Raw genomic sequence first — 115,343 nt, 5'->3', positions numbered from 1 at the left:
GATTTGTCCAACAAGATACGACGAGATTTCACTCTCTTGTGGCGCAACCTGTACGTTATCAGACACAAGGTAGGCGTTGATCCAAGGTAATGGATTTGATTTAGTTTCAAACGGCGCTTCGTAACCGATAGCAATCAGGCGCTGGTTGGCGATGTATTCAACGTATTGTTTTAGGATTTCGGCATTCATGCCGATCATTGAACCATCTTTAAACAGGTAATCAGCCCACGCTTTTTCTTGTTCAACAACGTCCATGAAAATCTTTAGACCTTCATCGTGCAATTGTTCACTGATTTCCTTCATTTCTGGATCGTCTTTACCTTCAGCCCATAGATTGAGCATGTGCTGAGTACCAGTAAGGTGAACAGATTCATCGCGAGCAATCAGTTTGATGATTTTTGAGTTACCTTCCAGTAATTCGCGCTCTGCAAAAGCAAATGAACAAGCAAAACTCACATAGAAACGCACTGCTTCTAATGCATTTACCGAACACATACATAGGTATAAGCGCTCTTTAAGTTTACGCTCCGATACTTCGAGTTGGCGACCTTCGACATCGTATGTCCCTTCGCCTTGAGCTTGAAGCAGCTGAGTTGTCACAATCACATCATCGAAATATTTAGCGATGTCAGTGGCGCGTTTTAAGATGTTTTCATTAATGAGAATATCGTCAAACACTTCACTAGGATCAGTAAATAAGTTACGCAGAATATGAGTGTATGAGCGTGAATGAATAGTCTCGAAAAAGCCCCAAGTTTCAATCCAGGTTTCAATTTCTGGCAAGGATACTAATGGTAGCAGCGTAACGTTAACACTGCGCGCGGCAATAGAATCGAGTAGTGTTTGATACTTAAGGTTACTGATAAAGATGTGCTGCTCACTCTTAGTAAGCTTTTGCCAATCAATGCGATCTTTTGAAATATCAACTTCTTCTGGACGCCAGAAAAACGAGATTTGCTTTTCGATGAGCTTTTCAAAAATTGGTAGTTTTTGTTGGTCAAAACGCGATACGTTAACCGCATTACCTAAAAACATTGGCTCGATTAGCGGGTTGTTCTTCTTTTGATTAAAGGTTGAATAAGTCATGATTTCTCAAATTGTCCTTGCTATTGCCAGAGGCACATTCTTTATAGTAATTCTTATTTATTGGGTATAACTGTATAGCTATATACGTTTAGGTGAGCCAATCGGCTCACCAAATCTTTTATCGCCCTTAGGTGTTAGATTTTACAAGCGCCGCCTGCACAGCCGTCGTCTTCCTGCTCAACGACGATATCGCTTTGCGCATCATCCGCACCATCGCGGGTGTTGTGATAATAAAGCGTCTTAACACCGAATTTGTATGCGGTAAGCAAGTCTTTAATGATTTGCTTCACTGGTACCTTGTTGTTGTCGAACTTCGATGGATCGTAATTGGTGTTCGCTGAAATTGCTTGGTCGACGAATTTTTGCATCAAGCCAACAAGGTGTAAGTAACCATCGTTTGATGGAATATTCCACAACAATTCATAGTCGTTTTTAAGGCTCAAATAATCAGGAACCACTTGTTTTAAGATACCGTCTTTACTTGCCTTAACGCTGATCAGGCCACGTGGCGGTTCGATGCCGTTAGTCGCATTTGATATTTGCGACGATGTTTCCGACGGCATCAGTGCTGATAACGTAGAGTTTCGAAGACCATGAGTTTTAATATCTTGGCGCAGCGCTTCCCAGTCGAGGTTTAGTTCGTTAGAACACAACGCATCTAAGTCTTTCTTGTAGGTATCTATTGGTAAGATGCCTTTGGCGTAGGTGGTTTCATTGAACCAATCACAGGCGCCAACTTCTTTCGCTAACTTATTTGAGGCTTTAAGCAAGTAATATTGAATCGCTTCAAAGGTCTCGTGTGTTAAACGGTTTGCACTGCCATCTGAATAGCGCACGCCATTTTTAGCGAGGTAGTAAGCATAGTTAATAACACCTATACCTAATGTACGGCGAGCAAGGCTTGATTGTTGCGCAGCGACAATTGGGTAGTCTTGATAGCTCAGTAGATTATCTAGGGCACGTACCGCAAGCTCTGCAAGCTCTTCTAATTCATCAAGAGATTTAATCACACCTAGGTTGAATGCAGATAGCGTACAAAGGGCGATTTCACCGTTAGGATCGTCGAAGCTTTGCAGTGGTTTTGTTGGCAAAGCGATTTCTAAACACAGGTTAGATTGCTTGATTGGCGCAACTTCTGGGATAAACGGGCTGTGCGTATTACAGTGATCAACGTTTTGCAGATAGATTCGGCCAGTACTTGCACGCTCTTGTGCAAATAGTGAAAACAGCTCAGAGGCTTTAATAGACTCTTTGCGGATTGATTCATCTTGCTCGTATTGCAGATAAAGCGCTTCAAACTTGTCTTGGTCGGCAAAGAAGGCATCGTATAAGCCTGGTACATCACTTGGTGAGAACAGGGTGATGTTTTCACCTTTGATCAGGCGTTGATACATCATCTTGTTAAATTGCACGCCGTAATCCATGTGACGAACACGGTTCTCTTCAACGCCGCGGTTGTTTTTAAGTACTAGTAATGATTGAACTTCTAAATGCCACAATGGGTAGAACAGGGTAGCTGCGCCGCCACGTACACCGCCTTGTGAACAGCTTTTAACCGCTGTTTGGAAGTGCTTATAGAATGGAATACAACCGGTGTGGTTGGCTTCACCGCCGCGAATTGGGCTACCTAGGGCGCGAATACGACCAGCGTTAATACCAATACCTGCACGTTGACTTACATACTTAACGATAGAGCTAGAAGTCGCATTGATTGAATCTAGGTTATCGTCACACTCGATCAGTACACAGGAGCTAAATTGACGGGTAGGCGTACGGACACCTGCCATAATTGGTGTTGGCAGTGAAATCTTAAACTGTGATACCGCATCATAGAAACGCACGATGTAATCCATACGCGTTTCTGTTGGGTATTTTGAAAATAGCGCCGCAGCAATTAGCATGTATAGGAATTGTGCGCTTTCAAAGATTTCGCCAGTGCTGCGATTTTGCAGCAGGTATTTACCTTCTAACTGTTTAACAGCAGCGTAACTAAAGTTCATATCACGTGAATGATCAAGTGCATCATTCATGAGATCGAATTCTTCACGACTATAATCGGCTAACAAGTGATTGTCGTAGCGCTTAGCTTCACACATTTTTACCGTGTGATCGTATAGATGTGGTGGCTCAAATTGGCCGAATGCTTTCTTACGAAGGTGGAAAATAGCAAGGCGGGCCGCCATGTACTGGTAATCCGGGGTTGTTTCCGAGATTTGATCTGCCGCTGCTTTAATAATGGTTTCGTGAATATCTTTGGTCTCAATACCCATGTAAAACTGGATGTGTGCCTTGATCTCTACCTGAGAAACTGACACGTTGTCTAATCCTTTAGCGGCCCAATCGAGTACTTTGTGGATCTTATCTAGATCGATAGGTTCTTGTTTTCCACTTCGCTTGGTGACCAGGAGATTTGTGTTCATTATTATTGTCCGTCGCTGTTAAAACAAACCCATGTCACGAGATGCAATCCACCGCGCTGGTAAGTAGTCCTTTTTGTTGGCAATTCCCATTTAGATAGTCTTTAAAGCGTAATATTAAGCTTAAATTTCTCTAGTGTTTGCTTTGGCCTAAATACACAAGATATAGGTTTTTAAAAAATGTGGGATACAAGATAAGGTGGATTGGCGGACAATGCAAGTGCTAAAAATTGGAATAAGCTGTGGATAAATTACATTTGGTTACACAGGTTAGTGGGAACTATCACTTTGATGATTATCTCCCTTAATTTTGCCAATTTTCAATTTCAAATTGGCAATTTTTAATTATTTTTTTTAACGTTCGATCGCTTGATTTAGCACCGTATTTTTGCCTGTCATTATTAGACAAAGTGTCAAGATTCTTTGGATTAGATCCCGAGAACTGCTAAAAGATCCTCAGGACGATCGATTATATGATCGCCTTGCCAAGTGTCGGCTGGATCATCGCTAGGGATGTAACCGTAATTTGCAGCTACCGCTAGCATGCTTGCGCTATGTGCCGCTTCAATATCGGTGCGAGCATCACCCACATACACAATGTTCTCTGGCGCAATATTTATATTGTTTGCCGCTAATAATAATGGCGCTGGATTAGGTTTGGCGACATCGAGGGTGTCACCACAAACAACGACGGCGCAACTAGCCAAGCGTGGATAGTGCTCAAGGAGCTGCTGGGTATAAAGCGTTGGCTTGTTGGTCACTATGCCCCACACAATATTGTGGCGATCTAAGGCATCTAATAAGGTGTCTATACCGTCAAAGTAAGTGGTTTCATCATTGACATGCGCGGTGTAGTTTTCTAAGAACTCACTGCGTAGTTGTTGATATTGCGCTTCTTCAAGATCTAAACCATACCCGGCCTTTACTAGAGCTAATGAACCCTGTGAGGCGGTTTGATTGATAACCTTGCGACTAAGCAGCGGTAAATTGTCACGCTCAAGCAAACGATTAGCCGCGCCGCCTAAATCCGGCGCGGTGTCGAGTAAGGTGCCATCGAGATCAAAGAGTACGGCGCGAAACGGAGATTGAAGGCTCATGGGCTTTCCCTACTTAAATTTGCTTTAGTAAATTAGTACTTATTTAACGTTAGGCTGACAGTGGATCAGATAGTTTACCGATAAGTCGTTATTGGTCTTAAATTGCTCGGTAAGCGGGTTGTAATGGACACCAATAGCGTCAAGACAGCGGGCATCGCTGTTATCAACAAAGCGAATTAGTTCGCTTGGACGAATAAACTTACTGTGTTCGTGCGTGCCTTTAGGTACGAGTTGCAGAATGTGCTCGGCACCTAAAATTGCTAATAAATAAGCACGCTTCGTGCGGTTAAGGGTCGAGAAGAACACTTGGCCGCCGGGTTTTACTAGCTTAAAACACGCGCGCACAATAGATTGTGGATCTGGCACATGCTCTAGCATTTCCATACAGGTCACAACATCAAATGAATGAGGCTGCTGCTCGGCAAGCTCTTCCACTGGAATTTGCTGATAAGCGATATTATCTACTTTAGTTTCTAGGGCATGCAATCTTGCAACGTTTAATGATTGCTCAGCCATATCGATACCTAATACATCACCGCCAAGACGCGCCATAGATTCGGCCAAGATACCGCCACCACAGCCAACATCGACGATACGTTTGCCAAATAAACCGTCAGATTTTTCCGCCACGTAATTAAGGCGGGTTGGGTTCATTAAATGCAGTGGTTTAAACTCGCCACTGAGATCCCACCATTGCTGAGCAAGGGCTGAGAATTTTTCGATTTCTTGAGGATCAACGTTTACGGCGTTATCGAATGATTGGTGTGATTGAGTGCTAGACATAAAAAAGCAAATATCGCTATAGAAAGAAAGGCTTCATTATAAGTGCCTTATCAATGTCAGCACAAGAGAAACACTTTTTAGCCTACTCAATTCCTGTAAGCCATTTTAAGCGATTTTCATTGCTGGTTAATAATTGACCTTGAAAACGCGTTTTTCGGCAGTTTTGGCCGTAAATGGCCCTAGAATCCAAAATAAAGCGATTTTAGCCCTAGTAACCTTGTATCACTGTGCTAGAATCAGGCTCTATTTTTTGCCTTTTATGTAATTGTAAAAACAATAATTAATACATAAAAGTGCGTCTTTCTAACAGACACAGGGATCTTAGGGATTTATGACTGAGTTGGCCAATAGTGTATCGCCGATTAATATCGAAGACGAATTAAAGAATTCGTACCTCGATTACGCCATGAGTGTAATCGTAGGTCGTGCCTTGCCAGATGTTCGAGATGGTTTAAAACCCGTACATCGCCGCGTACTTTTCGCAATGGACATTCTAGGTAACGACTGGAACAAAGCTTATAAAAAATCTGCCCGTGTGGTAGGTGATGTAATCGGTAAGTATCACCCACACGGTGATAGCGCGGTTTATGACACCATCGTACGTATGGCACAGCCATTTTCATTACGCTACCCATTGGTAGACGGTCAAGGTAACTTCGGTTCGGTTGACGGCGATAGCGCGGCGGCAATGCGTTATACCGAAATTCGTATGCAGAAGATGGCCCATTCATTATTAGTGGATCTTGAAAAAGAAACCGTTGATTTTGGCCCGAACTACGACGGCACCGAACAAATTCCAAACGTACTGCCAACCCGTATTCCTAATTTATTAGTGAATGGTTCATCGGGTATCGCGGTAGGTATGGCGACAAACATTCCGCCACATAACTTAAATGAAGTTATTTCTGGCTGTTTAGCGCTGATTGAAAACGAAGACATTACCATTGAAGAGCTCATCGAGCACATTCCTGGTCCTGATTTCCCAACGGCGGGTATTATCAGTGGTCGTCAAGGTATTATCGATGCTTATAAGACTGGTCGCGGTAAGGTGCGTATTCGCGCTAAAGCGGAAGTTGAAGTAAGTGACAGTGGTAAAGAAACTATTATCGTTCACGAACTGCCTTATCAAGTAAACAAAGCACGCCTTATCGAAAAGATGGCTGAGCTAGTTCGCGATAAGAAAGTTGAAGGTATTAGTGCGCTGCGCGATGAGTCTGACAAAGACGGTATGCGTATTGTTATTGAAATAAAACGCGGTGAAGTGGGGGAGGTTGTATTAAATAACCTGTATTCACAAACGCAAATGCAAGTGTCGTTCGGCATTAACATGGTTGCGCTTGAGGACAATCGTCCTAAGCTGTTTAACCTAAAAGAAATGCTACAAAGCTTTGTTCGTCACCGCCGTGAAGTAGTAACGCGTCGTACGGTATTTGAACTTCGCAAAGCACGCGATCGCGCGCATATCTTAGAAGCACTGGCTGTTGCCCTTGCTAACATCGATCCTGTGATTGAGGTTATCCGTAACTCGCCAACACCTGCGGAAGCAAAAGTTGCGTTAGTGGCACAAGGTTGGGATTTAGGTAACGTTGCTGCGATGCTTGAAAAAGCAGGCGATGACGCTGCACGTCCAGAATGGTTAGAGCCAGAATACGGTATTCGTGATGGCAAATACTACTTAACTGAAACACAAGCCCAAGCAATTCTTGATCTTAAACTACACCGTTTAACAGGTCTTGAGCACGAGAAAATCTTAAATGAATATCAAGACATTTTAGATTTAATCGCTGAATTACTTCACATCTTAGGTAGCCCAGCGCGCTTAATGGAAGTGATTGTAGAAGAGCTGCAAGCAGTGCTTGAAGAGTTTGGCGATGAGCGCCGCACTGAAATTACTAACGCGTCACACGATTTATCGTTAGAAGATTTAATCAACGAAGAAGACGTGGTAGTAACCCTTTCTCACGAAGGTTACGTCAAATACCAGCCATTATCTGAGTACGAAGCGCAGCGTCGTGGTGGTAAAGGTAAAGCGGCTACTAAGATGAAAGATGAAGATTTCATCGAGCGCCTATTAGTTGCTAACACCCATGACACCATGTTGTGTTTCTCTAACCGCGGTAAGATGTACTGGCTCAAGACGTACCAGCTACCATTAGCATCGCGTCAAGCGCGTGGTAAGCCAATCGTTAACTTATTACCATTAGAGAAAGACGAGCGTATTACGGCTATCTTACCTATCCGTGAATACACTGAAGACAAATGTATCTTAATGGCAACAGCTGCGGGTACGGTGAAGAAGACTGCATTAACGGCATACTCTCGTCCACGTGCTAACGGTATTATCGCGGTTAACTTACGTGATGATGATGAGTTAATCGGCGTAGCGCTAACCGAAGATGACAGCGAAATCATGCTGTTCTCTGACGAAGGTAAGGTTGTGCGCTTTAGCCAAGATCAGTGTCGTGCTATTGGCCGTACTGGTACTGGTGTACGCGGTATGAAGCTTAAAGAAGGTCAGAAAGTGGTATCGCTTATCGTTCCTCATGGCGATGGTTGTATCCTGACTGTGACTGAAAACGGCTTCGGTAAACGTACTGTACTTGAAGATTACCCAGCGAAGAGTCGTGCAACACAAGGTGTTGTTTCTATCAAAGTGAGCGAGCGTAATGGCCTAGTGGTTGGTGCGGTTCAAGTTGATGAAAACGATGAAATCATGCTGATCTCAAACAAAGGTACATTAGTACGTACCCCTGTTGACGGTGTATCTACGGTAGGTCGTAATACGCAAGGTGTAACTCTAATTCGTACCCAAGAGGGCGAGCAGGTCGTAGCCTTACAGCGTATCGAAGAAGTGGAAACGCCAGAGCATGAAGCAGTAGAAGGTGAAGAAGTTACTGGTGAAGCACCAGCGGCTGAAGCCCCTGCAGCTGATGTTCCAGAAGGTGGCGATGAATAATCGCTAGTTGAGAAAGGGCGCCTGAGGGCGCTCTTTTTGTTTGTGTAGAATTTATAGAGCATTTTGTAATTAGTAAATAAGGAAGAGTAATGAGCGCGGTTTATAACTTTTGTGCGGGGCCAGCGATGTTGCCTCATGATGTGATGGTCAAGGCGCAAAAAGAATTTGTTAATTGGCAAGAGCACGGCATTTCCATTATGGAATTTAGCCATCGCGATAAACGCTTTATGCAGGTAGCACAAGAAGCTGAAAGTAATTTACGCCAGCTAATGAATATTCCGACTAATTACAAAGTACTTTTCTGTCACGGTGGTGGTCGTGGTCAGTTCTCTGCTGTGCCTATGAACTTAATTGGTTTGACGGGCAAGGCTGACTATTTAGTAACTGGCTCATGGTCTAAATCGGCAGTGAGTGAAGCGCAGAAATACGGTGAGGTAAATGTTGTTGCGACACCGCAAACTACCGATGGTCAACATGGTGTGACAGCGCAAAGCGAATGGCAGCTTAGTGATGATGCGGCGTACTTTCACTATTGCCCCAATGAAACTGTCGATGGCATTGAAATGAGCGAAGAGCCACAGGTTAATGCACCGCTCGTTGCCGATTTATCATCAACCATTCTATCCCGCGAAATCGATGTCACTAAATACGGCGTAATTTACGCTGGCGCGCAAAAGAACATTGGTCCATCTGGCTTATCTATCGTAATTATTCGCGAAGATTTACTTGGTCACAGTTTGCCGCAAACGCCATCGATTTTAGATTACAAGCTAATAAGTGATAATGATTCGATGTATAACACGCCGCCGACTTTTGCTTGGTATCTCGCTGGCGAAGTCTTTAAATGGCTGTTAGCGCAGGGCGGCGTAAAAGCGATGGAAGCACGCAACATTGAAAAAGCGCAGCTATTATATAACGCTATCGATAGCTCTGACTTCTATGTCAATAATGTGGCACCAGAATATCGCTCGCGTATGAATGTGGTGTTTCAATTAAACGATGAATCCTTAAACGAGGCGTTTTTGGCGCAAGCAGAGCAGCGTGGACTCATGGCGTTAAAAGGTCACCGCAGCGTTGGCGGTATGCGCGCTAGTATTTATAACGCGATGCCACTGACTGGCGTTCAAGCGCTAGTGGATTTTATGCAAGATTTCGCACAAGAAAATAGCTAACAGTAATTTATAATAGATTCAGTAGCTTAGTCGACATAATGTTTAGACATATTATGTCGACTTTTTTATGTGGTTTGTATAAGATATGTCGTTCGTTTTTATGGAGTTATTAAATGAGTGCATTAGAAGAGTTTATTAAAAAAGAATCCTCGGCGGGGATTGTTTTAATTTTTGTCACTATTATCGCCTTGCTGTTAAAAAACACTGGGTTGTCTGAGTTGTATGATGCGTTTTTATCAACGCCAGTCGAAGTTCGATTTGGCGCATTACATATCGATAAACCACTGTTATTGTGGATTAATGACGGCCTGATGGCCATCTTCTTCTTATTAATTGGTCTTGAAGTTAAACGAGAGATTATTGAAGGACATTTATCAAGCCCATCTCAAGTTGTACTGCCTGGTTTTGCCGCCGTCGGTGGTATGGTCGTCCCAGCTGCTGTGTATCTCTATTTTGTTGGCACAGACACCGTCGGTACACAAGGTTGGGCGATTCCAACCGCTACAGATATTGCATTCGCTCTCGGCGTGTTATCACTGCTTGGTAAACGCGTACCCGTCTCACTTAAGATCTTTTTAATGGCACTCGCTATTATTGATGATTTAGGGGCTATCGTGATAATCGCACTGTTTTACACGGCAGAATTATCAACTTTATCAATTGCGGTAGCCATGGCTGCGCTTACTGGTTTAGTTATCATGAATCGAATGGGCGTCGACCGCAAAGCGGCTTACGTATTGCTTGGTGTGATCTTGTGGGTCAGCGTACTTAAGTCTGGCGTTCACGCGACATTAGCTGGCGTTGCATTAGCCTTCACTATCCCAATTAAACAGCGCAAGGTGCCTCAAGGGCATCGTGAGCGCTCAATGCTCAAATCGATGGAGCACGACCTTCATTACTGGGTTGCCTTTATGATTTTACCTCTGTTTGCTTTTGTAAATGCGGGAGTTGATTTCACGAGCATGTCGAGTGAGCAAATATTAACACCTGTGCCTATTGGTATTGCTGCTGGTTTATTTATTGGTAAACAACTTGGTGTATTTGGCTTTAGCTGGCTTGCTATCAAACTGGGACTCGCCAAAATGCCAGAGCAAAGTAATTACACGATGCTTTATGGTGTTTCCATTCTTACGGGCATCGGTTTTACTATGAGTCTATTCGTTAATTCACTAGCATTTGAAGATCCTGCGCAGTTTATGTTTGCAGACAAACTGGCAATTTTGGTTGGTTCATTTAGTGCTGGCCTGTTAGGTTACTTAGTGTTACGTTTTGCTAAATCACCGACAAACGCGACTAACTAATACCTCAATAGCTTAATTTATATCAATCAAGCGCACCTTTATGGTGCGCTTTTTGTTTAAAAACTAATCTTTCTTCTAATGCATTGCTTGACTCTAATACAAAATTATGGATATGCTAGGTTTATACCCAACAGGTGAAATAAATTGATTTAGATCAATAAATAAAATCATCTAGTGTAAACACGAATAGTTAAGGACATTGCATGGAAGCGATCACATTCAATCTGCCTCAATCATTAGATATCTCTGTGGTTAACGACACCCAGAAGATGATGTTAGAGCAACTTCATTCCATTCAAGAAATTAGTCAAGTCAATATCGATGCTGGCGAGCTGTCTCGTATCGATACCGCTGGCTTACAGTTATTAACGGCGCTGATTATTGATATCAATCGCCAAAGCATCGATTTTTCATGGCAAAACGTCAACGACGAGCTGCGGGAATGCGCATCGCGTTTGGGCTTAAACCACCTTCTAAAATTAAATTAACCCCTGAATTTATAGGACAAAAACATGGCAAAGATCTTAGTAGTTGATGACTCTGCTTCAATCAGAAATATGGTTTCTTTCACATTGAAACAACAGCAATACGATACTGTTGAAGCCTGTGACGGGAAAGAAGGTCTGGAAAAAGCGAAGACTGAGCGGTTCGATTTAGTCATTACGGATGTCAATATGCCAGTAATGGATGGAATTTCACTATGTGGGGAGTTGCGACAATTACCAGCATTTAAATTTACTCCGGTATTGATGTTAACAACCGAAAGTTCGGCCGAGATGAAGCAGCGCGGTAAAGCCGCTGGAGCTACAGGCTGGCTTGTTAAGCCATTTAACCCTGAAAAACTGTTATCTACGATTAAACGTGTCATAAGGTAGCGATATACGATGAGTATCGATCTCTCACAATTCATCCCCACGTTCCTTGAAGAAAGCTTCGAAGGGTTGGAGTTGATGGAATCAAGCCTGCTCAATCTAGAGCAGGGTGATGCGGATACTATAAATGCCATTTTCCGGGCTGCGCACTCAATTAAGGGGGGCGCCGGAACCTTTGGCTTTAACCGCGTGACAGACTTTACTCACGACGTTGAAACACTGCTCGATGAGATGCGTGATGGTCGTCGTAATATCGAACAAGCAGATGTAGATTTATTACTGCGAAGCGTTGATTGTATTAGGCTACTTGTTGAAGCTGCACGTGATGGCGTCGAGTGCACAGATCAAAGTATCGAAGAAGTCCATAAGGGACTAGCGCAAACACTTAATAAAGCTATCAGCAGTGAAGAAGCTCCTGAAATTGCCGAAGATTCGCCTGATACTGGCGCACAAACGCCGATTTGGAAGATCAGCTTTATTCCTCATCACGAAATGCTACAAACCGGCAATGATGTGCTGCACATCATTAATGCGCTTGCGGAATTAGGCCCTGTCACTCAGGTCGTGGAATGTCAAAATATTCCGCCGTTAGAGTCCCTTCATCCTGAAGAATGTTATCTGTCCTGGCAAATTACTCTCGAATCTAACTGCGACAAAGAGGAAATCGACGAGGTCTTCGAGTGGGTTGAAGACGAGTGTGATTTGATCATAGAGCAAAGTGTTAATCAGCTCGACGAGATAGTTTCCGATATCGAAAATATGGTAGATGATGAGCCTCAAGCGCAAAGTACGCAAGAGGAGCAATCAACCGTACAAGAAAAAGCTCAACCTGCACCGACAAAACAAACTGCAAGCGCGGCATCGGTTGCTGCGGTGAAAAACAAAGCGAGCAGCCCTGATGGCGGTTCTATTCGTGTCGGCATTGATAAAGTCGATGCGCTTATTAATCGCGTAGGTGAATTGGTAATTACCCAAGCGATGCTCAAACAGGTTGGAAACGATCTCAGTCAAAATAGCAACGAACTGGTAGAAAAGCTGCTAGAAGGCTTAGTACAGCTTGAAGGTAATACCAGAGATTTGCAAGAAGATGTCATGCGCATTCGCATGTTGCCAATCAGTTTTGTTTTTAATCGATTCCCACGCATGGTGTATGACATCAGCAGCAAACTGGGCAAGAAAATTGAATTAAAACTCTCCGGTGAGCAGACCGAGCTTGATAAAACCGTGATGGAAAAAATTGGCGACCCATTAGTTCATTTGGTAAGAAACTCCCTTGATCACGGTTTGGAGCTGCCAGAAGAGCGCCTTGCCGCTGACAAAGACGAAACGGGTACCGTGCATTTACACGCTTATCATCAAGGTGGTTATATCGTTATCGATATTATGGATGATGGGCGTGGACTAAATACTGCGCGTATTAAAGACAAAGCGCTTGAAAAAGGACTAATCACGCCGGATCAGAATTTATCAGATCAAGAAATAAACGAACTTATTTTTGCTCCAGGTTTTTCAACGGCAGAGCAAGTCAGCGATCTCTCTGGTCGAGGTGTTGGTATGGATGTGGTTCGACGTAACATTGAATCATTAGGTGGTCACGTTGCACTAACTTCAACGCCGGGGGAAGGTTCTACATTCTCGGTAAGTCTGCCATTAACACTCGCTATCTTAGACGGTCAGCTGATCCGCGTTGCCAGTGAAACCTATATTGTACCCTTAGTTTCTATTATTGAGTCGGCACAAATTAATCACAACAATGTTAAAGCTGTTGCCGGAAATCCGAGCCTTTATCTATTTCGCGATGAGTACATTCCAATTTATTCGATTAGGCAGTTGTTTGGCTTACCCCGTAGTGAAACACCACTTGACGAGTCGATGGTGATAATCGTTGAGAGCAACGGACATAAATACGCCTTGTTGGTGGACGATTTGCTTGACCAGCAGCAGGTTGTACTTAAAAGTTTGGATTCTAATTATATGGCGGTTGAAGGTATTTCAGGCGCAACTATTCTTGGCGATGGTGGCGTTGCCCTAATTGTCGATATTAAAGGATTAAACGTGCTTAAACAGCAAATGTCTTGTGATATGTCACATCCCCTTGAGCGAAATATTGAGAGTGTGGCATGACGGAAAATCAACAAATCGATGTGACGAGTAACAACCGCCAATTTTTGTCATTTATTTTGGCGGGTGAAGAATATGCAACCGACATTTTAAAGGTGCAGGAGATCCGCGACTGGACTCAAGCAACCTTGGTTCCTAACAGCCCTGACTATGTAGAAGGAGTAACGAATTTACGTGGCCAAATTATTCCAATTATCAATTTGCGCACCCGTTTTTCACTGCCAAAAGACGACAGTTTAAAGAACCGGATTGTTATTGTTTTAAAGATAGATGACGGTGAACGCTCAAGATTAATGGGACTGTTAGTGGATGCATTCGCCGAAACTTACGACATTGCTGAACACGAAATAAAAGCTGCGCCAAGTAAAATTAGCGTCATTGACGATGAATTTATTATTGGCTTGGCAACTTCTGATGAAAAAATGCTGATTTTGTTAGACGTTGATGAACTATTAACATCTCAAGAATTAACCCCGACGATAAACGACAACGTTGCTTAATGGACACCTTGTTCGAGGAGAACAACAATGAGGAATAATACTCCTGTAACAGACCGCCGCGTTCCGCTGGTACCTGGTCAAGATTTAGTTACTAAGACGGACCTACAAGGTCGTATTACCTACGTTAACCCCGCTTTCATTGAAATCAGTGGATTCACCGAGCAAGAACTCGTTGGAGAACATCATAATATTGTCCGTCATCCCGACATGCCGCAGGCCGCTTTTAAAAATATGTGGTCGACGTTAGAAATGGGCCGACCTTGGGTTGGGATGGTAAAAAATCGCTGTAAAAATGGTGATTACTATTGGGTTAAAGCAAATGTAACGCCGCTTTCTAAAGCTGGCAGGGTTGAGGAGTATATGTCGGTACGTTCAACACCGACCGAACAAGAGATCTCTGAAGCAGAGCGTTTGTACGCACAATTAAATCGCAATGAAGCGCAATTACCTGAGCCAGCGAGCATTCGTGCAAACGTGTTCAAGGCAACGTTTAACAAATGGCTATATAGTAGTTTAGTGGTGTCGGCGTTAATAAGTGTGCCGCTGTTCTTTACATCGGTGGCAGCGCTTGATTTTATCGGGCCTTTAGTCGGTATGGGAATCTTGGCGTTTGGCGCCAACAAAGTATTTCGAGAGTCGGTGCTACCGGGGATTAATAATTCTATTGAGGAGCTACGAAAAATCACCGAAGGGGATTACTCTCGCGATATTCCGGTAACCCAAGAAGGCGAAGCCGGCGAGTTGATGCGTATGGTTAAATCGATTCAAATCAAATTGGGTTTTGAAGTAAATGATGCGAAACAGAAGGCACAACGTGCAGAGCGCGTTAAGGTGGCGTTAGATAATGTTACCTCAAGTGTGATGATGGCAGATAATAACGGCAATATTATTTATGTTAATGATGCCGTTGAAGAAATGTTTAGCGACGCGCAAGATGATATTTGTGCCCGTTTACCAGCATTTGACGCCAATGCTTTATTAGGGCAAAACATCGCAATGTTTGACATTGAAGAAGGTCATAGCAAGTCATTGTTAGAAGCGCTACAACAGCCATTTAAGTCTCAACTAGCTATTGGCAATCGCCGTTTTGAGTTGATTGCTGCACCTGTGGTTGAAGACGATGGCACCCGTCTTGGCTCAGTAGTTGAATGGAGCGATGTAACGCAACAATTAGCGGCTCAAGCAGATGTAGAAAAAATTATCCAAGATGCTTCAATTGGTATTTTAGACTCTCGTTTAAACACTGAACGTTATAGCGGTTTTATTGGCAATGTCGCTCGTGGCATGAATGAAATGTTAGACGCAATTGTCGAGCCGATTGGTGAAGTAAAACGCGTAGTCTCTGACTTATCAAAAGGTAATCTCAATTCACGTATGGAAGGTGATTTTAAGGGGGAGTTCAGTGAACTAGATAACTCTTTGCAAGTTGCCATGGTAAAACTGGAAGAGATTGTTGGTGAAATTCGCTCCAATTCAGGTTCAATAGCTGCAGGTGCTGAAGAGATCTCGAAAGGAAATACAACGTTAAGTACACGTACTGAAGCGCAAGCGGCAAGCCTCGAAGAAACCGCAGCAAGTATGGAGCAGATGACTGCGACGGTGAAGCAAAACGCTGATAATGCTTCGCAAGCCAATACGCTAGCAGAAAATGCTAAAATACTTGCCGAAAAAGGCGGTGAAATTTCTGAGAAAGTTGTCCACTCGATGAGTGAGATCAGTAGTTCTAGTACCCAAATCTCTGAAATCATTGGCGTAATTGATGAAATTGCTTTCCAAACTAATCTACTGGCTCTAAACGCCGCTGTTGAAGCAGCAAGAGCAGGCGAACAAGGTCGCGGTTTCGCGGTTGTTGCCGCAGAAGTGCGTAATCTTGCACAGCGCAGTGCTAGTGCCGCTAAAGAAATTAAAGGCTTGATTAGCGACAGCGTTTCTAAAGTCGAAGAGGGCGGACGTTTTGTCGATGAATCAGGCAAAGCGTTAACTGAAATCGTTACCGCAATTCATGAGGTATCAAGTATTGTCAACGAAATTGCGATGGCCAGTAAAGAGCAGGCAACAGGTATTGATCAAGTTAATGTTGCGATTAACGATATGGATGAGGGCACGCAACAAAATGCTGCGCTAGTTGAAGAAGTTGCAGCAGCGTCAGAAGGGATGGAAGAGCAAGCGGTTCAGCTGCGTCAATTGGTGCGCTTCTTCTCAGTTGGCGATAAATCGAGTCAGTCAGCACCATCCGCCGCACCGCAACTTATTGAACGGGCTGAGCCTAAAGTGCAGAGTCAAAGTACGCCAGCTAATACTATGCCATCAGCGAGCGAAGCTGATATGGAATGGGAAGAGTTTTAAGGATAATTTATGGATCCAGTTGAACTTGGGCAAGGAAAAGGAATTTCCACTTACAGCGATACAGATCGCGAGCGGGAATTTCCCTACCAGCAAGCGGACTTTGAACATGTCCGCCAAAAAATCTATAACCATGCGGGAATTTCCTTAGCAGATCACAAAAAAGATCTGGTATATAACCGCTTGGTACGGCGCTTACGCGCTTTGAAACTCGATTCATTCAAGAGTTATATCGATTATCTCGATAGTTCTCCCGCCGAAATGTCGCAATTTGTAAACGCGATGACTACCAATCTCACATCATTTTATCGCGAATCTCATCATTTCGAATATCTCAGTGACACCTATATTCCTCAATTGGCAAAAGATGGACAGCGCAGCTTGCGTATATGGTCGTCAGCCTGCTCTATTGGGGAAGAGCCCTATAGTATTGCCATTAGCTTACTTGAGGCTGGAATTGACCCAAGTGTTTGGGACATAAAGATTTATGCGACCGATATCGATACTGATGTGTTGGCGACAGCAAAAGCGGGTATTTATAACATTGATCGCGTCGACGGTTTATCACTGGCACGCAAGAAGCTAGGTTTTCTCCGTGGTAAAGGTGCCCATAGTGACAAAGTGATGGTAAAGCCTGAACTTAAAGCGATGATGGCTTTTGATTATTGTAATTTAATGGAAAATTGGCACATACAAGAAAAACTCGATGTGATTTTTTGCCGTAATGTGATGATTTATTTTGATAAAGAAACTCAGACGCGATTACTCAATCGCATGACGAGTTTGCTTAAACCCGGTGGCATGTTGTTTATTGGTCATTCTGAATCCCCTGCAAGGTCGATGAAAGACTACCAATTGCTCGGTAGAACAATGTATCAGAAGCGATAACTATGACCACACAGATAAAAGAAAATAAAGTGGCTGCGCCGATCCATTCGTTACCGCAATATCCAGAGTTTCGACACATACGTCAGTTTTGGATGCCAAAGCGGCAGCGGGTTGCGGTAAAGGTTGTGGCTGGTGATTACTATGTCACTGAGCAAGATGAAGTTATCTGCACTGTGCTTGGTTCCTGTGTATCAACCTGCATTCGCGATACCAAAACTGGCATTGGTGGGATCAATCATTTTTTATTACCAGACAGTGATTGTGACATTTTATCTTCGTCGAATCGTTACGGCGTTTTTGCCATGGAACAGTTAATTAACGCCATTATTAAATATGGTGGTCGTCGCGAAAACTTCGAAATTAAGATTGTTGGTGGTGGCAATATGATGGCAGGTGTTAATGATATTGGTCAGCGCAATATTGCATTTGTGAAGCAGTTTTTAGACACCGAAGGATTGGCGGTCAGCGCGATGGATGTCGGTGGTGTACAGGCGAGAAGAATTCAATATATCGCTAAAACAGGGCAGTTGATGGTACAAAAACTCAAGGAAGGCAGTAACGCCCGCACTATGGCGCTTGAGCTTGAAAGTCAACGCAGTATTCAAAAACAAACAGACGACGATGTTGAGTTGTTTGATTAGATAAGGCGAAAAATCGTGATTAGAGTGCTGATAGTTGATGATTCAAAACTGGTTAGAGAGATACTCAGTGAGGTTATCACTGGATTTTCTGATATAGAGGTTGTTGGCGCAGCCAAAGATGCTTATGAAGCCCGCGCGATGATCAAAGAGCTAGATCCCGACGTATTAACACTAGATGTTGAAATGCCGAAAATGGACGGTATTACATTCCTCAAAAATGTAATGCGCTTGCGGCCTATGCCGGTTGTGATGCTGTCGACCCTGACCCAAGAGGGCGCTGATACCACTTTAGATGCATTAGCCTGTGGCGCGGTGGATTTTATCTCAAAGCCACGTTCTAGTGAGTTACTTGATGATTTAACGGATTTTAGTGAAGAGTTGTATCAAAAAATCAAACTGGCGGCGAAGGTGAATGTCAAACAGCGCAACCCAGTAACATCAAGGGAAAAACTGACATCTTCGCTTAATCTTTTGAACATGAAACATCAAATTATTGCGTTAGGTGCCTCGACGGGGGGGACTGAAGCTTTACGGGATGTATTGTCGATGTTGCCAAGCAATTCACCAGCGGTAGTGGTTACACAACACATCCCCGCGAGTTTTAGCAGTAGATTTGCTGTTCGTCTCGGCGAATATTGCCAAATGAAGGTGCATGAAGCGAAGGATGGGCAGTTAATCGAGCCTGGCAATATTTATGTCGCTCCCGGCTCTCACCATCTAGTGATTGAACAAGTTAATAATCATTATCGCTGTCGTCTGGATGATTCAGCGCCGTGTAACCGCCATAAGCCGTCTGTGGACATCATGTTTGAATCGCTTAGCCAGTTACCCACAGTAAACATTTATGCAGCACTGCTTACGGGCATGGGCAGCGATGGCGCGCAGGGCCTAAAAGCGCTTAAGGACAGTGGGCACTATACGGCTATTCAAAATAAGGCAACGAGCATGATCTGGGGCATGCCCGGTGCCGCATTTTTAATTGACGCTCACTGTAACGACTTACCACTGGCAGATATCGCGCCGACCTTATTAACCAAGGTGAGTGAACAGCTTAAACCGAATAAAATAAAGGGAGTAGCTGATGAATCGACATAGTAGATACATACTCATTGGTCAGATATTACTCATAGCCGCTATTGCGGGCTCAATTCTCATCGCTTGGCCGATATGGATTTCACTCGGCCTATGCCTAGTAATTGTGGGGCTGAGCGTTATCCAGTATCAGCAATTTCAAGCACAATTGAGCGAGGCTCGAGACAGTCATCCGATTAATGCTAATATTCCGAAGAAACAAAGAAGCCGCAGTAAAAGACGTGATGTTGACAATAAGTTAAGTGAAATGTTTGGGGAATTGGAACAAACATTTTCATGTGAGCGCCAAGTTATTGGTAACGAAATAACACGAACTTCCGGATTATTGAGTGAAGCCGTTGTCGGAATGAGTGACTCTTTTCACAACATGAAAGCCATTAGTGACCGCCAGCACCAGTTATTATCATCACTCGTTCATCAAAAATCAGAATCAGAAGAAGGTGAAGAAGAGCCGTTGGAAATTACCAGTCGAGATCCGAACGAATTATCGATGCACGAATTTTTAGATGAGTCTTCAAGGTTGACCAATGAGTTCGTCCAAGTTGTAGTAAATAATTCAAAACAAAGCTTAAAAACCTTAAGTCATATTGACAACATGGTGGAGCAAGTAGATAGTATTTTCAGCTTGTTACACAATGTTGAGGGATTGGCAAACCGAACGAATTTATTAGCGCTAAACGCAAGTATTGAAGCGGCGCGTGCTGGTGAAGTCGGCAGAGGTTTTGCCGTGGTGGCCGATGAAGTTAGATCCTTGTCGATTAGTTCTTCTGAGCTCAACGAACAAATTCGCGGTAAAATCAGTGGCGCTAAGATAACTATTGAGTCGCTGCGCAGTGGCGTAGAAGAAATGGCTTCGGCTGATATGTCGCAAACTTTTGAAACCCAATCAAAAATTAACGAAATGACTGGAAAAATGGGACTGATTAGCCGTAACATGGAAGAAAGTATTGTCGAGCTAACTGCAATGAGCGACGAAATGGACGTTGCCGTTGGTAATGCGGTGAGATCCTTGCAGTTTGAAGACATGACTTCGCAGGCGTTGGCGTCGATATCAACCAACATCGAGCAGTTCGACGCATTGAGTCAAGAGCTTCACGATGTTGGTAATAGCCAATCATCGATATATGAAAAAGTCGATAAAATAAATGCTGTTTGTCAAACAGTGAGAAAACATACCACCAGTATTGGTGAACACCGTACCGTGTCACAAGAGACCATGGACGAAGGTGAAATCGAGTTGTTTTAGCAACTAATATTAAATTTTAGGAGTAATTATGCCAATTGTTAGTTCAACATCTTCTAATAGTAAAGATGTATTGATTACGGTATCGGATCGTTTTGATTTTTCACAATACAAACTATTTAGAGAAAGTTATTGTGAATGTAACACCCCTGGCACAGAGTTTAGATTAGATTTAAGTAACGCCAATTATATGGACTCATCGGCGCTAGGTATGCTGTTGTTGCTAAAAGAACACGCTGACAAAATTAAGGGCAAGATTATTATTGAACGTCCAAACGATTCAATTAATAAGGTGTTAGAAATTGCTCAATTCCATCATTTAATGGAAATTGTTCGCTAAGCGAACCCAATGATGCTCGCTCAAAACAGGGACGTCTTGATTATTGACTCTAATCAAGACAACGTTGAACGCCTATCGCAGATCATTGGCGAGGAAGGTTTTCACGTATCGACAGCGCAAAATGGTATGCAAGGCTTGGTAAAATTCTACCAACATAAGCCTGACTTAGTACTCATTGATTTTCATGCAGAAGGTATGAGTGCTATCGAAACTTGCCGACAAATCAAGGCGCTGGCGAGTAATGTGTTTGTACCTGTTTTGATGATTTCGACCTACCTCAATGACGAACAAATCAGTACCTGTGTCGAAGCCGGAGCTGATGATATTGTTTTTCGTCCTTTCTCATTGGCGATTTTTAGATCGAAAATCTATGCAATGTTTCGCATTGCTAGTCTCTACAGTAAGCTATATACCCTAACCGCTGAGCGGCAAAATGACGAAGAGCTCGCAGAGCAGCTCTTTAGTACTGTGGTGGAAAAGGGCAATGTGGCCCAAGAGCACATAAATATTTTTAAACGCTCAGCAGAAACCTTTAGCGGTGATGTGCAGTTAACAGCGCTTTGCCCCAATGGTGATATTAATGTATTACTGGGTGACTTTACTGGTCATGGTTTGAGTTCGGCAATTGGTGCAATACCCTTGGCCGATACATTTCGGGCGATGACTGATAAAGGTTATTCGCCGATAGAAATTATCAAACAAATTAACCGTAAAATGCATCAATTACTGCCAACACATATGTTTTTGGCAATGACTATGGTCAGCTTGTCGGTTAACGAACAAATTGCCTACATTTGGAATGCAGGCATGGAAGATTCGTTTATCTTCGATTCTAAAACAGGCGAACTTCGACAACGTATTGGTTCATTTCATCCACCGCTAGGCATTTCTGCCAATCTATTACTAGATATTCGCCCCGAAGTTATTCCCCTGACCAAAGACGATCGCATTATTCTTTACAGTGATGGTATTGTTGAAGCACGTAATGCCCAAGGTGATTTTTTCGGTGAGCAGCGTTTAATCGAGGCGACACAGCAGGGCTTTGTCGATAACGATGTCAAAGGCCATATCATTGCTGCGCTGGAAGTTTTTTGTGAAGATTTACCTCAAGATGATGATATTTCGTTAGTAGACATCAATTGTGATGTGTCTGTTTATCAAATGCTTAATCTACAAGCTGAAACAGATAAAGAGGCCATTTTAAATAGTGGTTATGAGGCGGAACAAGCCGGAAGTTGGTCTTGGCAAATGGCGTTAACGGGTGAAAAGCTTGCTACCGTAAATCCTATACCAATTATTATCAATCAAATTACCGAAATGGAAGGGCCTGGCGATCAATGGCATGGCCTCTATACCGTGTTAACAGAACTTTATGTCAACGCGCTAGATCATGGTGTGTTAGATCTCGATTCGAGTTTAAAGAGCTCTCCAGAGGGATTTGCCCAGTATTTTCAAAAGAAAGAAGAGCGCTTGGCTGATCTAGGCAAGGGTTATATTAAAATTAAGCTCGAATATACGGGGACAGAGCAAGGTGGAACGCTTGATATAATGATGATTGACTCTGGAACCGGCTTTGAATTTACCCCTTGGGTCGAAGAGCACGACGAAATAGAATTAGCTCAGAATGAATTTAGTGGTCGAGGTATCAAACTGGTTACTGAGTTATGTCAAAAGCTTAGTTACCATGAAGATGGCAGCGCTGTAAAAGCCATTTATACTTGGAATAAATAACCCTAATTCAGGTTACGTAGTCCGTTGCGACGCTGATTTTGATAAAAAAGACGTTAAATTGCCGCTTTTAATTCGTTGAGCTGACCTTCTGTGAGCAATTTATTGACGTCTAATAGCAAGACTAAACGCTCGTCAACTTCCACCAATCCTTCGATGTATTCGACGTCGATAAAGCCACCTACAGTCGGTTTTTCTCTTATCTCATTGTTGTCTACAGCATGTGTGTCAGAGACTGCATCTACCACTATACCTATCACACTTTGCTCTTCGCCAGAGGAAATATTGAGTAATATGACAACTGTAGTCGGTCCATAAGGAATGGGCTCGAGACCAAATTTTTCTCGTAAATCAATGATGGGAACAATGTTTCCTCGCAGATGCAGTACGCCTTTGACGTAATTAGCAATGCCTGGAATAGTTGTGATATTGCTCCATTCCCTGATCTCATTAACCATCAGTATATTAACGCCGAACTCTTCGTTATTTAGGGAAAAAGTGAGGATTTGCTCAGTATTAGACTGCATCCAGTTGCTGTGATTTGTATCCATATTCATACTGCGAGTTCCATAAAATTGTGACGGGTATACTTGCGAAAAGCATTAAATCTATTGAAGCACGAAATCGAGATAAATCTCAACATTTAGTATTGTTTTTATCAAAATTTTCTGTCTATTATATTAATTAAATCCTCCTCAAGGGGAGCTAAACCATGCTCAAGGAACTAGGCCACTAGTTTTGATAAGCGGTAAGTCGGTTGGTCAGTAATCGGCTCATTCAAAGAATGTGAGTCTCAAAGGAGAGAGAAATGGCAAAGCCAAAATCAGTTTTAGTTGTCGATGATAGTCGCTTAACCCGCATGATGATCGTTAAGATGATCAAAACTCACCACAGCGATTGGTCTATTAGCGAAGCAGCCACAGCAAAAGAAGCACTTGAGCGGGTAGATAGTGCATCTTTTGACTACATTTCCCTCGACCATAACATGCCTGATGGCACTGGTTACGATATTCTTCCTAAAATTAATGAATTACAGCCACATGCCCACATTGGGATTTTTACAGCCAATATTCAAGCTGTTGTCAAACAGCGATTCGAAGATTTAGGGGCGACGTTCTATGGTAAGCCGATTAATGAAGAAATGATCCTTAAGTTTACCGCGGATGGAGGCTTGTAATGACATCAGATATCTTTACCGAAGATTATTGCGATACGTTATGCGAACTGTTCAATATTGGTATGGGCAGGGCCGCAGTTTCATTTAGCGAAATGATGGGGGATGAGGTGTTACTCACCGTTCCTTCGTTAAAGGCGGTGGATTTTAACACGGCACTTGAGCTATTTCAGTGTATTTCTCCTGGCCATGTTAATGCCGTTGAGCAGTGTTTTGACGGTCAGTTCTCCGGTAACGCATTTTTGTTTTTTAATGATGAGTCAAGCTTGGAATTAGTGCGCAGTATTTTAGGCGAGGGCAATTGGGGAAGTGAACTTGGAGAGTTAGAGCAAGAAGCACTAAAAGAAGTGTCGAATATTATTCTAAATGCCTGTTTTGGCTGTATTGCCGATGTGCTCGAATGTGAGCTAACTAGCAGTGTACCTGAGTTAATTTCTGGCGATATTGGTGATGTATTTGATGTTGAGCGGATGCATATCGGCGAAGAGCCTATGGTCTTAACACTATCAATGTCATTTAGCTTGACTAGCAAAGAGGTTAAAGGACAGGTGAGCCTTATAATGGCAAGTGAGTCCATAAAACGCCTTATTACCGAACTAGAGCGGTTTTCGACGCTTTACGTATAAACTGGAGCTAACGGACTATGCAAAAGTTACTCTCGGATATTGTTTTTGATAACACTAACTGCGGACTGTTAGTGATAGATGGCTCTGGTTCTATTATCGATGTAAATCAATGGTTTGTTAAGCATTCTAAAAAAGATGAGTCGTCTCTCATTGGCACAAATTTATTTGATTGTTTTGAATTAAATAATGAAATTACAATAAAAAGGGCCATAGAACATGCAACATCCTATGGTATGTCATCTATTCTCTCTAGCGCATTGCATCCAAGGTTATTCCCGCTTTATACAAAATCTCATAAAAAAGACACGTTGATGGAGCAAACCTGTTATGTTAAATCCGTTAGTTTTGACAATCGACGTTATGCACTATTTCAAGTTCAAGATGTCACCGATTCGGTCAATCGCGAGAAATTGCTGCGCAATCGCACGCAAGAGTTATCTATCTTTTCACTCGCAGTGCGTCATAGTCCTAGTGCCGTAGTTATTACCGATGCCCTAGGCATTATTGAATACGTCAATCCGAAATTTTCTGAAATCACCGATTTTGAAAGTTATGACTGCATCGGTCGCCCTTATTTTAGTCTTGGTCGCTTGTCCTCAAATGAATCTATAGAAGAGAATATTTGGCGCATGCTTGAACAACATCGTGAATGGGTTGGCGAACGTTGTAATTTGAAGAAAGGCGGTGAAAAGTATTGGGCCAACGAGCATATTTATCCGTTGATAGATAGAAATAATGTAATTACCCATTATGTGGCCATGCAAGATGATGTGACTCAGTTTCGCAATATGTCACGAAAATTTAGTTATCAAGCGGCGCACGATTCTTTAACTGGCCTAATAAATCGACAAGAATTTGAAAGTATTTTACGTACAACGGTGGAGGATAATGAACAGGGGGATGAAACACATGTATTGTGTTTTATCGATATCGACCAATTCAAACTTATCAATGATACTTGTGGCCACGTAGCAGGCGACGAATTGCTTAGACAAATCTCAGTACTTTTTAATCGACATTGTGCATCAAGCGATACTTTAGCTCGTATTGGCGGAGATGAGTTCGCATTGTTACTTATCGCCACAGATGTCTCTCAAGCAAAGCTAATTTGTGAAATGCTCATTAAATTGGTAGAGGACTTTCGTTTTCGCTGGAATGAACACGTTTTTAAACTCGGTATTAGTATTGGTGTCACGGAAATCACACGACATCACAACAATTATGTTGAAGCACTAAAACAGGTAGATAGCGCATGTTATGCGGCAAAAGAAGCTGGGCGCAATCGCTATCATGTCTATCAAGAAGACGATAAGGTACTAGCACAGCGCAAGGACGATACTTATTGGGCTACTAAGATTAACGGTGCTTTAGAAAATGATCGCTTAGCATTGTTCGCCCAGCCAATAGTGCCATTGCAAACTCATGATAAAATTAGCTATGAAATTCTAGTGCGAATGATCGATGAGTCTGGCAACTTGATACCGCCGGGCTTATTTTTACCCGCCGCAGAGCGTTTTGATTTATCGCACCGCATTGATAAATGGGTTATTGACAATACCCTTGCATGGCTATGTCAGCATCACGATGACATTAATCACATTGACCATATTTCCATTAACCTTTCTGGCTTGTCACTTAGTAACGAAATGTTATTGCAACACATCATTAGCGCTATAAAAGCCAATAAGGTGGAAGCGTCAAAGTTATCATTTGAAATCACCGAAACCGCCGCCATTGCCAATTTGACGCACGCAAAGCTCTTTATTAGCGCGTTAAACGCTTACGGTTGTAAATTCGCACTCGATGATTTTGGTAGTGGCTTGTCGTCTTTTGCTTATTTGAAAAACCTAAAAGTCGATATGTTAAAGATTGATGGCATGTTTATTAAAGACATGCTCGAAGATCCTATTGACGAAGCGATGGTAAAATCGATTAACGACGTTGGCCAAGTAATGGGTATGGAAACTATTGCCGAGTTTGTTGAAAATGACGATATTCGCAAGCGATTAGAGGAAATGGGAATTAACTACGGCCAAGGTTATGGCTTAGGAAAGCCAGTTCCTATCGATGAAATAATTCATAGCACAGTGGAATTGGCTTAACACTTTCTGTTTAATTTCAGTTTTGTAAACGCCGTTATCTACGGCGTTTTTTCTTAGGTTTCTTCTTTTTCGTTTTCCCTTCAAGCGCCTCTTGCGCTAATTTTTCATCGACGATTATTTGCTCTGCTATTGCCATGTCTGGCGTTTCTAAACAAATCTTGCCGATGGTACCTGAGCGGAATTCATGTAATAAAATCTCACAGGTTTTATGCATATCGACTCTGCCTCCAGCACGCTTAAAACCGCGGGCATGGCCGATATCTTCGATGAGCTCCCAATCGGTATGCGGTAAATCACCAAGCTTATAACGCTCTTTGATCATCTCTGGATAGTCTTTAAGAAAATACTCCGCTGCATACGATGCAATGTCTTCATATTCAAACGCAGTGTCTTTAATTGCACCAGTAATAGCTAAACGATAGCCACTGTGCTCGTTGTGCACTTTCGGCCATAAGATCCCAGGCGTATCACATAGCACAATACCATTTTTAAGATTAATACGCTGTTGACGTTTAGTTACTGCAGGTTCATTACCCGTCTTAGCAATAACACGACCAGCAAGAATATTGATTATGGTCGACTTACCAACGTTAGGAATGCCCATAATCATCGCGCGAATGTCTTTGCCCATTTCATCGCGCTGTGGTACTAGTTTACGACACAAATCTAAAATTTTAGTCACTTGCGTTGGTTCATTAGCGGTAATCGCCAGCGAGGAAACACCTTGTTGGCTATTGAGATGTTCTTGCCATTGGTTAACTACTTCATCATTGGCCAAATCACATTTGTTGAGTACTTTAATTAATGGCTTATCACCGCGCAATTCATTGGCAAATGGATTTTCGCTTGAATAAGGAATGCGCGCGTCCACTACCTCGATGATAATATCGATTTGCCCCATGACTTCCATCATTTCTTTACGGGCTTTGTGCATGTGGCCGGGGAACCATTGAATTGACATATTAAGACTCTGTGCATAAAAAAAAGCAATTGTAGCTCGAAGATAGACTTTTGATAAGTGACTGACTATACAAATAAACAAAATTTCGCCGATAGCTATATTTGTTAAAATCGTATGAGAGACGTAATATGGCGCTTTTAAACTTGTTGTGATGGTTTTTAGTGCTAACTCGTTATCAAGCTGCTGTTAAAGCAGAGCAACTCACATTCGATGCAATTCAACTTGCTGCCATAACGGCGTTGGATGAACGACAAAAATCACTCGCTTGTAGAGATCCCATTAACGGGCTTTATTTATACGGTCGAGTCGGTCGCGGTAAAACCATGGTGATGGATATGTTTTTCGACACCTTGCCATCAAAGCGCAAACTGCGCTTACATTTTCATCATTTCATGGCGCAGCTGCACCACAAACTCAATCAACTGCAAGGTCAAGTCAATCCGCTTGAGCAAGTTGCTGATGATTTAGCAGCGCAGTTTGATGTGATATGTTTCGACGAGTTTTTCGTCGCTGATATTGCCGACGCGATGTTACTCGGTGGTGTGTTTTCTGCCTTACACCAACGCAATATTATGATTATTGCTACCTCTAATACTGTGCCTGATAAGTTGTATGAAGGCGGTTTGGCGCGAGATAGATTTTTGCCTGCGATTGCGCTTATCAAACAACATTTAGAAATTTTTTCCCTCGATGGTGAGCTAGATTATCGCACCCAACAAACTGCAACTAATTCGGTCTATTTTGAAAACGACAGCCATGGCTTTAGCGCGTATTGCTACAGCTTAGAGTTGGAAAAAACTAACCATAGCGTAAATATTTACGGTCGCGATTTGTCAGTGATTGGTGAGAGCGCTAAGACCATTTGGTTTGATTTTATGGCGCTTTGTGATGGGCCGCGTAGCCAGAACGATTATATGAAATTGGCCGATAGCTATGACGTAATTGTGCTTAGTGATGTATTGCAAATGGGCGGCGTGATTGAGGAAGTGACTGTTGCCAAGGGCATTGAAGATGGCGATACCAATTATAAACTAACGCCTGCTGCGGCGGTGCAAATTGGTTATCTAGATGACTGTGCACGGCGTTTTATTGCGTTAGTTGATGAGTTTTATGATCGCAATAAATTATTGGTTATTGACGCGCCTTGCGCAATTGGTGCGCTTTATCGCGGCGGACGCGTGACCAAGGCATTTGAGCGAACCGTAAGTCGGCTCACTCAAATGCAAAGTCAGGCCTATCAGGACAAAGTCGGCCAACTCAACAACACGATATTTACGCTAGAGTAATAACAATTGCTGCCAGTCAAAAATTCTCAGAGGCGCCATCAACCAATTTATTTAGGCTAAAGCAATGAAGTTGCCCGCCAAATAAGCGCCATAGTATCCGACTGTATAAGCTATCAATAGGTATAAACTCATGCGTAGGTAGCTCATAAAGGTGAGCTCCTTCACCTTACTCATGGCGATAATACCTGCTGCTGAGCCGATGATTAGCATTGAGCCGCCAACGCCCGTTGCATAAGTAAATGCTAGCCATTGACGCGCATTCATAGCAATGTCGGCTTTGAGTAAGGCTGCGGTTAATGGCACATTGTCAATTAGCGCCGACATGATGCCCATTATGTAGTTTGCGTACGTTGGGGCGAGGTATTGATATAAGTCGGTGAATTTCGCTAACACACCAATCTCTTTTAACGCGCCAACCAGCAGCAATACACCGACAAAGAACAACAAGGTGTCATATTCAATTTCGCGAATGTAATCGATAATTTTGCGATTAACGTCTTTCTTACGCATCAAAAATTGCGCCACTAAGAACATCAGTGACAGGCCGAATAAAAAGGTAAGCACCGGCGGTACGCGATAGAGAGCGCTCAATAGCAAGGTACCGATAATGGTGCTTAGGAAAATGGTGGCGATGGTAATGTCCGTCTTCTCAATGGCTTTATTGGCAACTTTCTCAAAGGTCAGCGTGCCGTTCATACCAATAGAGAGCATTGAGGCAAGTACCATCACACTTACCGCTGCAGGAATGATTAATAGTAAAAGGTTGGCGATAGACACCTTGCCAGCGAGGAAGATCATTAAAGTCGTCACATCGCCAGTGATTAAGGATACGCCGCCAGAGTTTACTGCAAAGACGATAAGGGTCGCGTATTTTATGCGTTTTTTAGCATCGAGTTTGAGAGACATAATGACGGCAAGCGAAATTAAGGTCGCAGTGATATTGTCGGAAATCGATGAGAAGATAAATGCGAAGATTCCCACTAGAAACATCAGTTTACGTTCGCTAATTTGCGTTGGCATAATCCGGTGAACAAGGTTCTGAATAAAGCCTTTAGAGTTTAAGTAGGCAACAAACGTCATGGCGGCCATTAAGAATAACCACAAAGTGGCAATCTCTAAAATGTTGTGATCGAGTTTGTGCTGTAAGGCTTCACTTGAATATCCGCCAAGGGGCGTAACAAAAATAATTATCCAACACAGCGTTCCAAAAAACAGCGTTGTTTTAGCTTTATTGACATGAATAATGTCTTCGATAACGATGAGGACAAAGGCGAGGGCGATAAGTGCGAGAATAACACCGGAAACCATGGGCAAATCTACCTTAAAAATAGCGTTTAGTGAGTATCTAAAAACGCGCGCAGTATACTCCTCAAAATTTGCGTGAACAATCCCATGATTATAAATAATTTATATACTTATCATTATGTTACTTTATTTTTACAACTGTCTATTTTTTGTAACCTACGCCCTCATACGCAAAGACTAATTCAATGGGACATTAGTCGATTAGACCAATAGCGTAAACAATTCGGCAACGAAATTTAGACCTTAGTATATTCAGTTACAATTTATCAATTAAATAATGGTGTTAACTCCTTATAATCATTAGCTTTTAAAGACACGGAACCTAGTCAACGTGTTAACGATATTTAAGGAATGAAAATGAAAGCGCTTGTCGTGTTAGCTGGATGTTTGTTATTGATTGGTTGTGGCGGTGGGAGCTCTAAAACTGAGCAACCTGATACTCCGATAAAAGTTGAAAATCGTCCACCTGTGGTTGAAGTTATCACAGATATAACTATTGCCAGTGGTGCTACATATCAACCTAGCCCTGTAGTAAGTGACCCTGATGGCGATAGTGTTACCTTCGCTTGGTTAGCCAATAATGACGGGATCACTGTTGATGACTCATCCACCAAATCTCCGGTATTTACTTTTCCTATTCGCGAAACTGAAGAAAGTTATATGCTTACGTTGAAGGTTGATGACACAAAAGGTGGTGTTGTTGAAAAACAGGTAGCAGTTAATGTTAGAGCAAATGTAATAGTTTCATCGTCGCCTGTCATTGGTGACATTCCTAAGCAGACAGTTGAGAGCAAACAAACCATTATTCTCAAACCTCAGGTCAGTGATTTGGATGGCGACATTGAAAGCTATCATTGGACTTCGTCTGACGCTGACGTGACATTTTCTGATGAAAATATATTATCACCTACTATCTCATTCCCAGAAACCGATAGTGTTAAAGAAATTACTTTATATTTATCGGTAGTCGATAGCAAAGGAAACGAAACTAACGCCGATGTGGCAATCGAATTATCACCTAAATCAGTAAGAGAGTTACCAGCTTTACCGGCCATCACAATTACTGACAGTGCAGCAGGAAGTGTCGGGGACGTTATCGACGTTGAAGCTAAAATTATTACGACTGAAACATTAATTTCGGGTAAGTGGACCTTTGATGAGCAAGATTATGCTATTGCGCAATTTGAGGAAATTGGCAACAATCAATATAGCGTGAAACTGTCTTTGAGCCTGCCAGATGTTAGTCAATTTTCGAAACTCCCGCTATCAATTCAAGTAACTACAGAAAGTGAGCAGCAAAGCACTAGTGACACCATTGTTTTAGTCTCGCCAGTAATAGCACCATCGTTAAAAATAACACTAGATGAATCAATCTCAATTGATGAGCTTGCGAGTAAAACTGTTGAGACGCAAATCGATAATTCCCATCCCATTGAGAAGATTGTTTGGCAATGGCTCGATGATACCGAGATGACGCTTAATGACGACGCTATCGCGCAGCCTACGATCAGTACGCCACAAGTTAATCGCGATGAACAGGCGCGCTTACAAATTACTGTGCATATGAAAGGGCTTGTAGAGACTGCTCAGGTTGTTGTGTCAGTTAAAAACAGTATTAATCAGTCACCGATAGTACTAAAGCAAAGCAGACTTGTTGCTGCACGTGGTCAAGAAGTGCGTTTTTCGATAGAAAGTGACGACATGGCGCAGATAAAATCTGCAACATGGAAGGTTAATGGCGCCGATGTAGACCACGCAGGTACAGATAAATCAGCCTTAAACCTTACTATTGACGACATCGAAGCGAGTAGTATTACATCAGTCGCCTATACAGCAATACTGCAAGACGACTCGACTGTAATCAAAACCGCTAATTTGTCGATTTTGAATGACGCCGCTGTCCGAGCCGCAATTCAGATTAATCTGCCACCACAGCAACCGATAATTAAAAATGACATGCCTTATTTTATGCGCATGGTCGTTGTTGACCAATTTGGATTAATCGATTCGGTGGAAGTAACTCAGCCATTTACTGTTAATACGTTTTCGCCAATCGAGATTAAGAGTGCTGCTAACTTGATTCAATTGTCTTTACTTACCAATACGATTGAATTCGATCATATTGATTTCTTGAATCTAAGACTGAGTATTGGCGATGTTGTGATTGACCAACCGCTGCAATTGACGATGGAAGCCGATCAATAATAATGATGTACACGTTGTATTGACACCTATTGACAATGCATTAGGCTAGCAAAAAATCGTTTTTTTTATGCAAGGATTACTATGAAATACTCTCCGTTAGGTGACAGCGGGTTATCGGTGTCTCGTGTTTGTTTAGGTAGCATGACATGGGGGCTGCAAAACAACCAATCAGATGCCGATCAGCAGATTGACTATGCATTGTCCAAGGGCGTTAACTTTATTGATACGGCTGAAATGTATGCCGTACCACCATCGGCTGATACCTATGGTAAAACAGAAGCCATTATTGGTGACTGGCTATCGCGTAATAAGGACAAACGTGAAGACATAGTGCTGGCAACTAAAATTGCTGGGCCGGGCTTTTCTTATATTCGCGATAATGCACCTATCACTGGTGATAACGTGATTAAAGCAGTAGATGGTTCACTTCAGCGATTGCAAACCGATTACATCGATTTGTATCAGCTTCACTGGCCAAATCGTTCGACACCGCATTTTGGTAATCATTGGCCAAACGGCATGTCGCAACTGAGGGAAGCGTCAAAGCAACACATTGAAAATAAATTAGATATTCTTGAAGGGTTAGCTAAATGTGTTGCTGCTGGTAAAATTCGTCATTGCGGATTATCTGACGATACACCTTGGGGCATTAGCCAATATTTGCGTCTTAGTGAGCAACATAATCTGCCGAAAATGGTGTCGATTCAAAACGAATTTAGTTTACTGCATGCTAAAGATTGGCCTTATCTTATTGAGCAGTGCGCAAATGAGAATATTGCCTATTTGCCTTGGTCGCCGTTAGCGACTGGCGCACTTGCTGGAAAATACCTTAACGGTGCAAGACCGCAGGGCAGTCGCTGGACGTTGATTCAGCGTAATGGCCTATTTAGAGATACGCCGCAAAGCCAACAAGCCGTCGCTGCCTATGTTGATGTGGCGGAAAGTCATGGCATTTCACCTGTTAAACTGGCGCTTGGATGGTGTGATCAGGTTGATGGCGTAACATCCAGTATTATTGGTGCCACGTCAATGGCGCAGTTGCGAGAAGATATCGATGCCTTTGCTGAGCCTTTACCGGCTGAAGTATTGTCAGATATTAGCGAGGTCTTTAAGCGTTATCCAGCGCCATTCTAAAATGCCTAATAATACTTTGTGCAATCGCCGCTGGATCTTCTAGTGGTGACATATGACCGCATTGCTCGATAATCTCAAGTGAGACATTGGGTTGTTTAATCGCCACGCTGAGCTTATCGATGGCTACTAACGCGTCATTTTCACCAATCACAAAGTGGGTTGAAAAGGGTGCTTGATTAATTGCAGGCATCAGGTTCTCTCGATGAGAGGTGTATTGCATTTGATTCACTAAGGTTTTCTCGCCGCATTCCTTATCCATCAAGTTAATCGTATCGATGATGTTTTGTTTGTGATGATTACTAGGTGCCAATAGCCCATGAATTCGCGATAATGGCAAACCCCGATAGCCGTTTTTACGAATGAAGTCTAAGGTAAATTGCCGAGTCGCTAATTCCTTGTTAGGTAGCGGATGCGGATGGTTAGCAATAACCATCAAGCGCGAAATACTCTCTGGATATTGCGTTGCGTATAGCGCGCTGAGGTAGCCACCGAGTGAAAAGCCAATTAGGTTTATTGGCTGTGTCGGCAGTTGTTGATGCAGCGCTTTTACAATCGCTAGGGGAGAATTTGCATCAGGAATTGTTAATGCAATTGGTGAGAAATAAGCGGGCAGTAACTCAAATACCTGCTGCCACAAACGATCATTACATTGTGTGCCAGGCAGAAAATATAGCGGTATTTGAGTCATCCAGTTCTCACAAATTAAAACAATCTTTAGATTGAGCAGCTACCACCGTTTTTAGCAAAGTATTGCTGGTGGTATTCTTCAGCCTTAAAGAATGTTGATGCTGGTGTCACTTCAGTAACAATCTTTTTATCGCCGAAACGTTTTTCTTCAGTTAATCGCGCAATGGTTTCATTAGCTAATTGCTGCTGCGTTGCATCGTGATAGAACACGGCGCTGCGATATTGTGTACCCACGTCAACACCTTGGCGGTTTAATTCTGTTGGGTTGTGGTTTTCAAAAAAGATGTTCAGCAGCTGTTGGTAACTGATTTTACTCTCGTCAAAGGTCACCTCAACAACTTCCGCATGACCTGTAGTTCCTGTGCACACTTCTTTGTAAGTCGGGTTTTCTTTATCACCACCTTCATAGCCAGAAAATGCTTCAATCACGCCGTCTTGCTCACGAAATAATGCTTCAACGCCCCAAAAACAGCCGCCGCCAAAAGTTGCAGTTTGCATAGTATTACTCTCAAATTTGTTTCTACGTTTAGATGGCTAGAAGTCTATAGTTAAAAATCTTCGCCGTAAAGTGAAAATTTATTTTCACTCACAAGACAGGAATTGCAGGAGAAATATTTCATGCACGGTTATAATAGCGCGCACTTGCGACTAGATTGGATTTTATATGACTCAGGTTAAGGCGTTCTCTGGAAAAATATCTCACGCTTATGGACTAACAACTGCCATTGATAAGCAGCTTATTACTGACGACATAATCATCAATGAGTATGGCATTGCCGGCGATGAATCAGCGGATCCTAAACATCACGGTGGGCTCGAACGAGCACTGCATCATTATCCACGCGAGCATTACGACTTTTGGCAATCCCATTATCAAGCACTCGGTATTGAACGTGATTGGTGTCCATCGAGCATGGGAGAAAATATCTCTACCTTAGGCTTAGACGAGAATAACGTTTGTATCGGTGATAGGTTTCAATGGGGCGAGGTGATATTAGAAGTCAGTCAGCCGCGTTCACCGTGTTTTAAGCTTAACAAACGTTGGGACATCGAAAAGTTTTCACTTCATATGCAACAGACTAATAAATGTGGCTGGCTGTATCGCGTTATTACACCTGGCGTAGTAACAAGTGATAGTGGAATTGTGCGTATTAGCCAGACTTCGTGTTCAATGACTGTCGCACAAGTATGTGATATTTATTTTGGCGACCCTCTAAACAAAAACGCGTTAACTCAATTACTCGATATCCCGTTATCAAATTCGTGGCGCAGCAGTATTGAAAAAAGATTGGCTAGCAATGAATTAGAGAATTGGAATTTTCGATTATTTGGCCATCCATAAACCGCTACTTTATAAGCTATCTAAGGTATAAATTGATTTAACAACGGTTTGCCTTATTTAGTGTGCGTGATTTAACTAATGCTTTTTACTTGTATATTTTTCGCTGGTAGTATCAAACAATTAGGAACGCGCCATCTATTTTTCTTTGAGGGGTAATCTCAACGACATGACGTCATTCAATGCAAATTCAATTGCTTATGATGAGCTGATAAAAGAATTAAGGAGCAGATTATCTTTTATTAGTCTCAATGAATTGGTGTATACCTATGAAATCATTTCTTATATGACTTCAGAAAGTAACTGTGCAAGTAATATTCAGACTATCGACGATCATATTACGCCGAGTAATGCGACTCGTAAGTTAGATATTATTGTTGCAACCATGAAGTTCATTTCACGCATTGAATCTAACGTCAATTTCTTGCGCTTGTTAATAGAGCGTGGGACCAACCTTATTTATAAAAACAAAGCCGCTATTGAATACGAGAGCTATCGTGATTTGCTTACCGATACCTATAATTTTAACCATTTAAAGCGCATCGAACGGCAGTTGTCGAAAGAGGATTTTGTGGTTTATTTCTTTGATCTTAACGGCTTAAAGAAAGTTAACGATCAAAAAGGCCATGAATACGGAAACTTGTATATTAAGACATTTGCCAAAGCGTTAACCGATAGCGTTCGATTAAATGATATTGTTTGTCGTTATGGCGGCGATGAATTTATTGTTATTGTATTTCGATATGAAACTGATCTAACGACGATTATTGAGCGTATTAGCAATCACTTAACTGATACTCAAATCACTTTTAGTGTTGGTTGGGCGAAAAATACTCATCGTAATCTTTTCAAAGCAATTAAAGAAGCAGATCAACATATGTATATTGATAAGTTTGAGCAAAGGAGTGCACAAAGTGAAGGCGATAATTTACAAAAGTAAGGCATTACTGTCGGATATTGATTTAAACGAATTACTGCGAAAAGCAAGAATTCACAATAGCCAACACCAAATTACTGGGATCTTAGTAACTGTTATTGATGGCTTTTATCAATACATAGAAGGCCCAGAAGATTATATCGATAGTCTATATCACAGGATCGTCATGGACGAACGCCATCACGATGTAACTAAGATCTATGAGCATCCACTAACACATCGCAGGTTCCACAATTGGAGTATGGGATATCTTAATCTCATTCATGTTGATGATTTAGCTCAGATAGAGAATCACGAAAATACCGTCGAGGAATTTCAGGCGCTTATTGAGCGAATCATGCCGCTCGAGCTAGATGAGTCCTTGCAGCTTCAGACGACATAATGTCAAAGAGATAAAAATAATTTAAAAAAACTGAAATTTTAGTTTAAGACCTCAGGTCTGTGGTGGTGCAATATTAATATTAGGATCCACCATGAAAAAATTATTACTAATCTGCTCTTTATTCTTATCTACATCAGCATTTGCTGGTGGCGTGATGCAATTCACCGAAGACGGCTTTAAACAACTCCAACAAGAAAATGCCGCAATCCTCGTTGATGTATACGCTACTTGGTGCCCAACCTGTCGCAAGCAAGGCAAGGTAATTAAAGAATATTTTAAGCAAAACCCAGACAGTGAGTTAACAGTTTTAAAAGTTGATTACGACAAGCAGAAAGAGTGGGTGAAGTACTTCAAAGCCTTTCGTCAAAGCACGCTAATTCGCTACCAAGGTGAAAAAGAAATTGGCCGTTCTATCGCCGAAACTAATGAGCGTAAACTATTTAATTTATTTTCAATGAAAGCACCGTCGACGACAAGTAAATAGTTAGAGACGATATCGATGGAATTATCAGCGTTTTTCTTTAGTTTTATTGCAGGTGTGCTAAGTACGTTATCACCCTGCGTATTACCTATTTTGCCAATTATTATTTCTAGTGCGCTGCAGCAAAGTAAAAATGGTCTATTGGCGCTTATCTTAGGGATTTCTTTATCATTTGCCGTAACTGGTAGCCTAATTAGCGCGGCAGCTATTGCGTGGGATTTTGATATTACGATTATCAAAACTATTAGCGCTTCATTGCTGCTGACATTTGGCTTGATTATATTGATTGATCCGCTTAATCAAAAGTTTAGCCAAGTTGCATCGCAACTGATGAGTCGAGGCAATAACAAAGTAGCGACCTATGAAGCAAGCGGCGTTAGTGGTCAGTTTATACTTGGTGCATTGCTGGGCTTTGTATGGACACCTTGCGTTGGCCCGACATTAGGCGCAGCTATCTCACTAGCTATTCAAGGCGATAGCCTGCCAATGGTATTTGCCGTGATGCTGATTTTTGGCGCTGGTGCGGGTGTCCCTTTACTCGCGCTGGGCGCGGTGTCAGGCAAAGTGATAAATCGCGATAAGCTCAATAAGCATGTGAATGTTACTAAGAAATTACTTGGTGCTTTCTTGGTGTTAATCGCTTTAACGATTTTATTTGGCTATGACCGTCAGCTCGAGACCTTCTTAGTGGAGTTGATGCCAGACTGGCTTACTGATCTAACGACGTCTATCTAACTAGTAGCGACGCAAATTACAAAGCGACATTTGCCTTTGGCGGGTGTCGTTTTTTATTATCCGACATCATTAATTTTCTCTCCGACAACTTCATACCTGAACGCTTGATAAATTTGTTGTGATTCCCTACGCTTAGTGTTTGAAATGATGATATTGCATTGAGGTAGATATGGATTTAACCAAATTTTCATTTAAAAATTTATTACTTTCATTTAAAAAGTTAATAATTAATATTGTGAGCTGTTGCGTATTAATTCTCACTTTGGTGTGGGTTTATGGTGACGGAAATACAGGCTATGAGATAGGTCGATTTCTTCACAATCAACTTCACGATTGTTAATCAAAGTAGATTCTCTTTATTAAAGCGACATTTGTATATAGCAGATGTCGCTTTTTTATTAATCTTGCCATGGGTTTACCAGACTAATTTCGATATAATGACGCAGTTTTCATCTATATTTTTGGAGTTTCTGTGTCACATCCCTACCAACAACAAGACTTTTTATCTTTTACTCGCGCCAACGAATGGGGCAGTGATCAGACTCAAGATTTCACATTAGGCAATGGTACTAGAGTACAAGTATGGGACAGTGGCGTAATCGTTTTTGAGCCACAAAACGCAGGTGACAAAGATATCATCTTATCGAGTGGTGTTCACGGCAATGAAACCGGTCCAATTGAGATTTGTAGGGACTATGTACAGGCCATTTTAGATGAAGAGATTAGTGTGGCGCATCGCGTGATGTTCTTATTTGGTAACCCAGCGTCGATGAACATTGGCGAGCGTTTTGTGGAAGAAAACATGAATCGCTTGTTTAGCGGCGCCCATTCTAAAGAACCTGGACTTATCAATCGCGAGCGTATTCGCGCTAAAAAATTAGAGCAATACGTTGATGATTTTTATCGCGTAAATGACGATAAAGAGCGCATTCATTACGATCTGCACACCGCTATTCGCGGCTCTAAAAACGAAAAATTTGCGGTTTATCCGTTCCTACATGGTAAAGAGTACAGCAAAGAGCAACTACAAATTATGCTTGCGTGTGATGTGAATACTATTCTGTTATCAAATGGGCCTACAACCACCTTTAGCTATTTTTCATCCAATCAATACGGCGCACATGCCTTTACTGTTGAGCTTGGTAAAGTTCGCCCATTTGGCGAAAACGATATGACTCGCTTTATTGGTGTGCGTGAAACTCTTAAAGCGATGATTACGGGGAATGATATGGCACTAGCGCCATATAATGAAGCCGATCTTAATTTGTTTAAGGTTAATCGTGCTATCGATAAACACGATGATAGTTTCCAATTTTACTTTGCCAATGATGTTGTTAACTTCACCAGTTTTCCACTGGGTTTTAAATTGGCGTCAGAAGGTGACATCGATTATAAGATTGAAGCAGAAGGGGAAGCCATTGTCTTTCCAAATGCCAAGGTTGCCAACGGTAATCGCGCGGTATTAATGGTGGTGCCTACAACATTACCATAAAATATCTCACTGATTTTTAGAATATTTGAAAGGGGCTGTAATGATAGATTTACAGTTCCTTTTTTTTTGAAGAATAAAATCTGATTCATATTTGACCACCTTGTATTGTCAGCGAGTTGACGCATAGGTAAAGTAAATGCCACATAAAATTTATTCATTGGCATCATCTTTTTCGATGAACTTTGACGTTAACGTCTAGTTAACTCAAATACTACTAGAAGCAGTTGTGCCTACCGTGAAACACTAAGAAAGTCGTTATTGAGAGCACTTTGGAGCAGTCAGTAATCGGCAACAATAAAGGAACATCATGAATAGACCTGATAGCAAAGTGGTGAATGCAATTCATCAAGCATCGTTTATTAGAGGCGATGCTTTGGAGATACCAACGCTGCAAGTGTTAGATGCCCAAGGCGATGTTATTGACGGCGCGCAAATGCCTGATATCGACGAAGCGCTCGCGCATAAAATTTACGACACCCTTGCATTTATCCGCGTATTTGACGAGCGTATGGTAGCATCACAGCGCCAAGGCCGTATTTCGTTTTACATGACCTGTAAAGGCGAAGAAGCCGCAATCACTGGCAGCGCTGCTGCACTATCAGATGATGACATGATTATGGCGCAATACCGCGAGCAAGCAGCATTGCGTTTTCGCGGTTTCTCAACGCCTAACTTTATGAACCAGTTGTTTTCAAATGCGAAAGATTTAGGTAAAGGTCGTCAAATGCCAATTCACTATGGCTCTAACGAACTTAACTACATGACGATTTCATCGCCGTTAGCCACCCAAATTCCACAAGCTGCTGGTTATGCTTACGGCCAGAAAATGGCAGGTAAAGACGCGCTTACCATTTGTTATTTTGGTGAAGGTGCAGCCTCAGAAGGTGATTTTCACGCCGGTTTAAATATGGCAGCTGTGCTTAAATGTCCAACCGTTTTCTTCTGTCGTAACAATGGCTACGCCATTTCAACAGGTACTGACGAGCAATATGCTGGCGATGGTATTGCGCCGCGTGGTGTTGGCTACGGCATTGAGACGATTCGCGTTGATGGCAATGATTTACTTGCTGTCTTACTCGCGACGCAAACAGCCCGTGCTTATGCGCTTGAGCACAATAAGCCAGTGCTTATTGAAGCAATGAGTTATCGCCTAGGTGCCCATTCTACCTCTGATGATCCAAGTGGCTATCGCTCAAAAGAAGAAGAAGAGTTGTGGGCACAAATTGACGGCGTTTTGCGTTTCAAAACTTGGATGATTAACCAAGGTTGGTGGGATGAGGACAAAGACGCTGCGCTCTATGAAAAGTATCGCACCGAAGTATTAAGCGAGCTTAAGATTTCAGAAAAAATCGGCGCGCCAGCATTAGAAGAATTAGTGACTGACGTTTATCACGACGTGCCAAAGCACCTGCAAGATCAGCTAACCGAATTAAAATCTCACATTGCTAAATATCCAGACGCTTATCCAAGCGCGAAAGGGGAGTCTCACTAATGGCGCAAATGAATTTATTACACGCAATTAACAGTGCGCTTGATCATGCGATGGAAAAAGACGAGCGCGTGATGTGCTTCGGTGAAGATGTCGGCCATTTTGGCGGCGTATTTCGCGCTACTAGTGGTTTGCAAGAGAAATACGGCAAGGCACGTTGTTTTAATACGCCATTAGTTGAGCAAGGTATTTTAGGGTTTGCCAATGGCCTAGCAGCCCAAGGCAGTGTACCTATCTGTGAAATCCAATTTGCCGATTACATTTTTCCGGCCTTTGATCAAATTGTGAATGAAACGGCGAAATTCCGTTACCGCTCTGGTAATGAGTTTAACGTTGGCTCATTAGTTATCCGCACGCCTTATGGTGGTGGTATTGCTGGTGGTTTGTACCACTCGCAGTCGCCGGAAGCATATTTTACAGGTACACCTGGGATTAAAGTGGTTGTGCCGCGTAATCCGTATCAAGCAAAAGGATTATTAACCGCGTGTATTAACGACAAAGATCCCGTGATTTTCTTCGAGCCAAAACGTCTTTATCGTGCATCTGTTGGTGAAGTACCAGAAGAGAGCTATGAAATTGAGTTAGGTAAAGCTGAGGTCGTCACAGAGGGTAAGGACGTGACTTTATTAGGTTGGGGCGCGCAAATGGAAATTATCGAGCAGGCAGCGCAAATGGCAGGCGAGCAAGGTATTTCTTGTGAAGTGATTGATCTGCGCACCCTAGCACCTTGGGATGTTGATACTGTTGCAAAATCTGTGACCAAAACAGGTCGTCTGATTATTAGCCATGAAGCGCCAATTACTGGCGGTTTTGCCGGTGAGATTTCAGCAACTATTAGTGATGTTTGTTTCTTACATCTTGAATCACCAATTGCCCGTGTTTGTGGCCTAGATACGCCTTATCCGCTAATGCAGGAGAAAGAGTACGTTGCAGACAAACTTAAGATTTTCGAAGCGATCAAGGCATCGGTTAACTTTTAATGTGTAGTGGGGTCGTTGAAAGCCCCCACTGATTTGAGGATTTATCATGGCACAAGATTTTTTATTACCAGACATTGGCGAAGGTATTGTCGAGTGTGAACTCGTTGAATGGCTGGTAAAAGAAGGCGATCGCGTAGAAGAAGACCAAGCGGTAGCCGATGTAATGACAGATAAAGCATTAGTTCAAATTCCGTCGATGCACAATGGTGTGATTACTCGTTTGTATCACGCTAAAGGTGATATCGCTAAAGTGCATGCGCCGTTATATGAAATTGAACCTGAAGGCGAAGTACAGGAAACAGAAGTTGCGCCTGTAGCAACAACTGAAAACCTAGCTGGTGGGGCTGTTAAAGAGTTTTTACTGCCGGATATCGGTGAAGGTATCGTTGAATGTGAAGTGGTTGAGTGGCTAGTAGCGGCAGGCGATGAGATTGTTGAAGATCAGCCAATCTGTGACGTAATGACCGACAAAGCATTAGTGCAGATCCCCGCGATTGAAAACGGTGTGGTTAGCGAGCTATTTTGCGAAAAAGGTAATATTGCCAAAGTACACGCGCCATTATTTAGCTATCGCGTAGCTGGTGAAGCTGATAGTGATAATGCGAACACTGCGCCTCAGGCAGCGACACAAGCACCAGCTGTTGCAGCAGCGCCAGTTGATACGCTTGTTGACAAGACTACTAACAACAAAAAAGCGATTGCCAGCCCTGCAGTGCGCCGTGTTGCGCGTGAAATGAATATCGATTTAACACAGGTACAAGGCTCTGGCAAGAACGGCCGCGTATTAAAGAGTGACTTATTGGCGCCGCAAGCTGCTGCGCCAGTTGCCAAACAAGAAACGGCATCTGTTTCAGCTCAAGCCAGCGCGCCTGTCACTACAGCGATTGCGGGTGATGTTGCTGCCAATCATGTATCTAATGTTGAGCCAATGCGCGGCATTAAAGCGGCGATGGCACGTCAGATGGTTGATTCAGTAACCACTATTCCACACTTCACTTACAGCGAAGAAGTGGACATGACTGAGCTTATTGCACTGCGTGGCGGCATGAAAGACGCTTATAAAGAGCAGGGCATCAAACTTACTATGATGCCGTTCTTTATTAAGGCGTTATCGCTTGCTATCAAAGAATATCCAGTGCTGAACAGTCAGCTAACAGCTGACGGTGAAGAGCTTCACTATATGAGCCAGCACAACATTGGTATGGCGGTAGATAGTAAGGTTGGCTTATTAGTGCCTAACGTAAAATCGGTACAAAACCTGTCGATTGTTGATGTGGCTAACGAGGTAACTCGTTTAACTGATGCGGCACGTGCAGGTCGTTTAGCGCAAGAAGACATGAAACACGGCACCATTACCATTTCTAACATTGGCGCCTTAGGTGGCACTACTGCAACGCCAATTATTAACAAGCCTGAAGTGGCTATTGTGGCATTAGGTAAAGTACAAAAACTGCCGCGCTTTGATGACAATGGTAATGTGGTTGCCCGTCAAATCATGAACGTAAGCTGGTCTGGCGATCACCGCGTTATTGACGGCGGTACTATTGCCCGCTTCTGTAATCTATGGAAGTCATATTTAGAAAACCCAAGTTCAATGATGATGGCGATGTCTTAGTCGTTTGATTAATACTGCATAGAAAGAGCCCTAACACTTTGGTGTTGGGGCTTTTTTATTACTTTAGTTATTATTCATCCCATAGACGATGTTGAACGAATGTGTTCTACTCAACGCAAACTAATGGTCAAATAAACGTTATGTGGATCCAACGAGAAATAAAACTAGCTCCTCATCGCCGAGGTTTTCATTTAATTACCGATGAAATAGAACGAGTGCTGCCAGAGCTAAGACAATTAAGTGTGGGGATGCTCAATGTATTTATTAAGCACACATCGGCGTCATTAACCCTCAATGAAAATGCCGATTACACGGTGCGTACTGACATGGAAAAGCATTTCAACGTGCTAGCACCAGAAAACGCACCTTATTACGAGCATACCTATGAAGGCAGTGATGATATGCCTGCTCATATCAAATCGACGCTGATTGGCGCGAGTCAGTCAATTCCGGTATCAAAAGGTAGGTTAAACCTTGGTACATGGCAGGGCATATATCTGTGCGAACATCGTGATAGTGGCGGCAGTCGCACCCTAGTACTCACCCTTAACGGTGAGTAGCACTTGTTTAAAAATTAGCGTATTGTAAGGCTATTGTGTTTTAAAAAGAGTCACTTAGCCTGTGTTTTTCAAGCCTGCATTTAGTAACAATCGCGTACTAGCACCAAGTCATTGGCAAGAGTTAGCGCAAGGTGAATGGGTGAAAGACAACATCGAGCAGGCCATTTCCCCGTGGTTGTCTCATATTTTTGGCTACCATTTGCTTAAAGTTGGTGCCCTTAGTCATCAGCTCAATACCGAAAACTGCCTCATTAAACATCAAGTGGGTATTGCACCAGAGCGCGGCGCGAGCGTAGTGGCAGACTTATCTCGTTTACCATTTCTTGAATCGAGTGTTGATGCCTCTATTTTAGCGCTTAGCCTTAATTTTCATCATAACCCCCATCAATTATTACGTGAAATTAATCGGGTTACTGTCGCTGGTGGCCATGTGCTAATTATTGGTATCAATCCATTTAGCCCGTTAGGGCTAATGAGTATTAATCCGCAGCTTAGCCACAAATACCCATACAACGCACGCCTATACTCTCAAGCGCGAGTACAAGATTGGCTAGCCGTGCTTGGTTTTAAAGTGGTGGCATCACAAAAGCTTATTTATTCGAGCTTGTTAACCAAGCCCCATTACACCAAATATGCACAGTCGTTTTTATCCCATAACATTCCGGGACTTGGCAGCTTTTATTGCATCATGGCCAAAAAACTCGTCAGGCCGCTAACGCCTGTTAAGCCGCGTTGGGGGGTTACAAGCTCGCCAGTTTTAAATCCGGTGACAACTATGCAAGGGTCGAGTAACCGCAGTGGGCGGAAACTAGATGATTAGATCGTATCGTCTTGATAGACTAGCGCCATAACGTTTTAAATTAGGAAGTGTTAATTAATGAGCACACCAAGTTACACCCGCCAAGTGGTGCTAGATACAGAAACCACAGGTATGAATCAGGCCGGTGGCCCCATTTATTTAAACCATAAAATTATCGAGATTGGTTGTGTTGAAGTGATTAATCGCCGTTTAACAGGACGCCATTATCACGTTTACATCCAGCCAAATCGCCTCGTTGATCCAGAAGCGTTTGAAGTTCACGGAATTAGTGATGATTTTCTACGTGATAAACCGACCTTTGATCAGGTTGCCGATGAGTTCATTGACTTTATCAAAGATGCCGAGCTCGTAATTCACAACGCGCCGTTCGACGTTAGCTTTATGGATTATGAGTTTGATCTACTCAATCGCGGTATCCCAAAAACCGACCAAATGAGCGGTATTTTAGATACGCTAGTGATGGCTAAGGATATGCATCCTGGTCAGCGTAACAGTCTAGATGCATTGTGTAAGCGTTATGGCATTGATAACTCATCGCGTACGCTTCACGGCGCATTACTCGATGCCGAGATTTTAGCCGACGTTTATTTGGCGATGACCGGCGGCCAAACCAAACTCAATTTAACCAATGTTGGTGAGAGTGAAGAGCAGGGTGCTGGCGGTATTATTCGCTTAGATCCAGGTTTGGTATTAAATGTGCTTAAAGCAAGTGACGCAGAACTACAAGCACACCAAGAACGATTAGACGTTGTTGTCGACAAAGGCGGCAGCTGTAAATGGCGTGGTGAATAGTAAAAGTATAATTACATTAAGGATACTAGGGTGTTTCGACAGTTATTTCTAATCGGCGTAATCGCCTTGTCATTGGCACTTCCTGCCAGTGCCAACAACTATAATCCCAATGATAATGCGAGTCAGCAGAAGATAAAGCTGTTGTCTAATCGATTTCGCGTTGACCAAGCTGTCGAAGCCTTGGTGTTTATTATTGAGCGTAAACCGGGCTCTGCGCCAATTATCTTAGTACGTCCAGACGGTAGTAAGCTTTATGCAACGCGTCAGGTTGATGGCGTCAATTGGGTGGATGGCAACGCGGGCGATATGATTGAGATCAAGCAGCCGATGATAGGCCCGTGGCAGATTATTGGCGATATCTTGCCGAGTAGTGAGATCCGATTAGCCACTTCTTTAGCCTTAAAAATTAATGAATTTCCAAATGAGCTGTTTGTTGGCGAAGTCGTAAAGCTAACTGCTCGTATCGAGTTTAACAATAAACTCTTGGCATTAGGCCGAGTAGATGATCTTATTAAGCTCGATGTTTTCTTGCGCAGCACGAGTGATACATCCGCACCTAATTTTGGTGCTGGGACTTTCACCATTGGTCAATACATCGATGACGGCCAAGGTTTAGATGAACGCCGCGGTGATGGTGTCTTTACTGGCCGTTTAGATCTCGACAAGCCCAATGGCCCCTATACCTTATTAGTACGGGCTGGCAATAAAGTCTTTGAGCGTGAATATTCGCAACCACTTTATTTGCGACCGCAACCAGTGAAAGTTGATTTAATGTCAGCGGCGATTGATGGTCAGTATGCGCTGCGCTTTATTACTAATGAGCAAGCAGTAGATATGTCGCAAATGGCGATTCAGGTGATAGTTCACCATCCCGATGATACGCAAGAGCACTTGAGTATTAGTAATTTGGCGCCAACTCATTTGTTACGTCTTGAGAATGTACAAAAGCCTGGTCGCTATAAGATTGATATCGAAGTATTTGGTACCACCAACGACGGGCGCGAGTTTAGGTATAACATCGAGCAAATGAAGGTGAAGATTGAGGTGCCAGCAGCCAAAGAGGTAAAAGCACAGAAAGTTGAAGCCGACAAAGCCCGTAAAGCACAGTTTAAACGAGAGCAATTGGAAAAGCGCCGCAAGGCGGCAAAGCAAAAAGCGGAAGAAGAAAAAGCACTGATTATTATCATCGTTATGGTCAATGTACTTATCTTGTTATTAGGCGGCTTATTGATGTGGCTATTTTTGCGTAAGAAGAAGCCTAAAAAGCCAAAAGCAGATAAAAAGGACGCCGATAAGAAAGACGAAAAAGGTGATAAAAAAGACAAAGATAGTAAGAAAAAGAAATAGTTGCTCAATATTTGCTTTTGTTGATGTAATTTTCGGCGGTTAAACGAAAAAATCGAAGTTATTTAAAAAACTGGTTGACTCATTTCGGGGGGATACGTATTATCCACCCCGCACTCAAGGAGACGAGCTAACAAAGTTTGTTTTCACTAGATTGCGGAGTGGTAGTTCAGTTGGTTAGAATACCGGCCTGTCACGCCGGGGGTCGCGGGTTCGAGTCCCGTCCACTCCGCCAATTTAAAAGTAGTGTCCCATTGTTTCGTGGAGTGGTAGTTCAGTTGGTTAGAATACCGGCCTGTCACGCCGGGGGTCGCGGGTTCGAGTCCCGTCCACTCCGCCAATACAATGAAAAATAAGAAGTAATCGAAGCAGATGTTTCATCTCGCGGAGTGGTAGTTCAGTTGGTTAGAATACCGGCCTGTCACGCCGGGGGTCGCGGGTTCGAGTCCCGTCCACTCCGCCAATTTCTTCTCAGTTTTTGTTGTAATTCTCAATGGTTTTAAAAGTAGTTATAAACGCTATGCGATATGCGGAGTGGTAGTTCAGTTGGTTAGAATACCGGCCTGTCACGCCGGGGGTCGCGGGTTCGAGTCCCGTCCACTCCGCCAATCTATATCAGTGTTTACAAAAACTTGCTTACACGATGTGTGGAGTGGTAGTTCAGTTGGTTAGAATACCGGCCTGTCACGCCGGGGGTCGCGGGTTCGAGTCCCGTCCACTCCGCCAATCATGTAAAAATATCGAACTATGGTTCACGTATGTGGAGTGGTAGTTCAGTTGGTTAGAATACCGGCCTGTCACGCCGGGGGTCGCGGGTTCGAGTCCCGTCCACTCCGCCAACACCATACAATTCGATGTTATAAAAAATGCCAGCCTTAGTGCTGGTTTTTTTTATGCCTGAAATTCTTCCTTTATGCTTTGACTATCTCCAATCAAATTATGTTGTGCTTTTTCATTAGCATAAGCGTAGGTCCTTCTGTGTGTCACCTTTGTTTAGGGGGCATATTGCCTTAGTTGCTCTTACAGAGTTTATGACTCCTGATAGTTCAACTGGGTACATTAGAAGGAGCTATGATTACAGATAGACTTAATTTGCAGTAAAGAAGCTTATTACTAGCAAAATTTTCACTAGTTAGAGTATGACAATAAAAATAAGCGCATCTTTGTTACAAGTATTTAGTTTGAGGGAGATATTGCTGTTAGCCCGTCTATTTGGCTTTTCTGGCACAGTAACGCATGTTTAACATAGTATTTGGTTGGCGGAAAAGGTTTTATGTTTCGTTGAGTCGAGAGTGCTGTTAATTCGTGTTGTGATTTTTCGGGTCAAACATGCAGGCATAAAAAAGGCCAGTCAATTGACTGGCCTTAATAGCGTTTAGTGTGTCTTACGACTTAACTACTAAATCTTGTGGGTCAAAATCATCAACGTTAATTGATTTTAAGCGGCCGATTTCTGTCTTGCGTAAGTGCTCAGCTTCATCTTCACTAATGTGACCATCGGCTAAGGCTTTCTCCGCTAACTTATCTAAGAAAATAAGCTGCTCTTTGGTGCCTGTTGCCTTACTGATTTTAGCGATAATGCCCTCTGCATCAATCACATCACGTAATGTTTGCTCTTGAATACCAACCACGTTGTGCTCTGTTGGTTTCCAGTATTGGCCTTGACCAATGCGATCACGCGTCATATTTGGCGTTTGTAAGATCTTAGAAATCTCGTGATCTAACTCATCGTATGGTGCAACTAGCGTAATACCAGTAGGGTACATTACGTAGCGTAAGATTTTGCCAACCCATTTGATAGGGAAGTTGCGTAGTAATTCATCTAACGAGGTTTGTGCCTTAAATAGTGAATCACGTGCTGCCCAGTGAACAAATGCTAAATCGGCTTGCTGACGACCTTCATCATCAAAACGTTTTAACGTAGCGCTTGTTAAGTACAACTGACTTAAAATATCACCTAAACGTGCTGAAATACGCTCTTTACGTTTAAGATCGCCGCCTAAACAAGCCATAGCAATATCAGATAAGAACGCTAAGTTTGCAGAGAAGCGGTTCATGTGCTGATAGTAGCGCTTGGTTTCGTCATTAAATGGCGATGCTGAAAAGCGGCTGTTGGTTAAACCTAACCATAAGCTGCGACAGAAGTTACTGATAGCAAAACCAATATGACCAAAAACCGCTTTATCAAAATCTTCTAATGCAACGCGCTCATCAGATTGATTTGCCGCATCTAACTCAGCTAATACGTATGGATGACAGCGAATAGCACCTTGACCGTATACGATCAATGAACGGGTAAGAATGTTTGCGCCTTCTACAGTGATAGCAATTGGTGCGCCTTGGTAACCACGACCAACGTAGTTGTTAGGACCCAAACAGATACCACTACCACCGTGGATATCCATAGAGTCAATTACACAGCGTTGCATGCGGTCGGTTAGGTGATATTTCACGATAGCTGAAATCACTGACGGTTTTTCACCTAAATCGATAGCACCTGTCGTCATTGTTGTTACGGCGTCCATTAGGTAAGCGTTACCACCGATACGTGCTAATGGCTCTTCAATTCCTTCCATCTTACCGATTGGAACCTTAAACTGACGACGAATGCGTGAGTATGCACCTGTAGCAAGTGCTAGGGTTTTAACGCCACCGGCACTGTTTGACGGCAGGGTAATACCACGACCAACCGATAGACACTCAACCAGCATCTGCCAGCCACGACCAGCCATTTTCGGGCCGCCGATAATGAAATCAAGTGGGAAGAATACGTCGTTACCGCGCGTCGGACCATTTTGGAACATCACGTTTAATGGGAAGTGACGACGGCCTGTTTCTACGCCTTCAATATCTGTCGGAATAAGGGCACAAGTGATGCCTAAATCTTTCTCATCACCAAGTAACCCCTCTGGATCTTCTAGTTTAAAAGCAAGACCAAGCACTGTAGCTACTGGTGCTAGCGTAATGTAGCGCTTGTTCCAAGTAATTCGCATACCCAGTACTTCTTCGCCATTCCATTCGCCTTTACATACGTAACCGCGATCTGGGATCGCACCAGCATCCGAACCAGCTTCTGGGCTAGTTAATGCAAAACATGGGATCTCATCACCTGACGCTAAACGCGGTAAGTAGTGATCTTTTTGCTCTTGCGTACCATAATGCTGCAATAACTCTCCAGGACCTAACGAGTTAGGAACACCAACAGTTGACGCTAATACCGAACTTACACCTGATAATTTTTGTAAAACACGTGATTGCGCGTAAGCAGAAAATTCAAGACCGCCATATTTCTTTTTGATAATCATCGCAAAGAAACCGTTGTCTTTTAGGTATTGCCATAATTCCTGTGGCAAGTCTGCTTTTTCATGACAAATCTCGTGCTCGTTTGCCATAGCACAGGCTACTTCTACTGGGCCGTCTAAGAATGCTTGTTCTTGCGCGCTTAATCGCGGTGCAGGGTAGTTGTGCATTTTTTTCCAATCTGGTGCGCCTTTAAATAAGTCGGCTTCCCACCAAGTTGTACCTGCATCGATAGCTTCTTTTTCGGTACGAGACATCTCAGGCATGATTGAGCGGTAAAGCTTAAGCAGATGCACACTGATATATTGTTGTCTAAACGATGTTACGTTTAACGGTACAGCGATAACGATAAACAATAACCACACAAGTGTTGAAACATGTGTCGCCATAGAGAGGATAAGAAGTGCAATACCAATTGCACCGGTGAAGGTAATTAAAGACGCGCGCTTATATGCAAGGGTTCCCAAGCAAGCAAGTACTGCGACTATGAAGAGTAAAGTAAACACGTAAGTTCTCCTTTAATCGTTACACTTTATAACTCGTCCTACCAGTTTAACCTAACTAATTTAGAAAGTGCCAGCATTATTAGAACAATTGTTTGAATATTTTTGCTATTTGACGCTTAAATGCCTTTAACAAACAGGTCTTAACAAAAGACTAGGAAAGGGTTTGAGTTTCTTGCTATCCGCCATTAGACTCTCTCAACCTAGGGCTGTTTATCTGCCTCGCGAACGAGATGTTAATGGAAGGAAATGACAATTGTGTGAATTATTGGGCATGAGTGCCAACGTGCCAACGGATATTGTATTTAGTTTTACCGGATTAGTAGAGCGCGGTGGTGTCACTGGGCCGCATAAAGACGGTTGGGGCATTACTTTCTATGACGGTAAAGGCTGTCGCAGTTTTAAAGATCCATTGCCAAGTTGTGAATCTCAGGTCGCTAATTTAATCAAATCTTATCCCATCAAGAGTGAAGTGGTGATAAGTCATATTCGTCAAGCGAATCGCGGTGAGGTTAATCTTGAAAATACCCATCCATTTACTCGCGAGTTATGGGGCACTAATTGGTGTTATGCCCATAATGGACAACTGTCTGACTATGAAGAAGCCCTCGCTACATCAAGATTCAAACCTATTGGCCAAACCGATAGTGAATTAGCCTTTTGTTGGTTATTGGATTTACTGGCGCAAGAGTTTGACGAAATGCCTCAAGATACCTCGTTGATATTCGAGTTTATTCGCAAGCATGCAGACAAACTGAGATCGTTTGGCGTGTTTAATATGCTGCTGACCAACGGTGATTATTTAATTGCTTATTGCAGTAATAATTTAAGCTGGATTACTCGTCGTGCCCCTTTTGGTAAAGCGACCTTAATTGATACCGATGTTGTGATTGATTTTCATAAGGAAACTACGCCCAATGATATCGTCACTGTGATTGCTACAAGGCCGCTGACCAATAACGAAGATTGGCACATTATGAAAGAAGGCGAGTGTGTCATGTTTAAATTAGGTGAAGTGATGCATCAGCATATTCCGCAGGAAGTAACTGCTAAATAGTTTTGATACAAGATCAAAAAAGGCGCTAATCAGCGCCTTTTTCATTGGTGTTATCTCAGCGTTATATTAACGAGATAAAGCAGGCGTTAGGTGAGGGCGCATCTTAGATAAGATAGCCTTAACAACCTTTGGGTTACCTACAACGATGTTACCTGAAGAAACATAACCGTGGCCGCCAGTAAAGTCTGTCACGATACCGCCAGCTTCTTTTACTAGTAATTCACCAGCTGCTGTATCCCATGGTTTTAGACCGATCTCGAAGAAACCGTCTAAACGGCCTGCGGCAACGTAAGCAAGATCTAACGCTGCTGAACCTGCGCGGCGCATGTCTGCAACATCGTCGTACATGTCAGAGAAGATCGATAGGTACGTATCTTTGTAGTGCTTGACTTTGAATGGGAAGCCTGTTCCGATCACTGTGCCTTTTAAGTCTTTTGCTTTAGATACACGTGTGCGGTAGCTGTTGTATTGTGCGCCTTGACCGCGAGTAGCTGTAAATAGCTCGTCGCGAACTGGATCGAAAACAACAGCTTGCTCTGTTTTACCATTAACTTGTAGTGCGATAGAAACCGCGAAATGTGGAATGCCTTTGATGAAGTTAGTTGTGCCATCTAAAGGATCGATAATCCATTGGTATTCACTTTTTGCATTGCCTTGTTCACCGCTTTCTTCACAGATGAAGCCGTGATCTGGGTATGATTTACTAATCACTGCCATGATTGCTTGTTCAGCTGCAGTATCAACTGACGTTACTAAGTCATTTGAACCTTTTTGATTTGTTTCAACTTTATCTAGCTGCTCAGTCGCTTGCATAATAATCTTGCCTGCGCTACGAGCTGCCCGAATTGCAATATTTAGCATCGGATGCATACGTGTATACCTTTGAATTTTAAAGAACGGTTGCTTGCTGTTTGCCAGCAAGATTTAATCGGCGCACATCATATCAGAATATATGCGCTAGACAAGCGTTGCTGATAAAAATCACGTACTTGCTCACGCTTTTATTGTCAAAAAAACTGCTGTTAGATCAAAGTGGCAATTAATACTAAACGCCTTCAAGTTTTTAAAGAAAATAGCCAAATGTTTTGCTATGATGCGCCGATTATTTTTGGCGGTTAAGTGCTTAATGCTTAGGCTGCCTACCAATTTAATAAAGAATATAGGTCGTTTTGTGAGCACGCAACCAACTCAAATCAATGATTCATTATCGCTACTACCTCAGGTAAAGGTGATTCTTGTTGGCACCACCCATCCGGGCAATATCGGCAGTGTCGCCCGTGCCATGAAGACAATGGGCTTGTCAGATTTAGTCTTGGTTGATCCACAAACAGAGATCGATGAGAAATCTCAAGCCTTAGCAGCAGGCGCTAAAGACTTATTAGAAACAGTCACTATTGAAAGTACGTTAGAAGAGGCGGTAAAAGATTGCGGTTTAGTAATTGGTACCAGCGCTCGTTCACGTACCTTACCATGGCCGATGTTAGATCCGCGTGAAAGTGGGATTAAACTGATTAGCGAAGCGAGTAAATATCCTGTGGCTGTTGTTTTTGGGCGTGAAAACAGTGGTTTGACTAATGAAGAGTTGCAACTGTGTCAGTATCACGTGTGTATTCCAGCCAATCCTGAGTACAGTTCACTTAATTTAGCGATGGCGGTACAAACGCTGTGTTACGAAATCCGCATGGCGGCACTTGCAGGCGTTAAGGAAACCGAAGAAGAGTATCCGTTGTCTGATAATATGGAAGGCTTTTATCAGCACTTGGAAGAAACTTTGAGTCAGATTGGCTTCATTATTAAGGCGCATCCGGGACAGGTGATGACAAAACTACGCCGTTTATATAACAGAGCGCGTCCAGAGGCCATTGAACTTAATATCTTGCGCGGCATTTTAACTGCCACCCAACGGGGCAGAATCGACAGCGATAATGAGAGCAAATAGTCAATTAGTATAAATAATCACTAATCCGACTAAATTACTCGGGTATATACTTGACTAAAATACTCGGGTTTGATGTAATTGCCGCCATTATCACTATTGCGAGGCAATGTAATGAAATTAACTTCGAAAGGACGTTACGCGGTAACGGCGATGTTAGATGTTGCATTACATCAAACACAAGGACCTGTTTGTCTAGCAGATATCTCCGAAAGGCAGCGAATTTCATTGTCGTATTTAGAGCAGTTGTTCTCGAAATTGCGCAAAGCCAAATTAGTAGAGAGCATTCGCGGCCCGGGTGGCGGTTATCAATTGGCCAAAGAAGCCGTTGAAATCTCTATTGGTGCAGTTATCGGAGCCGTTAACGATTCTGTGGTAGCGACGCAGTGTAAAGGCGATAAGCCTTGTTCACCGAGCGGACGCTGTTTAACGCATTCATTGTGGAATGACTTTAGCGTTAAGATGCAGGATTTTTTAGACAGTGTTTCCTTGGGGGAATTAATGGATAACTCCGAGGTGATAGCCATAGCGAATAAGCAAAATATGGCACAGGAAATGGCTGGCAGTGACCAGCAAAATGAAATTTTTCATACCAATCAGTTAGGTTAATCCTAACTATGGTGTAGGCGTAAGAGCGCCGAATGCCAGTGCAAACGCATAAACTATTGTGCAAGGGCACTTGGATTAAAGAAACGAATAATAATTATAGTAACGTTAAATTAGCAGTTGTAATAATTAGCAGTTTTTAAAATTAGCATTAAATAGGCTAGTTACTCAGTAGTAACTAGGTGGAGCAATAAATGAAATTACCAATTTACTTCGATTACGCGGCAACCACGCCAGCTGATCCGCGCGTTGCGCAAAAAATGATTGATTGTTTAACGATGGAAGGTAACTTCGGTAACCCAGCCTCTCGTTCTCATCGTTTCGGTTGGCAAGCAGAAGAAGCAGTTGATATTGCGCGTAACCAAGTAGCAGAGCTAATCAACGCTGATGCTCGCGAAATTGTTTTCACTTCAGGTGCTACTGAATCAAATAACCTTGCGATTAAAGGTGCTGCGCACTTTTACTCGAAAAAAGGCAAACACATCATTACTTCTAAAACTGAGCACAAAGCCGTATTAGATACGACGCGTCAACTAGAGCGTGAAGGTTTTGAAGTAACTTACCTAGAGCCACAAGCTAACGGCATCATCACCGTTGAACAAGTTGAATCAGCATTGCGCGAAGATACGGTATTAGTGTCTATCATGCACGTGAACAACGAAATCGGTATCATCCAAGATATCGCTGCAATTGGTGAAATGCTACGTGCTCGCAAAGTAATTTTCCATGTTGATGGCGCGCAAAGCCTTGGTAAATTAAACATCGATTTAAGCGAACTTAAAGTTGATTTAATGTCATTCTCAGGCCACAAAATCTACGGCCCTAAAGGCATTGGTGCACTTTACGTTCGTCGTAAGCCACGTATTCGCCTAGAAGCGCAAATGCACGGTGGTGGTCATGAGCGTGGTATGCGCAGTGGTACACTAGCGACACACCAAATCGTTGGTTTCGGTGAAGCTTGTCGTGTTGCGGCATTAGATGCAGCAAAAGATAAAGAGCACATTGAGCGTTTAAGCCAGCGTTTAATCAACGGTTTAATGAAAATTGAAGAGACTTACCTCAACGGCGATCGCGAGCTGGGTTACAAAGGCATTGTAAACATCAGCTTTAACTACGTTGAAGGTGAGTCGTTAATGATGGCATTAAAAGATTTAGCCGTTTCATCAGGCAGTGCTTGTACATCAGCGAGTCTTGAGCCTTCATACGTGCTACGTGCATTAGGTTTAAACGATGAGATGGCTCACAGCTCAATTCGTTTCAGTGTTGGCCGTTTTACCACCGAAGAAGAAGTTGATTACGCCATCGAGCAAATGACCAATTCAATCGACAAATTACGTGAGATGTCACCGCTTTGGGAAATGTTCAAAGACGGTATTGATTTAGACAGTGTTGAGTGGGTTGCCCACTAGGCGACCGAGCAAGAGCAGGAGATAGTACAATGGCATACAGCGAAAAATTATTAGACCATTACGAAAACCCACGTAACGTAGGTTCATTTGACAAGAACGATCCATCAGTAGCGACGGGAATGGTAGGCGCACCAGCTTGTGGTGACGTGATGAAACTACAACTTAAAATTAGCGACGATGGCATTATCGAAGACGCTAAGTTTAAAACCTACGGTTGTGGTAGCGCGATTGCATCAAGTTCACTAGTAACAGAGTGGGTGAAAGGTAAATCATTAGAAGAAGCGGGCGCCATTAGCAACCGTGATATTTCTGAAGAGTTAGCATTACCACCAGTAAAAATTCACTGCTCTATCTTAGCGGAAGACGCTATCAAAGCAGCAATTGAAGATTACAAAGCAAAATAGTTTGATTGGCGCAGTGCATGCTGCGCCTAAGTTTTAGGGTTTCTATTATGGCAGTTACTGTTTCTGAAACAGCCGCGCAACGCGTGAGTAGTTTTCTCGATAATCGCGGTAAAGGTATTGGTTTGCGCTTAGGTGTTAAGACCTCTGGCTGTTCGGGCCTCGCTTATGTTTTAGAGTTCGTTGATGAGCTAAACGATGGCGATGAAGTGTTTGAACAACACGGCGTAAAAATCATCGTTGATGCAAAGAGCTTGGTGTACTTAGATGGTACTGAGCTTGATTTTGTAAAAGAAGGCCTCAACGAAGGGTTTGAATTTAGAAACCCTAACGTCGACGGTGAATGTGGTTGTGGCGAAAGCTTCTCAGTGTAATTGCTAATCCTCAATGAATTATTTTGAATTATTTGCGCTGCCAACGTCATTCGATCTTGATGTTGGCGAGTTAAAAGCAAAATACCTTGAACTGCAACGTCATGTTCACCCTGACAATTTTGCCAATGCTACCGAGCGTGAACGCTTGATGGCTGTGCAAAAAGCCGCTCAAATCAACGATGGCTTTGACGTATTAAAAAATACTGACTCTCGCGCCCAGCACATTCTATCGCTTAATGGCGTTGAATTAGCCCACGAAACGCAAACGCTAAAAGATCCTATGTTTTTAATGCAGCAAATGGAGCTGCGTGAAGCCTTAGAAGACATTCCAAGCGCTGGCGATCCTGAAAGCGCATTAATGGACTTTCAAGACGAAGTTAACGGCTATATCAAGGCGATTAATCGTTCATTTTCACAATTATTTGCCACCGGCGATCAAGCATCATTCGAGAAAGCAGGTGATGAAGTACGCAAGCTTAAATTTATGCTTAAGTTGTCGCAAGAAGCTATCGCATTAGAAGACAAGCTATTTGATTTTTAAGCTCGAATCCACTGTAGAGTTCGAGTTAAAATATTGGCAATTCATTTGATAAAGACTTAATTATGGCCTTATTGCAAATTTCAGAGCCGGGCCAAAGCACGGCTCCTCATGAACACCGCTTAGCGGTTGGTATCGATTTAGGTACTACCAATTCTCTTGTTGCCACAGTACGCAGTGGTGAAGCGGTTACGTTAGCCGATCATCAAGGTCGCGATTCTTTCCCATCGATTGTGCATTACGGCGAAAATGGCATTGAAGCGCATCATGACGCCAAGCTTCACGCGATTAGCGATGCCATTAATACGGTGGTTTCGGTTAAGCGTTTTATGGGACGTACTCTCAACGACATTAAAGCGCAGCATGATGAATTGCCATATATTTTAAAGCCAACAGAAAACGGCTTAATTAATATCGACACGCGCCAAGGCTTAGTTAACCCAATTCAAGTTTCAAGCGAGATTTTGCGCCCTCTAGTAGCGCTTGCTGAAGAATCGCTTGGTGGTGATTTGGTTGGTGCGGTTATCACTGTGCCTGCTTATTTTGATGATGCACAGCGTCAAGGCACCAAAGATGCGGCTCAGTTACTCGGCCTTAAAGTATTACGTTTACTTAACGAGCCAACCGCTGCTGCTATTGCTTATGGCTTAGACAGCCACGAAGAGGGCGTAATCGCCGTTTACGACTTAGGCGGTGGTACTTTCGATATTTCAATTTTACGCCTTAATAAAGGAGTATTTGAAGTATTAGCGACTGGTGGTGATTCGGCATTAGGCGGTGATGATTTTGATGCCTGTGTTAGCCAATGGATTATCGAGCAATCTGGTTATACTGGTGAGCATTCGCCTGCACTGCAACGTGAAATTACCCGCGTTGCCTGTGACGCTAAAGAGCAATTAAGTTTCTTAAAAGTTGCTAAATTATCCCTTGATTTACCATGTGGCACTAGTTGGCAAGGTGAATTATCGCGTGAGCAATTTAACGAGTTAATCGCGCCGTTAGTTAAACGCACTATTATGGCGTGTCGCCGCACCATGCGCGACGCTGACTTATCCGTTGAGGAAGTCGGGCAAGTGGTAATGGTTGGCGGCTCTACCCGTGTGCCATTAGTACGCGAGCAAGTAAGTAGCTATTTTGATCGCGAGCTATTAACCAGCATCGATCCAGATAAAGTTGTGGCCATTGGCGCGGCAATTCAAGCAGACATTTTGGCAGGTAATAAACCAGAGTCAGATATGTTACTGCTAGACGTATTACCGTTATCCCTTGGTTTAGAGACCATGGGCGGTTTGACGGAAAAAGTGATTCACCGTAATAGCACCATTCCAGTGGCTAAAGCGCAAGAGTTCACCACCTTTAAAGATGGTCAAACGGCGATGGCGCTGCACATTTTGCAAGGTGAACGTGAACTGGTTGAAGACTGTCGTTCACTAGCGCGTTTCGAGCTACGCGGCATTCCGCCGATGATGGCGGGCGCGGCGCATATTCGCGTGACTTTCCAAGTCGATGCTGATGGCCTATTAAGCGTTAGCGCGATGGAAAAGAGCAGTGGTGTACAAGCGTCAATCGAAGTGAAACCATCATTTGGTCTTAGCGATAATGAAGTGGCTAAGATGATCAAAGATTCGATGACTCATGCGAAAGGCGATATGGATGCTCGTATGTTAGCCGAAGAAAAAGTTGAAGCTTCACGGGTACTTGAGGGCTTAGTTAGCGCAATTAACGCCGACGGTCAGTTACTTGATGAGCAAGAATTAGCAACTATTCGTCATGCGATGTCAACGCTAGAGCAGGCAGTTGAAGCTGGTGATATTAAAGCGATTAAACAAGCGATTAGCGATTGTGATACGGCAAGTAGTGATTTTGCTGCTAAGCGTATGGATCAATCGATTCGCGACGCGTTATCTGGTCAGTCAGTAGACGATATTTAAATTTGAATTGAGATGGCGTAAAGGTACGTCATTGTTAGGAGTGAACAATGCCTAAAGTTATATTTTTACCTCATGAAGAGCTGTGCCCAGAAGGCGCTGTGGTTGAAGCGCGTGAAGGTGAAACATTATTAGATATCGCATTAGAAAACGGTATTGGCGTAGAGCATGCGTGTGAGAAATCTTGTGCCTGTGTGACTTGTCATATGATCGTTCGTGAAGGCTTCGATTCGTTAGAAGAGTCAGATGAGCTTGAAGACGATATGTTAGATAAAGCTTGGGGTTTAGAGCAAGAATCTCGTCTTGGTTGTCAGGCAGTTATTAGCGATGAAGATCTTGTGGTAGAAATTCCAAAATACACCATTAATTTAGCCTCTGAAAATCACTAATTTTTAACAGCTAAATTTTTATGAAAAAGCAACGACTAGCTCGTTGCTTTTTTTATGTCTGAGCTAAATGTGATTAATTGTAAGTAATAGTATTAGATTTGGTATTAGATTCGGATTTTTGACTAGTTATAAGTGCTGGTTTTATAGCCATTTTATTGCTCCAGATTGGCTTAGCTTGTAAAGTTAAGCCACTGTTAATTTAAGATAAATCCTGACGTCCAGATCTTGAATCAATCTAACTACTTAGTTTTATTGTTAAAAATGATCGGAGGATTTAAGAATTCTGTTCTTTCTTCAAGGTGGTCGTTCAGTGTATTGGGGAGGGTCAACAGATATGTATAGAGTAAAGGACCCGTACCATGAACAGCTATCAAACCTCGCTTGCTGCCCTCGTTATTGATATTGAAAATCCAGCCCAGAACAACTTAACTTCCTTAGCCATTGGTACTGAGATCGCGCAAGATGAACATATACAACTTGCAGAGCAGGGATCTGTCACCTTGTTAATGTCTGATGGTAGTGTTCGCAAGGTCTCTCAAATCGACAATGCAGTATTATCTGTTCTTGAACTTGATAGTAAGACTATGTCGATATCTGCCATCGGTGACATTGAGCCAACAAATAACGAGATCGCTGAGTATCTGGAGCGTTTTCGTGAGCAAGCAAGCGAAGGATCTGCTCAGGAGCAATCTTTATCAATTATCGACGCGCAGTTAGAAAGCCAAGATGTTTTGTTAACGTTAGCAAGCAGCGAGCCGCTATCCGTTGACGATGTGATTTCTTTGCGATTAACTAACGATGCTCAGACAAGCGAGCTATTGATACCTGCGAATTCAGCTGCAATTGCTGATAATCAACTGCAAGTTGTAGTTCCTAGTACGCTCGTAGACATAACTTCTCAAGTAACGATTAGTGCAGCGCTCGCTGAAGATACTTCATCACCTTCAAATGTTATTTCGCTGACTCCGTCTTCTGCTATTCCTGAACTCCCAATTATTTTAGTACCAGAAGCCGATGACGGCGGCGTCAACAAAACGGAATGGTCAAATGGTTTAGATATTCAGGTTGTGCTACCTCAAATCACTGCCGTCGGCGGCACCGTTTACATCAGCCTTAGAGATCAAGATGGCAACCTCGTCGAGAGTGCTGAGTATAAAGTACAACCAGGTGAAGTACCGGGAGATACTGTTGAGGTTAAAGTTCCAAGTGAAGATTTATTACATGAGCAAACGTATACAATTTCTGCGAGGGTAGTTAATACTACTGGCACAGTAAGTCCGCCAAGTGATGTTTTTACATTCTATGTCGATTTAGAAGCGCCAGGGGAAGGAAAGGGAGCTAATGGCGAAGATTTAGCACCATCAATTGATTTAATCGAAATAGCGCCAGCGAGTGGCGATACCTATATTAACCGCGCCGATATGCTAAGTATTGACGAAGGAGATGCTATTCCTTTCACCGCAACGATCCCACTAGGTAGCGTTGCTGGAGATAAACTCCGCGTATACATTGAAGGGGCTAATGGCATTCCAATTTTCGCCCAGTATCAAATAACCCAGCATGATATTGACGATGGCATCATGCGCGTTGATTTGTTTGACTCTTTATTAACTGCTTCGACAGCTGACGGTCAATACAGTTTGCGCGCAACTGTGGTGGATAATGTGGGCAATCAAAGCGTTGCCAGCGGCGACATCGTTTTTACTTATGATATTACCGCGCCGTTAGCGGCGCGTTTCAATATTATCGATGATGCCAGCCCAAGTGATGTCATCGTAGAAGATGGCGATTATTCTAATGACACATTACCGCTAATTAATGGTGTTGATGCCGAAGCTGGGGCAACAGTTGAGTTATATGACGGTGACAATAACCTTATTACGACAGTGACAGCAGACGATGACGGTAAATGGCAGTATCAAATCACCACACCTTTAGCCGAAGGTGCTCATCAGTTTACAACTATTCAAACCGATAAAGCTGGCAATAGAGGTGAGCGTAGTGAGCCGTTTGTCGTTAATATCGATACTACTGCCCCTGGCGCAACAGGCGGTGAAAATGGCTCGCCAGATCCACAGGGCAATGCAATTCGCTTTGTTCAAGACGATGAATACATTAACGACGGCGAAGCTGACAGTATTTCATTAGTGGGCAGTGTTGAGACTAATGGCACCATTGTGTCTATCCGTATCACTGATGGCACCAATGAAATAATTATCCCAAGTACTGACTTTTCTCTAGTTGCTGGTGCGTTAGAAGCTAATAATATCGATGTCTCTAGTTTGAACGACGGCGAACTAACCGTCGTCATGGAAGTACGAGATCAGGCGCGTAACCTAGGGAGTGTGTCAGATACCATCATCAAGCATCCAACCGAGCATACTATCGAGCCTGTTCAAGACGTTGATACTAGCGTAAATCAAGTGGCCCAAAATGCTCAAACGAACAGCTACACCGGAGTTACGGCGAATGCTATGGATCAAGATGGTGATGACGTTACTTATCGCCTAGTTGATACGTTAAATGGCCTTTTAAAAATTGATTCAGATACAGGGGAAATCTTTTTAGATAACGTGGCTCAATTAGGCTCGAAAGGTGATGTTTATCAAGCGCAGGTTATAGCGACTAGTACTGACGGCTCATCGAGCAGTGCAACCTTTGAGATTAATGTTGTCGGAAATGCTGTAGCCACACCGATCGACATTGATGATTCTACGGAATTTGCTCGCCAAAATTTAGTGTCGGAAAATGCGCTAGCTGGAACTGCTGTTGGTATTCAAGCGTTTGCCGAAGAGGATGCAGAGGATACAGTGTCTTACTCTTTGAGCGCTACAGACCTAGCTGCTGGCTTATTTGCAATCGACGCGACTAGCGGAGTTATCACATTAATAGGTGATCTTAACTATGAGACAGCACAATCACATGATGTAACCGTTATAGCAACATCATCCGATGGCAGCTCGGCAACCAATACTTTCACCATTAACGTCGGTGATAATGAAAACGGTGCCGGGGGATTGGGAACTCGCGGTGATACCGATAACGATGTTAGTGCGATAACCGATATTAACCCAGCACTTAATCGCGTCGCAGAGAATAGCCCTGTTGATACTCAAGTAGGTATTCAAGTAAGCGCAACAGATCAAGATGGTGATACTGTTACCTACCGTCTTGATAATGAAGCACAAAGCGCTGGTATCTTCGCCATTGATGCTACTAGCGGTGTCATTACGGTAGTCGGAGATATCGATTATGAAAGCAATGCATTCTTTGACATAGGCGTTATCGCTGAGTCTTTTGATCGTTCTACATCTACTCATACCTTCAGAGTGAATGTAGAAGATGTAAATGAGGCGCCAATTTTTACATCATCTCAGGGCGGTTTAGCAATCGAGATGACTGCCAGTGTTGGTGATGTGGTTGCACGGTTCACGGCGCAAGATCCTGAAGGTGATGATATTACTTACGCCATTGTTTCTGGCAATGAGCAAGGGTATGTCGAGATAAATTCTAGCACCGGCGTTGTAACCCTGACTCAAGCTGGGTTTGACGCGCTTAATGACAACCAAGGTGATATCACAACGCTAAATTTAGAAGTTAGCGCTTCTGATGGCAGTGCGCTGGCTCCTGTGATTGATAGCGCGACCGTCGTTTTAGATGAAATGGTTGACCCAACTATCGATTTACATCCCAATAGCGATAGTGGTGAATCAAATTCTGATCATATTACTTCTCAAAATCGTCCGGTAATCACTGGTACAGGTGAGCCGGGAGCTGACATTGAAATCATTATCGATGGCAACATTGTCGGCCAAGGAAAAATTGCTGGTAATGGCCAGTACAATATTCTTATTGGCCCTATTGCCGACGGAACACACGAAGTTTTCGTCAAAGCCGATGACGGTAATAACATTGAGCAATCATCAATGTCTTTAACCATTGACCGTCACGGAGTTGGTTCAGTTAGTATCGATAATATCACGGCAAACAATATTATCGATAAAACGGAAGTTAATCAGTTAACTGATATTACAGGTGGCGTTACAGGTGAGTTTGAAGCAGGTGATCAAGTAACAGCAACCATTAATGGTCAGCAATATCAAGGAAGTGTAAATAGCGATGGCTTAACGTGGACCATCGAAGATGTTTCTACCGATGATTTAATCCTCGATACGCAATTTAAAGTACAAGCAACTGGCATTGACGTCTCAGGTAATCAAATTGTCAGTGAGCAAGAGACAACACATCAACGTTATGCCAATAGCGCACCTATTGCAGTTAATGATCCCGGTATTAGCAATTCAGGACAGCGACTCGATATAGATACTTTTCAATCTAATTTGGAAGGCTGGAAAGGCGGAAGAAGGCTATATAATTCTTTGCAGATAGCCAAGCAAAAAACAGCGACTAAAGTGTTTGATTTTGGGGAAGAACACGCTGGACAAACGGTTATTATCTCCTATAAGGCTCGCGGCACAAATAAATGGGATGCCAATGGTGATCGTATAATAGGGAACTTTAATGACGTCACAGTTAATAATAAACACACTAATGGCGTTTGGAAAAATACGAATGGCATTGCAGTTAAACTAGATTCTGAAGGCAAGCTAACGGCATCTTTTAAAGCAGCGACTAATGCCAAGAACGAAAAAGCGTTTATCGATAACTTTACCGTGGTTGGCGGCCACGATTTTCAAGATGTTATTACCACCAATGAAGACAACGCACTGACTATTGATGTATTAGCGAATGATAGCGATCCTGATGCGAGTGACACACTTCGTATTAGCCACATCAATGATGTAAATGTCGTCGATAGCGATAAACGAGTTCCTATTCGCAACGCCGATGGCGATATCGTTGGGCTACTCAGGGTAGTCAATGGTGAAATCAAGTTTGAGCCTAACTCAACCTTGGATAGCCTTAAAGAGGGAGAGCGTCTCAAGCTTACCTTTGATTACACCATCACTGATGGCTTCTTAGACGATGACAATAATCCAGCACAAGATAGTGCAACAGTCACGTTTTACGTGATTGGTACTAATGACCTTCCTGTTATCGAAGTGCTCACAACTGAGCTAGATGAAAATTCACAAGAAATTATCATTGGCCATATTGATGACATAGACGGTGATTTAGATATCGCTAATAGTGAGATTTCGGCGCTTCATGGCACGGTGTTTATCGAGAGCGATGGCGATATTGTTTACACGCCAAATGCCAATTATGACGGTCAAGATACCGTTACCATTATTGCGCGCGATGAAGCAGGGGCAGAAGTACCTAAAACGATAGAATTGACTATCAACAATATAAATAACGCTCCCGATGCTCAAGATGATCATCTGCCAGACACTGGTACTAAAGAAAATAAAACTCTGACCATCGATGTCTTAGCCAATGATATTGATTTAGACAACGACCCATTAACTATCACGCATATCAATGATCATGAGATAAACGGAAATACGCCAATTGTGATTAAACAGAATGGTGTTAATGTCGGCGAAGCTTGGGTTGAAGGTGGAGAAATTAAGTTTGAAGCTTACGGCATTCTTGTAAATGGTGATAAAGAGTCTTACCAATTTAACTATACGGTGTCAGACGGTGAAGATTCTGATAAAGCCAATGTCTCTTTCAATCTAACAGGTGTTAACGATAAACCGGTTATTACCCAAATTGAAACTAATGTCCTTGAGGACTCAATACAGACGGTTGTTGGTAACCTGTCAGATATAGATGGCGCTATCGATATCAATAAATCAAATGTTAGTGCGACTCACGGTCAAGTCGAAATTCTGAGTAATGGCGATATTGTTTACACGCCTGATACCAATTACTTTGGCCAAGATATCATTACGATTCTTGCCGTAGACAATGAAGGTGCCAGTCGCAGCGGCCAATTTAACTTAACCGTTGAAAACGTTGGTGATAACGTCGGCAAGGTATTCGATGCTAGTCCACTAACTAATGCGGTATTAGAGCATGCGGCTAACGGCTCGGCTGTTGGAATTACCGCATTAGCATTCGATGCTGATCCTAATGACCAAGTCACTTACTCGTTGAGTAAAAAAGATCAAGATGCTGGCATTTTTGAAATTGATGAAAACTCAGGTGTTATTTCGATTAAGGATAGCTCGCTGTTAGACGGCAGAGTCGATCCAACGTTGTCGGTTACCGTTATTGCCACAAGTACAGATAACTCAACCTCGAAAGAAACCTTTACCGTGAATGTAATCGCTGGACCTTCGGCAGAGTTGGGCATTGAAGGCATCGCCGCAGCAGGAATGTTGTTGTCTGACACCGACGATGAAGTCGTCATGACAGGTACTGTGACCAATAAAATTGATGGCGGCTTAGGCAATGACACCATTACTCTAAATATGTCTAAAGAAGCATGGCTGAACAACGTTGGCAACATTCAAAATCTAGTCCTAAATTTTGAGCAGCTTCATTTTAGCGATGGCGAGTCGTTAAATCTTAATCAAGCACATGTCGCCTCTAAACTAACGGGGATTAATACAGCTGATGGTAACGATGAAATCACGTTAAACACCGCTAATTCGAAGACGGTAAATAGCGGTGGCGGTAATGATGATGTTGAGATCAAAAATGATAACAGCGGTGCGATTAATCTTGGCTCAGGTAACAATAGATTAACTATTGATGGTGATAGCAATGCAACTATAACTGCAATAGATGATAACGACACAGTGACTATTGAAGGGAATGCGGTAGCGGTAATTCGTCTCAATGGTGGTAATGATTTGCTGACAATCAAGGGCAATAGCGATGCCATTGATATGGGCGCTGGTAACGATACTGTCGATATAGAAAGCGACAGTACTGGCGAGGTGTCACTCGGCTCAGGTAATGACAGCATTATCATTGCTGGTAGTGTGAGCGCTATTGTTGATGGTGGAAGCGGTGATGACAGCATTACACTTGCTCTATCTCGTGCCGATTGGGATGCGAATTTAGATGATATTCAATCATTTATTCAAAACTTTGAAACGTTAATTTTCAACGACGGCACCAAAATAGAAAACTTCGAAGTAACGCCTTCTATGCCGGTATTAAGCGCTGGTGATGATGATGTCATTATTGACGGCGATACTAACGCTGCACTTAATACGCTTGGTGGTAATGATAAAGTTAATATCATAGGCGATCAACAGCACAAGGTTACTTTAGGCGCTGGCAATAACACCCTAGATATCAGTGGTGACAGTAGTGCCAAGATCAGTGCTGGTGGTGAGCGCGATACAATTACTATTACCGGCAATGCCAATAGTGATATTAACGTAGGCGCTAATCGCGATATCGTTAATATCACGGGTAACGCTAATAATATTAATGCGGGGGCTGGTGATGACAGTCTGAGCATCGGCGGCAATGTTGCTGGCAAGATTAGCGCAGGTGATGGTAATGATGTTGTTACTATTGATGGTGATGTATTAGGTGAAATTGATGGCGGTGCGGGACACAATACGCTAACCCTGAATATTTCACTCGCTCAATGGCAGGCAAATTATCAAGGCATCCAACAAGCCGTTACTAATTTTAGTCTAATTAAGTTTAACGATGGTAACGAGCTAGAGCTTCCTATTGTCGACGCCGCACAGCTTTCAAACGGCGATGATACGCTTGTATTATCAGAAGTAGAACAGGGTGGCTTATCTACCCGCGAGGGCAACGATCATATTACGATTACTGGTAATCAAACTCACGCAGTAAACCTCGGTACTGAGGACGATACGTTAGTCATTGAAGGTCACTCGCAAGCAGATATTAACGCGGGTAAAGAAAACGATATCGTTACCATTAGTAACAACAGCTATCAGCATATTAATTTAGGCGAAGGCGATGATGAGCTAACGCTTGCCAAGAATATCGGTACTATCGATGCTGGGCAGGGGGATGATGAGATTGTCATTGGCAACGGTGTTACCGGTGAGATTGATGCTGGCAGCGGTGATGATATTGTTACCATTAAAGGCAAGATCACCGCAGATATCGACGGCGGCGATGGCGATGATGTGCTCGACCTCAATATTACTCGTAATCAGTGGAATAATAATTATCAAAATATTCAGAATTACGTTTCTAATTTCGAACGAATTAACTTCAAATCAGGCGCTAGTGTAGTTAGCTCTAGCAATCGTAAGTTCCATAACTTAAGTACCGATATGGCGCTAATGCTAGCGGCGTATGACGATATAGTCACGGTATCGACCAATCTAACTAGCGCTAACTTAGGTGATGGTAATAACGAATTAACTGTAAGCGGTTATACCCGTTATCTGAAAGCGGGTGATGGTGATGACATCGTTACCCTTGGTAGCACGTTACATACCAATAGCCGCGATGACCAACTGGACTTAGGGGATGGTAATAACACCTTAACTATTACGGGATCCGCAATGGGCCTAAATGTTACCACGGGCAGTGGTAACGACGAGCTTAACTTTGCGCAAATCGGACCTTCAACGTCTTATAAGAGTGATGTTGAAACTGGCGCTGGCAATGACGAAGTGATTATTACTGGCCAAGCTTACGCAAATATTTTACTTGGTTCTGGTGATGACGTATTAACACTGACACAAGGTAATGTTCATGGCACTATTAACACTGGTGCAGGTAATGACATTGTCGATATTCGCAATGGCTTTACTAGCGATATTGACACAGGAAGTGGTAATGATCGCGTAACTGTTGGTAATTATACAGGCGCAGTAGCGCTAGGTAGCGGTAATAATAATCTTGATGTAACCAACGCAGTCAATGGTGCTCTTAGTGCTGGTGATGGGCAGGATATTGTGAATATCGGCTCGGCTGGCAGTACGATTAATTTAGGTCATGGTGACAATGAGCTAACCGTATCGGGAGGTGTTGCTGGCAATATCAAGGTCGGTGACGGTGATGATGAGGTAAATATTGGCAGTGCAGCTGCGCAAGTGAACCTTGGTGATGGCAGGAATGAACTTAATGCCACGGCTCAAGTTGAAAGCATTAGTTCTGGCGCTGGTGACGACAGTATTAATGTAGCTGGTCATGTGACGACAGCTCACCTTGGTGATGGCGATAATGTATTTACCGTCGGTGGTTACACCCGTTATGTAAGCATGGGAGAAGGAGATGATGTTGTCACCTTAGGCTCAACCCTTCATACCAACAGCCGCGATGACCAACTCGATTTAGGCGATGGTAATAATCAATTAACTATTACTGGTGCGGCGATGGGACTTAACGTTACCTCAGGCAGTGGTAATGATGTATTCTCTTTTGCGCAGTTAGGCCCATCCACATCTTACATGACGGATGTTGAGACTGGCTCGGGTCAAGACATTGTGACCGTGTCAGGCATTGCTTACGCGAATTTTGACCTTGGTGATGGTGACGATACGCTAGATATCACCAATAGCTATGTTACTGGTACTATCGACACAGGCGCTGGTTCAGATACTGTGACAGTTAAGCAATATACGCAGCAGGTAGATCTAGGCAGTGGTGATAATACACTGACTGTCGAAGGCGCAGTTAACGGCAGTATTACAGCGTTAGATGGTAAAGATATTATTACTGTTGCTTCCGCGGGCACTGTGGATTTAGGCGCTGGTGATAATGAGCTTACAGTCAGCGGTGGATTATCAGGAAATCTCACCCTTGGCGATAACGACGATACAGTTGATATTGGCGCTAGTGCGCAAGCTATCAATTTAGGGCATGGCGATAATGAGCTTGAGCTAGAAAATACTGCTACTTCAGTTCACGCGGGTGATGGTGATGATACTGTAACTATCGGCGGCGCGATGAGTAACATTCACTTAGGAGATGGTGACAATAGATTATCTATCGGTGGTTACTCGCGTTATCTGAGTGTTGGCGACGGCGATGATGTTATTACGCTAGGTAGCACATTACATACCAACAGCAGAGACGATCAGCTCGATTTAGGCGATGGCAATAACAGATTAACTGTTACTGGCGCGGCTATGGGGTTAAATGTTAATTCTGGAAGTGGTCAAGATATTCTTAATTTTGCGCAAATTGGTCCATCAACTTCCTACATGTCAGATGTAAGTGTTGGCGCTGGTGATGACCAAATTAAGGTAACGGGTCTTGCATACGCCAACTTCGACTTAGGCGACGGCGACGATAAACTTAACGTTACAACAGGTAACGTAACTGGGACTATCGATGCTGGTGCTGGTGACGATGTTATCAAAGTTACCCAAGGCTATAGCGCCGATATTAATGCTGGCAGTGGCGATGATAAAGTCACGGTTGGTAACTACGCAGCGACCGTCGATCTTGGCGCTGGCAATAATACCTTAACAGTGACAAATGCTATCAATGGCAGGTTAACGGCAGCTGATGGCAATGATGTGGTTAATATAGGCTCGTCAAGTTCATCGATTGACTTAGGCGATGGTGTAAATGAGTTAACTGTTGATGCAGGCATTAGTGGCAATTTAACGCTCGGTGATGGCAACGATACGGCGGTTATAGGCGCTGCTATAAATAATGTTGACTTAGGTGATGGTGAAAATGCCTTTAGTGCTGGTGGCGTAGTCGCTTCTATTATCAGCGGTTCAGGCAAAGACGATGTCACCATCGGAGGGCATGCAACCACAGTCCATCTTGGAGATGGTGACAATGTATTAGATGTGGGCGGTTATACCCGATACCTATCAACTGGCGATGGTCACGACAGAGTCACGCTTGATTCTACACTGCATACCAATAGCCGAGATGATCAACTTGATTTAGGCGATGGTAATAACTTTTTAACCATTACTGGTAGCGCAATGGGCCTAAATATTAATACTGGTGATGGCACTGATACCTTGGACTTATTCCGCGTCGGCCCATCAATGTCTTATATGACAGATGTCACTACTGGAGCTAGTAAAGACACTATTACAGTGCGCGATGAAGCCTATGCTAATTTCGATCTTGGCGAAGGCAATGACACTTTACGAGTGACTAATAAGAATGTTTATGGTGCCATCGATAGTGGCTCCGGTAACGATGTTGTAGAAATTACACATGGCTTTGCCGCAAATGTTAGCACTGGCGATGGTAATGACGAAGTCACTATCGGCCAATACGCCGCCACAATTTCTCTTGGTGATGGTAATAATACCTTAGACGTGGAAGGCGCTGTAAATGGTGCGTTATCAGCGGGAAGTGGCAAAGATATTATTGAGATAGGCTCAGCATCTTCATCAATTGATTTAGGTGACGGCAACAATGAGTTAATTGTCGATGCACATGTTAATGGTCGCCTTGATGTAGGAGATGGTGATGACACCATCACCATAGGAGCAGGTGCAACTGATGTAACATTAGGCGATGGCATTAATCGCTTTACCGCAGGCGCTAATGTTACATCAGTCAATGCAGGAGAAGATCGAGATATTGTTGATGTTGGAGGCCATCTAACAACAGTCCACTTAGGCGATGGTGACAACGAATTAACGGTTGATGATTATACGCGTTACCTGAGTACAGGTAGTGGTGATGATGTGGTGACTTTGGGCTCAACGCTTCACACGAACAGCCGTGATGATCAGCTTGATCTTGGCGATGGCGACAATACATTAACTATTACTGGCAGTGCGATGGGGCTTAATGTCAATACTGGCTCTGGCACCGATGTACTTAACTTCGCACAGATTGGCCCATCGACGAGTTATATGTCTGATGTCACTACTGGTGCGGGACGAGATACGGTGACGGTTACAGGTGTTGCTTACGCTAACTTTGATTTAGGTGAGGGTGATGACACTCTGAAAGTAACCACCTCAAATGTTCACGGTACTATCGACACAGGTGCTGGTCACGATACCATCGAAATTGACAACGGATTTGCCGCTGCAATTAATACAGGGGCTGGTAATGATGATGTCTCTGTCGCTAACTATGCGGCGAGTGTGGATCTAGGCGATGGTCGAAATACATTAAATGTAACCAATAGCGTTAATGGCAATATTAATGCTGGTGATAGCAAAGATGTTGTAACTGTTGGCAGTGTTACCGGTAGTATCAGCTTGGGGGATGGCGCTAACGAGTTTACAACGACTGCTGGTGTCGCTGGCCAAATGACCTTTGGTAAAGATAACGATACCGTGACTATCGGTACAACGGCTACGAGTGTCGACCTTGGTGATGGCAACAATCACTTTAGTGCAGGTTCAAGCGTGAGTACTGTTGTTAACGCAGGCGACGGCGATGATGTTATTGATATCACAGGCTATGCAACAAGTGTCCATTTAGGTGATGGTGATAATACGCTCGATGTCGGCGGTTATACACGCTATGTCAGCATGGGGGATGGCGATGATGTGGTTACACTCGAGTCAACCCTACATACAAATAGCAGAGATGATCAGCTTGATTTAGGTAACGGTGATAATACGTTGACCATTACTGGCAATGCTATGGGATTAAATATTACCTCTGGTAGTGGTGATGATACCTTTAGCTTGCAGCAAGTGGGCCCAAGCAGTAGTTATTTAACTGATGTTGAAGTAGGAGCTGGCGATGATTTTGTCACAGTTGCGAAAGCATCTTACGCCAATTTTGATCTGGGAAGTGGCCGTGATTATCTTAAATTAGAAGCGGGGCTTACTGGTACAGCAGACGGTGGTGATGGTCATGACGCGGTTCGACTAAATCAAACCTTAGCGCAATGGGAAGCTGCATCGCAGTCAGTACGCGATCAATACACTAACTTTGAACAACTTGCCTTTAACGATATTACTATTATTACTAACGCGTTAGCAGAAGATGTTGCCAACGGCGCTGAAGTGGGTATTCAAGCTGATCTTAACGATCTTGAAGGCGATATTACTTACAGTATTGTCGATAAAAATGGCAAGAAATTGACTAACGGACCGTTCGAAATAGATCCTAACACAGGTTTAGTCACTGTACGTGACGCGACGCAAATCGACTTTGAAAATCAGCAGTTCATGGACGTTATCGTGCAACGTAAAGTCGATGGTGGCGGTAAGTCTAATGAAATCTTTAGAGTAGAAATCGCAGATGCAAATGATCCTGTGATTGCTGAAAATGATTTAATTGCTACGGATACTGGCGGGCCAGGTATCGATTTTAACCACGTATTTACTTTCGACCAAAGACGTTTATTAGCCAATGACGTTGATCAGGATGGTGATCCATTACAGGTAGTGGCAGTTAACTCGCTGACTAAAGGGGACGTAGTTCTTAATAACGATGGAACCATTACTTTTACGCCCGGCAATAAATTCAAAGGAACTGCGACGTTCGAATACACGGTATCAGACGGTAATAGTACTGATACGGCTGTAGTAACCGTCAAATATCAAGAAGACAAGACTGCTGAGGGAGTTATCGTAGATGAGAATGCCCTTAATGTTTCTGGTGCTGCTAATGTTCAAGTCGCAGTGACAATGCCGACGATTGAACTAGTTGACGATGACGGTTCAGAGTCACTCATTGCAGTGATGAGCGGTATTAAAGATGGATTTGTGTTGCGAGATACTAGCGATGCAAGCCATGTCTTTACGGCAAGTAGTGGTAATAATTCAGTCGATATTTCAGACTGGAACTTATCAACCCTTACAATTCAAGCTAATGCCAATGAAACCAGTGAACATCAAATGACGCTGTCATTAAGTACACGTGAATCAAATGGTGGTGCTATCAGTAGCATTACCACAGTAACCTTCACTGTTGGTATGACGCGTTGTCCTATTATCCTTGATTTAGATGGCGATGGCGTTGAAACTCTCGGCTTAGAGCACGGTGTGTCATTTGATATTGACAATGATGGCACGCAAGAAACCACTGGTTGGGTTGGCAAAGACGATGGTTTACTGGTTCGCGATGTGAATAATGACGGTATCATTAACAATGCTTCTGAGCTTATTGGTCAAGACACTGTTAAATCAAATGGTCAACGCGCGGTAGATGGCTATGACGCGCTGCGCGATCTGGATACAAATAACGATGGCGTATTTAACGCACAAGATGACGCGTGGTCGCAAATGCAAGTATGGCAGGACCGCAATTCTGATGGTATTTCACAACAAGATGAAATGCTGACGTTAGCGCAAGCCGGTGTTAATGAAATTGCACTGCAATCTGAGTCAACCAGCATTGATGATAAAGGTAATATCATTGGTGAAACTGGTACTTATACAGATAGCGACGGTAATGAGCAACAAATGGCTGATGTGTGGTTTGCTTATCAGGAAGTAGAAGTGAACGCAGAGCACCACAATGAGACAGGGGAATCAGACGTCTATGTATTTACTGAAGCCACTGGCTTGTTGGACACCATTAAGGACTTCAATGTTGATCTCGATAAGCTCGACCTATCAGAGTTATTAATTGACGAATCAGTTGAGAATTTAGGTCAATATTTAGATTTTAACTTCGACGAACAAGGCACTACCATCTTGATTAGTGCCGATGGTGGTGAGGAAGTGACTTCAACAATAGTGTTGGATGGTGTTGATTTATCAGAGGTATATGGCACTGTTGATACGAGTACTATTTTAAATGGATTAATGGGTGAGGACGCATCTGGTGCGTTATTAATCTCGCAAGAATCGACAAGTAGCGAAACTCCACCAACGTCATTGGACGACTTAGATCAGGACACTATTTATTAAACAATAAATTGAATAGTTCAAGGGCGGATATAGCAATATATCCGCCTTTTTTATGCGTTAATTAGCGTGCCAGTGGCCGCTTTTACCACCTTGTTTTTCTAACACTTTAACCTCAGAAATCACCATCATAGGGTCACTTGCTTTACACATATCAAATAGCGTTAGTGCCGCGACGGACGCAGCAGTCAAGGCTTCCATTTCGACACCTGTTTTACCTGTCAATTTACACAAACTCTCTACACGTACACTGTTGGAATCGGCAAGTATTTCGAAGTCGACAGCGACCTTAGTCAGCATTAAAGGATGACAAAGGGGAATTAAGTCACTGCACCTTTTGGCTGCTTGAATACCAGCGATACGCGCGACACCAAATACGTCGCCCTTTGTGTGCTTTCCGTCCGTTATTAACGCTAAAGTTTCTGGTGTCATGGTAATTAATGCCTGAGCCCGCGCCACTCGAACGCTGTTATCTTTACTACTAACGTCAACCATATTGGCTTCGCCTTGATGATTCAGGTGAGTTAATTGACTCATTGTGTGCTCCAGAGCTGCTGTACAAATTAGACCGTAGTTTGCCTACAACCTGTAGAAATTCAAGGGGAGAGTGGATAAATGTCGCACCTCTTAGTGTTTTAAGAGGTGCGCACGGCAGGTAATTAAGTCGTGGTATTGAGTAACTTGTTACCAAGTACGATCAGATTTTGAGTATCGATAGAGCCACACACAAGCATACTGTGTTGCTTCCGCGTAGATGCATCTTTAAATTGGCTAACGAAGGTGTGTTGCGACCAATTAAAATTACTCGGATAAATTTCCATCTCTTTAATTTGACCTAAAATTCGATCACAGTCGCCTGCTGTATCAGATGATAGCTCAGGATCAGATAACGGCATGCGATGGGTATGTGCTTGCGCAATATGATGAGATTTTAGCAATGCAAATGCTTGCGGATCATCTGGAATATTAACCACCAGAATCTTGACTCCAGCTTCTGTTAACAATCTAAATTCTTCCAAGGCGATTTCATTTGATTGAACAGTATCGTAAGTTACCTCTAATACAAGCTGGGCAGGTGAGTACTGATAGGTATTTAACAGATCTTTAATATGTTGCGCCAAACCAGGCTCTGCCAGTTGATCATTGACTAGTTTTACTTGCAGCTCTAAATTGTCTAATCCTGAGTTGCTCCATTGTGTCGCATACTTAATGGAATTTTCTAATAACCAATCATGCAATGGTTTGCTTAAACTGCCATGCTTTGCAGAAGCAATAAATTTCTTCGTATCTTGCGTATTATATGCGCGATGATGCCAGCGCACATGAGCGATACAACGTGCTACTTGTTGATTGGAAAAGTCGATGACAGGTTGGTAATTGACCGCGAGCTCCTTAAGGTCAATTGCACGCTTAAGCTGTGCATTGAGGTGCTGTTCGCTATTGTAAATTCCCAAAATATGTTGATTAAAGGTTTGAATGTCGCTGTTTTGTTCTAGTTTAGCTTGTTGCATCGCGGCATCAGCGTACTGAATCAGCGCTTCGTCACTTGTGGCATGTAATGGGTGTAAGCTAATACCAATTGCACATTCTGGCTCTATAGTCGCGCCGTTAATTGTTAGGGACTGATTGATTTTCATCTTAATCTTATCCGCAACGACATAAGCATCTTCCGCCAGATTTAGCCCTTCAAGCAACACTGCAAACTCATGGCGTCCGAAACGAGCAATAGTATCGTGATCACGGGTGATTTGAGTAATGCGCTGCGCCATGACTTTAATTGCCGCTATGTGGTTTGCTTCGCTAATATCTTTTAAAAACGGCTTGATAGAGATAACGATGATAGCGCTCTTGTGGCCATCACGCTCATGGCGTTTGATTGACTGATTCAAACGATCTTGCAGCACAGAGCGAGAAGGGAGCATAGTCACGCGATCAACAGCGCGGCTATTGATAATGCGTTCTTCTAGCGCCTTGTGGTCGCTAATATCACGGAAAGTACACAAGTAACGGCTTATTTCTTCGTTTTCAAATGAAAGGGCGCAGATGTGTTGATTGGTCGGATAAACCTCGCCATCTTTTTTAACGTTCCACAATTCGCCATCCCAGCTATGACTCTCTTTAACTTGTTTGTTTATCTTGTCGTAAATACATTGATCAAAGAAAGTTGCTCGGTTAATCGAAGATAATTGTTGGCCAACCGATTCTTCTTCACTAAACCCAGTCATATCGACGAAGGCTTGGTTCACTTTCAAAATTGTATTGCGTTGATTTGTAATCGCCATCGCATCGAGGGAGGAATTAAACACACGATCTGACATGTCGCGCATCATCGCTTTTTCTGAATCTTTTTCTGCAATTTCAATAGTGCCTAGCATGAATAGTGCTTTACCATTGTCATCACAAGTTACGTGACCGTGCTGGTGAACAAACAGGCGCTCACCGTCTGGAAGTTCAATGTGATGGCTAATGTTGAGATCATTACCAAAAATCACCGCCTCGTTAATGGCATTGCTCACATCTTCTCGTTCGTCTTTGGGAATCGCGGCAAGTAGCTTTTCTTGCGTAATCTCAGACGCCGTATCTTTAATGCCGTATATTTCATAAGTTTTTGGCGACCACAATAAGTTGTCTGTGCCAAATTCCCAATGCCAGCTGCCAATGCCATTTACATTTTGCGAAAAGTCATACATCGCGGAGATCCGTGATTGATGTTCTCTTAATACTTCTTGTTGTTCAACATCAGTAAACGAAACTATCGACAGTAAGTTTGTCCCATCCATCACTTGGGTGATATCAATTTCAACTCTAAATTCATCGCCTTTATTGGTGATTAATTTGGTGGAACTGTTTTTAGCGGTTTGATTACTCTGTAGTGACATAATCTGATTTAAGAGTGCCGCGGGTGCTTTCACTACAAGTTGTTCTAAGTGTTTAGATAATAAATGACTCATACTGTAGCCAGTCATTTCGCATGCTTTGGCATTGGCACTAACAATATCGCCAGAGCGATTGACAATCAGTGTTGGCACTGAAGAGTGGCGATACATCTTATCGAGTTCTTCGCGGTTATGCTTCGCTAATATATCGCGGCTCACATTATGTCTTGTTCGCCAGTGATTGATGATCAAAAACATTATGAGCGGAATAATGATCAAGCTAGAAAGTACGAGTAGCGACACTTCTTTAATCACGCCACTAATATATTGTGCTTCATCGTGATATTGATCTGTTGATAGCGTAGTCAGCTTATCGACGGCTTCTTGTCCTTGGCTTGCATAGAGAGAATCGCCAATGGCATTGTATTTTTCCGTCTGTCCTTTTGCAGCGAAATTAACGATTAAGTAAAACGAGTTTTTAAGTTTGGTAATTTCTTCGCCTGCCGTCATCAACAAACGAGTTTCTACAACATTTAGACCTGGTAGATTACGGTATTCAACGAGCGTTTCTTTATAGCGTTCGAGCTCTGATTTTATGTGGTTCTCGGTGATCTTGTTGGGGGCAAAAGCATAGCGACGAATGTCACCTAATAATCCTTGCTCGCTAAAGGCATTTGAAAGGGTCTCATTTACTTGCTGTTTTTTGACCAACACATTGCGATAGTCTGTCCATTTATCATCCAAATAATTGGCTTTCTGATAAAGTTTACTAGTTATGAATATTGAAAGTGTCGTTAAAATGACCGTAATGACTACAGTGAAAATAACAGAGAGTGTGGTGGTATTTTTAGTAGATGAGTGTTGATTCATAATATTCCATTTACGCGAACTACAATCGCTATCCTTCCTCGTGGACGTAGTTATCGCGATACGATAAAAACTAACAGCGAACACATAATATACAAGTAATTATAATCTAGCGTATTTTTTTATCGTAATGCAATGGTATTAGTTAATTTTTTAATACCGTCTCTTGTTCTTGCGGGACAAGTTTTATCTGCGGTGGGATTGGCAGTGAATCGATGCGTGCTGCAAGCTCAAGGTCTATCGGTGCAAGCTTACTATCGAGATCCATTGCGATTAACGTATCGTAATAGCGACGGATACTATCAACATAGTGCACAGCTTCGCGGCCTCTAGCATAACCGTGCTTAGTTTTGCGGTAATATTTCTTTTTCTCTAGCAGCGGCAGCATCTGTTTTACATGACTCCAACTATTGGGGTTCTTGCCTGATTGCTGTGCTAATTTACGCGCATCCATTAAGTGGCCATAGCCAACGTTATATGACGCTAGTGCAAACCAAAAGCGCTGCGACTCGGGAATAGATTCGGGTAGGCGCGCCAATAACCGTTTGAGATATTTCGCACCACCTTCGATACTTTGCTCGGCATTAAGACGACTCTTAACGCCCATCTGTTTCGCAGTTGGCAATGTCAGCATCATCATACCGCGCACACCGGTTGGTGATTTGGCGCGGGGGTTCCAATGGGATTCTTGATAAGATAGGGCAGCGAGTTGCTCCCATTTAATGCCATCGGCGTTTAGCTCAAATAATATTTGATATTTAGGAAGCTTCTTATCAATAGCCTTAATAAAGGCGCGTGTATCGACATAATCAAAGCGTTGAACATGGCCAAAGTACTTCTCTTCGAGTTGCGCCATTGCCCCGCTTGATTGCTGCTCGCCAAAAAAAGCAATAACTTGGCTATATAAGGAGTCATCGTCATTATCCGCTAGCGCCCATGCTAAAGAATCGTCACGTGTCACCGTAAATGCCAAACTTAAATCCGGATAAATACGACGATTACGTGCCAACACATTGGAATCGGCTAGGGTGTAATCAATCTGCTCATCAATGACTAACTTTAATAATTCGTCAGGGTTGTGCTCATTGGTTGTTTGCCAATTGAGATCGGGATTATCTAATTTAAGTTGTGACAAGGTATCAACATGGCTACTGGCTTTAGCAACCATCAAGGTGCCCGTAAGATCTTTGAGTTTGCGCGGACGTTTCTTTCCCTGCTTAAATACGATCTGTTGTGACACTTGATAAAACGGCGGGCCAAAACGCATCTTCTGCAATCGTGCCTGAGTTACTGTAAGGCCACTGGCGATAATGTCGATCTTCCCTTCATTCATTTGCGCGAATAGTTCGCTCAAATCGGCATTAGATACAATTTGCAGCTCAACACCGAGATAGGCGGCAAACTGCTGTGCTAATTCGCTGTCCATGCCAACGGCGCTTTTTTCGCCTTCGAAATAACTAGTTGGGCTATATAAGGTACCAATCACCAAAACTTTATCGTCTTTAATTTCGTCTAAATGAGTTTCATCGGTAGGCTGGGTGCACGAAAGCACAAATAAACAACTTAAAGCGATGCTTATTTGTTGGCCGAATGTCAATTTAGAACGTTTAGATATCAAAGTGTTAGCCCAATAAAATACAAGTTTTACGTCTGCTGGATAGTTATAGCAGATGCTGCCAAAAATAGCGATGTGAGAAATATCACATTAATGGTTAATTTTGTGATCTGTTTCACTTATAATAGCGCCAAATTTTTTCCCATCCACAGTTAATTGGTGAATATTCCTATGGAAATCCTTCGCGGAGCCCCTGCGCTTTCTGACTTTCGTACAAAAAAATTGCTAGCTAGTTTTGCCGACATCAATGTGCCTGTTACGGGCATTTATGCCGAGTTTATGCACTTTGCAGATCTCAGTGGCGAATTATCAAGCGATGAACTGACTAAGCTTGAAAAGTTATTAACTTACGGTCCAACGATTGCTGAGCACCAACCTCAAGGTGAACTGATTTTAGTCACGCCGCGTCCGGGCACTATCTCGCCGTGGTCATCTAAAGCGACAGACATCGCCCACAACTGTGGTTTAACCCAAATTAACCGTCTAGAACGTGGTATTGCTTACTACATCGAAGGTGAAGTGAGCGACGAGCAACATCAGCAAGTGGTGAACTTGTTACACGATCGCATGATGGAAATCGCTACTAACTCAATGGAAAGTGCGCAGCAATTATTTGTTAAGGCTGAGCCGGGGCAAATGCAAAGTGTTGACGTGATTGGCGGTGGTAAAGACGCATTAGTTAAAGCTAACGTTGAAATGGGTCTGGCACTAGCAGACGATGAAATCGACTACCTAGTTAACGCCTTTACCGGTCTAAACCGCAATCCAAACGACATCGAACTAATGATGTTCGCACAAGCGAACTCAGAGCATTGTCGTCATAAGATCTTCAACGCCGATTGGACAATCGACGGTGAAAAACAACAAAAATCATTATTTAAAATGATCAAAAACACCTACGAAACGCATCCAGAAAACGTACTGTCTGCTTATAAAGACAACGCGTCGGTAATGGTAGGTAATAAAGCAGGGCGTTTCTTCCCAAATCCAGAAACTCGCGAATACGAATACAACCAAGAAGATATCCATATCTTAATGAAGGTTGAAACCCACAATCACCCAACAGCAATCTCGCCATACCCAGGCGCGGCAACGGGCTCTGGTGGTGAAATTCGCGACGAAGGCGCAACAGGTCGTGGCTCTAAGCCAAAGGCTGGCTTAACAGGTTTTACCGTATCTAACTTAAACATTCCGGGCGCAAAGCAGCCATGGGAAGCGAATTACGGCAAGCCTGATCGCATTGTTTCTGCATTAGACATTATGATTGAAGGCCCACTTGGCGGCGCGGCGTTTAACAACGAATTCGGTCGTCCTGCGTTATGTGGTTACTTCCGTACTTATGAAGAGCAAGTAAACTCCCACAACGGTCTAGAAGTTCGCGGTTACCACAAACCAATTATGATTGCTGGTGGCTTGGGTAACATTCGCGAGCAACACGTTGAAAAAGGTGAAATTCCAGTAGGCGCGAAGCTAATCGTCCTTGGTGGCCCTGCGATGAACATCGGCCTTGGCGGCGGTGCGGCATCGTCAATGGCATCAGGTCAATCAGCGGAAGACTTAGACTTTGCTTCTGTACAACGTGAGAACCCAGAAATGGAGCGTCGTTGTCAGGAAGTTATTGACCGTTGTTGGCAGCTAGGCGAAGACAACCCAATCGCCTTTATTCATGATGTTGGCGCAGGGGGTATTTCAAATGCATTCCCAGAATTAGTACACGACGGTGGTCGTGGCGGTAAGTTTGAACTACGCAACGTACCAAACGATGAGCCGGGTATGGCACCACACGAAATCTGGTGTAACGAATCACAAGAGCGCTACGTAATCGCAGTACCAAGCGACAAAATCGACGAGTTTGACGCTATCTGTCAACGTGAACGCGCGCCATACGCCATCGTTGGTGAAGCGACACAAGAAGAACATCTAACACTTTCTGATAGCCACTTCGATAATACCCCAATCGATATGCCGCTTGACGTATTACTTGGTAAGCCACCAAAAATGAGCCGCGACGTTAAAACACAAACGGCTAAAGGTGAAGCGTTAGCAACAGACGATATTTCATTAGATGACGCGGTAATGCGTGTACTTAGCTTGCCAACCGTTGCCGATAAAGGCTTCTTGATCACCATCGGTGACCGTACCGTAACTGGTTTAGTAGCACGTGACCAAATGGTTGGCCCGTGGCAAGTACCAGTAGCAAACTGTGCTGTTACCGCAGCGAGTTTCGATACGTACGGCGGTGAAGCCATGGCAATGGGCGAGCGTAGCCCAATCGCACTGCTTAACTTTGGCGCATCGGCGCGTATGTCAGTGGCTGAAGCCATTACCAATATCGCATCAACGCACATCGGCGACATTAGCCAAATTCAAATGTCGGCGAACTGGATGTCGGCAGCTGGTCACCCAGGTGAAGACGCTGGTTTATACGAAGCTGTTAAAGCGGTAGGCGAAGAGTTATGTCCGGCATTAGGCATTACTATCCCAGTTGGTAAAGACTCGATGTCGATGAAAACGAAATGGCAGGAAAATGGCGAAGACAAATCTGTTACCGCGCCAATGTCATTAATCATGACAGCATTCGCGCCGGTGGCAGACATTCGCAACACGCTAACGCCGCAACTGATTACTGACGAAGGTGAAACGCAACTATTACTTATCGACTTAGGTAACGGTCAAGCGCGTTTAGGCGGCTCTGTATTAGCGCAGGTTTACAAGCAACTTGGTGATGTAACGCCAGACGTTGACAACCCTGAGTTATTAAAAGGCTTCTTCACCGCAATTCAAACCTTATTAGCTGAGGGTAAATTACTGTCTTACCACGATCGTTCAGATGGCGGTTTATTCACAACGCTCACAGAAATGGCGTTCGCGGGTAACACTGGTTTAGACATCAACTTGCCACAAGGCGATGTATTAGCGCAGCTATTTAACGAAGAGCTAGGTGCGGTAATCCAAGTTAAGAATGAAGATATCGACGCAGTAAACGCGGTGTTAGCGGCTAATGGTTTAACAAGCTTAACTAGTACAGTAGCAACACTAAACGATAACAACACAGTTAACGTGTTTGTTGATGGCAATGCTGAATTTAGCGCAACACGCTCAGATTTACGCAAACTGTGGTCGAAAACCAGCTATGAAATGCAAAAGCTGCGTGATAACCCAGCGTGTGCCGAGCAAGAATACGCACTAAAAACTGACGATAGCAACCCAGGTCTATTTGCTGACTTATCATTTGATATCAATGAAGACGTGGCAGCGCCATACATCGCAACAGGTGCTAAACCACAAGTAGCTATCCTGCGCGAGCAGGGGGTTAACTCCCACGTAGAAATGGCGGCGGCGTTTAACCGCGCTGGTTTCGCGGCGAAAGATGTACACATGTCAGATATCCTTTCTGGCAAGGTATCGCTAGAAGAATTCCACGGCATGGTTGCTTGTGGCGGTTTCTCTTACGGTGACGTACTAGGCGCTGGTGAAGGCTGGGCGAAATCAATCTTGTTTAACGATTTAGCACGCGACCAATTCGGTAACTTCTTCAGCCGCGACAACACCTTCAGCTTAGGTGTGTGTAATGGCTGTCAGATGCTATCAAACCTAAAAGAGCTAATCCCGGGCAGCGATTTATGGCCACACTTTGTGCAAAATAAATCTGAGCGTTTTGAAGCGCGCTTTAGCTTAGTGAAAGTTCAAGAATCACCATCAATGTTCCTAAACGGTATGGCGGGTTCTGTAATGCCAATTGCTGTATCACACGGTGAAGGTCACGCCGAGTTTAAAGACGCTGCGGCAGCACAAGCGGCATTAAACAGCGGCACAGTGGCACTGCAATACGTTGATAACCACGGTCAAGTTACTGAAAACTACCCATCCAATCCAAACGGTTCGGTAGCTGGTATCACTGGCTTAACCACGACAGATGGCCGTGTAACCATCATGATGCCACACCCAGAGCGTGTATTCCGCGCTGTGGCTAACTCATGGCACCCGAAAGCATGGCGCGAAGACAGCCCATGGATGCGTATGTTCCGCAACGCACGTGTTAATGTAGGGTAAGCGATAAGCTAATTCGCTAAATTGAGAAAACCGCCAATGACGAGAGTTATTGGCGGTTTTTTATCTAGTTCATATTTTTCAAGTCATGTCAGCAATATTAAAAGTCTCAGTGAGTAAACTATTTAACTGCTGTTAATTAATTTGAGGCACTGGTTTAATACGCTGATCTTTGATAGTTCCCTGATGCTTGAAGATACAATAAGGTATTGTTATTATATCGAAAAAATCAATAGGGATTATTTTGAAACATAAAATTTTATTCACAATTGTTTTATTTATTACTGGTTGTGCAGCACCTATTTATTCTCCTCCCAAAGATGCGAAAACTGCAGTTATAGAGTTTGAGTCGCAAGTGGTTATTTCTAAAACAATGGGAAATACTTACACTTCTGTATTCTTATTTCCTTCAACGAAATGTGACAAGGTTTTTCACCTTGGGCTACTCGAAGCCTCGAAAGAAGAAACTAAATCTTTTCAATCAATACTTGAAACAGGTAAGTCTTATGTAATTACTTTTAGGACGCCTGATTTCAGAGGCGTCACAGATCAACGACAGAATTACGTGAGTAAACTAATTACTCCGGAAGAGGGAAAGTTTTATAAATTCGAAGTTTTTCCCCCACACCGTGCTTTAGGGTATGAGAAGATAGGAGAGGAATTAGTTAGTACTTCAGCAATAAAAGATACAGATAAAACTTGTAGATATTAGAGTAAATAAGGCCAGACTAACTTAATCATTAATCTGGGCAAACCGCCAATAACGAGAGTTGTTGGCGGTTTTTTTTGAATACTATAAGTGGACTCAATCTCAATGGGTGCAGCTAATTGAACAAACTATCGTTTAATACAAACTTCATCTGCAACTGCATAACAAAGTTTATCGCTTTTAATAAATGGACTACTGTTCAGATAAGGTTCTTGCCACTGCTTTTTCGATAATATCACTTCTTCAACGCCTTTGGGGTTTGAAACTTTAAGGCGTAGCAATTGTAACTCCAAATCAATATTAATGATTCTTGAATACAAATCTGTATATTTGGGCATCGTCGTAATTGTAATTAAATGACCCACGATGTTATTTAAGTTAGTCGCAATACTGCAGAATGAGCATCTTTGATAAAATTCGTGCTGCTCATGAAATTCCGCGATAATATCTTTCATTGATTTAACATCTTGAAAATATTGTGCTTTAGTACTAGTAGTTGAGATAACTTGAGTAAGGTAAAACTCGCCAATTTCATTAAAGGTCATATGTTTCTTGAACATTAACATTTTCATAATGAAATTCTGAGAGTTTGGAACGTCTTTTGTTTTCGAGAAAATGTCTTCAGATGTTAAAAGGCTAATCATGTAATATAGCTCGGAGCGCCAAACCTCATTGAAAGTTATTTCTTCGCTCGTTAAAGGCTTTAGTAAATCGATTTTTGGGTTACTCTTCTTAACAATAAGTCGTGTTATCAAAGGCAGATGAATCTGGCTAAAATTTGAAATAGAAATGATCTTGAATATAAATTCGTTAGTCGTCGCCATAAATTTACGATCAATTGTGATTAATCGAGTAATTGATTTTTCTGCTTCTTCTATTTGTTCGCTTTCGAGTTTATATAGAATGTCCAACGCAGCTAATCTATAGAGCACTGTAAAATCATAATTAGTCTTGACTAGTAAAGGGTTTAAGGCTTGAAAGTTATCGAACTCTGCCAATTTATAAAATCGATTTAAATATACTTGGTTGTCCGAAATTAACTTAGTTAAATCTTGGCTCTGCTCTATGATAGTCGCGATACAAGATTCAGTATTCAGGTCACAGTAAGGGATGCTTTCTTCTGTACTCGGGAATTCGACTTGTGGGTATCGAATAGGAGAAATTTCTCGTACCGAAATTGCTCTAAGTTCTTTAACTTGCTTTTTATACGTATTAACAGCTAATTGGTACGGGTTGTCACTATCTAAATATTGCCAACTCATCATTTCGATATACACATTGTTATCGAGATTTATAGGTTTTGCATATTGCTGTTGGATAGCGATGATTTCTGGATTGAGATCTTCATCGGCAAAGAGGTAATAGAGGCTAGCGCTAATGATAACGGCACAAACTAGAACTATATAACGAATTTTCATATCACTTCCTTGTGTTCGCAATCATGTTAAATACACTTCGCTGGTTTCGGCAAACCTGCAATTCTAGTCGCTTGCTTGGCTGGGCCTTTTGGGAATAGGCTGTAGAGATAGCGGCTGTTGCCTTTTTCGGGACCGAATTCTTTGGCGACGGCTTTTACTAACATGCGCACGGCTGGGCTGGTGTCGAATTCTATGTAGAATTGACGGATGAAGTTCACTACTTGCCAGTGCTCGCTCGTTAGTGTGATGTTTTCTAACCCTGCGATGTGCTCAGCGAGTTCTTCGTTCCAATCGTCGAGGTTGGTTAGGTAGTTGTGCTTGTCGACGGCGTAGTCTTTGCCGTTAAAATGAATGCCTTCACTCATAAAATTCGTTACCAATTAACTAGTGGTTGGTGATTGGCGGTGAGTTTAACAAAGTCACTCAGTTCAATCACTTGAATATAGCTTGATATGTGATCGCTTAGTCCTCGCGCTGTAATATCGCTCTCTAATGCATAAACTGCTCGATACTCATTTAACGCACTTTTTGTTGTAGCTGCTGTTGCGGCAATAACGGCATCTTGGGTTAATACGAGTGATAGCTTGTCTGATGCTGGCGGCAGCGCTTTGGTAAAGGGGGATTTAGTGGCAATAACTAACATAATTACATTCTATCCTATCGCTTTATGAACACAGCTTGTTAAAAGCTCAGCGTTTGATCAAAGGTCGCCAGTTTATCCATCCAATCTTGTGATGGCAGGGCGATAACATCGATATTTAATTTATCGATAGACAATCCGCGCTCGGTTAACGAGTCGCTGCATACAAAAACATCTTCAATGTCATATAAGTCAAGTAAACCGTAGGTTTTGCTCAAATCCTTATTACCCGTTAAATCGGCCTTGGTATTTTCAAGTAATTGAAATACACCATCGCCTTGGAAGAATAGGGCTACAGGACGATCATAACTAGCATTTGCAAGCAGCATATCTAACGATTCACGGTAATTATTGACGCCAAAGGGTGCTGTTTGGTTAATAATGGCTAGGTTCTTCATCATCACTCCTTAAAATTGAATCAAGCGATCGGCATTGGCAGATGCCGTAACAAACTCGCCTAAACCACCTAGCTCGAAACCTTCTGCTAGATTGTGGGCGCTAAGTTTTTGTTCATCGGCAACTTGCTCGTCACATACGCCGCGGCGCAATGACGCTGAAATACAGCTAATTAAAGGCACTTGATGCTCTTTATTCAGTGACTGCCACAGCGCTAATACATTAGTTTCGCCAGATGCGATAGAGGTGAGGCCGTTGGTATTACTGATGCCTTGATAGAAAAAAACTTGGCTAATGCGCTGACCTTGTTTTAACAACTCACACGCAAATCGATAGCCGCTGTGACTACCTTGCTGTGTGATATCGCTATTAATAACTAGCACGTAATTTAAAGAATCTGTCGACATTGAGTGCTAAAACCCTGTGGTTGAGAATTTTCAAAAATCTGTAGGCAATAAAAAGCCCCGCAGAGCGAGGCATTATAACAATCTAATTTAATTTTATGGCTATTTATTTTGACGTTAGCGACTTTGATAATAAATCAATAATGCTGCTATCAGTCATATAGCCAAACCAATTAATCGTCGCTTGCACCGATAAGGCTCAATAGGCTAACGAATAAATTGTAGATGTTTAGGTATAGAGCAACTGTTGCACGAATGTAATTAGTTTCGCCGCCGTTAACGATGCGTGAAGTATCGAACAGGATGAAACCAGACATTAATAATACGATAGCTGCGCGTAGTGCTAAGTAAACCGCTGGTACTGCAAAGAAGATGTTAGCGATTGAAGCAACAAGAACAACGATTAAACCAACAGTTAAGAAGCCGCCCATGAATGAGAAGTCTTTCTTAGTTGTTAACGCGTAAGCAGATAAACCGAAGAAGATTAATGCTGTGCCGCCAAGAGCCTGCATAATCGTTTCACCGCCGTTGCTCATCGCTAGGTAAGTGTTAAGGATTGGTCCTAATGCCATACCCATACAGCCAGTGAAGATGAATGTCCAAAGCAGACCTTGCGCGCTGTCTGCTTTCTTATGAACGATGAATAAGCTAACCATGCCAGCAATAAAGAAACCGAAGTAACCGATAGTGCCCATGTTTAAGAATGTGCTGATGAACGCAGTAACAGCACTGAAAGCTAGCGTCATAGCTAGAAGAGAGTAGGTATTGCGTAATACCTTGTTGGTTTGCAGCGCTGACTCTTGAGACGCGCTATAAGTAGTACGATGTTCCATATAAGACTCCGTGTTTTACAAATTGTAATTTGAAAGTTGGGATGACTATAGCATAACTTTTTAAATGTCATAATATGACATAGCCACTTTGTACGTAGTTGACCGTAAAATAATCAAATAGTTTATATTTTTTAATTATTAACGAATTTCGCTTGCAATGAAAAATGGTTTCTATATTATACACCCCCGCTGGAGAGATGGCAGAGTGGTCGAATGCACCGGTCTTGAAAACCGGCAGGGGTTAATAGCCCCTCTAGGGTTCAAATCCCTATCTCTCCGCCATATTTAGAAAAGCCGCCTAATTTTATAATTAGGCGGCTTTTTGCTTTTCTGGGGTTTGTGAAATTTACTTTGGGTGTTTTGAAGTGGTTGTTTGGGATTAACGCCTCGCTAAGAAGCACTCAATAGAACAGAAACCAACTGTTTTTTGTTCTATTGAGTGCCTTGTTATGTTTCGGTTCCGAATACAAACTTTTTATTGTGAATCAAACCAAGACTCGGTTTGTACCTTTCCAATGGATGTTCAGTTTTTTCATCTCTAGAGAAGCATGATTTCATAATATAGGACAAAAATATTTTTAATTCAGATGTATAGAAATCAGGTGTGGGGCTCCACGTGAGCCTGTGATGTACAGCTTCATCTTCATCCTTTTCATAAAAGGTACCTTGACCTAGCTTTAGAATAGAGCCTCTCCCTAAAACTGTGATGAGATCAGAATAGTGCGTTTCTGAGAACATGAGTTCACTATAGGCATTAGGCAAGCTTTCATTCCCAATTGAAGATTTGAAACAAAACCCAATAAAATCAATGTCTTTAGATATTTTTTTAACCGATGTACATTTTTCACAGATGTCTTTTAAGTTAGCCTTTGTGAGATTTGATTTTATTTCTATTGCACATACAACAGCTTCCTTGCTTGCAACCACAAAGTTTGACGTTTTTAAAAAGTATGCCGCAGGAAAGTTTTCATCAATGATTAGAATATCCATTTGCTTAGATGAAAATTCAGAATTCGGATCGTAGATAAAACCAGTCTTTATAGAGAAGCGATCAGATATAAAGTTCTCTATGAGCTCTTCAATAATTGCTTCTCTATATGCACCAATACTTGGCCCATGATTAGTGTAAGCAGAGATCTTATTAAACTTAAGCTGAACTTCTTCTGCGATAAATTGAAATGATTGATCTATCAATGTTACTCCTTAGAAACATAACGCCCAATTAATCGGACAAAAATGGTTGGCTAAAATGTGCAGCGAAGCGTAACCTAACCGACTGTTTTTTTTATTCAGTTCTAAGTGCTTATTATACTTGCAAGTTCACCCACACTAACAACTCTCATATTATATTTTTTTGACAAAACATTTAAATTTTCAGGATAAAAAACAGATGCTTTTCCTGCACCTTTACCAAAATCATTTGTACAAAAAATATCGTTGTCATACGCATAATGAGCAGCTAATGAATCACCATCTGACCATTCAGCAACAGCTTGTGCGAATTTTTTCTTCTCTGTTTTCGTGGCTAACTTATTTAACATAAGGTGAGGTGATGTTTTAATTTTATATTTTTTAAGTAAATTTTCATAACCTGAGAACCCACACTCTAGAGATGAAATAAAATCACCGCATTCCGCAAGTTTTTCTGCATAAACCCAAAAGTCATCCGTGGATGAAAAGCCTATTTTTAAGCTCTCATTTATGTCTTTAGCTCTAGCGGTTCCTATATTCGTCATTGGTAGTACTTTGAAGCCTAGATCTTTCGCTAACTCAAGCTTATGTTTTAAAATTAAGGGGATTCCCGGATGTGTATCATTATCAGGGCCTATTCCAATCACACCTTTGTATTTATTATCTCTCCATTCACTTGATACAACTTCAATTTTTAGTTGGCGATTTGAAGCATGATTTAAACGCTCTTTTTTCATTATTGACTCTAAAGACAGTGCTACTTCACATATATATGGCTCTATGACCCGTTGTTCAATTGATTGTCTTATTAAAGAGAGATCTTTACTTTCAATATATTCATTTGAAACGACTTTTTCCCATACATTAGAATCGAATGTTACGCGCATAATTCTCCGGTAAATATAACAGTGTGTTTATCGTGTATGTACAATATAAACAACGCTTTATTTTAAATTTGTGCAGAAAAAACTAACAGTAAGCTACTGATAAATCAATTGTTAAAACTACTTGATACATTTTTACATGACTTTTCGTTGGGCAAACCGTTCATGGCGTCATACACTGCATGCTCATGCAATGTATGACGCACGATAAAAATCTATAACTTTTTTAAATCAAATAATTAAAGAAGAGTTGAATGGAGAGAGCATACACGTTGATGCGTTGCAAATAAAATGGTTGATGTGCCACTCGTTCTGATTGGTATTTAGACTGAGTTTCTCAGTGTTAGATCTAAAAAGCCCCGCAAGTTTTCACCAACGAGGCTTTAATCTTTATTGCTTTATTACTCAGCGAAAGGGCAGTTATTCGTCCCAAATACCTTTTTCTACTTTCCCCTTAAGTTGTGGGAAATCTTTAGCGGCGAATTTTGGTGTTTTACCTGATTTATGTTGCACCTGATAATCTTTAATCACCGCTACGGCTAAACCAGATAACAGTATTAGTGCGATAAGGTTGATTAGCGCCATTAATCCCATTGAGGCGTCGGCCAGTGCCCATACGATGTCGATTTTTGAGACTGCGCCAAACATAATCATACCAACAACGGCGATTCTAAATGGGGTTAGATAGAGCGTGTTGTTGTTCGATAAAAACAGGATATTCGTTTCGGCGTAGCTGTAGTTGGCGATGATTGAGGTGAAACAAAATAGCAAGATAGAGCCAGCAACAAAGAAGCCGCCCCAGCTGCCAACGTGTGATTCTAGTGCGTTAATGGTTAACACAATGCCGTCGCCACTACTTGATACTTCGCCTGCTAGCAAGATGATTGCTGCGGTTGCGGTACAAATGATGAGTGTATCGAAGAATACGCCAATCATTTGAATGAAACCTTGTGAGGCAGGGTGATTTGGATTTGGTGTTGCACTGGCTGCGACGTTCGCTGCGCTACCCATACCTGCTTCGTTTGAGAACAACCCACGGGCGATACCAGCTTTCATCGCTTGTGCTACCGCATAAGCCACACCGCCGCTTGCCGCTTCTTGCCAGCCAAAGGCGCTGTTAATAATCAGCATAAATACTTGTGGTAGTTTTTCGATGTTTAACACGACTACGATAAAAGCAATTAGTAGATAAAGCACTGCCATCACAGGCACAATGATTTCAGATACTTTGGCTACTTTTTTAAGGCCACCGATAATCACGAATGCGCTAGCAATCGAAATGATGATGCCGATGTAAAGGGGATCGAATGAGAATACATCTGCGACAGCGCCGCTGATGGTGTTCGCTTGTACGGCGTTAAATACTAAACCGAACGCAACAATTAACGATAACGAAAACAGAATACCCATCCAACGCTGACCAAGACCTTTTGTCATGTAATAGGCCGGGCCGCCACGGAATTGACCTTCTTGATCTTTTACTTTGTAAACTTGCGCTAGTGTCGACTCAACCATCGAAGTCGCCATACCTAAAAAGGCAATTAGCCACATCCAGAATATAGCACCGGGGCCGCCTGTACTAATGGCTACGGCAACACCCGCCATATTGCCCGCACCAACGCGTGCCGCCATGCTGGTACAAAATACCTGAAATGACGACAGACCATCTGCGCCGCCTTGACGACTAATCTTAAGCAAGCCAAACGCATGAGTGAAATGGGTTATTTGAATTAAACCGAGTCTAAATGAAAAATAGATCCCGGCACCTACGAGGCCATAAATAAGCACCGTTTCCCACAATAATGTGTTAATAAAACCAACAGCAGTTTCTAACATAATTACCTACCAACAAAAAAATTGGCGCTAATCTACCACAACTAGCGGTTGGAAATTGGTCTAATAAGTGGCTGAAAGGCTTTGTTGGTGGTTAATTGGGCAGGTTGTTTGTGATTTGAACGCACTCTTTGTTGCTGTTTACCACCGCGTGAAATCGCTAATCAATCGTGACAAGTTTAAATAGAAAGGTTAGTTAACAAGATATTGTTCACTAATACATTGTTTTATCAAATATTATCTTTTATGGTACTGCTTTTATAAATCAATATTTATCTATATGGACATTTCTCTAAAGCCAATCATCAAAGCTAACTATGAAGCCGTGTGCGATCTCGATGTTGCAGAATCTCAGCAAGACTTTGTTGCTTGTAATATGTGGTCGTTAGTCGAAGCCCAGTTTAACGAAGGTTATGTTACTCGCGCGATTTATCAAGCAGGCAATGTCGTTGGATTTTTTATGTGGGTAAAAGAAACACCAAGCAAAATTTCCATCTGGCGTTTTATGGTTGATGAAAAATTCCAAAAACAGGGCATCGGTCGTTTCGCTCTCGAATTGGCGCTAGCAGAAATAAAGACCGATACAGCTATTCGTGAAATTGAAATCTGCTACAACCCAAACAACCCTGTCGCTAAAGATTTTTACGCCAGCTTTGGCTTTTCCGAAGTGGGTATGGATGAAGATGACGAGGATATGCTGGCGGTTATTCATGTTTCACCATAATTCCAACCGTAGACGAAGACACGTCTTAAAGTTTTGGTTTAAAGCATTAATTTTTGTACTTTGAATAATGCTAACGTGGTAGAGTATCTGAGGTGTAAAGTTTAAAATTTAATAAGGCTAGAAGGTTGATTGATAACATAAAACTTGGGTTTTGGGATGTTTTTACGTATATGCTGATTGGATTTACTATATTTCTTTCTGCACTTATTTATGCTTTTGCATTTGATTTTCTAGAAATAAAGAGTGCGATAAAAAATATTGTTGCGCTAGGGCTTGTTGGAGTTGTTTTCTTTCCGCTAATTGCTCTTTTGATGGGGATGCTTTTTGAACCAATTAGTAATATGGCCTTAAAGTTGTTAGAACGCCATTGTAAATGGTTCAAAAGAAGAAAAGCGAGAAATCTAAAAGATTTAATGCCATTAGTTGAAAAGCATTTGCCTGATAATTTGGGAGACAGGCAAAAATATCGATTCTGCAAGGCAACGATAGAGAAAAATTTTATTAACTCTAATATATCTGTCTTTTTGGCGAGATTTGGATTTTATAGGAGTATAGGAGTTTTAGTTGGAGGTTTATTTCCAGCCATTATTTTTCTTACAGATATGAGATTGGATACTGGGATAATTTCAGTATTTTTTCTTGTTTTAGGTTTGGGATTCATTAAGAGGGCGCAGACATTTCAAGGCCATATGGAATACGAAGTATATTTTCATTTTTTAGCATATAAAGAAGACACAATATTTAAAGGAAAAAATCAAATTACGGATAACTAACTGCAGAAACAAGGAGAGTTAATATGCTAAACCAATCTATCAGCATTAAAAATCTAAAGCTTATTAAAGGTAGAACTTTTCAAAAATTTCATCGAGGCGATGAAAGTGACAGGATGTACAATCGCGTCTATGCCACTATTAACGATAAACTTACAGATTCAAGCTATAAATTCGATAATTTCATTTCCAAAAAGGTAGGGAAAAAACACGGATTTGATTGTGCGAGTGCAGAAGATGAATTAGTTTTGAAAAAATTAAACGATAATATTAAGAGATTGTTTAAAGTAAAAACATCTGATCGCCATGCCATTGTAAAGCAGGCTATTTCTCTCTTAAAGGATTCGCAGCCTATTTCAGTTGTTAGATTAGATATTAAGAACTTTTATGAAGAAATTGATCGTAAAAAGATCGTAAAACTTATTCAAGAAGAGTACCTTTTATCACATCAAAGTAGAATTATACTAAAATCATTCGATGAAGAGTCAAGTATACGAAACTTAACTGGATTACCTAGAGGTATTTCTCTTAGCGCTACGTTATCGGAAATAGGATTGAGGAATTTTGATTCTAAAGCTAGAAAATTGAAAGGAGTCTATTACTATGCCCGGTATGTAGATGACATGATAATATTTTGTACCTGTAATCCTACTGAGCTAGTTGAATCACTATCAAAGTTACTATCAGATTTAGATTTGAATCTTGAATTTAATGAAAAAACATATTTGTACGACCCAAATATTAGTGCTAATCCCCCTAAACCAATTGACTATTTGGGGTATAAGATTAGCTTTAAATCTGTCACGTCTGAAAGTCTCCCTCGGGATGTATCTGTCGAAATTAGTGAGAAAAAGATTAATAAGATCAAGACGAGGTTGCATAAAGCATTTCGTTCATACAATCGGACACGAACATTTGATTTATTAGAGTCGAGAATAAAATTTTTAACTGGAAATCAATATATTATTGGTGATGTTGAACGGACAAAACTTAAGTCTGGTATCTATTACAATTACCCATTAATCACTACCTACCACCAAATAAAAGAGTTAGATAGATTCTATCAGAGTCTATTTGTTAGTAAGTGTCCTCATATAGTAAAAGCGTTAGCAATGCTAAGAAATCATAACGATTCATCATGCAATAAAAAATATGGAAGACTAGAGCGATTGCAAAGAATGTCTTTTAAATTCGGCTTTGAAAATAGAGTTATGAACAAATTTAGTAGGAAAATGAGTAGGAAGATAAAGGGATGTTGGTAAATGGCTAAAATTAAAATTGATAAGTACGATCATTTAAGGGTTATGCTTACCGAAACACTACCATACGAAGTACCAATAACATTTTTGAATGAAGGACTATATTTTTACCTAAGAGATTTAGGCAATCGCAAGAAAAAAGATTATAACCCCACTGTTTACGATAGATTCCTTAAAAACTTTTTTGACTATGGCGAGTATACAAAGCCATATAATTATAGGATCAATAAAAACTCTATTAGCAAACGTCTGTTGTCTGTCCCACATCCTTCGATTCAAAACAAAATAACAGAGTTTTATAGGGATTATGATTCGTTGATTACGGAACTTTGTAGTAAAAGCCCTATATCTTTAAGAGCGCCTCACAGAGTTGCGAGCAGGTTCTATGAGAAAGAGTTAGTTGATCTATCTGCAGGTTGTGAGCTAGGTAAGGCTGAAAGTGTGGAAACAGAATCAGAAGCTTTTGAGCAAACGTCTAAATTTGCAAGCTCATATTTTACCTATAAGAAGTATAATTTCTTGTACAAGTTTTATGATTCTTATGAATCCCATCGTATAGAGAAAAAATTCGAGCATTTAACTAGATTTGATATATCCAAATGCTTTCATAATATTTATACGCCAACTTTAGCATGGGCTGTTAAATCAAAGCCTTTTGCTAAAAAACATAATGTGTCATATTCATTTGAACATAGATTTCAAACGATAATGCAAAATGCTAATTATTTAGAATCTAGTGGAATCATTGTTGGTCCAGAGTTCTCTCGTATCTACGCAGAGATAATACTTCAAGAATTAGATCTAAATATAATTGATAGGGTGAAATCTGAGTTAGGATTCTCTTTTGGTAGTGACTACACCCTTAGGAGGTATGTTGATGATTATTTCTTATACACACAAAATGATTCTCAATCATCTGATATTCTAATCTTGGTCAAAGATGAGTTAGAAAAATACAAATTATTCATTAATGAATCGAAAACAGAGTATTGGACTGTACCGTTTATTACTGGATTAACAATTGCCAAGATGGATTGTAAGTCCTTAGTTCGAGATGTTTTTAATTCATTTGAAAAGAACGATCAGGAGTCAAGCGAAGATAAGATTAATATAAGATTAAATAGCCCTAGTCGAGAATCCAATAGATTTATAAAGAATTTGAAAAAAATTGTAAAAGTTAACGATGTTAACTATGAAAGCCTGTCAGGTTACACTTTAGCTGAAATACGAAGAAGACTTTTCAGACTGTTAGAAAATGATTCCGTTATAGAGTCGATAAAAGAAAATGATGCAAATGAAATCAAGAAGGTCATTTTATTAGCAATCGAAGTATCATTTTTTGTATATAGTATGGATATTCGTGTCAGAACAACTTATATCATCACTCAGCTGATAGTTCGGCTGAATAATTTAACCAAGTTTAGGGTTGCTGAATTTAAAGATGAAATACGTAAAAAGATATATGATGAATCAAAGCTACTGTTATCAAAAATGGTAGTTAAGGGTAAAGCAAATAGCATTGAAACATTGAATTTATTGATTGGTATTAGAACTAATTTGGAAGAATATCCTATAAATGAAGAGATGATTTTAGACCTATTTAACCTAAGATATTTAGATGAAAATAAAATTGGGTTTGTTAATAAGAATCAAGATTTAGGTTATTTCCAGATAATGGTGTTAGTAGGATTTATTAGACATTCAAATCCTAAAATAGTTAAATTTCTAGAAAGTTATATTTTCGAACGATTGACTAAGTCCGAAGAAATAAAAGTAGATACAGAACTGACTTGCTTAGCGTTTGACGTTCTTAGTTGTCCATATTTTTCTGAATTGTTTAAAAAAGAACTGTTTGAACTATTGTGTAAAGAAGTCAATTTTGAATCAAATTCAAGTGAAGTCTTTAATATGGTTTGTGATAAAGAATGGTTTTTTACATGGAAAGACAATAATTTAGCGCAAGTTTTAATGAAAAAAGATTTGCGCAGCCCATATTAGTTATATTACTATTTGAAAGTTGGTAATTACGGACTGTAAATCTAAATTTTAGATTTAATTTATTGCTGCCAGGTGCAGCTCACACGCTATGGTTTTGTAATTATCAACATCTCTACTTAGATCCTTTCAAATCTTGAGAATATAGAAGTAACATCATTTTCAAGAAGTTCTGTTAAACATAAAAATAAATTTCCAAAAATTGTAATACTTTTGTGAAGAACTCGGTCTCCTCGCACGTAGAATAGATTTTTTATTCCACAAACAACCCATTATTTAAGTTACTGTTGGCAAACAAAGCTTTCAACATAGAACTCTTATTAGAAGATAGCTAACAGTAAATAACACTGGCCGTAAACCAGTATTGGATTTGCCTAAAGATAGAAGGGCAAGCCGTTAAGTAAGTGGTGTGGGATAGAAAATATCGCAATGATGGAGATTAATTTTATATGAGCAAGCTGGTTATTATTGGCAATGGCGTATCTGGCGTCACTGTGGCTCGTCATGTGCGCAAGCGCAGTGATATGGAAATATTGATTATTTCCGCTGAAACCGAGCATTTCTTTTCCCGCACCGCACTGATGTACATATTCATGGGCCACATGAAGTATGAACACACCAAGCCTTATGAAGATCATTTCTGGGCTAAGAACCGCATCGATTTAAAGCAAGATTTTGTACAAGACATTAATACTGACGACAAGGTATTAACGCTAGCCTCTGGTGAGACGGTTGATTACGACAAACTTGTGTTGGCGACAGGCTCTAAGTCAAATAAATTTGGCTGGCCGGGGCAGGACCTACCGGGCGTACAAACGCTGTTTAACTATCAAGATTTAGAATTGATGGAAGAAAACTGTCGGCATACTAAACACGCGGTCTTAGTTGGTGGTGGCTTGATTGGTGTCGAAATGGCAGAAATGTTGTTATCGCGCGGCATTGAGGTGACTTTTCTTGTGCGTGAAGATCGTTTTTGGGGCAACATTCTGCCTAACGGTGAAGCGCAGGTTATTCAAAAACACGCCGAAGTTCACGGCGTAAAATTCCATTTTGAAACTGAGCTTAAAGAAATTAAGGCGGGCAGCGATGGCCGTGTTAGTTCGGTAATTACTAGCACTGGGCAAGAGATTGCTTGTGACATGGTTGGCTTGTCGGCTGGTGTTCATCCGAACATTGGCGTGGTGGAAAAGTCTAACATTCCTGTTGGTCGTGGGATTTTAGTCAACGATTATTTAGAAACCAAAGTTCCTGATGTGTACGCAGTAGGGGATTGTGCCGAAATCGAAGTTGAAGATGGTCGCAATCGAATCGAGCCGTTGTGGTACACGGGTAAGATGCAAGGTGAAGCCTTAGCACAAACCATTGCCGGTGAGCGCACCATGTATGAGCGCGGCGTGTGGTTTAACTCGGCGAAGTTTTTCGATATCGAATATCAAACCTATGGTTTTGTGTTTAACGAGCCGATTGAGGGCATTTCATCGTTTTATTGGCAGCATCCAACCGATGATATTTGTTTGCGCATTAATTACCAAGATGACACGCAGCAAGTCACCGGGGTTAATACCTTTGGCATACGTATGCGCCATAGCGTGTGGGAAAATTGGCTCGCCAATGGCTGCACGTTGAAATACGTGCTGCAAAACTTGCGTGATGCTAATTTCGATCCCGAGTTTTTCACTCGTTATGAAAGCGATATCGTTGAGGCCTTTAATCAGCAATATCCTGACAATCAACTCAAACTTTCTCCATTAAGATGGCTTACCAAACGTTTCACTAAGGGGCACGCCAATGCATAACAATAATTTAGCGTGGATCGCGCCTGTTCGAAAATCGGGTATGGCGATGTTTTTAGTGGGCATGCTGGTGTTTATTGGCATGTTGTTTGTGAATCAATTTCAAATTACTGACGAGTCGTTAAAGAGCTCGATTGGTAATTCGACGCATCGTGAATTAATTGCGCCGCATTTGTCGCAGTTTATGACTGAGCCAGAGAGCAATAAATTTGTGTTTGTGGAAGGCGTGCGTAAGACGTTTTCAACATACAACGATACGGTGTATGAGCGTTATCATTTATCGAGTAATGACATTGCGGCGATTATGGCTAAGGTAACGGCCAAGGGCTATTACGACTTAGCGATGTTATCAGAGGTGTTTAACACTAATGATGATTACGCGGCCTTTAAAATTAAGAAACTCACCGATTACACTGGCTGGTTAGCGGGTAATCAAGGCAAGCCACTGGCGGAAATTGAGCAGGTGCTTAATGAGAAGTCAGCTGAGATCAATCAAAAGGTGAACCCTGAGAAGCGCATTGATTCATGGGCGATTGGCCAATATATCTATGCGATTGTGAAAAGCTCTTCGACGTCAGTTGTGGCTAATAATGCAAGCTTATTTTTCTTCTTGTCGATTATCTTGGGAACTATCGGCGCGCTAATGTACATCATTCCTGAGAAGTACACGGGGCCTGCGGGCATTAAAAACAACGATGTGTTTAAAAACTCAGCCACCAACGGCGGCTTGGTTGGCATGTTGGTGTTGTTTTTCTTAGTGGCCGTGTATATCGCGTTGTACTTCTTCCCTGAATATATTGTGGAGTGGGTATCCTTGGTTGATCCGTTTTTTGTGGCAATCAACGGAAAAGGCGCTGGCTCGTGGTCGATTTATGGTTTGATTTACACCTTGGCTATTGTGGTAATGGGCGTGCGAATGTTTATCAAATATCGTCACAGTAAATATCACATTGCGCGAACTAGCTCGATTATCTTTTTCCAATCGTGTTTTGCCTTTATTTTGCCGGAGATTTTAAGTCGTCTAAATCAACCATCGACTGATTTAAAAAACATGTGGCCGTTGGATTACGATTTCTTCGATGCGTGGAATCTCGATAGCCTAAGTTCAAGTGGCGGCATCGGCATGTTTATGTTGGTGTGGGGCATTACCTTGTTTGTGATTGGCGTGCCTGTGTTTACTTATTTCTTTGGTAAGCGTTGGTATTGTTCGTGGGTATGTGGTTGTGGCGGCTTAGCAGAAACCGCTGGCGATCCTTACCGTCAATTATCAGATAAATCATTAACGGCATGGCGTGTCGAGCGCGTGGTCATTCACAGCGTTTTAGTTTTTGCCATCGTGATGACAGGCGCAGCGCTTTACACCTACTTTACGGGCGTAAAATCGGTGATGGGTATAGAAACTTATTCGCTGCGTAGTGCTTATGGTTTCTTTATTGGCGCATTGTTCTCGGGCGTAATCGGTACAGGTTTCTATCCGAAAATGGGTAGCCGTGTGTGGTGTCGCTTTGGTTGTCCGCTTGCGGCGTACATCGGTATTATCCAGCGCTTTAAATCGCGCTTTCGTATCACAACAAATGGTGCACAGTGTATTTCATGTGGTAACTGTTCGACATACTGTGAAATGGGTATCGATGTTCGTTCATACGCCCAGCGCGGTGAAGACATTGTACGTGCTTCATGTGTTGGCTGTGGTGTGTGTTCGTCAGTATGTCCACGTGGTGTGCTTAAGCTTGAGAATGGCACAACACCTGTGGTTATCGATCCTACCAAGAAAGATGAAACGGTAAACATTGTTAATGTAATGAGTGTTGAGCAACAACAAGCATTAATGAAGTAAGCTGATTTTATAAAATCGCAATTAAAAAACTCACGGCGTGTAAGCGTCGTGAGTTTTTTTATGGGGTAAGATCTTTGGAGTTGATAATTATGCGCTGCGGATCATATCGATAAATTCAAACGATAAATTGTAAATATCCCCCGGCCAGCGCGCTGAGAGGTAATGCCTGTCTTTGACAATAAATCCGCGTCCCAGTTTTTCAGGTGTATCGCGCGCTATTGCAAATGGTCCATGCTGAAATTGCTTTTCGTCTTTGAGGCAGGCTTTTACTTCATCTTCGACGGTAGTTTCAGGGTAGGTGAGGTAATAATCGCCAAGCCACAAACGGGTTAAGTTGTAGCCTAACAACTCCTGCGATTTTAACAGTGCGGTTGTTTGATAATCGTATAACACGCTTTTTCTTGTCTCTGGATTGATGCTGCGTGCGGCAACTAAAATGCCGTGACAAACGCCAGCGACAGGTTTTTCATCTCTGAAAAAATCCACCACGATTTGCTGGAGTATTGATGACTCTAAATAATCCTTTACCGTTTTGTCATGTCCACCGGGTAGCAATAGCGCATCATATTCACTGCTTTTTACATTGTCATAAGCCAACGGATTTATAAAATCATTGCTAACCAGCATTTGTTTACAAGCTTGTGCGGCATCTTTGCGAGCGCCAAGAACAGGTTTTAATACGCCAAGGTTATGACCATGAAGCATTCGTGGATCCGGCGCTGACACACTGCCATCAGGTGTTATAAAAGTAACTTCAAAGCCCGCTTGAGTCATAAGCAGCCAAGGGATTGCCGCCTCACTGGGGTCGAATCCTAGTTTAGGTAGCGGAATAAGCACTTTTTTCATGATATTGGCAGTCGTAAAGAGAAGTAGAGTTTATAACTATCATACTTTTCAGTCGTTTGCATTTTTCCCTCGAAAGATTCGATTAACAAGGTGGGTCTACTAATCGGTTTTATTGATAAATCTTCGAATATTAGTAAATTCTTGTAAATCAATGAATTTTAAATATCTGTTTAAAGAATTTTTCTTTAAGATAAACGAAAATTTTAGTTATCAAACGATAAATATATAGGTATATTGTATGCAATTTTTGATTGCCAGTTGTGGTTGGGCCCAAAAATGAATGATGTAATTATTAAAAATGACCATTTACGGTTAGTTGTATGCCCACAAATTGGCGGTGCAGTAAGACAGTTTACGCTTAACGCACAGGGACAAAATCATCTTGTATTTCGCGACAGTATCGCTGCACAAGATATTCACGGCATGGCGTTTTTTCCATTGGCACCTTTTGCCAGCCGAGTCCAAGACGGACGTTTTAGTTGGGATGACAAAAGTGTCGTATTAACGCCGAACTTACCACCTCAGCCGCATGCGCTGCACGGTAAAGCGTGGCAAAGCCAGTGGCAGGTGAAATCTCAAACCGACGATTGTTTGGTGTTGATTTATAAACACAGCAGCGATGAATGGCCGTGGGACTATGAGGTTGAATTACGTTATGAGTTGGTGGATTTAACATTAAATTTAACGTTAACCACCACCAATCACAGCGATAGTGAAATGCCAAGCGGCTTAGGTTTACATCCATATTTTGCGATTAACGAGCATACGCGGGTTAAAGTGGCTGCTAGTAAAATGTGGCAAATGGATGAAACGCTGTTGCCGATAGGAAAAACTGATTCGCCAGCGGAGTTATTGAGCGAACAGGGGGCAGTTGCCAATGACATGATCATCGATAATGTGCTGATTAACGATAGTGTCGATCATGAAGTGGTGTGGACGGATACTGGTATTCGCGCCAAGTTATCGAGTACAGGATGTAATTATACGGTGATGTATCGTCCGCCAGCGGGGGATTTCATTTGTATCGAGCCGATTAGTCATTGCGCTAATGCACTGACGATGGCAAAGGACAAAGCGATTGAACACGGTATTACGCCGTTAGCGCCAGGCGCGTCGCATCGTATTAGTCAAAAAATTGAATTAGTGTTGCCTTAGATTACAAGTAAACGTTTAAGCATTTGGTTTTTTATCTATTTGTTTTAAGTTTTTACTAATTAATGCTGAGGTAACACTGCAATTAGTATCAGTTTGATAATAATAAAAAGAGAGAAATCATGAGTTTAAATACGATTGATATTGTAGTGTTTATTGCCTACGTATTGGGGCTAATTGGTGTTGCCATTTATGTATCACGGGAAAAAGCGGGTCATGAAAAAGATGCCAACGACTATTTTCTAGCAGGCAACAGCCTGCCGTGGTGGGCAGTTGGTGCCTCACTCATTGCCGCCAATATTTCCGCCGAACAAATTATTGGCATGTCTGGTTCAGGCTTCAAGATTGGTTTAGCCATCGCATCCTATGAGTGGATGGCAGCCATCACCTTAATGATTATCGGTAAATACTGTCTGCCGATTTTCCTTGAAAAGAAAATCTACACCATGCCGCAATTCCTTGAGCAGCGTTTTGATTCGCGTGTTCGGGTGACGATGGCGGTGTTTTGGCTTGGCGTTTATGTGTTAGTCAATCTAACAGCAATCCTATGGCTGGGCGCGCTCGCCATTAACACCATCACAGGTGTGGATTTGATGGCAGGCATGATTTTCTTAGGTCTATTCTCTGTTGCTTACTCACTTTATGGCGGCTTAAAAGCGGTTGCTTTTACCGACATTATTCAAGTTGTGTTGCTCATCTTCGGTGGTTTGTTCTTATCATACACGGCGTTAGATTTAATCGGGCAGGGCAACGGTATTGTCGCTGGTTTCGCGGCGCTCACTGACCAAGCACCTGAAAAGTTCGACATGATCTTAGCTAAAGATCATCCTCATTACATCGACTTACCGGGACTTTCGGTATTAGTTGGCGGTATGTGGATCATGAACCTATCGTACTGGGGCTTTAACCAATACATTATTCAGCGTACCTTGGCGGCGAAAAGCTTAGAAGAAGGGCAAAAGGGTATTGCCTTTGCTGCGTTCTTAAAACTGTTAATGCCAGTGATTGTGGTATTGCCGGGTATTGCAGCAGTGATTTTATTGCCAGAATTAGAGCGCGCAGATCAAGCCTACCCTCAGTTAATGAATTTAATGCCTGTCGGCCTTAAAGGGTTAGTGTTTGCGGCATTGGTAGCGGCAATAGTTTCGTCACTGGCATCAATGACCAACAGTATCGCAACTATCTTTACCATGGATTTATATAAATCCGACGCTAAGCCACGCTCAGAGCAACATTATGTGACAGTCGGCCGTATTGTTAGTTTCTCTGCATTAGTGATTGCGATGCTGGTGGCCAAACCATTATTAGGTCAGTTCGATCAAGCATTCCAATACATTCAAGAATTCACTGGCTTCTTTACGCCGGGCATCGTGGTGTTATTTATCTCAGGTATGTTCTGGAAGAAAACCACTGCCAATGCAGGATTAGCCGCGGCAATAGGCTCGTTTGTATTATCGATTGTCTTCAAATACGCATGGCCAACCCTGCCGTTTATGGATCGCGTCGGTATTGTCTTCTTAAGCTGCCTTGCAATCGCCGTTGTGGTATCGCTGTTTGAAAATAAAGTGCAAGACAATGCGGTTGATTTAGATGGTGTAAGTTTTAAAACTACAGCTGGGTTTAATGTATCAACAGTTGCTGTTATCGCTATTTTAATCGCATTTTACAGTGCTTGGTGGTAAACGCAGAGAAAGTTTTAGTGTAGTGAAGCTGTTTGGTGTGCTAATTGGGTATCGCTGTATATTGGATAAAGGTGATAGCACACCAGTTACTTTTCTTTGCGTCGCCAAAGAAAAGTAACCAAAAGAAAGGCGACCCGCAAATTTATCGCTATTTCTTAAATGACAAATTGCCTTGTCAAAAGCGTATTTGATCCGCATCCCTGCGGCAAATACTTAAAAATCATCCTTGATTTTTATTTTGGGCAATTTCTAATTTAAGGCGATAAATGACGGGAGTTTTTTGGCGCACTCGGCCATAGACAGAATGCAAATAAACACCTACAGCTAGGCGCTTAGTTAAACTTTCGGTATATATAATTTTATAATGCTAAAAATCAGAATTTGAAATTTGGAAAATAAAATGAATGTTTTAGTAACAGGTGGGTTGGGCTTTATTGGTAGTCACACCGTTATCGCGCTTCACCAAGCTGGTTATACGCCAGTGATTATCGACAATCTCAGTAATTCCAGTGAAGCGGTGTTAACACAGCTGTCCAAGATTACTGGACATTCGTTTGAGTTTTATCGCGGCTGTATCGGTGATGATGCATTGATGCAGCAAATTCTGACTGACCACAATATTGAAGGTGTCTTTCATTTTGCCGCATTAAAAGCCGTTGGCGAGTCGACTGAGCAGCCGTTAGCTTATTATCGCAATAATGTTAGTAATACTGTGGCGATGTTAGAAACGATGGCTAAATGCGGTGTAGAGCGCATAGTGTTTTCTTCATCGGCCACTGTTTATGGCGATCCGCAATATTTACCACTCGATGAAAAACATCCGATTAGCTCTACCAATCCTTATGGCTGGACCAAGGTGATGGTTGAACGCGTGTTGCAAGATTACTGTGCTGCTAACGAAAAGATGTTGGCGATTGCATTACGTTACTTCAATCCCGTGGGTGCGCATCCTAGTGGTGAATTAGGCGAGAGCCCTAAGGGAATTCCTAATAATTTAATGCCGTATATAGCGCAAACTGCCGTCGGAATTCGAGAGTATCTTAATATTTTCGGCGACGACTACGATACACATGATGGCACAGGTGTTCGCGATTATATTCACGTGCAAGACTTAGTGTCTGGCCACGTCGCTGCGTTTGATGTTCATGTCAAAGATAGTGGTTTTCACGCCTATAACCTTGGTACTGGCCAAGGTTATTCGGTGCTGGATATGGTCAAGGCGTTTTCTTCCTCAGCTCAAACAGAAATTGCCTATAAAATCTGTCCGCGTCGCGATGGCGATGTTGCATCAAATTATGCCGATGCCAGCAAGGCCAGACAAATACTAAACTGGCACGCCAAGCACGACCTCAAATCAATGACCGACGATACATGGCGTTGGCAAACCAATTACCCAAAGGGTTTAGAGTAAATGAACCAAGTTGTTACACCAGTGGGGACACATCGTCGTAGAAACCCACTGACAGGAAATTACGTTCTTGTATCGCCGCATCGTAATAATCGACCATGGTTAGGGGCGACAGAAGCACCTGTGGTTGATGACACACCAAGTTATGATGCAAGTTGCCCGCTCTGTGCTGGCAATGAGCGCGCAAATGGTGAGGTTAATCCTAATTACGACAAGACCTTTGTGTTCCTTAATGATTTTGGTGCACTCACCAATGACCAGTCTTCTACACAACTTGAACAAGATGATTTGTTTCAAGCACAGGAAACAAGTGGAGAATGTCACGTTGTTTGTTACTCACCAGAGCACAACAAATCGTTAGCCCAGATGTCGGTTGATGATATTTCTCATGTGGTTGATACGTGGCAAGCGTATTACCGCGAGTTAAGTCAGCGTTATCAATGTGTTCACGTGTTTGAAAATAAGGGCAGTGTAATGGGCTGCTCTCAGCCCCATCCCCACGGGCAGATTTGGGCCCACGAGCACCTTTCAACGCAAATAGCGTTATCTGACGCTAACCAGCGCAGCTATTATCAAAAACATGGCACATCTTTGTTGGCCGACTATGCTGAGCGAGAATTGGCGACTAAAGAGCGCGTATTATTTGATAATGCCCACTGGTTGATTGTGGTGCCTTATTGGGCAGCTTGGCCCTTTGAGACCATGATTATTGCTAAGGACGACGTTACTGGGTTTAACCAATTAACAGGCGAGCAAAAAGCATCATTGGCGCAGGCGATGAAGGCGATTACTAGCGCGTATGACAAGCTGTTTAATTGCAGTTTCCCGTATTCAATGGGTTGGCATTGTGGGCCTGAAAACGGTCAAGATAACAGTCATTGGCGGATGCATTGTCATTTCTATCCACCATTATTACGCAGCGCGACTGTGAAAAAGTTTATGGTCGGTTATGAAATGATGGCTGAATCTCAGCGAGATTTAACGGTAGAAAGCGCAGCCGAGCGTTTACGCGCTTGTTTTTAATTCTAGTATTTTTATCAGCAGTATCCGTATGCAAAATCAACACACCCAATCTCAACAAACAAAGCTTATCGAGATTTTTAATCAACATTTTGACAAGCAGCCGCAGATCGTTTGCGCTCCTGGCCGTGTCAATCTGATTGGCGAACACACCGACTATAACGGCGGTTTTGTGCTGCCGTGCGCTATCAACTATCAAACGTTGATTGCGTTCACGCCGCGCAATGATAACCGTGTCGTTGCTATTGCAGCAGACTATGGCAATCAGCGAGATGAGTTTGACATTTCTGAGCCTATTGCGATGAACGATCAGCAATTTTGGTCTAACTATGTGCGCGGCGTTGTTGATGTAATGACAAAGCAATATTCGCTTACCAGCGGCGTTAATATGGTGATTTCTGGCAATGTCCCGCAAGGTGCGGGCTTAAGCTCTTCGGCGGCATTGGAAGTGGCTGTCGCTAAAGTGATTAGTGAGGTTAATGACCGTAATATAGAGCCAAAGACATTAGCGCTGATTGGACAGCAAGCCGAAAACGAGTTTGTTGGTTGCCAGTGCGGTATTATGGATCAGTTAATTTCGGCCTGTGGCGAGCAGCAAAACGCGCTGCTTATTGATTGCCGAAACCTTGAAACACGTGCTATCTCAATGCCAAAAGATACCGCAGTGCTTATCGTTAATTCAAATGTTAAACGCGGTTTGGTAGATAGTGAATACAATACGAGACGCCAGCAATGTGAAGCGGCAGCCAAACATTTTAATGTTGAGTTGCTAAGAGATGTTAGTGTTGAAACCTTTGAAGCGGATAAAGGCGGTTTAGATGATGTGATTATGCGCCGCGCAATGCACGTTATTTATGAGAACCAACGTACTTTAGATGCAGCAGACGCTTTAGTGAGTGGTGATTTGAAAACTATGGGGCGTTTGATGCGTGAATCTCATTTATCCATGAAAAATGACTTTGAAATTACTACCAGTGAAATCGATTTGTTGGTTGATTTAATTAATAATCAGCTGGGAGAACAGGGCGGTGCGCGCATGACTGGTGGCGGTTTTGGTGGTTGTGTGGTTGCATTGTTGCCACAGCATTTAGTGCCAGTTGTTTGTGATGTGATTGAGGCGAGTTATCACACGGCGACAGGATTAAAAGAGTCAATCTATCTGTGTAGCGCAGAAGATGGCGTTCGCTTAATTTAATGCCGCTATAAATCCTAATAACGCAGATCATCACTAGGCATCGATTTGCTCTTTTATGTGACTTGGCTACAATAGCCATCAACTAAGGTTTTAACTATAAAAGAGCATTTCACGTGCAAAAAATTGCAATTGTTACCGGTGGTTCAGCCGGTATTGGCCTCGCCACCGTTAAAAAGTTCCTCGATAACGATTATCTCGTTTACAACCTCGATATTACGCCAAGCATTGTCGGTCACTTTATTAAATGTGATTTGCGTGATGGCGAACAGGTTATGTCTCATATTGAATCAATTGGCGAAGAGCACGGTCGCATAGACGCGCTTATTTGTAATGCGGGTATTCATTTCTCAGGTAACATCGAAGATACCTCAGAAGAAGATTTTGACCGTGTTTTCGATATCAACGTAAAAGGCGCGTATTGGTCTATTAAAGGCGCTTTGCCAAGCATGAAATCGAATCAACAGGGCGCGATTGTGATCATCGGCTCAGATCAATCGATGATCGCAAAAGGCAATTCATTCGCCTATAACCTTTCTAAACACGCACTCGCATCGATGGCGAAAACCACGGCGCTTGATTACGCCAGCTATAATATTCGTGTGAACGCATTGTGTCCTGGTACTATTGAAACGCCGCTATATCACAAGGCTATCGATAACTATTGTTTACGCAGTGGCGCGAACAAAGCACAGGTGCACAGTGAAGAAGAAGCATTACAGCCACTTGGCAGACTAGGCCAACCGGAAGAAGTGGCAAATTTTGCTTATTTCTTAGCGAGCGATGAGGCTGGCTTTATCACTGGCAGTCTTCAAACCATTGACGGTGGCTATACGACGCAGTAAAAAGCAATAAGGCAGTAAGGGTAATAGGGCAATGAAGTTTATTGATCCACATATTCATCTATTTGATCGCAACTTGGGAGATTACGGTTGGCTCAAGCCTAATAACCCGCCGCAGTGGCCGGACAAAGCGACCATTAATCGCGATTTTGATCAATCTGATTTACTCGCAACTGGTTGCCAGCCAAGCGGATTCGTTCATGTTGAAGCTGGATTTGATAACGAGCAACCTTGGCGAGAAATTGAGTGGCTTGAAGCCACTGTGACCATGCCCTTTAAAAGCATTGCTTGCGTCGATTTAACTGCACCGCCGCAAGTCTTTAACGAGCTAATGGCTCGTTATCTCAAACTAGATTCCGTGGTTGGTGTTCGTCATATCTTTGATGATGAAGCCGTCGATATTCTATCTCATCCCAATACGTCGACTAATTTGCAGTGTTTAAGTCATCACCAATTTATTTTTGAAACACAAATCGCGGCGACTGATGCCGCTGCCGTAAGCGCTTTATCTGACATGGCTAACCAGTGTAGTGCGTTAACTATTATCTTAAGTCATACTTGTTTTGCACCGCTGAATGGAAATGAGTATGTATCGTGGTTAGAACAAACTAAAACATTGGCACGAAATGATAATGTTCACATTAAAGCCTCTGGCTGGGAAATGGTGGAACGGCAATATGACATGGCGCAGGTGTCTAAAGTAACGAGTGCGCTGATAGAAGCCTTTGGCGATCAGCGGGTATTGTTTGCAAGCAATTTTCCGCTGACCTTGTTTAGCCAACCTTATCATGAGTTATGGCAAGGTTATCAGCAGCTAACTTTACCTATAGAAACAAAAAGGCGATTAGCATTTGATAATGCCAATCGCCTTTATAAGCTGGGTTTATAGCTTATTTAAACCGCTGCCAGGTTATTTAATTGTCATGTGCGGCGAGCGATAAACAATCTCGTCGTTTAGCTCAATACCAATACCCGGCTCTTCACTGACTTTGAATTTACCATTGACTGGCTGTGGATCTTGCAAACACAGCTCGCGGTTCCATTGCTTGATGGCATAGGTGTGATGTTCGTGAATTAAGAAATTAGGAATAGCTGTTTCTAAGTGCAATGAAGCTGCTGTTGCTACTGGCCCCCCACACACGTGAGCCTGAATGCGCACATCGAAAATATCGGCGTAATCACAGACTTTCTTGGTTTCAGTAAAACCACCACACAGACCTATATCAGGTTGCAGCACATCAACACTTTGCTCTTCAAGATAAGGGCGTACTTGCCAGCGATTATATAAACGCTCTCCGCCTGCAATAGGCACATCGACCTTATCTGCTACCTTGCTATGGAGCGAGTGATTTAAGTAGTTCACTGGCTCTTCGTAGTACATACAATCGAATTCTTCAGCGATTTCACCCAGTTGGATTGCCGTAGTGGCGCCTGGCAGGCTGTGACATTCGAAAATAATGTCTACTTCATCGCCAACGGCATCGCGGATTGCATGCATACGAGCGCGATAGAGTTTCATTTCACCACGGCCAATGATGTTGGTGCGATCGTAGTAGGTTTCGCCATCTTTGTTGTACATGATAGGGTCAACTTTTACCGCATCATAGCCTTCGGCTATCGCCTTAAGAGCGGCTTCGGCGTATTGCTCTGGGTGGGCGAGGGCTTTGAACTCTTTGTCCCAATCAAATTGCAGCTGTGATGCATAGGTGCGAAGTTCGTCGTTCACCTTTCCGCCTAGCAGCTGATAAACAGGCAGTTTAAGCGCTTTACCTTTAATGTCCCACAGTGCTGTATCAATGGCACTCATTGCAGCATAAATCACTGGACCGCCGCCTAATCCCCAGAAGCTCTCACGCAGCATACGTGACCAAAGTTGTTCTGTTTGGAATGGATCGTGACCGATTAAAAAGGCTTCTGCCATTTCCTTGATCATATGCGCCGCTGCGCTATGACCTAAATCATAAGCAAGACCTGCTTCACCGACTCCGCTAATCCCTTCATCGGTATGGATGCGCACAAAAATTGGATTCCAAGCCGGACGCTCAGGGCAGTGAATGTCAAAGACTTCAACGTGGGTTACTTTCATGTAATTCTCCGTAATCTGATAGATGCCAGTCTTTCTGCGCTTATTGTGCAAAGTCTGGATTAATTTTGTATGCTTTTCTCAGCATGGCAGGCCAAGCAAGTTGGCCACCAGTCGAGCCGCTGTGTACGACATTGGCTTGTTTGTAGATATTGTCCTGAATGGATTGCTCTACCAACTGACTCGGTTGGTTCGCCGATTGAATCATCAATTGGATTTCACAGGCGCGTTGTAAATCGTACATACGCATAAACGCATCGCCGACGGTCGGGCCAACGGTTAAACCTCCGTGGTTAACTAGCAGCATGTGATTGTTAGTGCCTAGATCATCTTGCAAACGCTTGCGCTCGTCATCGTTTACTGCAAGGCCTTCATAACCGTGATAGCTGAGTGATGACAATGAAAACATTGAATACTGGCTGTAGGGCAGTAGGCCGTCTTTTTGGGTGGCAACGGCAATAGTTTCATTGGTGTGCAGGTGAATCACGCAGTGAGCATCTTTCCGTACTTCGTGAATGCAGCTGTGTATGGTAAAACCTGCAGGGTTAATGGTGAATGGCGACTCGTCGATAATATTGCCGTCTAAGTCCACCTTCACTAAGTTAGAAGCGGTTACTTCTTCGAACGTTAAGCCAAATGCATTAACCAAATAATGATTGGTACCAGGGACGCGTGCTGACAAATGGGTGTAGATGAGATCATCCCAGCCAAAGTGGGCAACGAGTTGATAACAAGCAGCGAGATCGACGCGAATTTTCCATTCTTCTGGAGAGACTTTATCTTTGAGATTAAGTGTTGGCAAAGGATGCACTAGAAAGGCCTTACATAGATGTTTCGAGAAAGCATAGAGGATAAACCTAGGGATGTTTGATGGCAAGGGGATAAAAAGTCGAATATTGCGCAAAATCAAAGCGAGTATTGCGGTGAGTATACATTATCGCTAAAAATTTCTTGACGAAGCTCACATTAGTTCTTTATAGTCAGAGCCGCTTTAAGGTTACCTCAATTTTTATGTATCACTCGTTGTGTCTGACACCTCGCCTGTTTCGATAAATATTTAGTCGCACTTTCAGCTAAAACACCCTCGTGTTGAGGGATTTAATTCATATTGAATAGGAATATATTATGTCTACTTCTACTGGTACAGTAAAATGGTTTAACGAAGCTAAAGGTTTTGGTTTCATCGAACAAGAAAACGGCCCAGACGTTTTCGCTCACTTCCGCAACATCGTTGGCGAAGGTTTCAAAACATTGACTGAAGGTCAAAAAGTTGAGTTCGTAGTTACTGAAGGTCAAAAAGGCCCACAAGCTGAAAACATCAAAGCACTTTAATGCTTATCTAACTTGTTGAGCCTCTCAATAAGTTAAAATGATGAAGAATTCATAAAAAGACGAGTTTAAACAGCTCGTCTTTTTTTATGGCTATTTTTCATCAATTATTCATTAAAAAACGCTTTACACCTCGCTTTAAATCTCTACAATCGCCCCCAAATTTGCAACGTCGCAACAAGTCCTCCAACTTTATACTTGCTCCTTTGTGATCAAAGACTTGCCATGATATGCAAACCAAGCGTAGAGTGTATTAATTCAACTAAAGTCTAATCTGGTCATAACACAGGTTAAACCATCTTTTATTTGGGAAAAGATCGTGACGTCATCGCCGTTTTCACAGCGTAGAAAATTCATTATTAATCTTGGCAAAGCCTTGCATAAATTCGGTACGCCCGCATATCGACTAGAGGCGCACTTACTCAATGTAACGGCAATTCTTGGCATGGGAGGCTCGTTTATTGTGACGCCAACATCGCTGACATTTGCGTTGTGGCAACTTGGTGAACACGAACAGCAACAGCTTTATGTTGTGCGGGTTAAGCCGGGGGATTTAGATTTGGGCTCTTTGGCCCGTACTGATGAGTTAGTGGATGAGTTAGCGAGTGGTCAGCGTACGTTAGTTGATGCAATCGAGCGTCTTGAAGAAATTCAAAATAAACCTGATCCATATTCTCATCCTGTATCTTTTGTCGCTTTTGGTGTCTCTGGTGGCGCCTTTGCCATGTTGATGGCAACTAGTTGGAACGATGTTATTTGGTCGTTCATCATGAGCTTGGTGGTGTACTTATTTGTCTATTGGGCGTCCATTTCTAAGGGTGTTAGCAAGATGCTAGAGCCCTTAGTATCATTAGTCTCTGCATTTTGTGTCGCAGGGATTATGCATTTTGATCCGCAAATCAATAAGTCGTTGGTGGTGCTGTCGAGCATTATCGCTTTTATTCCCGGTTTGGCATTAACGCTAGGATTGAGGGAACTTGCGGCGCGAGATTTAATGTCGGGCACTGCCCGTATTATGGATGCCATTATGTTGCTGTTTAAGCTGTATTTCGGTGCAGTGTTAGGCTTTGCTATTGGCGGCATGGTTTGGGGAGACGCAACCTTTGTGCAGCCAGAACAAGTTCCAGCGTGGACATCATGGTTTGCCGTGTTCTTGCTCGGCTCAAGTCTCGTGGTGATGTTCAAAATTCGCCTTAAAGATTCGCCGTGGGGTATTTTATCTGGTTTTATCGCCTTTGGGATGAGCTCTGTTGCTGCGACGTATTTTGACGTTGCCTTAGGGGCATTCTTCGGTGCGTTTTGTGTTGGTATCTACAGTAATTTCTATTCTCGCGTGTTTAACGCACCAGCTATTTTGGTGTCACTACAGGGCTTAGTGATTCTAGTCCCGGGAAGTAAGGTATATATTGGATTAAATACCGTAGTGTCTGGACAGCAGATCTTAGCGGTAGATTCTATAGGCACGCAGTCGTTTTTGATTTTCATGTCATTAGTGGCGGGATTGATATTCTCAAGTGTTGTTTTAAGACCTTCCAGATCACTTTAGCGACAAATAAAAATGCCAGCAAACTTGCTGGCATTTTTGTATATGACTATCTCGACTTATTTATCTTTTTGACTAAACGAACTCGGTAAAACATCGACGCCAACCGCTTTGGCGAGTTTGATAATTACCGGAATGGTGATAGGTGCGAAAGGTAAAATAGCAAACACCCCCAAGCCCAATCCTTTAAGAATATCGAAGAATTGAGCGTGGGCCACTTTTAAATCTTGCTTATCCGCTTGACCCTTGATGCCTTTGCCATAGATTTGCAGCATTTCTACTGTTTCTTCTTTTTCTTGGGCGAGGGCAATTTTTAAATCGATCATCGTGCGACGGAAATTATTTCGCATACGTCTGCCTTGAATGCGGGAGACGCGAACTGGGGCGCGATGGATCTTTTTAAGGTGTTTCATGCTTTCGGCTGTTCGTTATTCTCGCAGCGCTTAGGCTGTGAGATCCTTTATAAGTATTTTCGAGTTGCGCTGGTAGTTGTACATCACTTGTTTCTCCACCGGTAATTGGTCGATAGAAACAGGGTTAAAGCCACGTTCTCTAAACCAGTGTATCGAGCTGGTAGTTAATACAAAGAGTTGGGTTAACCCAAGCTTAATGGCTTGATTACTGATTGCTTTAACGATGGAGTCACCACGCGAGGCCTTACGATACTCGGGATGGGTGGCAACGCAAGCCATTTCACCAATTTTGTTGTCTTTTGCTGGATATAACGCCGCACATCCGATGACTAAGCCATCACGCATCACAATAGAGAACTTATCAATATCCATTTCTAATTGTTCACGAGAGCGTTTTACCAATAAGCCTTGCTCTTCTAGTGGCTTGATCAAATCCATAATGCCGCCGATATCATCGATGGTGGCTTGACGTAATTGCTCTGAACTCGCCATCACGATTTGGGTACCGATACCGTCGCGTGAGAATAGCTCTTGCAATAGTGCGCCGTCGAGTTGATAGCTCACTAGATGGCTGCGAGCGACGTCGGCTTTACAGGCGGCAATCGCCGCGCGTAAATAAGTAGCTGTGCCACTAAGCACTCGGCCTTCTGATTCGAGTTTAGTAAGGCGCTCTGCTGCTTGATCTGGCAATAATTCTGATAACACCTGACCATTATCATCGAGTACACCGCGCTCAGACGCAAAACCAATCATTTTATCGGCGCCGAGTTTAATGGATAACTGAGTAGCAATTTCTTCGGCGCTTAAGTTGAAACTTTCACCTGTGGCGCTATAGCCGATAATTGAAACAAGGACGATAGCTTGTTGATCAAGCTGGCGTTTAATACCTTGGGTATCGATACGTCTAACTCGGCCGCTGTGACAAAAATCGATGCCATCGACGATGCCCATCGGTTGGGCTGTAATGAAATTACCACTGACGACGTTGATATTTGCCCCTTGCATCGGCGTATTGATTAGACCCATTGATAGCTGGGCGTTAATTTCAAACTGCAGTTGACCAACGATTTGTTTGATTTGTGTAAACGCAGCGTCACAAGTAATACGTGTTTGCTTATGGAAGTTGCTGTCAATGCCGTGCTCTTTGAGTCGTGCTTCAATTTGCGGTCGTGCGCCATAAACTACAACTATCTTAATGCCAAGCGAGTTGAGTAGGGCAATGTCGTTTACGATGTTGTAGAAATTGTCATGAGCGATACATTCACCGCCGAGCATGATGACAAAAGTTTTGCCACGATGGGCATTCACATAAGGGGCTGATTGACGAAACCAATTCACTAAGTCAGTAGTACGTTCTTGCAAGATGCTGTTCCTTTGGACGATGGCAAGCTATAGGCTGAAATTGAGATTAGGCAAACCGTAACAAAAAATTCTTTAATAAACGAGCGCTTTGTTCACTATATTGCTGATGAGCATTATAGACGGTAATCGTATTGACAGCGGGCATTTGCGCGAAACTGCCATTGGCAAGATTACGGATTTCCAATACGGTGACTTTAGCAACGCCACCACGGATAGTAATTAAATCACAGCGCTTTGTTATAAC

The 115,343-nt window shown here is 42.5% G+C and carries 89 protein-coding genes and 7 tRNA genes (2 of these 96 running past the window's edge); 67 read left to right on the top strand and 29 right to left on the bottom strand.

The genetic code is table 11. The features are described 5' to 3' along the window. From nrdB to ubiG, 4 genes are all read right to left on the bottom strand, one after another. Positions 1 to 1,086, bottom strand: partial view of a class Ia ribonucleoside-diphosphate reductase subunit beta gene (gene nrdB / locus MHM98_RS10895; protein WP_239439298.1) — the 5' portion only. The gene continues 45 nt to the left of window position 1, outside the view; only the first 1,086 of its 1,131 coding nucleotides appear in the window; its start codon is at positions 1,084 to 1,086; its stop codon lies off the left edge, out of view. Between the two features lie 134 nt (positions 1,087 to 1,220). Then, entirely contained in the window at positions 1,221 to 3,506 is a 2,286-nt protein-coding gene (nrdA, locus tag MHM98_RS10890; protein WP_239439297.1) for a class 1a ribonucleoside-diphosphate reductase subunit alpha, read from the bottom strand. A gap of 425 nt (positions 3,507 to 3,931) precedes the next feature. Further along, complete coding sequence (locus MHM98_RS10885; RefSeq protein WP_239439296.1) at positions 3,932 to 4,600, bottom strand: HAD-IA family hydrolase; 669 nt, start codon at positions 4,598 to 4,600, stop codon at positions 3,932 to 3,934. Between the two features lie 39 nt (positions 4,601 to 4,639). After that, positions 4,640 to 5,383 (bottom strand): bifunctional 2-polyprenyl-6-hydroxyphenol methylase/3-demethylubiquinol 3-O-methyltransferase UbiG, encoded by a 744-nt coding sequence (gene ubiG / locus MHM98_RS10880; protein ID WP_239439295.1) that lies wholly within the window; start codon positions 5,381 to 5,383, stop codon positions 4,640 to 4,642. Between the two features lie 331 nt (positions 5,384 to 5,714). On the opposite strand from ubiG, the gene gyrA reads away from it, so the two are divergent. The 14 genes from gyrA to MHM98_RS10805 all read left to right on the top strand — a co-directional run bounded on the left by gyrA (position 5,715) and on the right by MHM98_RS10805 (position 22,583). After that, positions 5,715 to 8,339, top strand: a complete 2,625-nt coding sequence (gene gyrA, locus MHM98_RS10875) for a DNA topoisomerase (ATP-hydrolyzing) subunit A (RefSeq protein ID WP_239439294.1) — start codon at positions 5,715 to 5,717, stop codon at positions 8,337 to 8,339. Between the two features lie 89 nt (positions 8,340 to 8,428). Further along, complete coding sequence (gene serC / locus MHM98_RS10870; RefSeq protein ID WP_239439293.1) at positions 8,429 to 9,511, top strand: 3-phosphoserine/phosphohydroxythreonine transaminase; 1,083 nt, start codon at positions 8,429 to 8,431, stop codon at positions 9,509 to 9,511. 113 nt (positions 9,512 to 9,624) lie between these two features. Next, a complete protein-coding gene (gene nhaA / locus MHM98_RS10865; protein ID WP_239439292.1) occupies positions 9,625 to 10,812 on the top strand; it encodes a Na+/H+ antiporter NhaA in 1,188 nt (395 codons plus the stop codon). A 203-nt stretch (positions 10,813 to 11,015) separates the two neighbouring features. Beyond that, a complete protein-coding gene (locus tag MHM98_RS10860) occupies positions 11,016 to 11,300 on the top strand; it encodes an STAS domain-containing protein (protein WP_239439291.1) in 285 nt (94 codons plus the stop codon). Between the two features lie 24 nt (positions 11,301 to 11,324). Beyond that, entirely contained in the window at positions 11,325 to 11,687 is a 363-nt protein-coding gene (locus MHM98_RS10855; RefSeq protein ID WP_239439290.1) for a response regulator, read from the top strand. A gap of 9 nt (positions 11,688 to 11,696) precedes the next feature. Beyond that, a complete protein-coding gene (locus MHM98_RS10850; RefSeq protein ID WP_239439289.1) occupies positions 11,697 to 13,808 on the top strand; it encodes a chemotaxis protein CheA in 2,112 nt (703 codons plus the stop codon). Further along, entirely contained in the window at positions 13,805 to 14,305 is a 501-nt protein-coding gene (locus MHM98_RS10845; RefSeq protein WP_239439288.1) for a chemotaxis protein CheW, read from the top strand. Before MHM98_RS10850 ends, MHM98_RS10845 begins: the two co-directional genes overlap by 4 nt. 27 nt (positions 14,306 to 14,332) lie before the next feature. After that, positions 14,333 to 16,651 (top strand): methyl-accepting chemotaxis protein, encoded by a 2,319-nt coding sequence (locus tag MHM98_RS18795; RefSeq protein WP_275441521.1) that lies wholly within the window; start codon positions 14,333 to 14,335, stop codon positions 16,649 to 16,651. Between the two features lie 9 nt (positions 16,652 to 16,660). Continuing rightward, positions 16,661 to 17,536, top strand: coding sequence for a CheR family methyltransferase (locus MHM98_RS10830; RefSeq protein WP_239439287.1), 876 nt, complete (start codon positions 16,661 to 16,663; stop codon positions 17,534 to 17,536). 2 nt (positions 17,537 to 17,538) lie between these two features. After that, the gene (locus MHM98_RS10825; protein ID WP_239439286.1) at positions 17,539 to 18,177 is read left to right on the top strand and encodes a chemoreceptor glutamine deamidase CheD; all 639 of its coding nucleotides are present in this window, start codon (positions 17,539 to 17,541) and stop codon (positions 18,175 to 18,177) included. A gap of 15 nt (positions 18,178 to 18,192) precedes the next feature. Further along, complete coding sequence (locus MHM98_RS10820) at positions 18,193 to 19,272, top strand: chemotaxis response regulator protein-glutamate methylesterase (protein ID WP_239439285.1); 1,080 nt, start codon at positions 18,193 to 18,195, stop codon at positions 19,270 to 19,272. Then, complete coding sequence (locus tag MHM98_RS10815) at positions 19,259 to 20,515, top strand: methyl-accepting chemotaxis protein (protein WP_239439284.1); 1,257 nt, start codon at positions 19,259 to 19,261, stop codon at positions 20,513 to 20,515. Before MHM98_RS10820 ends, MHM98_RS10815 begins: the two co-directional genes overlap by 14 nt. Before the next feature lie 28 nt (positions 20,516 to 20,543). Beyond that, positions 20,544 to 20,852, top strand: a complete 309-nt coding sequence (locus tag MHM98_RS10810; protein WP_239439283.1) for an STAS domain-containing protein — start codon at positions 20,544 to 20,546, stop codon at positions 20,850 to 20,852. 36 nt (positions 20,853 to 20,888) lie between these two features. Further along, entirely contained in the window at positions 20,889 to 22,583 is a 1,695-nt protein-coding gene (locus tag MHM98_RS10805; protein WP_239439282.1) for a fused response regulator/phosphatase, read from the top strand. Positions 22,584 to 22,636: 53 nt separating this feature from the next. Here the strand turns inward: MHM98_RS10805 and MHM98_RS10800 are convergent, their stop codons facing one another. Further along, entirely contained in the window at positions 22,637 to 23,137 is a 501-nt protein-coding gene (locus MHM98_RS10800) for a chemotaxis protein CheW (RefSeq protein ID WP_239439281.1), read from the bottom strand. Between the two features lie 251 nt (positions 23,138 to 23,388). Here MHM98_RS10800 and MHM98_RS10795 point away from each other — a divergent pair, with 251 nt between their 5' ends. From MHM98_RS10795 to MHM98_RS10785, 3 genes are read left to right on the top strand one after another with little or no spacing between them, the layout of a single operon-like run. Then, positions 23,389 to 23,757, top strand: a complete 369-nt coding sequence (locus tag MHM98_RS10795; RefSeq protein WP_239439280.1) for a response regulator — start codon at positions 23,389 to 23,391, stop codon at positions 23,755 to 23,757. Beyond that, positions 23,757 to 24,380, top strand: coding sequence for a chemotaxis protein CheC (locus MHM98_RS10790; RefSeq protein WP_239439279.1), 624 nt, complete (start codon positions 23,757 to 23,759; stop codon positions 24,378 to 24,380). Before MHM98_RS10795 ends, MHM98_RS10790 begins: the two co-directional genes overlap by 1 nt. 17 nt (positions 24,381 to 24,397) lie before the next feature. After that, on the top strand, positions 24,398 to 26,482 hold the full coding sequence (locus MHM98_RS10785) for a bifunctional diguanylate cyclase/phosphodiesterase (protein ID WP_239439278.1): 2,085 nt from the start codon (positions 24,398 to 24,400) through the stop codon (positions 26,480 to 26,482). A gap of 34 nt (positions 26,483 to 26,516) precedes the next feature. Here the strand turns inward: MHM98_RS10785 and ylqF are convergent, their stop codons facing one another. Then, positions 26,517 to 27,443: a ribosome biogenesis GTPase YlqF gene (ylqF, locus tag MHM98_RS10780; protein WP_239439277.1), complete on the bottom strand. Its 927-nt coding sequence runs from the start codon at positions 27,441 to 27,443 to the stop codon at positions 26,517 to 26,519. Between the two features lie 161 nt (positions 27,444 to 27,604). Between ylqF and zapE the strand changes: the two genes are divergently transcribed. After that, entirely contained in the window at positions 27,605 to 28,729 is a 1,125-nt protein-coding gene (zapE, locus tag MHM98_RS10775) for a cell division protein ZapE (RefSeq protein WP_239439276.1), read from the top strand. A gap of 51 nt (positions 28,730 to 28,780) precedes the next feature. Here the strand turns inward: zapE and nhaD are convergent, their stop codons facing one another. After that, complete coding sequence (nhaD, locus tag MHM98_RS10770) at positions 28,781 to 30,037, bottom strand: sodium:proton antiporter NhaD (protein WP_239439275.1); 1,257 nt, start codon at positions 30,035 to 30,037, stop codon at positions 28,781 to 28,783. Between the two features lie 354 nt (positions 30,038 to 30,391). Between nhaD and MHM98_RS10765 the strand changes: the two genes are divergently transcribed. Both MHM98_RS10765 and MHM98_RS10760 read left to right on the top strand, forming a co-directional pair. Beyond that, the gene (locus MHM98_RS10765) at positions 30,392 to 32,239 is read left to right on the top strand and encodes a hypothetical protein (RefSeq protein WP_239439274.1); all 1,848 of its coding nucleotides are present in this window, start codon (positions 30,392 to 30,394) and stop codon (positions 32,237 to 32,239) included. Between the two features lie 81 nt (positions 32,240 to 32,320). Beyond that, positions 32,321 to 33,373, top strand: a complete 1,053-nt coding sequence (locus MHM98_RS10760) for an aldo/keto reductase (protein ID WP_239439273.1) — start codon at positions 32,321 to 32,323, stop codon at positions 33,371 to 33,373. Here MHM98_RS10760 and MHM98_RS10755 read toward each other — a convergent pair. Both MHM98_RS10755 and msrA read right to left on the bottom strand, forming a co-directional pair. Next, on the bottom strand, positions 33,348 to 34,061 hold the full coding sequence (locus tag MHM98_RS10755) for an alpha/beta hydrolase (protein ID WP_239439272.1): 714 nt from the start codon (positions 34,059 to 34,061) through the stop codon (positions 33,348 to 33,350). The two genes, MHM98_RS10760 and MHM98_RS10755, sit on opposite strands and share 26 nt — an antisense overlap. A gap of 26 nt (positions 34,062 to 34,087) precedes the next feature. After that, the gene (msrA, locus tag MHM98_RS10750; protein WP_239439271.1) at positions 34,088 to 34,558 is read right to left on the bottom strand and encodes a peptide-methionine (S)-S-oxide reductase MsrA; all 471 of its coding nucleotides are present in this window, start codon (positions 34,556 to 34,558) and stop codon (positions 34,088 to 34,090) included. A gap of 166 nt (positions 34,559 to 34,724) precedes the next feature. Between msrA and MHM98_RS10745 the strand changes: the two genes are divergently transcribed. The 19 genes from MHM98_RS10745 to MHM98_RS10655 all read left to right on the top strand — a co-directional run bounded on the left by MHM98_RS10745 (position 34,725) and on the right by MHM98_RS10655 (position 47,865). Beyond that, positions 34,725 to 35,402, top strand: coding sequence for an MOSC domain-containing protein (locus MHM98_RS10745; RefSeq protein WP_239439270.1), 678 nt, complete (start codon positions 34,725 to 34,727; stop codon positions 35,400 to 35,402). Positions 35,403 to 35,568: 166 nt separating this feature from the next. Next, positions 35,569 to 36,339, top strand: a complete 771-nt coding sequence (locus MHM98_RS10740; protein WP_239439269.1) for a GGDEF domain-containing protein — start codon at positions 35,569 to 35,571, stop codon at positions 36,337 to 36,339. After that, positions 36,314 to 36,718, top strand: coding sequence for a BLUF domain-containing protein (locus MHM98_RS10735; RefSeq protein WP_239439268.1), 405 nt, complete (start codon positions 36,314 to 36,316; stop codon positions 36,716 to 36,718). Before MHM98_RS10740 ends, MHM98_RS10735 begins: the two co-directional genes overlap by 26 nt. Before the next feature lie 91 nt (positions 36,719 to 36,809). Further along, entirely contained in the window at positions 36,810 to 37,202 is a 393-nt protein-coding gene (locus MHM98_RS10730; RefSeq protein ID WP_239439267.1) for a thioredoxin family protein, read from the top strand. Positions 37,203 to 37,217: 15 nt separating this feature from the next. Continuing rightward, entirely contained in the window at positions 37,218 to 37,934 is a 717-nt protein-coding gene (locus MHM98_RS10725; RefSeq protein WP_239439266.1) for a cytochrome c biogenesis CcdA family protein, read from the top strand. Between the two features lie 472 nt (positions 37,935 to 38,406). Next, positions 38,407 to 39,426: a succinylglutamate desuccinylase gene (gene astE, locus MHM98_RS10720; protein ID WP_239439265.1), complete on the top strand. Its 1,020-nt coding sequence runs from the start codon at positions 38,407 to 38,409 to the stop codon at positions 39,424 to 39,426. A gap of 307 nt (positions 39,427 to 39,733) precedes the next feature. Beyond that, on the top strand, positions 39,734 to 40,918 hold the full coding sequence (locus MHM98_RS10715) for a thiamine pyrophosphate-dependent dehydrogenase E1 component subunit alpha (protein WP_239439264.1): 1,185 nt from the start codon (positions 39,734 to 39,736) through the stop codon (positions 40,916 to 40,918). After that, on the top strand, positions 40,918 to 41,895 hold the full coding sequence (locus MHM98_RS10710; RefSeq protein ID WP_239439263.1) for a transketolase C-terminal domain-containing protein: 978 nt from the start codon (positions 40,918 to 40,920) through the stop codon (positions 41,893 to 41,895). The genes MHM98_RS10715 and MHM98_RS10710 overlap by 1 nt, the downstream gene beginning before the upstream one ends. 46 nt (positions 41,896 to 41,941) lie before the next feature. Continuing rightward, positions 41,942 to 43,510, top strand: coding sequence for a dihydrolipoyllysine-residue acetyltransferase (locus MHM98_RS10705; RefSeq protein WP_239439262.1), 1,569 nt, complete (start codon positions 41,942 to 41,944; stop codon positions 43,508 to 43,510). Between the two features lie 140 nt (positions 43,511 to 43,650). Beyond that, positions 43,651 to 44,070 (top strand): secondary thiamine-phosphate synthase enzyme YjbQ, encoded by a 420-nt coding sequence (locus MHM98_RS10700; protein ID WP_239439261.1) that lies wholly within the window; start codon positions 43,651 to 43,653, stop codon positions 44,068 to 44,070. A gap of 61 nt (positions 44,071 to 44,131) precedes the next feature. Further along, complete coding sequence (locus MHM98_RS10695) at positions 44,132 to 44,890, top strand: methyltransferase domain-containing protein (RefSeq protein WP_239439260.1); 759 nt, start codon at positions 44,132 to 44,134, stop codon at positions 44,888 to 44,890. Between the two features lie 57 nt (positions 44,891 to 44,947). After that, on the top strand, positions 44,948 to 45,682 hold the full coding sequence (dnaQ, locus tag MHM98_RS10690) for a DNA polymerase III subunit epsilon (protein ID WP_239439259.1): 735 nt from the start codon (positions 44,948 to 44,950) through the stop codon (positions 45,680 to 45,682). A gap of 30 nt (positions 45,683 to 45,712) precedes the next feature. Next, the gene (locus MHM98_RS10685) at positions 45,713 to 47,029 is read left to right on the top strand and encodes a TIGR03503 family protein (RefSeq protein WP_239439258.1); all 1,317 of its coding nucleotides are present in this window, start codon (positions 45,713 to 45,715) and stop codon (positions 47,027 to 47,029) included. Positions 47,030 to 47,184: 155 nt separating this feature from the next. Beyond that, positions 47,185 to 47,261, top strand: a tRNA-Asp gene (locus MHM98_RS10680). Positions 47,262 to 47,289: 28 nt separating this feature from the next. Further along, positions 47,290 to 47,366: transfer RNA gene (locus tag MHM98_RS10675), tRNA-Asp, on the top strand. A 46-nt stretch (positions 47,367 to 47,412) separates the two neighbouring features. After that, a tRNA-Asp gene (locus MHM98_RS10670) sits at positions 47,413 to 47,489 on the top strand. 68 nt (positions 47,490 to 47,557) lie between these two features. Further along, positions 47,558 to 47,634, top strand: a tRNA-Asp gene (locus MHM98_RS10665). A gap of 41 nt (positions 47,635 to 47,675) precedes the next feature. Beyond that, positions 47,676 to 47,752 (top strand) — tRNA-Asp (locus MHM98_RS10660). 36 nt (positions 47,753 to 47,788) lie between these two features. Continuing rightward, positions 47,789 to 47,865: transfer RNA gene (locus tag MHM98_RS10655), tRNA-Asp, on the top strand. A 546-nt stretch (positions 47,866 to 48,411) separates the two neighbouring features. Here the strand turns inward: MHM98_RS10655 and fadE are convergent. Next, entirely contained in the window at positions 48,412 to 50,832 is a 2,421-nt protein-coding gene (gene fadE, locus MHM98_RS10650) for an acyl-CoA dehydrogenase FadE (protein ID WP_239439257.1), read from the bottom strand. A 253-nt stretch (positions 50,833 to 51,085) separates the two neighbouring features. Here fadE and MHM98_RS10645 point away from each other — a divergent pair, with 253 nt between their 5' ends. Continuing rightward, positions 51,086 to 51,886, top strand: coding sequence for a class II glutamine amidotransferase (locus MHM98_RS10645; RefSeq protein WP_239439256.1), 801 nt, complete (start codon positions 51,086 to 51,088; stop codon positions 51,884 to 51,886). A 66-nt stretch (positions 51,887 to 51,952) separates the two neighbouring features. Here the strand turns inward: MHM98_RS10645 and suhB are convergent, their stop codons facing one another. Next, complete coding sequence (gene suhB, locus MHM98_RS10640; protein WP_239439255.1) at positions 51,953 to 52,756, bottom strand: inositol-1-monophosphatase; 804 nt, start codon at positions 52,754 to 52,756, stop codon at positions 51,953 to 51,955. Between the two features lie 301 nt (positions 52,757 to 53,057). Between suhB and trmJ the strand changes: the two genes are divergently transcribed. The 9 genes from trmJ to MHM98_RS10595 all read left to right on the top strand — a co-directional run bounded on the left by trmJ (position 53,058) and on the right by MHM98_RS10595 (position 74,136). Beyond that, on the top strand, positions 53,058 to 53,825 hold the full coding sequence (gene trmJ, locus MHM98_RS10635; RefSeq protein WP_239439254.1) for a tRNA (cytosine(32)/uridine(32)-2'-O)-methyltransferase TrmJ: 768 nt from the start codon (positions 53,058 to 53,060) through the stop codon (positions 53,823 to 53,825). A 111-nt stretch (positions 53,826 to 53,936) separates the two neighbouring features. After that, entirely contained in the window at positions 53,937 to 54,431 is a 495-nt protein-coding gene (gene iscR / locus MHM98_RS10630; protein ID WP_239439253.1) for a Fe-S cluster assembly transcriptional regulator IscR, read from the top strand. Positions 54,432 to 54,622: 191 nt separating this feature from the next. Then, entirely contained in the window at positions 54,623 to 55,837 is a 1,215-nt protein-coding gene (locus MHM98_RS10625) for an IscS subfamily cysteine desulfurase (RefSeq protein ID WP_239439252.1), read from the top strand. 29 nt (positions 55,838 to 55,866) lie between these two features. Further along, positions 55,867 to 56,241: a Fe-S cluster assembly scaffold IscU gene (gene iscU / locus MHM98_RS10620; RefSeq protein WP_239439251.1), complete on the top strand. Its 375-nt coding sequence runs from the start codon at positions 55,867 to 55,869 to the stop codon at positions 56,239 to 56,241. Positions 56,242 to 56,288: 47 nt separating this feature from the next. Beyond that, on the top strand, positions 56,289 to 56,612 hold the full coding sequence (gene iscA, locus MHM98_RS10615) for an iron-sulfur cluster assembly protein IscA (protein WP_239439250.1): 324 nt from the start codon (positions 56,289 to 56,291) through the stop codon (positions 56,610 to 56,612). Between the two features lie 13 nt (positions 56,613 to 56,625). Next, positions 56,626 to 57,153: a co-chaperone HscB gene (hscB, locus tag MHM98_RS10610; protein ID WP_239439249.1), complete on the top strand. Its 528-nt coding sequence runs from the start codon at positions 56,626 to 56,628 to the stop codon at positions 57,151 to 57,153. Positions 57,154 to 57,215: 62 nt separating this feature from the next. After that, the gene (hscA, locus tag MHM98_RS10605; protein ID WP_239439248.1) at positions 57,216 to 59,081 is read left to right on the top strand and encodes a Fe-S protein assembly chaperone HscA; all 1,866 of its coding nucleotides are present in this window, start codon (positions 57,216 to 57,218) and stop codon (positions 59,079 to 59,081) included. A gap of 47 nt (positions 59,082 to 59,128) precedes the next feature. Further along, the gene (gene fdx / locus MHM98_RS10600; RefSeq protein WP_239439247.1) at positions 59,129 to 59,467 is read left to right on the top strand and encodes an ISC system 2Fe-2S type ferredoxin; all 339 of its coding nucleotides are present in this window, start codon (positions 59,129 to 59,131) and stop codon (positions 59,465 to 59,467) included. 359 nt (positions 59,468 to 59,826) lie between these two features. Next, entirely contained in the window at positions 59,827 to 74,136 is a 14,310-nt protein-coding gene (locus MHM98_RS10595) for an Ig-like domain-containing protein (protein WP_239439246.1), read from the top strand. A gap of 57 nt (positions 74,137 to 74,193) precedes the next feature. On the opposite strand, the gene moaC is transcribed toward MHM98_RS10595, so the two are convergent. The 3 genes from moaC to mltF all read right to left on the bottom strand — a co-directional run bounded on the left by moaC (position 74,194) and on the right by mltF (position 79,473). Then, positions 74,194 to 74,670, bottom strand: coding sequence for a cyclic pyranopterin monophosphate synthase MoaC (gene moaC / locus MHM98_RS10590; RefSeq protein WP_239439245.1), 477 nt, complete (start codon positions 74,668 to 74,670; stop codon positions 74,194 to 74,196). A 122-nt stretch (positions 74,671 to 74,792) separates the two neighbouring features. Then, entirely contained in the window at positions 74,793 to 77,879 is a 3,087-nt protein-coding gene (locus MHM98_RS10585) for a PAS domain S-box protein (protein WP_239439244.1), read from the bottom strand. A gap of 142 nt (positions 77,880 to 78,021) precedes the next feature. Next, the gene (gene mltF / locus MHM98_RS10580) at positions 78,022 to 79,473 is read right to left on the bottom strand and encodes a membrane-bound lytic murein transglycosylase MltF (protein WP_275441567.1); all 1,452 of its coding nucleotides are present in this window, start codon (positions 79,471 to 79,473) and stop codon (positions 78,022 to 78,024) included. A gap of 189 nt (positions 79,474 to 79,662) precedes the next feature. Between mltF and purL the strand changes: the two genes are divergently transcribed. Both purL and MHM98_RS10570 read left to right on the top strand, forming a co-directional pair. Beyond that, positions 79,663 to 83,544 (top strand): phosphoribosylformylglycinamidine synthase, encoded by a 3,882-nt coding sequence (gene purL / locus MHM98_RS10575; protein WP_239439242.1) that lies wholly within the window; start codon positions 79,663 to 79,665, stop codon positions 83,542 to 83,544. A gap of 241 nt (positions 83,545 to 83,785) precedes the next feature. Then, positions 83,786 to 84,253 carry a hypothetical protein gene (locus MHM98_RS10570; protein WP_239439241.1) on the top strand — a complete coding sequence of 156 codons (468 nt, stop codon included), beginning with the start codon at positions 83,786 to 83,788 and terminating at the stop codon, positions 84,251 to 84,253. 125 nt (positions 84,254 to 84,378) lie between these two features. On the opposite strand, the gene MHM98_RS10565 is transcribed toward MHM98_RS10570, so the two are convergent. From MHM98_RS10565 to MHM98_RS10540, 6 genes are all read right to left on the bottom strand, one after another. Continuing rightward, positions 84,379 to 85,668 (bottom strand): hypothetical protein, encoded by a 1,290-nt coding sequence (locus MHM98_RS10565; protein WP_239439240.1) that lies wholly within the window; start codon positions 85,666 to 85,668, stop codon positions 84,379 to 84,381. 26 nt (positions 85,669 to 85,694) lie between these two features. Continuing rightward, positions 85,695 to 86,033, bottom strand: a complete 339-nt coding sequence (locus tag MHM98_RS10560; protein WP_239439239.1) for a TusE/DsrC/DsvC family sulfur relay protein — start codon at positions 86,031 to 86,033, stop codon at positions 85,695 to 85,697. 8 nt (positions 86,034 to 86,041) lie between these two features. Beyond that, the gene (gene tusB, locus MHM98_RS10555; protein WP_239439238.1) at positions 86,042 to 86,311 is read right to left on the bottom strand and encodes a sulfurtransferase complex subunit TusB; all 270 of its coding nucleotides are present in this window, start codon (positions 86,309 to 86,311) and stop codon (positions 86,042 to 86,044) included. 38 nt (positions 86,312 to 86,349) lie between these two features. Beyond that, the gene (tusC, locus tag MHM98_RS10550; RefSeq protein WP_239439237.1) at positions 86,350 to 86,706 is read right to left on the bottom strand and encodes a sulfurtransferase complex subunit TusC; all 357 of its coding nucleotides are present in this window, start codon (positions 86,704 to 86,706) and stop codon (positions 86,350 to 86,352) included. 9 nt (positions 86,707 to 86,715) lie between these two features. Then, the gene (tusD, locus tag MHM98_RS10545; protein WP_239439236.1) at positions 86,716 to 87,111 is read right to left on the bottom strand and encodes a sulfurtransferase complex subunit TusD; all 396 of its coding nucleotides are present in this window, start codon (positions 87,109 to 87,111) and stop codon (positions 86,716 to 86,718) included. Positions 87,112 to 87,281: 170 nt separating this feature from the next. After that, positions 87,282 to 87,941, bottom strand: coding sequence for a Bax inhibitor-1/YccA family protein (locus MHM98_RS10540; RefSeq protein ID WP_239439235.1), 660 nt, complete (start codon positions 87,939 to 87,941; stop codon positions 87,282 to 87,284). 191 nt (positions 87,942 to 88,132) lie between these two features. On the opposite strand from MHM98_RS10540, the gene MHM98_RS10535 reads away from it, so the two are divergent. Further along, positions 88,133 to 88,223 (top strand) — tRNA-Ser (locus MHM98_RS10535). Positions 88,224 to 88,388: 165 nt separating this feature from the next. Here MHM98_RS10535 and MHM98_RS10530 read toward each other — a convergent pair. From MHM98_RS10530 to MHM98_RS10520, 3 genes are all read right to left on the bottom strand, one after another. After that, complete coding sequence (locus MHM98_RS10530) at positions 88,389 to 89,135, bottom strand: DUF6602 domain-containing protein (RefSeq protein WP_239439234.1); 747 nt, start codon at positions 89,133 to 89,135, stop codon at positions 88,389 to 88,391. 101 nt (positions 89,136 to 89,236) lie between these two features. Next, complete coding sequence (locus tag MHM98_RS10525) at positions 89,237 to 90,019, bottom strand: hypothetical protein (protein ID WP_239439233.1); 783 nt, start codon at positions 90,017 to 90,019, stop codon at positions 89,237 to 89,239. Between the two features lie 417 nt (positions 90,020 to 90,436). After that, positions 90,437 to 91,852 carry a sodium:alanine symporter family protein gene (locus tag MHM98_RS10520; RefSeq protein ID WP_239439232.1) on the bottom strand — a complete coding sequence of 472 codons (1,416 nt, stop codon included), beginning with the start codon at positions 91,850 to 91,852 and terminating at the stop codon, positions 90,437 to 90,439. A gap of 277 nt (positions 91,853 to 92,129) precedes the next feature. Here MHM98_RS10520 and MHM98_RS10515 point away from each other — a divergent pair, with 277 nt between their 5' ends. From MHM98_RS10515 to MHM98_RS10490, 6 genes are all read left to right on the top strand, one after another. Then, positions 92,130 to 92,573: a GNAT family N-acetyltransferase gene (locus tag MHM98_RS10515; RefSeq protein WP_239439231.1), complete on the top strand. Its 444-nt coding sequence runs from the start codon at positions 92,130 to 92,132 to the stop codon at positions 92,571 to 92,573. A 125-nt stretch (positions 92,574 to 92,698) separates the two neighbouring features. Then, on the top strand, positions 92,699 to 93,346 hold the full coding sequence (locus MHM98_RS10510; RefSeq protein ID WP_239439230.1) for a hypothetical protein: 648 nt from the start codon (positions 92,699 to 92,701) through the stop codon (positions 93,344 to 93,346). 23 nt (positions 93,347 to 93,369) lie between these two features. Further along, positions 93,370 to 94,605: an antiviral reverse transcriptase Drt3a gene (gene drt3a, locus MHM98_RS10505; protein ID WP_239439229.1), complete on the top strand. Its 1,236-nt coding sequence runs from the start codon at positions 93,370 to 93,372 to the stop codon at positions 94,603 to 94,605. Further along, positions 94,606 to 96,600, top strand: coding sequence for an antiviral reverse transcriptase Drt3b (gene drt3b, locus MHM98_RS10500; RefSeq protein ID WP_239439228.1), 1,995 nt, complete (start codon positions 94,606 to 94,608; stop codon positions 96,598 to 96,600). It abuts the gene before it with no gap. Positions 96,601 to 97,046: 446 nt separating this feature from the next. Then, positions 97,047 to 98,393: an FAD-dependent oxidoreductase gene (locus MHM98_RS10495; RefSeq protein ID WP_239439227.1), complete on the top strand. Its 1,347-nt coding sequence runs from the start codon at positions 97,047 to 97,049 to the stop codon at positions 98,391 to 98,393. Next, on the top strand, positions 98,386 to 100,227 hold the full coding sequence (locus MHM98_RS10490) for a 4Fe-4S dicluster domain-containing protein (RefSeq protein ID WP_239439226.1): 1,842 nt from the start codon (positions 98,386 to 98,388) through the stop codon (positions 100,225 to 100,227). The genes MHM98_RS10495 and MHM98_RS10490 overlap by 8 nt, the downstream gene beginning before the upstream one ends. A gap of 87 nt (positions 100,228 to 100,314) precedes the next feature. On the opposite strand, the gene MHM98_RS10485 is transcribed toward MHM98_RS10490, so the two are convergent. Continuing rightward, a complete protein-coding gene (locus tag MHM98_RS10485; protein WP_239439225.1) occupies positions 100,315 to 101,073 on the bottom strand; it encodes a type 1 glutamine amidotransferase domain-containing protein in 759 nt (252 codons plus the stop codon). A gap of 276 nt (positions 101,074 to 101,349) precedes the next feature. Here MHM98_RS10485 and MHM98_RS10480 point away from each other — a divergent pair, with 276 nt between their 5' ends. From MHM98_RS10480 to MHM98_RS10450, 7 genes are all read left to right on the top strand, one after another. Continuing rightward, on the top strand, positions 101,350 to 102,228 hold the full coding sequence (locus MHM98_RS10480; protein ID WP_239439224.1) for a hypothetical protein: 879 nt from the start codon (positions 101,350 to 101,352) through the stop codon (positions 102,226 to 102,228). Between the two features lie 119 nt (positions 102,229 to 102,347). Further along, a complete protein-coding gene (locus tag MHM98_RS10475; protein ID WP_239439223.1) occupies positions 102,348 to 103,907 on the top strand; it encodes a sodium/sugar symporter in 1,560 nt (519 codons plus the stop codon). A gap of 400 nt (positions 103,908 to 104,307) precedes the next feature. Next, a complete protein-coding gene (gene galE / locus MHM98_RS10470; protein WP_239439222.1) occupies positions 104,308 to 105,318 on the top strand; it encodes a UDP-glucose 4-epimerase GalE in 1,011 nt (336 codons plus the stop codon). Beyond that, positions 105,319 to 106,338 (top strand): UDP-glucose--hexose-1-phosphate uridylyltransferase, encoded by a 1,020-nt coding sequence (locus MHM98_RS10465; protein ID WP_239439221.1) that lies wholly within the window; start codon positions 105,319 to 105,321, stop codon positions 106,336 to 106,338. A gap of 28 nt (positions 106,339 to 106,366) precedes the next feature. Further along, positions 106,367 to 107,530 carry a galactokinase gene (gene galK, locus MHM98_RS10460; protein WP_239439220.1) on the top strand — a complete coding sequence of 388 codons (1,164 nt, stop codon included), beginning with the start codon at positions 106,367 to 106,369 and terminating at the stop codon, positions 107,528 to 107,530. Positions 107,531 to 107,643: 113 nt separating this feature from the next. Next, entirely contained in the window at positions 107,644 to 108,372 is a 729-nt protein-coding gene (locus MHM98_RS10455) for an SDR family oxidoreductase (protein ID WP_239439219.1), read from the top strand. Positions 108,373 to 108,403: 31 nt separating this feature from the next. Further along, a complete protein-coding gene (locus tag MHM98_RS10450; protein ID WP_239439218.1) occupies positions 108,404 to 109,258 on the top strand; it encodes an amidohydrolase family protein in 855 nt (284 codons plus the stop codon). Positions 109,259 to 109,279: 21 nt separating this feature from the next. Here the strand turns inward: MHM98_RS10450 and MHM98_RS10445 are convergent, their stop codons facing one another. Continuing rightward, positions 109,280 to 110,455 (bottom strand): mandelate racemase/muconate lactonizing enzyme family protein, encoded by a 1,176-nt coding sequence (locus MHM98_RS10445; RefSeq protein WP_239439217.1) that lies wholly within the window; start codon positions 110,453 to 110,455, stop codon positions 109,280 to 109,282. Between the two features lie 40 nt (positions 110,456 to 110,495). After that, on the bottom strand, positions 110,496 to 111,263 hold the full coding sequence (locus tag MHM98_RS10440) for a class II aldolase/adducin family protein (RefSeq protein ID WP_239439216.1): 768 nt from the start codon (positions 111,261 to 111,263) through the stop codon (positions 110,496 to 110,498). Between the two features lie 314 nt (positions 111,264 to 111,577). Between MHM98_RS10440 and MHM98_RS10435 the strand changes: the two genes are divergently transcribed. Together MHM98_RS10435 and MHM98_RS10430 are read left to right on the top strand one after the other, a co-directional pair. Beyond that, positions 111,578 to 111,784, top strand: a complete 207-nt coding sequence (locus tag MHM98_RS10435; protein ID WP_239439215.1) for a cold-shock protein — start codon at positions 111,578 to 111,580, stop codon at positions 111,782 to 111,784. A 316-nt stretch (positions 111,785 to 112,100) separates the two neighbouring features. Then, positions 112,101 to 113,327 (top strand): threonine/serine exporter family protein, encoded by a 1,227-nt coding sequence (locus MHM98_RS10430; protein ID WP_239439214.1) that lies wholly within the window; start codon positions 112,101 to 112,103, stop codon positions 113,325 to 113,327. Positions 113,328 to 113,383: 56 nt separating this feature from the next. Here the strand turns inward: MHM98_RS10430 and MHM98_RS10425 are convergent, their stop codons facing one another. The 3 genes in view from MHM98_RS10425 to MHM98_RS10415 are tightly spaced (at most 46 nt apart) and all read right to left on the bottom strand, a layout consistent with a single transcriptional unit that may run on beyond the window. Further along, on the bottom strand, positions 113,384 to 113,737 hold the full coding sequence (locus MHM98_RS10425; RefSeq protein WP_239439213.1) for a hypothetical protein: 354 nt from the start codon (positions 113,735 to 113,737) through the stop codon (positions 113,384 to 113,386). A 30-nt stretch (positions 113,738 to 113,767) separates the two neighbouring features. Beyond that, positions 113,768 to 115,099 carry an amino-acid N-acetyltransferase gene (argA, locus tag MHM98_RS10420; protein WP_239439212.1) on the bottom strand — a complete coding sequence of 444 codons (1,332 nt, stop codon included), beginning with the start codon at positions 115,097 to 115,099 and terminating at the stop codon, positions 113,768 to 113,770. Between the two features lie 46 nt (positions 115,100 to 115,145). After that, positions 115,146 to 115,343: the end of a methyltransferase gene (locus tag MHM98_RS10415; protein ID WP_239439211.1), read on the bottom strand. 519 nt of this gene lie beyond the right edge of the window; 198 of the gene's 717 nt are visible here — the last part of the coding sequence; its start codon lies off the right edge, out of view; the stop codon is at positions 115,146 to 115,148.

Source organism: Psychrobium sp. MM17-31 (assembly GCF_022347785.1).
In the GTDB taxonomy this organism is placed as follows: domain Bacteria; phylum Pseudomonadota; class Gammaproteobacteria; order Enterobacterales; family Psychrobiaceae; genus Psychrobium.
Note: the sequence above shows the minus strand (reverse complement) of the source record. Positions and strands in the feature narration are given on the sequence as shown.

What these genes read in the sequence shown, in the direction of transcription:
- nrdA (WP_239439297.1), bottom strand. Translation starts at nt 3,506, where the DNA reads ATGAACACAAATCTCCTGGTCACCAAGCGAAGTGGAAAACAAGAACCT.
- MHM98_RS10885 (WP_239439296.1), bottom strand. Translation starts at nt 4,600, where the DNA reads ATGAGCCTTCAATCTCCGTTTCGCGCCGTACTCTTTGATCTCGATGGC.
- ubiG (WP_239439295.1), bottom strand. Translation starts at nt 5,383, where the DNA reads ATGTCTAGCACTCAATCACACCAATCATTCGATAACGCCGTAAACGTT.
- gyrA (WP_239439294.1), top strand. Translation starts at nt 5,715, where the DNA reads ATGACTGAGTTGGCCAATAGTGTATCGCCGATTAATATCGAAGACGAA.
- serC (WP_239439293.1), top strand. Translation starts at nt 8,429, where the DNA reads ATGAGCGCGGTTTATAACTTTTGTGCGGGGCCAGCGATGTTGCCTCAT.
- nhaA (WP_239439292.1), top strand. Translation starts at nt 9,625, where the DNA reads ATGAGTGCATTAGAAGAGTTTATTAAAAAAGAATCCTCGGCGGGGATT.
- MHM98_RS10860 (WP_239439291.1), top strand. Translation starts at nt 11,016, where the DNA reads ATGGAAGCGATCACATTCAATCTGCCTCAATCATTAGATATCTCTGTG.
- MHM98_RS10855 (WP_239439290.1), top strand. Translation starts at nt 11,325, where the DNA reads ATGGCAAAGATCTTAGTAGTTGATGACTCTGCTTCAATCAGAAATATG.
- MHM98_RS10850 (WP_239439289.1), top strand. Translation starts at nt 11,697, where the DNA reads ATGAGTATCGATCTCTCACAATTCATCCCCACGTTCCTTGAAGAAAGC.
- MHM98_RS10845 (WP_239439288.1), top strand. Translation starts at nt 13,805, where the DNA reads ATGACGGAAAATCAACAAATCGATGTGACGAGTAACAACCGCCAATTT.
- MHM98_RS18795 (WP_275441521.1), top strand. Translation starts at nt 14,333, where the DNA reads ATGAGGAATAATACTCCTGTAACAGACCGCCGCGTTCCGCTGGTACCT.
- MHM98_RS10830 (WP_239439287.1), top strand. Translation starts at nt 16,661, where the DNA reads ATGGATCCAGTTGAACTTGGGCAAGGAAAAGGAATTTCCACTTACAGC.
- MHM98_RS10825 (WP_239439286.1), top strand. Translation starts at nt 17,539, where the DNA reads ATGACCACACAGATAAAAGAAAATAAAGTGGCTGCGCCGATCCATTCG.
- MHM98_RS10815 (WP_239439284.1), top strand. Translation starts at nt 19,259, where the DNA reads ATGAATCGACATAGTAGATACATACTCATTGGTCAGATATTACTCATA.
- MHM98_RS10810 (WP_239439283.1), top strand. Translation starts at nt 20,544, where the DNA reads ATGCCAATTGTTAGTTCAACATCTTCTAATAGTAAAGATGTATTGATT.
- MHM98_RS10800 (WP_239439281.1), bottom strand. Translation starts at nt 23,137, where the DNA reads ATGAATATGGATACAAATCACAGCAACTGGATGCAGTCTAATACTGAG.
- MHM98_RS10795 (WP_239439280.1), top strand. Translation starts at nt 23,389, where the DNA reads ATGGCAAAGCCAAAATCAGTTTTAGTTGTCGATGATAGTCGCTTAACC.
- MHM98_RS10790 (WP_239439279.1), top strand. Translation starts at nt 23,757, where the DNA reads ATGACATCAGATATCTTTACCGAAGATTATTGCGATACGTTATGCGAA.
- MHM98_RS10785 (WP_239439278.1), top strand. Translation starts at nt 24,398, where the DNA reads ATGCAAAAGTTACTCTCGGATATTGTTTTTGATAACACTAACTGCGGA.
- ylqF (WP_239439277.1), bottom strand. Translation starts at nt 27,443, where the DNA reads ATGTCAATTCAATGGTTCCCCGGCCACATGCACAAAGCCCGTAAAGAA.
- nhaD (WP_239439275.1), bottom strand. Translation starts at nt 30,037, where the DNA reads ATGGTTTCCGGTGTTATTCTCGCACTTATCGCCCTCGCCTTTGTCCTC.
- MHM98_RS10765 (WP_239439274.1), top strand. Translation starts at nt 30,392, where the DNA reads ATGAAAGCGCTTGTCGTGTTAGCTGGATGTTTGTTATTGATTGGTTGT.
- MHM98_RS10760 (WP_239439273.1), top strand. Translation starts at nt 32,321, where the DNA reads ATGAAATACTCTCCGTTAGGTGACAGCGGGTTATCGGTGTCTCGTGTT.
- MHM98_RS10755 (WP_239439272.1), bottom strand. Translation starts at nt 34,061, where the DNA reads ATGACTCAAATACCGCTATATTTTCTGCCTGGCACACAATGTAATGAT.
- msrA (WP_239439271.1), bottom strand. Translation starts at nt 34,558, where the DNA reads ATGCAAACTGCAACTTTTGGCGGCGGCTGTTTTTGGGGCGTTGAAGCA.
- MHM98_RS10745 (WP_239439270.1), top strand. Translation starts at nt 34,725, where the DNA reads ATGACTCAGGTTAAGGCGTTCTCTGGAAAAATATCTCACGCTTATGGA.
- MHM98_RS10740 (WP_239439269.1), top strand. Translation starts at nt 35,569, where the DNA reads ATGACGTCATTCAATGCAAATTCAATTGCTTATGATGAGCTGATAAAA.
- MHM98_RS10730 (WP_239439267.1), top strand. Translation starts at nt 36,810, where the DNA reads ATGAAAAAATTATTACTAATCTGCTCTTTATTCTTATCTACATCAGCA.
- MHM98_RS10725 (WP_239439266.1), top strand. Translation starts at nt 37,218, where the DNA reads ATGGAATTATCAGCGTTTTTCTTTAGTTTTATTGCAGGTGTGCTAAGT.
- MHM98_RS10715 (WP_239439264.1), top strand. Translation starts at nt 39,734, where the DNA reads ATGAATAGACCTGATAGCAAAGTGGTGAATGCAATTCATCAAGCATCG.
- MHM98_RS10710 (WP_239439263.1), top strand. Translation starts at nt 40,918, where the DNA reads ATGGCGCAAATGAATTTATTACACGCAATTAACAGTGCGCTTGATCAT.
- MHM98_RS10705 (WP_239439262.1), top strand. Translation starts at nt 41,942, where the DNA reads ATGGCACAAGATTTTTTATTACCAGACATTGGCGAAGGTATTGTCGAG.
- MHM98_RS10700 (WP_239439261.1), top strand. Translation starts at nt 43,651, where the DNA reads ATGTGGATCCAACGAGAAATAAAACTAGCTCCTCATCGCCGAGGTTTT.
- dnaQ (WP_239439259.1), top strand. Translation starts at nt 44,948, where the DNA reads ATGAGCACACCAAGTTACACCCGCCAAGTGGTGCTAGATACAGAAACC.
- suhB (WP_239439255.1), bottom strand. Translation starts at nt 52,756, where the DNA reads ATGCATCCGATGCTAAATATTGCAATTCGGGCAGCTCGTAGCGCAGGC.
- iscR (WP_239439253.1), top strand. Translation starts at nt 53,937, where the DNA reads ATGAAATTAACTTCGAAAGGACGTTACGCGGTAACGGCGATGTTAGAT.
- MHM98_RS10625 (WP_239439252.1), top strand. Translation starts at nt 54,623, where the DNA reads ATGAAATTACCAATTTACTTCGATTACGCGGCAACCACGCCAGCTGAT.
- iscU (WP_239439251.1), top strand. Translation starts at nt 55,867, where the DNA reads ATGGCATACAGCGAAAAATTATTAGACCATTACGAAAACCCACGTAAC.
- iscA (WP_239439250.1), top strand. Translation starts at nt 56,289, where the DNA reads ATGGCAGTTACTGTTTCTGAAACAGCCGCGCAACGCGTGAGTAGTTTT.
- hscB (WP_239439249.1), top strand. Translation starts at nt 56,626, where the DNA reads ATGAATTATTTTGAATTATTTGCGCTGCCAACGTCATTCGATCTTGAT.
- hscA (WP_239439248.1), top strand. Translation starts at nt 57,216, where the DNA reads ATGGCCTTATTGCAAATTTCAGAGCCGGGCCAAAGCACGGCTCCTCAT.
- fdx (WP_239439247.1), top strand. Translation starts at nt 59,129, where the DNA reads ATGCCTAAAGTTATATTTTTACCTCATGAAGAGCTGTGCCCAGAAGGC.
- MHM98_RS10595 (WP_239439246.1), top strand. Translation starts at nt 59,827, where the DNA reads ATGAACAGCTATCAAACCTCGCTTGCTGCCCTCGTTATTGATATTGAA.
- moaC (WP_239439245.1), bottom strand. Translation starts at nt 74,670, where the DNA reads ATGAGTCAATTAACTCACCTGAATCATCAAGGCGAAGCCAATATGGTT.
- MHM98_RS10585 (WP_239439244.1), bottom strand. Translation starts at nt 77,879, where the DNA reads ATGAATCAACACTCATCTACTAAAAATACCACCACACTCTCTGTTATT.
- purL (WP_239439242.1), top strand. Translation starts at nt 79,663, where the DNA reads ATGGAAATCCTTCGCGGAGCCCCTGCGCTTTCTGACTTTCGTACAAAA.
- MHM98_RS10565 (WP_239439240.1), bottom strand. Translation starts at nt 85,668, where the DNA reads ATGAAAATTCGTTATATAGTTCTAGTTTGTGCCGTTATCATTAGCGCT.
- MHM98_RS10560 (WP_239439239.1), bottom strand. Translation starts at nt 86,033, where the DNA reads ATGAGTGAAGGCATTCATTTTAACGGCAAAGACTACGCCGTCGACAAG.
- tusB (WP_239439238.1), bottom strand. Translation starts at nt 86,311, where the DNA reads ATGTTAGTTATTGCCACTAAATCCCCCTTTACCAAAGCGCTGCCGCCA.
- tusC (WP_239439237.1), bottom strand. Translation starts at nt 86,706, where the DNA reads ATGAAGAACCTAGCCATTATTAACCAAACAGCACCCTTTGGCGTCAAT.
- tusD (WP_239439236.1), bottom strand. Translation starts at nt 87,111, where the DNA reads ATGTCGACAGATTCTTTAAATTACGTGCTAGTTATTAATAGCGATATC.
- MHM98_RS10540 (WP_239439235.1), bottom strand. Translation starts at nt 87,941, where the DNA reads ATGGAACATCGTACTACTTATAGCGCGTCTCAAGAGTCAGCGCTGCAA.
- MHM98_RS10525 (WP_239439233.1), bottom strand. Translation starts at nt 90,019, where the DNA reads ATGCGCGTAACATTCGATTCTAATGTATGGGAAAAAGTCGTTTCAAAT.
- MHM98_RS10520 (WP_239439232.1), bottom strand. Translation starts at nt 91,852, where the DNA reads ATGTTAGAAACTGCTGTTGGTTTTATTAACACATTATTGTGGGAAACG.
- MHM98_RS10515 (WP_239439231.1), top strand. Translation starts at nt 92,130, where the DNA reads ATGGACATTTCTCTAAAGCCAATCATCAAAGCTAACTATGAAGCCGTG.
- drt3a (WP_239439229.1), top strand. Translation starts at nt 93,370, where the DNA reads ATGCTAAACCAATCTATCAGCATTAAAAATCTAAAGCTTATTAAAGGT.
- drt3b (WP_239439228.1), top strand. Translation starts at nt 94,606, where the DNA reads ATGGCTAAAATTAAAATTGATAAGTACGATCATTTAAGGGTTATGCTT.
- MHM98_RS10495 (WP_239439227.1), top strand. Translation starts at nt 97,047, where the DNA reads ATGAGCAAGCTGGTTATTATTGGCAATGGCGTATCTGGCGTCACTGTG.
- MHM98_RS10490 (WP_239439226.1), top strand. Translation starts at nt 98,386, where the DNA reads ATGCATAACAATAATTTAGCGTGGATCGCGCCTGTTCGAAAATCGGGT.
- MHM98_RS10485 (WP_239439225.1), bottom strand. Translation starts at nt 101,073, where the DNA reads ATGAAAAAAGTGCTTATTCCGCTACCTAAACTAGGATTCGACCCCAGT.
- MHM98_RS10480 (WP_239439224.1), top strand. Translation starts at nt 101,350, where the DNA reads ATGAATGATGTAATTATTAAAAATGACCATTTACGGTTAGTTGTATGC.
- MHM98_RS10475 (WP_239439223.1), top strand. Translation starts at nt 102,348, where the DNA reads ATGAGTTTAAATACGATTGATATTGTAGTGTTTATTGCCTACGTATTG.
- galE (WP_239439222.1), top strand. Translation starts at nt 104,308, where the DNA reads ATGAATGTTTTAGTAACAGGTGGGTTGGGCTTTATTGGTAGTCACACC.
- MHM98_RS10465 (WP_239439221.1), top strand. Translation starts at nt 105,319, where the DNA reads ATGAACCAAGTTGTTACACCAGTGGGGACACATCGTCGTAGAAACCCA.
- galK (WP_239439220.1), top strand. Translation starts at nt 106,367, where the DNA reads ATGCAAAATCAACACACCCAATCTCAACAAACAAAGCTTATCGAGATT.
- MHM98_RS10450 (WP_239439218.1), top strand. Translation starts at nt 108,404, where the DNA reads ATGAAGTTTATTGATCCACATATTCATCTATTTGATCGCAACTTGGGA.
- MHM98_RS10445 (WP_239439217.1), bottom strand. Translation starts at nt 110,455, where the DNA reads ATGAAAGTAACCCACGTTGAAGTCTTTGACATTCACTGCCCTGAGCGT.
- MHM98_RS10435 (WP_239439215.1), top strand. Translation starts at nt 111,578, where the DNA reads ATGTCTACTTCTACTGGTACAGTAAAATGGTTTAACGAAGCTAAAGGT.
- MHM98_RS10425 (WP_239439213.1), bottom strand. Translation starts at nt 113,737, where the DNA reads ATGAAACACCTTAAAAAGATCCATCGCGCCCCAGTTCGCGTCTCCCGC.